87 protein-coding genes, 1 tRNA gene and 4 pseudogenes are annotated in these 99,360 nt (G+C 71.9%); 48 read left to right on the top strand and 44 right to left on the bottom strand.

Features of this window, described 5'->3' with window-relative positions; genetic code table 11:
• Positions 1-204: 204 nt before the first annotated feature.
• The 5 genes from ABGB21_RS28095 to ABGB21_RS28075 form a co-directional block, all read right to left on the bottom strand.
• Positions 205-1,098, bottom strand: a complete 894-nt coding sequence (locus ABGB21_RS28095; RefSeq protein WP_347680313.1) for an amino acid ABC transporter permease — start codon at positions 1,096-1,098, stop codon at positions 205-207.
• Positions 1,098-1,772 (bottom strand): amino acid ABC transporter permease, encoded by a 675-nt coding sequence (locus tag ABGB21_RS28090; RefSeq protein WP_347680311.1) that lies wholly within the window; start codon positions 1,770-1,772, stop codon positions 1,098-1,100. Before ABGB21_RS28090 ends, ABGB21_RS28095 begins: the two co-directional genes overlap by 1 nt.
• Positions 1,773-1,856: 84 nt before the next feature.
• A complete protein-coding gene (locus ABGB21_RS28085) occupies positions 1,857-2,723 on the bottom strand; it encodes a glutamate ABC transporter substrate-binding protein (RefSeq protein ID WP_347680309.1) in 867 nt (288 codons plus the stop codon).
• A gap of 62 nt (positions 2,724-2,785) precedes the next feature.
• On the bottom strand, positions 2,786-3,565 hold the full coding sequence (locus ABGB21_RS28080) for an amino acid ABC transporter ATP-binding protein (protein WP_347680307.1): 780 nt from the start codon (positions 3,563-3,565) through the stop codon (positions 2,786-2,788).
• Positions 3,566-3,797: 232 nt separating this feature from the next.
• Positions 3,798-3,893 (bottom strand) — tRNA-Sec (locus ABGB21_RS28075).
• A 107-nt stretch (positions 3,894-4,000) separates the two neighbouring features.
• Here ABGB21_RS28075 and ABGB21_RS28070 point away from each other — a divergent pair.
• Together ABGB21_RS28070 and ABGB21_RS28065 are read left to right on the top strand one after the other, a co-directional pair.
• Complete coding sequence (locus ABGB21_RS28070) at positions 4,001-6,361, top strand: hypothetical protein (RefSeq protein ID WP_347652087.1); 2,361 nt, start codon at positions 4,001-4,003, stop codon at positions 6,359-6,361.
• 403 nt (positions 6,362-6,764) lie between these two features.
• Positions 6,765-7,247 (top strand): hypothetical protein, encoded by a 483-nt coding sequence (locus ABGB21_RS28065; RefSeq protein WP_347652239.1) that lies wholly within the window; start codon positions 6,765-6,767, stop codon positions 7,245-7,247.
• On the opposite strand, the gene ABGB21_RS28060 is transcribed toward ABGB21_RS28065, so the two are convergent.
• Entirely contained in the window at positions 7,196-7,456 is a 261-nt protein-coding gene (locus tag ABGB21_RS28060) for a DUF2277 family protein (protein ID WP_347652086.1), read from the bottom strand. The genes ABGB21_RS28065 and ABGB21_RS28060 overlap by 52 nt on opposite strands.
• A gap of 83 nt (positions 7,457-7,539) precedes the next feature.
• Between ABGB21_RS28060 and miaB the strand changes: the two genes are divergently transcribed.
• The gene (miaB, locus tag ABGB21_RS28055) at positions 7,540-9,033 is read left to right on the top strand and encodes a tRNA (N6-isopentenyl adenosine(37)-C2)-methylthiotransferase MiaB (protein WP_347652085.1); all 1,494 of its coding nucleotides are present in this window, start codon (positions 7,540-7,542) and stop codon (positions 9,031-9,033) included.
• Positions 9,034-9,191: 158 nt separating this feature from the next.
• Here miaB and ABGB21_RS28050 read toward each other — a convergent pair whose 3' ends face one another.
• Positions 9,192-10,400: a DUF349 domain-containing protein gene (locus ABGB21_RS28050; RefSeq protein ID WP_347680305.1), complete on the bottom strand. Its 1,209-nt coding sequence runs from the start codon at positions 10,398-10,400 to the stop codon at positions 9,192-9,194.
• 155 nt (positions 10,401-10,555) lie between these two features.
• Between ABGB21_RS28050 and ABGB21_RS28045 the strand changes: the two genes are divergently transcribed.
• The 3 genes from ABGB21_RS28045 to dapF are packed head-to-tail and all read left to right on the top strand — an operon-like array spanning position 10,556 to position 13,138.
• On the top strand, positions 10,556-11,374 hold the full coding sequence (locus ABGB21_RS28045; RefSeq protein WP_347652082.1) for a hypothetical protein: 819 nt from the start codon (positions 10,556-10,558) through the stop codon (positions 11,372-11,374).
• Positions 11,371-12,285: a tRNA (adenosine(37)-N6)-dimethylallyltransferase MiaA gene (miaA, locus tag ABGB21_RS28040; RefSeq protein WP_347652081.1), complete on the top strand. Its 915-nt coding sequence runs from the start codon at positions 11,371-11,373 to the stop codon at positions 12,283-12,285. The genes ABGB21_RS28045 and miaA overlap by 4 nt, the downstream gene beginning before the upstream one ends.
• Positions 12,286-12,292: 7 nt before the next feature.
• Positions 12,293-13,138, top strand: coding sequence for a diaminopimelate epimerase (dapF, locus tag ABGB21_RS28035; RefSeq protein WP_347652079.1), 846 nt, complete (start codon positions 12,293-12,295; stop codon positions 13,136-13,138).
• 71 nt (positions 13,139-13,209) lie between these two features.
• Here the strand turns inward: dapF and ABGB21_RS28030 are convergent, their stop codons facing one another.
• Positions 13,210-14,691: an NAD-dependent malic enzyme gene (locus tag ABGB21_RS28030; protein WP_347652078.1), complete on the bottom strand. Its 1,482-nt coding sequence runs from the start codon at positions 14,689-14,691 to the stop codon at positions 13,210-13,212.
• 474 nt (positions 14,692-15,165) lie between these two features.
• On the opposite strand from ABGB21_RS28030, the gene hflX reads away from it, so the two are divergent.
• Both hflX and ABGB21_RS28020 read left to right on the top strand, forming a co-directional pair.
• Positions 15,166-16,596, top strand: coding sequence for a GTPase HflX (hflX, locus tag ABGB21_RS28025; RefSeq protein WP_347652238.1), 1,431 nt, complete (start codon positions 15,166-15,168; stop codon positions 16,594-16,596).
• An 81-nt stretch (positions 16,597-16,677) separates the two neighbouring features.
• Positions 16,678-18,411, top strand: coding sequence for a hypothetical protein (locus ABGB21_RS28020; protein WP_347652077.1), 1,734 nt, complete (start codon positions 16,678-16,680; stop codon positions 18,409-18,411).
• Between the two features lie 108 nt (positions 18,412-18,519).
• On the opposite strand, the gene lexA is transcribed toward ABGB21_RS28020, so the two are convergent.
• Positions 18,520-19,305 carry a transcriptional repressor LexA gene (gene lexA, locus ABGB21_RS28015; RefSeq protein ID WP_347680303.1) on the bottom strand — a complete coding sequence of 262 codons (786 nt, stop codon included), beginning with the start codon at positions 19,303-19,305 and terminating at the stop codon, positions 18,520-18,522.
• A gap of 245 nt (positions 19,306-19,550) precedes the next feature.
• Here lexA and ABGB21_RS28010 point away from each other — a divergent pair, with 245 nt between their 5' ends.
• From ABGB21_RS28010 to ABGB21_RS27975, 8 genes are all read left to right on the top strand, one after another.
• A complete protein-coding gene (locus tag ABGB21_RS28010; RefSeq protein WP_347680301.1) occupies positions 19,551-19,892 on the top strand; it encodes a LysM peptidoglycan-binding domain-containing protein in 342 nt (113 codons plus the stop codon).
• A 254-nt stretch (positions 19,893-20,146) separates the two neighbouring features.
• On the top strand, positions 20,147-20,665 hold the full coding sequence (gene nrdR, locus ABGB21_RS28005; RefSeq protein WP_347652074.1) for a transcriptional regulator NrdR: 519 nt from the start codon (positions 20,147-20,149) through the stop codon (positions 20,663-20,665).
• Positions 20,666-20,735: 70 nt separating this feature from the next.
• Positions 20,736-23,606 (top strand): vitamin B12-dependent ribonucleotide reductase, encoded by a 2,871-nt coding sequence (locus tag ABGB21_RS28000; protein ID WP_347652073.1) that lies wholly within the window; start codon positions 20,736-20,738, stop codon positions 23,604-23,606.
• 178 nt (positions 23,607-23,784) lie between these two features.
• Positions 23,785-24,720, top strand: a complete 936-nt coding sequence (locus tag ABGB21_RS27995; protein ID WP_347680299.1) for a DUF2332 domain-containing protein — start codon at positions 23,785-23,787, stop codon at positions 24,718-24,720.
• 290 nt (positions 24,721-25,010) lie between these two features.
• A complete protein-coding gene (abc-f, locus tag ABGB21_RS27990; protein ID WP_347680297.1) occupies positions 25,011-26,648 on the top strand; it encodes a ribosomal protection-like ABC-F family protein in 1,638 nt (545 codons plus the stop codon).
• 23 nt (positions 26,649-26,671) lie between these two features.
• Positions 26,672-28,372, top strand: coding sequence for an ABC-F family ATP-binding cassette domain-containing protein (locus ABGB21_RS27985; RefSeq protein ID WP_347652069.1), 1,701 nt, complete (start codon positions 26,672-26,674; stop codon positions 28,370-28,372).
• Between the two features lie 97 nt (positions 28,373-28,469).
• Positions 28,470-28,775 (top strand): DUF5522 domain-containing protein, encoded by a 306-nt coding sequence (locus tag ABGB21_RS27980; protein WP_347652068.1) that lies wholly within the window; start codon positions 28,470-28,472, stop codon positions 28,773-28,775.
• 133 nt (positions 28,776-28,908) lie between these two features.
• The gene (locus ABGB21_RS27975) at positions 28,909-29,454 is read left to right on the top strand and encodes a hypothetical protein (RefSeq protein WP_347680295.1); all 546 of its coding nucleotides are present in this window, start codon (positions 28,909-28,911) and stop codon (positions 29,452-29,454) included.
• Positions 29,455-29,587: 133 nt separating this feature from the next.
• On the opposite strand, the gene ABGB21_RS27970 is transcribed toward ABGB21_RS27975, so the two are convergent.
• Positions 29,588-30,277 (bottom strand): metal-dependent transcriptional regulator, encoded by a 690-nt coding sequence (locus ABGB21_RS27970; RefSeq protein WP_347652065.1) that lies wholly within the window; start codon positions 30,275-30,277, stop codon positions 29,588-29,590.
• A 97-nt stretch (positions 30,278-30,374) separates the two neighbouring features.
• On the opposite strand from ABGB21_RS27970, the gene ABGB21_RS27965 reads away from it, so the two are divergent.
• On the top strand, positions 30,375-31,238 hold the full coding sequence (locus ABGB21_RS27965; RefSeq protein WP_347680293.1) for a sulfurtransferase: 864 nt from the start codon (positions 30,375-30,377) through the stop codon (positions 31,236-31,238).
• Positions 31,239-31,309: 71 nt separating this feature from the next.
• Positions 31,310-32,491 carry an acetoin utilization protein AcuC gene (locus ABGB21_RS27960; RefSeq protein WP_347652062.1) on the top strand — a complete coding sequence of 394 codons (1,182 nt, stop codon included), beginning with the start codon at positions 31,310-31,312 and terminating at the stop codon, positions 32,489-32,491.
• 100 nt (positions 32,492-32,591) lie between these two features.
• On the opposite strand, the gene ABGB21_RS27955 is transcribed toward ABGB21_RS27960, so the two are convergent.
• On the bottom strand, positions 32,592-33,503 hold the full coding sequence (locus ABGB21_RS27955; protein WP_347652061.1) for a TetR family transcriptional regulator: 912 nt from the start codon (positions 33,501-33,503) through the stop codon (positions 32,592-32,594).
• Positions 33,504-33,636: 133 nt separating this feature from the next.
• Here ABGB21_RS27955 and ABGB21_RS27950 point away from each other — a divergent pair, with 133 nt between their 5' ends.
• Positions 33,637-34,560: an ABC transporter ATP-binding protein gene (locus tag ABGB21_RS27950; protein ID WP_347680291.1), complete on the top strand. Its 924-nt coding sequence runs from the start codon at positions 33,637-33,639 to the stop codon at positions 34,558-34,560.
• A complete protein-coding gene (locus tag ABGB21_RS27945) occupies positions 34,557-36,185 on the top strand; it encodes an anibiotic ABC transporter (RefSeq protein WP_347652058.1) in 1,629 nt (542 codons plus the stop codon). The genes ABGB21_RS27950 and ABGB21_RS27945 overlap by 4 nt, the downstream gene beginning before the upstream one ends.
• A gap of 72 nt (positions 36,186-36,257) precedes the next feature.
• Here the strand turns inward: ABGB21_RS27945 and sigB are convergent, their stop codons facing one another.
• Positions 36,258-37,298 carry an RNA polymerase sigma factor SigB gene (sigB, locus tag ABGB21_RS27940; RefSeq protein ID WP_347652057.1) on the bottom strand — a complete coding sequence of 347 codons (1,041 nt, stop codon included), beginning with the start codon at positions 37,296-37,298 and terminating at the stop codon, positions 36,258-36,260.
• A gap of 292 nt (positions 37,299-37,590) precedes the next feature.
• On the opposite strand from sigB, the gene ABGB21_RS27935 reads away from it, so the two are divergent.
• Positions 37,591-38,379: a sporulation protein gene (locus ABGB21_RS27935; protein WP_347652056.1), complete on the top strand. Its 789-nt coding sequence runs from the start codon at positions 37,591-37,593 to the stop codon at positions 38,377-38,379.
• Between the two features lie 160 nt (positions 38,380-38,539).
• On the opposite strand, the gene dtd is transcribed toward ABGB21_RS27935, so the two are convergent.
• From dtd to ABGB21_RS27920, 3 genes and pseudogenes are all read right to left on the bottom strand, one after another.
• Positions 38,540-38,962: a D-aminoacyl-tRNA deacylase gene (gene dtd / locus ABGB21_RS27930; RefSeq protein WP_347652055.1), complete on the bottom strand. Its 423-nt coding sequence runs from the start codon at positions 38,960-38,962 to the stop codon at positions 38,540-38,542.
• Positions 38,963-38,967: 5 nt separating this feature from the next.
• The gene (locus ABGB21_RS27925) at positions 38,968-40,452 is read right to left on the bottom strand and encodes a methyltransferase (RefSeq protein WP_347652053.1); all 1,485 of its coding nucleotides are present in this window, start codon (positions 40,450-40,452) and stop codon (positions 38,968-38,970) included.
• 215 nt (positions 40,453-40,667) lie between these two features.
• Positions 40,668-40,838 (bottom strand): annotated as a pseudogene (locus ABGB21_RS27920) (lytic polysaccharide monooxygenase); the annotation flags it as partial.
• Between the two features lie 36 nt (positions 40,839-40,874).
• On the opposite strand from ABGB21_RS27920, the pseudogene ABGB21_RS27915 reads away from it, so the two are divergent.
• Positions 40,875-41,284: pseudogene (locus ABGB21_RS27915) on the top strand (SUMF1/EgtB/PvdO family nonheme iron enzyme); the annotation flags it as partial.
• A gap of 55 nt (positions 41,285-41,339) precedes the next feature.
• Here the strand turns inward: ABGB21_RS27915 and ABGB21_RS27910 are convergent.
• The 3 genes from ABGB21_RS27910 to ABGB21_RS27900 form a co-directional block, all read right to left on the bottom strand.
• Positions 41,340-41,780 (bottom strand): cupin domain-containing protein, encoded by a 441-nt coding sequence (locus ABGB21_RS27910; RefSeq protein ID WP_347652052.1) that lies wholly within the window; start codon positions 41,778-41,780, stop codon positions 41,340-41,342.
• A 231-nt stretch (positions 41,781-42,011) separates the two neighbouring features.
• On the bottom strand, positions 42,012-42,596 hold the full coding sequence (locus ABGB21_RS27905; protein WP_347652051.1) for a hypothetical protein: 585 nt from the start codon (positions 42,594-42,596) through the stop codon (positions 42,012-42,014).
• Between the two features lie 383 nt (positions 42,597-42,979).
• Positions 42,980-43,381 carry a hypothetical protein gene (locus tag ABGB21_RS27900; protein ID WP_347652050.1) on the bottom strand — a complete coding sequence of 134 codons (402 nt, stop codon included), beginning with the start codon at positions 43,379-43,381 and terminating at the stop codon, positions 42,980-42,982.
• Between the two features lie 299 nt (positions 43,382-43,680).
• Between ABGB21_RS27900 and ABGB21_RS27895 the strand changes: the two genes are divergently transcribed.
• Positions 43,681-44,259 carry an HhH-GPD-type base excision DNA repair protein gene (locus ABGB21_RS27895; RefSeq protein ID WP_347652049.1) on the top strand — a complete coding sequence of 193 codons (579 nt, stop codon included), beginning with the start codon at positions 43,681-43,683 and terminating at the stop codon, positions 44,257-44,259.
• A gap of 139 nt (positions 44,260-44,398) precedes the next feature.
• Here ABGB21_RS27895 and ABGB21_RS27890 read toward each other — a convergent pair whose 3' ends face one another.
• Positions 44,399-44,713 (bottom strand): hypothetical protein, encoded by a 315-nt coding sequence (locus tag ABGB21_RS27890; RefSeq protein WP_347652047.1) that lies wholly within the window; start codon positions 44,711-44,713, stop codon positions 44,399-44,401.
• A gap of 85 nt (positions 44,714-44,798) precedes the next feature.
• A complete protein-coding gene (locus ABGB21_RS27885; protein ID WP_347652046.1) occupies positions 44,799-45,086 on the bottom strand; it encodes a hypothetical protein in 288 nt (95 codons plus the stop codon).
• A gap of 149 nt (positions 45,087-45,235) precedes the next feature.
• On the opposite strand from ABGB21_RS27885, the gene ABGB21_RS27880 reads away from it, so the two are divergent.
• Together ABGB21_RS27880 and ABGB21_RS27875 are read left to right on the top strand one after the other, a co-directional pair.
• Entirely contained in the window at positions 45,236-45,592 is a 357-nt protein-coding gene (locus ABGB21_RS27880) for a DUF3099 domain-containing protein (RefSeq protein WP_347652045.1), read from the top strand.
• Between the two features lie 176 nt (positions 45,593-45,768).
• Positions 45,769-46,143 carry a DUF4259 domain-containing protein gene (locus ABGB21_RS27875; protein ID WP_347652044.1) on the top strand — a complete coding sequence of 125 codons (375 nt, stop codon included), beginning with the start codon at positions 45,769-45,771 and terminating at the stop codon, positions 46,141-46,143.
• Positions 46,144-46,168: 25 nt separating this feature from the next.
• Here ABGB21_RS27875 and ABGB21_RS27870 read toward each other — a convergent pair whose 3' ends face one another.
• Entirely contained in the window at positions 46,169-47,110 is a 942-nt protein-coding gene (locus ABGB21_RS27870; RefSeq protein ID WP_347652043.1) for a sugar kinase, read from the bottom strand.
• Entirely contained in the window at positions 47,107-48,027 is a 921-nt protein-coding gene (locus tag ABGB21_RS27865) for a pseudouridine-5'-phosphate glycosidase (protein ID WP_347652042.1), read from the bottom strand. The genes ABGB21_RS27870 and ABGB21_RS27865 overlap by 4 nt, the downstream gene beginning before the upstream one ends.
• A gap of 78 nt (positions 48,028-48,105) precedes the next feature.
• On the opposite strand from ABGB21_RS27865, the gene ABGB21_RS27860 reads away from it, so the two are divergent.
• The 3 genes from ABGB21_RS27860 to ABGB21_RS27850 all read left to right on the top strand — a co-directional run bounded on the left by ABGB21_RS27860 (position 48,106) and on the right by ABGB21_RS27850 (position 51,025).
• Complete coding sequence (locus ABGB21_RS27860; RefSeq protein ID WP_347652041.1) at positions 48,106-48,381, top strand: DUF3039 domain-containing protein; 276 nt, start codon at positions 48,106-48,108, stop codon at positions 48,379-48,381.
• A gap of 149 nt (positions 48,382-48,530) precedes the next feature.
• Positions 48,531-49,166 carry a TRIC cation channel family protein gene (locus ABGB21_RS27855; RefSeq protein WP_347680289.1) on the top strand — a complete coding sequence of 212 codons (636 nt, stop codon included), beginning with the start codon at positions 48,531-48,533 and terminating at the stop codon, positions 49,164-49,166.
• 134 nt (positions 49,167-49,300) lie between these two features.
• The gene (locus ABGB21_RS27850) at positions 49,301-51,025 is read left to right on the top strand and encodes a DEAD/DEAH box helicase (RefSeq protein WP_347680287.1); all 1,725 of its coding nucleotides are present in this window, start codon (positions 49,301-49,303) and stop codon (positions 51,023-51,025) included.
• A gap of 277 nt (positions 51,026-51,302) precedes the next feature.
• On the opposite strand, the gene ABGB21_RS27845 is transcribed toward ABGB21_RS27850, so the two are convergent.
• Positions 51,303-51,536: a hypothetical protein gene (locus ABGB21_RS27845; RefSeq protein WP_101371992.1), complete on the bottom strand. Its 234-nt coding sequence runs from the start codon at positions 51,534-51,536 to the stop codon at positions 51,303-51,305.
• 244 nt (positions 51,537-51,780) lie between these two features.
• Positions 51,781-53,421: an RNA polymerase sigma factor gene (locus tag ABGB21_RS27840; RefSeq protein ID WP_347652038.1), complete on the bottom strand. Its 1,641-nt coding sequence runs from the start codon at positions 53,419-53,421 to the stop codon at positions 51,781-51,783.
• 290 nt (positions 53,422-53,711) lie between these two features.
• On the opposite strand from ABGB21_RS27840, the gene ABGB21_RS27835 reads away from it, so the two are divergent.
• The gene (locus tag ABGB21_RS27835) at positions 53,712-54,536 is read left to right on the top strand and encodes an inositol monophosphatase family protein (RefSeq protein WP_347680285.1); all 825 of its coding nucleotides are present in this window, start codon (positions 53,712-53,714) and stop codon (positions 54,534-54,536) included.
• A 121-nt stretch (positions 54,537-54,657) separates the two neighbouring features.
• Here the strand turns inward: ABGB21_RS27835 and ABGB21_RS27830 are convergent, their stop codons facing one another.
• Positions 54,658-55,197 (bottom strand): LytR C-terminal domain-containing protein, encoded by a 540-nt coding sequence (locus ABGB21_RS27830; RefSeq protein WP_347652035.1) that lies wholly within the window; start codon positions 55,195-55,197, stop codon positions 54,658-54,660.
• Between the two features lie 424 nt (positions 55,198-55,621).
• Between ABGB21_RS27830 and ABGB21_RS27825 the strand changes: the two genes are divergently transcribed.
• Complete coding sequence (locus tag ABGB21_RS27825; protein WP_203861001.1) at positions 55,622-55,918, top strand: DUF4193 domain-containing protein; 297 nt, start codon at positions 55,622-55,624, stop codon at positions 55,916-55,918.
• 135 nt (positions 55,919-56,053) lie between these two features.
• On the top strand, positions 56,054-56,941 hold the full coding sequence (locus tag ABGB21_RS27820; RefSeq protein ID WP_347652033.1) for a hypothetical protein: 888 nt from the start codon (positions 56,054-56,056) through the stop codon (positions 56,939-56,941).
• A gap of 71 nt (positions 56,942-57,012) precedes the next feature.
• Here the strand turns inward: ABGB21_RS27820 and ABGB21_RS27815 are convergent, their stop codons facing one another.
• Positions 57,013-57,513, bottom strand: a complete 501-nt coding sequence (locus tag ABGB21_RS27815) for a DUF3093 domain-containing protein (RefSeq protein WP_347652237.1) — start codon at positions 57,511-57,513, stop codon at positions 57,013-57,015.
• Between the two features lie 88 nt (positions 57,514-57,601).
• Here ABGB21_RS27815 and dut point away from each other — a divergent pair, with 88 nt between their 5' ends.
• The 4 genes from dut to ABGB21_RS27795 all read left to right on the top strand — a co-directional run bounded on the left by dut (position 57,602) and on the right by ABGB21_RS27795 (position 60,278).
• Positions 57,602-58,138 carry a dUTP diphosphatase gene (dut, locus tag ABGB21_RS27810; RefSeq protein ID WP_347652032.1) on the top strand — a complete coding sequence of 179 codons (537 nt, stop codon included), beginning with the start codon at positions 57,602-57,604 and terminating at the stop codon, positions 58,136-58,138.
• Between the two features lie 107 nt (positions 58,139-58,245).
• Positions 58,246-58,983 carry a DUF3710 domain-containing protein gene (locus tag ABGB21_RS27805; RefSeq protein ID WP_347652031.1) on the top strand — a complete coding sequence of 246 codons (738 nt, stop codon included), beginning with the start codon at positions 58,246-58,248 and terminating at the stop codon, positions 58,981-58,983.
• Positions 58,984-59,149: 166 nt separating this feature from the next.
• On the top strand, positions 59,150-59,530 hold the full coding sequence (locus tag ABGB21_RS27800) for an OB-fold nucleic acid binding domain-containing protein (RefSeq protein ID WP_347652030.1): 381 nt from the start codon (positions 59,150-59,152) through the stop codon (positions 59,528-59,530).
• Between the two features lie 43 nt (positions 59,531-59,573).
• Positions 59,574-60,278 carry a DUF3159 domain-containing protein gene (locus ABGB21_RS27795; protein ID WP_347680283.1) on the top strand — a complete coding sequence of 235 codons (705 nt, stop codon included), beginning with the start codon at positions 59,574-59,576 and terminating at the stop codon, positions 60,276-60,278.
• A gap of 43 nt (positions 60,279-60,321) precedes the next feature.
• Here the strand turns inward: ABGB21_RS27795 and ABGB21_RS27790 are convergent, their stop codons facing one another.
• Both ABGB21_RS27790 and ABGB21_RS27785 read right to left on the bottom strand, forming a co-directional pair.
• On the bottom strand, positions 60,322-61,017 hold the full coding sequence (locus tag ABGB21_RS27790; protein ID WP_347652236.1) for a TrkA family potassium uptake protein: 696 nt from the start codon (positions 61,015-61,017) through the stop codon (positions 60,322-60,324).
• The gene (locus ABGB21_RS27785) at positions 61,014-61,679 is read right to left on the bottom strand and encodes a TrkA family potassium uptake protein (RefSeq protein WP_347680281.1); all 666 of its coding nucleotides are present in this window, start codon (positions 61,677-61,679) and stop codon (positions 61,014-61,016) included. Before ABGB21_RS27785 ends, ABGB21_RS27790 begins: the two co-directional genes overlap by 4 nt.
• A 244-nt stretch (positions 61,680-61,923) precedes the next feature.
• Between ABGB21_RS27785 and ABGB21_RS27780 the strand changes: the two genes are divergently transcribed.
• Both ABGB21_RS27780 and ABGB21_RS27775 read left to right on the top strand, forming a co-directional pair.
• Entirely contained in the window at positions 61,924-64,005 is a 2,082-nt protein-coding gene (locus ABGB21_RS27780) for an APC family permease (protein ID WP_347680279.1), read from the top strand.
• Positions 64,006-64,118: 113 nt separating this feature from the next.
• A pseudogene (locus ABGB21_RS27775) lies at positions 64,119-65,441 on the top strand (TRAM domain-containing protein); the annotation flags it as partial.
• A 22-nt stretch (positions 65,442-65,463) separates the two neighbouring features.
• Here the strand turns inward: ABGB21_RS27775 and ABGB21_RS27770 are convergent.
• The 3 genes from ABGB21_RS27770 to ABGB21_RS27760 form a co-directional block, all read right to left on the bottom strand.
• Entirely contained in the window at positions 65,464-65,952 is a 489-nt protein-coding gene (locus tag ABGB21_RS27770; protein ID WP_347680277.1) for a hypothetical protein, read from the bottom strand.
• A 64-nt stretch (positions 65,953-66,016) separates the two neighbouring features.
• Entirely contained in the window at positions 66,017-66,796 is a 780-nt protein-coding gene (locus ABGB21_RS27765; protein WP_347652025.1) for an RNA ligase family protein, read from the bottom strand.
• 98 nt (positions 66,797-66,894) lie between these two features.
• Entirely contained in the window at positions 66,895-67,152 is a 258-nt protein-coding gene (locus tag ABGB21_RS27760) for a hypothetical protein (protein ID WP_347680275.1), read from the bottom strand.
• Between the two features lie 335 nt (positions 67,153-67,487).
• On the opposite strand from ABGB21_RS27760, the gene dxs reads away from it, so the two are divergent.
• Complete coding sequence (gene dxs, locus ABGB21_RS27755; RefSeq protein ID WP_347652023.1) at positions 67,488-69,527, top strand: 1-deoxy-D-xylulose-5-phosphate synthase; 2,040 nt, start codon at positions 67,488-67,490, stop codon at positions 69,525-69,527.
• A gap of 183 nt (positions 69,528-69,710) precedes the next feature.
• Here the strand turns inward: dxs and ABGB21_RS27750 are convergent, their stop codons facing one another.
• On the bottom strand, positions 69,711-70,859 hold the full coding sequence (locus tag ABGB21_RS27750) for a hypothetical protein (RefSeq protein ID WP_347680273.1): 1,149 nt from the start codon (positions 70,857-70,859) through the stop codon (positions 69,711-69,713).
• A 399-nt stretch (positions 70,860-71,258) separates the two neighbouring features.
• On the opposite strand from ABGB21_RS27750, the gene ABGB21_RS27745 reads away from it, so the two are divergent.
• Together ABGB21_RS27745 and ABGB21_RS27740 are read left to right on the top strand one after the other, a co-directional pair.
• On the top strand, positions 71,259-73,202 hold the full coding sequence (locus ABGB21_RS27745) for a hypothetical protein (RefSeq protein WP_347652234.1): 1,944 nt from the start codon (positions 71,259-71,261) through the stop codon (positions 73,200-73,202).
• Positions 73,199-75,202: a hypothetical protein gene (locus ABGB21_RS27740; RefSeq protein WP_347680271.1), complete on the top strand. Its 2,004-nt coding sequence runs from the start codon at positions 73,199-73,201 to the stop codon at positions 75,200-75,202. The genes ABGB21_RS27745 and ABGB21_RS27740 overlap by 4 nt, the downstream gene beginning before the upstream one ends.
• Before the next feature lie 81 nt (positions 75,203-75,283).
• Here the strand turns inward: ABGB21_RS27740 and ABGB21_RS27735 are convergent, their stop codons facing one another.
• A complete protein-coding gene (locus ABGB21_RS27735; protein WP_347652020.1) occupies positions 75,284-77,140 on the bottom strand; it encodes a hypothetical protein in 1,857 nt (618 codons plus the stop codon).
• Positions 77,141-77,181: 41 nt separating this feature from the next.
• On the opposite strand from ABGB21_RS27735, the gene ABGB21_RS27730 reads away from it, so the two are divergent.
• The 3 genes and pseudogenes from ABGB21_RS27730 to ABGB21_RS27720 all read left to right on the top strand — a co-directional run.
• Positions 77,182-78,573 (top strand): hypothetical protein, encoded by a 1,392-nt coding sequence (locus ABGB21_RS27730; RefSeq protein ID WP_347680269.1) that lies wholly within the window; start codon positions 77,182-77,184, stop codon positions 78,571-78,573.
• Between the two features lie 34 nt (positions 78,574-78,607).
• Complete coding sequence (locus ABGB21_RS27725; RefSeq protein WP_347652233.1) at positions 78,608-79,294, top strand: response regulator transcription factor; 687 nt, start codon at positions 78,608-78,610, stop codon at positions 79,292-79,294.
• Between the two features lie 8 nt (positions 79,295-79,302).
• Positions 79,303-80,448: pseudogene (locus ABGB21_RS27720) on the top strand (HAMP domain-containing sensor histidine kinase); the annotation flags it as partial.
• Positions 80,449-80,896: 448 nt separating this feature from the next.
• Here the strand turns inward: ABGB21_RS27720 and ABGB21_RS27715 are convergent.
• A complete protein-coding gene (locus ABGB21_RS27715) occupies positions 80,897-81,769 on the bottom strand; it encodes a DUF2637 domain-containing protein (RefSeq protein WP_347652018.1) in 873 nt (290 codons plus the stop codon).
• Between the two features lie 244 nt (positions 81,770-82,013).
• On the opposite strand from ABGB21_RS27715, the gene ABGB21_RS27710 reads away from it, so the two are divergent.
• The gene (locus ABGB21_RS27710) at positions 82,014-82,367 is read left to right on the top strand and encodes a DoxX family protein (protein WP_347652017.1); all 354 of its coding nucleotides are present in this window, start codon (positions 82,014-82,016) and stop codon (positions 82,365-82,367) included.
• Between the two features lie 252 nt (positions 82,368-82,619).
• Here ABGB21_RS27710 and ABGB21_RS27705 read toward each other — a convergent pair whose 3' ends face one another.
• The 4 genes from ABGB21_RS27705 to ABGB21_RS27690 all read right to left on the bottom strand — a co-directional run bounded on the left by ABGB21_RS27705 (position 82,620) and on the right by ABGB21_RS27690 (position 86,863).
• On the bottom strand, positions 82,620-83,543 hold the full coding sequence (locus ABGB21_RS27705) for a GNAT family N-acetyltransferase (protein WP_347652016.1): 924 nt from the start codon (positions 83,541-83,543) through the stop codon (positions 82,620-82,622).
• Between the two features lie 129 nt (positions 83,544-83,672).
• Complete coding sequence (locus ABGB21_RS27700) at positions 83,673-85,337, bottom strand: FAD-dependent monooxygenase (RefSeq protein WP_347680267.1); 1,665 nt, start codon at positions 85,335-85,337, stop codon at positions 83,673-83,675.
• 359 nt (positions 85,338-85,696) lie between these two features.
• The gene (locus ABGB21_RS27695) at positions 85,697-85,924 is read right to left on the bottom strand and encodes a hypothetical protein (protein WP_347652014.1); all 228 of its coding nucleotides are present in this window, start codon (positions 85,922-85,924) and stop codon (positions 85,697-85,699) included.
• Positions 85,925-85,996: 72 nt separating this feature from the next.
• Complete coding sequence (locus tag ABGB21_RS27690) at positions 85,997-86,863, bottom strand: SDR family oxidoreductase (RefSeq protein WP_347652013.1); 867 nt, start codon at positions 86,861-86,863, stop codon at positions 85,997-85,999.
• Positions 86,864-87,312: 449 nt separating this feature from the next.
• Between ABGB21_RS27690 and ABGB21_RS27685 the strand changes: the two genes are divergently transcribed.
• Entirely contained in the window at positions 87,313-87,849 is a 537-nt protein-coding gene (locus tag ABGB21_RS27685; protein WP_347652011.1) for an isochorismatase family protein, read from the top strand.
• A gap of 208 nt (positions 87,850-88,057) precedes the next feature.
• On the opposite strand, the gene ABGB21_RS27680 is transcribed toward ABGB21_RS27685, so the two are convergent.
• The 3 genes from ABGB21_RS27680 to ABGB21_RS27670 form a co-directional block, all read right to left on the bottom strand.
• Positions 88,058-88,945, bottom strand: coding sequence for a LysR family transcriptional regulator (locus ABGB21_RS27680; RefSeq protein WP_347652010.1), 888 nt, complete (start codon positions 88,943-88,945; stop codon positions 88,058-88,060).
• Positions 88,946-89,483: 538 nt separating this feature from the next.
• A complete protein-coding gene (locus ABGB21_RS27675; protein WP_347652009.1) occupies positions 89,484-89,786 on the bottom strand; it encodes a hypothetical protein in 303 nt (100 codons plus the stop codon).
• A 351-nt stretch (positions 89,787-90,137) separates the two neighbouring features.
• On the bottom strand, positions 90,138-90,686 hold the full coding sequence (locus ABGB21_RS27670; RefSeq protein WP_347652008.1) for a hypothetical protein: 549 nt from the start codon (positions 90,684-90,686) through the stop codon (positions 90,138-90,140).
• A 123-nt stretch (positions 90,687-90,809) separates the two neighbouring features.
• On the opposite strand from ABGB21_RS27670, the gene ABGB21_RS27665 reads away from it, so the two are divergent.
• Positions 90,810-91,451 carry a GNAT family protein gene (locus ABGB21_RS27665; protein WP_347652007.1) on the top strand — a complete coding sequence of 214 codons (642 nt, stop codon included), beginning with the start codon at positions 90,810-90,812 and terminating at the stop codon, positions 91,449-91,451.
• Between the two features lie 137 nt (positions 91,452-91,588).
• Positions 91,589-92,566, top strand: coding sequence for an ion transporter (locus tag ABGB21_RS27660; RefSeq protein ID WP_347652006.1), 978 nt, complete (start codon positions 91,589-91,591; stop codon positions 92,564-92,566).
• Positions 92,567-92,644: 78 nt separating this feature from the next.
• On the opposite strand, the gene ABGB21_RS27655 is transcribed toward ABGB21_RS27660, so the two are convergent.
• From ABGB21_RS27655 to ABGB21_RS27645, 3 genes are all read right to left on the bottom strand, one after another.
• Complete coding sequence (locus ABGB21_RS27655; protein WP_347652005.1) at positions 92,645-94,207, bottom strand: pectate lyase; 1,563 nt, start codon at positions 94,205-94,207, stop codon at positions 92,645-92,647.
• Positions 94,208-94,454: 247 nt separating this feature from the next.
• Positions 94,455-96,524: a 3-hydroxyacyl-CoA dehydrogenase NAD-binding domain-containing protein gene (locus ABGB21_RS27650; protein ID WP_347652004.1), complete on the bottom strand. Its 2,070-nt coding sequence runs from the start codon at positions 96,522-96,524 to the stop codon at positions 94,455-94,457.
• Positions 96,521-97,717: an acetyl-CoA C-acyltransferase gene (locus ABGB21_RS27645; RefSeq protein ID WP_347652003.1), complete on the bottom strand. Its 1,197-nt coding sequence runs from the start codon at positions 97,715-97,717 to the stop codon at positions 96,521-96,523. The genes ABGB21_RS27650 and ABGB21_RS27645 overlap by 4 nt, the downstream gene beginning before the upstream one ends.
• Positions 97,718-97,952: 235 nt before the next feature.
• On the opposite strand from ABGB21_RS27645, the gene galE reads away from it, so the two are divergent.
• Entirely contained in the window at positions 97,953-98,963 is a 1,011-nt protein-coding gene (galE, locus tag ABGB21_RS27640) for a UDP-glucose 4-epimerase GalE (RefSeq protein ID WP_347652002.1), read from the top strand.
• Positions 98,964-99,360: the final 397 nt, after the last annotated feature.

The following is a 99,360-nucleotide window of genomic DNA, read 5'->3' as shown; positions in this document are numbered from 1 at the left end:
CCGGCCCGGGACGGGTTCGTCACCACGGCGACGTGCTGACCGAGCAGGCTGACGGTCGGGACGGAACGCCAGGTCCGGCCGTCGTCGTAGGAGACCGAGACGTCGGCGTCCGTCACCCGGCCGGCGGGGGCCGGGGGGGGGTCGGGGGGCGGCCCCCGCCGGTGCGGTGTGTCAGCGCCGGTCTGGCCGGCCAGGGCTGGTCGGTCAGGTGCCGACGACGGCGCCCTCACCCGCACCCTGCGGTACGGGCGGCTGGGGCGTGTCGGCGACCTTGGGAGCCCGGCCGCCACGGGTGCGGCTGCGCCGGTCGAGCCAGTTGGCGAGCATGGTGAGCAGCGAGTTGATGATGATGTAGATGACTGCGGCCACGATCGCGGCGGCGACCACGTTGCCGTAGTTCGCGGACAGGTCGTTGACGCCGCGCTGCAGCAACTCGGGGTACGCGACGATGTAACCGAGCGCGGTGTCCTTGAGCAGGACGACCAGCTGGCTGACGATCACCGGCAGCATCGACCGGGCGGCCTGCGGCACCAGGATGTGCCGCATCACCAGGGTCTTCCGCATGCCGATCGCGTACGCCGCCTCGGACTGGCCCCGGGGCACCGCCCGGATGCCGGCCCGGAACGCCTCGGCGAGGACCGACCCGTTGTAGAGGGTGAGTCCGATGACCACCGCCCAGAAGCCCGAGACGGGTGCCTGGATCAGGAACGGCACGGCGTAGAAGATGAAGAAGATCATCAGCAGCAGCGGTACGGCCCGGAAGAACTCCACGACCGCGCCGGCCGGGATGCTGATCCACCGGTGCTCGGAGAGTCGCCCCACCGCGAAGATGACGCCGAAGGCGAGCGAGAACACCATGCCGGCGGCCGCCGCCTGCAGGGTCGCGAGCAGGCCGGGGAGGATGAACCCGGTCCAGGTCTCCGACTCGGCGAACGGCTTCCAGAGGTTGCCGGACCACTGCCCCGCCGCGTCGAACTTGCGGTAGACCCACCAGAGCAGGGCGAGCAGGGCGAGGCCGAAGACGACGGTCAGGACCGCGTTGCGGACCCTGGCCCGGGGGCCGGGGTGGTCGTAGAGGACCGAGGTGGTGTTGCTCATCAGCGCTTCACCGCCAGCCGGTTGGCGAGCCATCCGAAGAAGTAGCCCGTCGGGATCAGGAGCAGGGCGAAGGCGCCGGCGAAGACCGCGAAGATCAGAACACCGGCGTTGCCGTACGAGTTGATCAGGTCCTTCATCACGCTGGACGACTCCATCAGGCCGATGGTGCCGACGATCGTGCTGTTCTTGCAGAGCGCGATCAGGATGCTGCCCAGCGGCGCGACGACGGCCCGGCCGGCCTGCGGCAACACCACGATCCGCAACGTCTGGGCGAAGGTGAGCCCGATGGCCCGGGCCGCCTCGGCCTGTCCGGCCGGCACGGTGTTGATGCCGGAGCGGATCGCCTCGCAGACGAACGCGGCGGTGTACGTCGACAGTCCGATCACGCCCAGCCAGTAGGTGTTGAGCGGGAGGTCGTCGGAGAAGCTCAGGCCGAACGTGCTGTAGAGCCCGAAGTAGCAGAAGAAGATGATCAGGGTCAGCGGCGTGTTGCGGAAGATGTTGACCCAGCCGGCGCCGAACAGCCGCAGCACCGGGATGGGCGAGACCCGCATCGCGGCCAGGATCACGCCGAGTACCAGTGCGAGCACCGCGGAGGCGCCGGTCAGTTTGAGGATCCAGACGAAGCCCGACACCGTGGCGTCGACGTTCCTCGGATCACCGAATACGTCCATGTGTCCTTGCTCCTGGAGAGCACATCGGGCCCTGAACGACAGCCGGGGCCGGCGGGTGTTCGCCGCCGGCCCCGGGTCAGACGATCAGGCGGGGCAGTTGGTCAGCTTGCTGGTGTCCAGGGTCGGGGCGGGGGTGCCGCTCTTGCCGAGGGTCTTGTCCCAGGCGGCCTTGTAGCTGCCGTCCGCCGCCGCGGCGGTGAGGATCTCGTTGACCTTCTTGCAGCCCTCGACGTCCTCCTTCTTCAGCCCGATGCCGTACGGCTCGGAGGAGAAGGGCTTGCCGACCACCTTGAACTTGCCGGCGTACTGGTCCTGCGAGGCGTAGCCGGCGAGGATGATGTCGTCGGTGGTCACCGCGTCGACCTGGCCGTTCTCCAGCAGCGGCAGGCACTTGGTGTACGCGTCGAACTGCTGGAGTTTGGCCTTCGGGTAGTCGGTCTGGATCCGCTTGGCCGGCGTCGAGCCGCTCGCCGAGCAGACCGTCTTGCCCTCCAGCGCCTCCGGCCCGGTGATGGCGGTGTTGTCCGCCTTCACCAGCAGGTCCTGTCCGGTGATGTAGTACGGCCCGGCGAAATTGACCTTCTGCTTGCGCTCGTCGGTGATCGAGTAGGTCGCCACGACGAGGTCGACGGTGCCCTGCTGGATGAACGACTCCCGGTTGGGCGTGGTGGTGGTCTTCCACTCGATGCCGCTCTCCTCGACACCCAGACCCTTGGCAATGATCTTGCCAATCTCGATGTCGAAGCCCTCGTACGCGCTACCGGTCTGCAGACCGAGACCGGGCTGGTCGGACTTGACGCCGATGACCAGCTTCTTGCTCGACTCCGCCTTGCCGATGATCCCGGACGCGGAGCCGCCCGAACCCGTACCGTTGCCATCACCGCCGCAGGCGGCGACGGTGAACGAGAGTGCCGCGACCGCGGCCATCGCCGCCACGCGCGTGATTCGCATTGCTCTTCCCCTTCTTCGACTTAGCGCGCCGGCCAGCCGACCGGGCGCTCCACACAGGACGCCTAGTGCGTCAGGATCTTCGACAGGAAGTCCTTGGCCCGCTCGCTGCGCGGGTTGGCGAAAAACTCGGCGGGCGGCGCGTCCTCGATGAGCTGTCCGTCGGCCATGAAGATGACCCGGTTGGCGGCGTGCCGGGCGAAGCCCATCTCGTGCGTCACCACCACCATGGTCATGCCGTCCCTGGCGAGCGAGGTCATCACCCCGAGCACCTCACCGACCATCTCCGGGTCCAGCGCGCTGGTCGGCTCGTCGAAGAGCAGGGCCTTGGGCTGCATCGCCAGGGCCCGGGCGATCGCCGCCCGCTGCTGCTGGCCGCCGGAGAGCTGCGCCGGGAACTTGCCGGCCTGGGAGGCGATGCCGACCCGGTCGAGCAGTTCGAGGGCGCGCTTGCGCGCCGACTCCGGCTTCTCCCTACGCACCTTGATCGGCCCGAGGGTGACGTTCTCCAGGATCGTCTTGTGGGCGAAGAGGTTGAACGACTGGAAGACCATGCCCACGTCACTGCGCAGCCGGGCCAGGGCCCGGCCCTCGGCCGGCAGTGGCTGGCCGTCGAAGGTGATCGTCCCCGCGTTGATGGCCTCGAGGCGGTTGATCGCCCGGCACAGGGTCGACTTCCCGGACCCGGAGGGTCCGATCACCACGACGACCTCACCCCGGCTCACCGAGAGGTTGACGTCCTGCAGCACGTGCAACGGGCCGAACCACTTGTTGACCCCGTCAAGCCGGATGAGCGGTTGGTCGGTCGTACCACTCACTTCGCCCGCCTGGCTCCGCTCGGTCATGCCCCACCTGTCTCGTCCACGGTCTGTCACACCGGATTCCGCTGAATCAGTGACGCAACTCTAGGGGACCTGACGTGCTGGAACGCAATCGACTTCATCACGGGGCGGTAACGACAGCCACGAAGATCGCAACTGTCCGTTAAGGTGCGTGGACTGTTTGTGGTCATTGGCCACGGAACAGGTGCCTTGACCGTCGGCCCGGGCGCCCTTGGTACCGGAGCCGGGACGAGGGTGGCGGAGGCGTACGGGGATCGAACCCGCCCGACCGAGTTACTCGGTCACATCGGTTTTGAAGACCGTGAGGACCACCAGGTGCCTGCCCGCCTCCGTGGCGAACCGCGATGTTCCGCCCCTGATCGTATGCGTTGAGGCCGGTGCGCACCGGTTGATCCGCCGGGATGGTGTACCGGGTGTGGGCCTGTCACACTTCGTGTCATGCGGGGCACCGAACGCCTGCGACCGTGGCCGCTGGTCGGGCTCACCCTCTTTGTCCTGGCGTTGGTCGGTGCGGCGGTGCTCGCCCTGCTCCTCACCGACGGCAACGAGCAGCTGGTCGCCGTGGTCGTCTCGGTCGCCACGGCGATTCTCGCCCCGCTGATCAGCGCCGTCGCGGTGGCACTGTGGCGGCGCCGGCACTGGGAGGGACTGGATCCGGCAGCGGCGCTGACGCTGGCCGGCGACCACCTGGCCCGGGCGGTCGAGGAGCAGTGGGAACCGGCGCTGCGCGACCGCCGACTCGTTCGCCCGATCCCGGTGCGTTGGGTCTGGTCCACCCGACCGGTGAGCGGCCGGGTGGAGGAGGCGGTCGGCGGCTTCGACGGCCCGGCCCACGGCCGGTTCGCGCCGCTACCGGGAATCGAGGCGGCGACCGTCGACACGGTACGCGGCGGCGGTCTCGCCGACCTCTTCACCATCTACGCCGGCCTCGAATCCGGTCGGGTGGTGGTGCTCGGCGAGCCCGGGGCGGGTAAGTCGGCGGCCGCGATCCTCGCCGTGCTCGAAGCCCTTCGGCACCGCAGGCAGGTCGAGGACGCCCAGGAGCGCGCCGAGATCCCGATCCCGGTCCTGCTCACCGCGCGTACCTGGGACCCGGAACGCACGTCGCTGCACCGCTGGCTGGCCGACCGGATCGCCACCGACTTCCGGTTCCTGCGGGCGTCGGCGTACGGGCCGGACGTCGCCACCCGACTGGTCCGGGAGCGTCGCGTCGCGCTTTTCCTCGACGGGTTCGACGAGCTGGACGCCGAGCTGCGCCCCCTCGCGCTGGAGGCCCTCGACGATCAGGCCGATCTCCGGCTCGTCCTGTTCACCCGGAGCGAGCAGTACGCCGAGGCGGTGCGTGGCGCACACCTGCACGGTGCGGCCGCCCTCGAACTCCGCCCGGTTCCCACCACCGTCGCCGCCGACTATCTCGCCCGGTGGCAGCTCGCCGAACCCCCGCCGGCCTGGCGCCGGCTGGTCGACCGCCTGCACCAGGCGCCGGACACTCCACTGGCGCGGGCGCTGACCTCGCCGCTGGCCGTGACCCTGGTCCGGGACACCTTTCCGGACCCGGCCGACCTCGAGGAACTGCTTGTCCCGGACCGGTTCGCCACCCGGGACGAGGTCGAGGACCACCTCCTGGACCGGGCCCTGTCGGCGGCGTACCGCCGACGCCCGGGCAAACCACCCGGCCGGTACGACCCGGGGCAGGCCCGCCGCTGGCTCGGTGCCCTGGCCACCGCGATGAGCCGGGACGGTGTCCGGGAGCTCGCCTGGTGGCGTCTGCACCGTTGGGCACCGGCCCCGGTGCGGGCGATCGCCACCATGCTCGCCGGCGGGCTCGTCGGCGGAGCGGCTGCGGCGGTCGTCGCCGCGTTCACCGAGGAGTTCGGGGAACGGGACACCATCGACATCGGGCCGGCCGCCGTGGTCGGTCTCCTGCTCGGCTTGGCGATCGGCCTGGCCGTCGAGCACCGGGACTCGCCGGCCGGCGGACTCGCTGGCAAGGCCGGTGCCCGGTTCAACCCCGGGCTCGGTCTCGTCTCGGGCCTCGCCGTCGGCCTCGCCACCGCGCTGACCGTGGGGCCGGCCGTGGGCGTCGTCGGCCTCGGGGTGGCGCTCGTCGCCGGCGCCGTGGCGGGGGCCGGCGCGGGTTTCGCCTCCCAGGCCGGGCTCACCCGCGCCGACTCGGCCCTGCCTCCACAGTCCGGCGTCGCCGGCACCCTCCGGGCGGGCCTCACCCGCGGTCTGCCCGCGGGCCTCGCCACCGGGGTCCCGATCGGGCTCGCCACCGGCGTTCCGGTGGGGATCGGATACGGAGCGCCGGCCGGACTCGTCACCGGACTTGTCATCGGCGCGACGTTCATCCTCGCGTTCGGACTCATCGACAGCTTCTCCGCCGCCTCGCTGAACGTCGCCGCCCCCCTCGATCCGGTCTCGGCGTGGCGGCAGGACCGGCGGCGCAGTTTTGTCGTCGGCGGCGTCTTCGGTCTCTCGGTGGGCGTCGCGGCCGGCGTCACCGACGGGATGGCGATGGCCCGGCACGATCCGCTCCCGGTCGCGGTCGGAGTTGGACTGGTCACCGGCGTGACGATCGGGGTGGTCGCCACCGTCGCCGCCGCCCTGACCGTCTCCAGCACCTGGCGGACCACACTGTCCTTTCTGCAACTGCGGCTCCGTGGGGACAGTCCGGTCCTGGGTATGCGGTTCCTGGAGGACGCCCACGAGCGCGGCGTGCTGCGCGTCGTCGGCTCGGTCTACCAGTTTCGGCACGCCAGGCTCCAGGACCGCCTCACCGAGACGCACCGCTCCTGACCCGCGGCCGGTCCGGTTCCGGGCCGACCGTCCGGTGGGCGGCGGCCGGCCGTGGACGCCGACGTGGGCTCGCCGCAGGTCCACGGTGACCCGTCCGGGTGACCGTGCGAACTGTCCGGTGGGCGACCGCCGCGGCTGATTCTCGCCACGCAGGGTGAGCATCTCGGGCGAGCCGCGCTGTCGGAGGGGGGTTATGTGACTACAATAGGTAGTCAAGCTTTGTCTATTTCGGCGGATATGGTCACAGACCGGTAACTTAGCCGCGCTCGACCCGGTCCGCCCGGCACCATCGTTGGTGATGGCCGTCCCGCCCGACGACCACAGGCGACCGACCGGTCGCCGCCACGAGGGAGTGGTCACGAGGAAGTGGTCGGGCCGGACCGAGCAGAGCGAGGAGGCGGCAATGATCGAGCTGTGGAACTGGAGGATCGAGAGGCGCGTCGCCGCCACGGAGATCCGTCCCGCGCTCGCCGACGCGCTCCGCGTACCGGTGCTGCCGCTCGGCGCCATCGACCCGGCGGACATCCCGCAGGGTGCGATGCTCGTCGACGTGACGCACCGGCCCGGCGACTACCCGACCTCCGTCGACTGTTACGCGCCGCCGTCCGGGCTGCCCGAGGTGGTCGCCGTCGCGGCGTTCGCCCGTCGGCTGCGCCGGTCCTGCCTGCTGCCGGACGACACCCTGGACGCCGGACGCCACCTGCTGGTCACCCCGGACGGCACGATCCGTCCGGTGCACCTCGACGTCCGGGAGACCGACGACGGCGAGATCCTCTCCAACCAGCGGCTCTGCACGGTGCTCAGCCCCCGCTGCCGGGGCTGGTCACCCTGCCATCAGTCGCGTTGGAGCCCGGACTCCGTACTGCCCGCCCTCGCCGCGGCCTGACCGCCGCCGCGTACCACGAGGTTGTCGAGCAGGGTCCGGGTCGCCTCCGCGACCGCGGCCACCGCCGCGTCGAAGGCCTCCGCGTTGTGCGCGGCCGGGGTCCGGAACCCGGAGATCTTGCGCACGTACTGCAGCGCGGCGGCCTCGATGTCCGCGGCCGTGACCACCTCGGCGTACGGCTCCCGCAGGGTCTTGATGCTCCGGCACATGGCTCCTCCTAGTCCCCGGCGGTCGGGTTCCGCCCACGGCGGGATCCGGCCCCGCCGCCCGCTGCGGATACTCTGTCATTGTCATGACTACCGCAGCCCCGGGCAGCCCGCGCACCTACCAGGTGCGGACGTACGGCTGCCAGATGAACGTGCACGACTCCGAGCGGATCTCCGGACTGCTGGAGCAGGCCGGCTATGTCCGGGCCGCCGAGGCCGACGATCCCGACGTGGTGGTCTTCAACACCTGCGCGGTCCGGGAGAATGCGGACAATCGGCTCTACGGCAACCTCGGTCACCTGCGCCCGGTGAAGGAGAAGCACCCCGGGATGCAGATCGCCGTCGGCGGCTGCCTCGCCCAGAAGGACCGTGGCGAGATCGTCCGCAAGGCGCCCTGGGTCGACGTGGTCTTCGGCACCCACAACATCGGCTCGCTGCCGGTGCTGCTGGACCGGGCCCGGCACAACACCGCCGCCGAGGTGGAGATCCTGGAGTCGCTGGAGGTCTTCCCGTCGACCCTGCCGACCCGGCGCGAGTCGACGTACGCCGGCTGGGTGTCGATCTCGGTCGGCTGCAACAACACCTGCACGTTCTGCATCGTGCCGTCGCTGCGCGGCCGGGAGAAGGACCGCCGTCCCGGCGACATCCTGGCCGAGGTACGGGCGCTGGCCGCCGAGGGTGTGCTCGAGGTCACCCTGCTCGGCCAGAACGTGAACTCGTACGGCGTGGAGTTCGGCGACCGGCTCGCCTTCGGCAAGCTGCTCCGGGCTACCGGCGAGATCGAGGGGCTGGAACGGGTCCGGTTCACCAGCCCGCATCCGCGCGACTTCACCGACGACGTGATCGCGGCGATGGCCGAGACCCCCACCGTCTGCCACTCGCTGCACATGCCGTTGCAGTCCGGCTCCGACGACGTGCTGCGGGCGATGCGCCGGTCCTACCGGGCGGACCGCTACCTGGGGATCATCGAGAAGGTCCGGGCGGCGATGCCGGACGCGGCGATCACCACCGACATCATCGTCGGCTTCCCGGGCGAGACCGACGCCGACTTCGAGCGCACCCTGGACGTGGTACGTGAAGCCCGGTTCGCCTCCGCCTTCACCTTCCAGTACTCCAAGCGGCCCGGCACCCCGGCCGCCGAGATGCCCGGCCAGCTGCCCAAGCAGGTGGTGCAGGAGCGCTACGACCGGCTGATCGCCTGCGTCGAGGAGATCACCTGGGCGGAGAACCGCGCACTCGTCGGCACCCCGGTCGAGGTGCTGGTGGCGGTCGGTGAGGGACGTAAGGACGAGCGGACCGGACGACTCTCCGGTCGGGCCCGGGACGGGCGGTTGGTGCACTTCGCCGCCGGCTCGTACGCGGGCCGGATCCGCCCCGGGGACATCGTCCGGACCGTGGTCGACTACGCCGCCCCGCACCACCTGAACGCCGACGGCGAGCCGCTGTCGCACCGACGTACCCGGGCCGGCGACAACTACGAGGCCGGGCAGACCCCGCGTGGCGCCGCGGTGTCGCTCGGGCTGCCGACCGTCGGCGTGCCACCCGCACTGCCCGCCTCCGCCGGCGCGTGCGACCGCTGACCACTGATGCTGGCAGCGGGTGACCACTGACGCCGACGGCCGGTGACCCGTCGGCGCCTGCGCGGCCGCTGACCGCCGAATCGTCCCCGGCACGGAAAAGGGCCCCTTCCCCACGAGGTGGGAGAGGGGCCCTCCGGAGTCGTCCGGACCGGTCCCGGTCAGCTCGCCTGTTCGGCGAGTTCGAGGAAGCGCCGCTTGGACGCCAGTGCCTGCTCGGCCTCGCGGATCCGTCGGGCGTCACCGGCGCTCTGTGCCCGGGCGAGCCGCTGTTCGGCCTCGGCGACCTGTTCCCGCATCTGCGCGAGCAGCGGGTTGGCCGACGGCTCGGTCCGCCGCCACGCCGAATCCATCGCCTGACGGACCTTCTCCTCCACCACGCGGATCCGCCGGTCCAGGTTGGCCGCCGCCTCGCGGGGCACCCGGCCCGCCTCGTGCCACTGGCCCTGGATCTCGCGCAGCTTCGCCTGCGCGCCCCGGGGGTCGGCCTCGACGTCCAGCGCCTCCGCCTCGGCGAGCAGGGCCTGCTTGCGCTCCAGGTTGCCGCGCAGCTCGGCGTCCCGGGCCGAGAAAACCTCGCTGCGCCGGGAGAAGAAGGCGTCCTGCGCACCCCGGAACCGCTCCCAGAGCCGTTCCTCGGCCTCCTTCGAGGCCCGGGGCGCGGCCTTCCACTGTGTCATCAGTTCCCGCAGCCGGTTGGCGGTGGCCGCCCAGTCGGTCGAGTCGGCCAGCGACTCGGCCTCGGTCACCAACTGCTCCTTGACCCCCTGGGCCTGCTTACGCTGGGCGTCCAGAGTGGCGAAGTGGGCACCCCGACGGCGGGTGAAGCCGTCCCGGGCGGCGGCGAACCGCTTCCACAGCTCACCGTCGGTCTTCTTGTCGACACCCCGGATGGTCTTCCACTCGTCCAGGATCTCCTTGAGCCGGTCGCCGGCGGTCTTCCACCCGGTCGACTCGGCGGCCAGCTTCTCGGCCTCCTCGACGAGTGCCGTCTTCCGGGCCACCGCCTCGGTACGGGCGGTCTCCCGGGCGGCCCGCGCCTCGCCGGCCTTGCCCTCGGCCACCGTGGCGAGCCGTTCCAGCCGGGTGGCGAGCCCGTCGATGTCGCCGACCACGTGTGCCCCGGCGAGCGAGGTCCGCAGGCGTCGGATGGTGGTCAGCGATCCGGACGGGTCCGCGGCCCCGGAGTTGAGCCGGGCCTCGACCAGGTCGACCTCGGTGACCAGGTCGGCGAAGCGGCGGGCGAAGTGGGCCAGGCCCTCCTCCGGTGCTCCGGCCTGCCAGGAACCGACCACCCGCTCACCCTCGGCCGTCTTGACGTAGACGTTGCCGTCCTCATCCACCCGTCCAAAGGCAGTCCAGTCACTCATGTGCCCATCCTCGTTCTCCCGACGCCGGCGGGGCTGGGGGTCCCCGACGTACGCCGCCACGGCGCAGCGAAGTTTCTCCCGGCATTGTCACAGGTCCAACCCGGTCCCCGTCGAGCGCCTGTCGTCGACCGTGACCATACGGTGTCTTTGACCGTATGGGGACCACCTGGCCTGCGGGCGGAGGGTTGCCCGCCCGCTACGGTGAAGCCGTGCCACTGGTCGCCGCCGCTGTCTGTCCGCATCCACCGCTCATCGTTCCCGCGCTCGCCGGGTCGGCCGCCGGTGAACTCGCCGGCCTCCGGGAAGCCTGTGACGAGGCGGTCACCCGACTCGTCGACTCCGCGGCCCGCCGGGTGGTGGTGGTCGGCGCCGACACCGCGACCCTCGAACACCACCTTCCCACCCGCGGCTCCTTCGCGCCATGGGGTGTTCCGGTGGAGGTGACCATCGGCGACCCGGACCGGGCGGCGGGACGACCGTCCCTGCCGTTGAGTCTGTCGGTGGCCGCCTGGCTGGTGACCCGACAGGCCGACGACGTACGCCCGGATCTCTGGCACCTGGTCAGCGTGGCGCAGGACGCCCCGGTGGCCGACTGCGTCCGGCTCGCCGAGCGGCTCGCCGCGATCGGTTCCGCCGGTGCCGACGAACCGTGGGCGCTGCTGGTGATGGGCGACGGCTCGGCCTGCCGGGGGGAGAAGTCCCCCGGGTACGACGACCCGGCCGCCCAGCCGTACGACGACGGGGTCGCCGCGGCGTTGGCGGCGGCGGACGGTGCGGCGCTGCTGGCGTTGCCGCCGGAGCTGTCGACGCGGCTACGGGTCACCGGGCGGGCGCCCTGGCAGGTGCTGGCGGCCGCGACGCGGCACAGTGGGCTGCCCTGGCGTGGTGACCTCTCCTACTACGCGGCGCCGTACGGCGTGAGCTACCTCGTCGCCAGCTGGACGCCGGCCGTCCCGACGGGACCGTCCCGATGACGGCGGGTCCGGTGGTCGCGGTGGTCGGGCCGACCGCCGCAGGCAAGTCCGCGTTGAGTGTGGCGTTGGCGCACGCCCTGAACGGCGAGGTGGTCAACGCCGACTCGATGCAGTTGTACCGGGGCATGGACATCGGCACCGCCAAGCTCACCCCCGCCGAACGGGCCGGGGTGCCGCACCACCTGCTGGACATCTGGCCGGTCAGCGAGCCGGCGAGCGTGGCGGAGTACCAGCGGCTGGCCCGGGCCGCGGTCGACGACATCCTGGCCCGTGACCGGGTGCCGCTGCTGGTCGGCGGATCCGGCCTCTACGTCCGGGCGGTGCTCGACGAGTTCGAGTTCCCGGGCACGGATCCGGTGGTGCGGGCGAGGCTGGAGGACGAGCTGCGGGCGGTGGGACCCGAGCCGCTCCATGCCCGGTTGCGGGCCGCCGACCCGGTCGCGGCGTCGCACATCCTGCCCGGCAACGGGCGACGCATCGTCCGGGCGTTGGAGGTGATCGAACTCACCGGGGCGCCGTTCACCGCCGCCCTGCCCCAACCGACTCCCTGGTACGACGCGGTCCAGATCGGGGTCGACCTGGACACCGCGACCCTCGACGAGCGGATCGGTGTCCGGGTGGACCGGATGTGGGAGGCCGGTCTGGTCGCCGAGACCGCCGACCTGGTCGAGCGCGGCCTGCGGTCCGGCCGTACGGCCAGCCGGGCCCTCGGCTACCAGCAGGTGCTGCGGATGTTCGACGGGGAACTGGACGAGGCGGCGGCGCGGGACGACACGGTCCGGGCCACCCGACGGTTCGTCCGCCGGCAGCGCTCCTGGTTCCGGCGCGACTCCCGGATCAGCTGGCTGGACGCGGCCCGGGACGACCTGGTCGAGGCCGCGTTGGCGACGGTCGCCGCGGCTCGGGGATGATGGGGGCGTGCACTTCACCAAGGGCCACGGCACCGGCAACGACTTCGTCATCCTGCCCGACCCCGACGGTCAGCTGGAGCTGACCCCGGCGGTCGTGGCCGCGCTCTGCGACCGACGGCGGGGCATCGGCGCCGACGGCGTACTGCGGGTGGTCCGGGCGGCCAAACATCCGGACGCGGTCGGCCACGCCGACGCCGCCGAGTGGTTCATGGACTACTGGAACGCCGACGGCTCCATCGCCGAGATGTGCGGCAACGGGACCCGGGTCTTCACCCGCTACCTGACCGTGCACGGGCTCGCCGAGCCGGTCGACGGTACGCTGCCGCTGGCCACCCGGGCCGGCGTGGTCCAGGTGCGGGTGGGCGCCGAGGAGATCGCCGTCGACCTGGGCGCGCCCCGGATCACCGGTCGGGATGTCGCCACCCTCGGCGGGCTGACCCTGACGGGTACGGCGGTGGACTGCGGCAACCCGCACCTGGTCTGTCAGCTGCCGCACAGCATCGAACTGGCGAACCTGGACCTGACCCGGGCCCCGGGATTCGACCCGGCGGTTTTCCCGGCCGGCGTCAACGTGGAGTTCGTCGTACCGGCCGAACCGGTGGCGGGCGCGGACCTGCACGTGCTGATGCGGGTCCACGAGCGGGGTTCGGGGGAGACCCTGTCCTGCGGCTCGGGCGCCTGCGCGGTGGCGGCGGTGGCGGTCCGGGACGCGGGCCGGACCGCCGGGGTGGTGGCGGTCGACGTACCGGGCGGCCGGCTGACCGTCACGGTCGACGAGCGGAGCTGCTGGCTGGCCGGCCCGGCGGTGCTGGTCGCACACGGCGAGATCGACCCGGCCGGCCTGCCCGTCTGACCGATCGTGGTCGGGAAGGGCCCCTTGTGACGCCACGCCGGAAACGGCGGGAAGGGGCCCTTCCGCGGCGCTCAGCTGGAGAGCGGGCTGGCCGGCGCGGCGGCCTCGGCGGCGATCTCGGGCAGGTCGGCCGGACCGGAGTCGGCGGCCGGCGGCGGCGCCGGGTGGTGGGCGGCGGCCCGGACGGCGGCCGCGACCGCCGGAGCGACCCGGGAGTCGAAGACGCTCGGCACGATGACCGTCGGGTTGATCTTGTCCGAGCCGACCACGTCGGCGATCGCCCGGGCGGCGGCGATCGCCATCTCCTCGGTGAACTCCTCGGCGTGTGCGTCCAGCATGCCCCGGAACACCCCCGGGAAGGCGAGCACGTTGTTGATCTGGTTCGGCTGGTCGGACCGGCCGGTGGCGACCACCGCCGCGTGCTTGCGCGCCTCGCGCGGGTCGACCTCGGGGTCCGGGTTGGCCAGCGCGAAGACGATCGCGTCCGGGGCCATCGCGGCGATGTCCTCCCCGGTGAGCAGGTTGGGGGCGCTCACCCCGATGAAGACGTCCGCACCCCGCAGCGCCGACGTGAGGTCCCCGGAGAAGTCCTCCCGGTTGGTGTTCTCGGCCAGCCACTGCCAGGCCGGGTTGAGTCCGGTCAGGCCACGGTGCAGGGCACCCTGGCGGTCGTACGCGATGATGTCGCCGACGCCCTGACGGAGCAGCAGCTTCATGATCGCCGTACCGGCGGCACCGGCGCCGGAGACCACGACCCGTACGTCGGCGAGCTTCTTGCCCACCACCCGCAGCGCGTTGGTCAGCGCGGCGAGGACGACGATCGCGGTGCCGTGCTGGTCGTCGTGGAAGACCGGAATGTCGAGCAGGTCCCGCAGTCGGGTCTCGATCTCGAAGCAGCGGGGGGCGGCGATGTCCTCCAGGTTGATCCCGCCGTACTGCGGGGCGATCGCCCGGACGATCGAGACGATCTCGTCCGGGTCCTGGGTGTCCAGCACCACCGGCCAGGCGTCGACCCCGCCGAACCGCTTGAACAGGGCGGCCTTGCCCTCCATCACCGGCAGTGCGGCGGCCGGGCCGATGTTGCCCAGGCCCAGTACGGCCGAGCCGTCGGTCACCACCGCGACCGTGTTCCGCTTGATGGTGAGCCGGCGGGCGTCCTTCGGGTTCTCCGCGATCGCGAGGCAGACCCGGGCGACACCCGGCGTGTACGCCCGGGACAGCTCGTCCCGGTTGCGGAGCGCCACCTTCGGGGAGACCTCGATCTTTCCGCCCAGATGGAGCAGGAAGGTACGGTCGGAGACCTTCCGGACATCCACCCCGTCGAGCGCGGTCAACGACCGTACGACCTGGTCGGCGTGGGTGGCGTCGGCGGTGTCGCAGGTGAGGTCCACGATCACCGTGGTGGGGTCGGAGTCGACCACGTCGAGCGCGGTGACGATGGCGCCGGCCTCGCCGACGCAGGTGGTCAACCGGCCGATGGCCGAGGCGTCCGCCGTTACCCCGATCCGGATGGTGATCGAGAATCCGGCACTCGGCAGTCGCGTGATCCCCACGTCGTCGTCCTCCGTCGTCTTCCCGCGGCGTCGTTGCCGCCGTCAGCATTCTTCACCCCACCGGGGAGGGTGGAAAACCGCCCGGTACCGGTGGTGGTCGCCGTTCGGCGACCCGGATCACCCTAGGCCGGTCCGGAAACGTCGCTGACGTCAGCCCGGTTCGACCAGCCGCGGTTCCCCCGGTGACGCGCCACCGGGGGGCCGGGCGTCGGGTAGGCGTCGCGGGCAGCGGTGCGGGTAGACCACGGGCGGGACCCGGTCCGCAGGCCCGGCCGTACCGGCCGGGATATAGCGGGTGCACCGGGCGCACGGGCGTGTCACGATTGAGTACTACCGACGCAGGGACAACACCTGACACCGGCAGCACAGACCCCACCAGACGCAGGGCCGGACCGGACAGGCACCGCAGAGCCGGTCACGGAGGCCCGAAGAGAACCGGAGGACGGTTTGCGAGACCAGGAAAGCTTCGTTCGGCTGGCGGACGAGGACCTCGACGCCATCGTCATCAACGACGATGACGACGTCACCACCGGCGAACTGGAGCTGGAGGACCGCCAGGCGCTGCGCCGGGTCGCCGGTCTCTCCACCGAGCTCGCCGACGTCACCGAGGTCGAGTACCGGCAGTTGCGGCTGGAGCGCGTGGTCCTGGTCGGCGTCTGGACCGACGGCACCGTGACCGACGCGGAGAACTCCCTGACCGAGCTCGCCGCGCTGGCCGAGACGGCCGGCTCACAGGTGCTCGAGGGGCTGATCCAGCGGCGCAGCCGGCCCGACCCGGCCACCTACATCGGTCGGGGCAAGGTGGACGACCTGAGTGCGGTGGTCCGCTCCACCGGCGCCGACACGGTGATCTGTGACGGGGAACTCTCGCCGTCGCAGCTGCGCAACCTGGAACAGCGCACCAAGGTCAAGGTTGTCGACCGGACTGCGCTGATCCTGGACATCTTCGCCCAGCACGCCAAGAGCCGGGAGGGCAAGGCACAGGTCGAGCTGGCCCAGCTCGAGTACCTGCTGCCCCGACTGCGGGGTTGGGGTGAGACCCTCTCCCGGCAGACCGGTGGTAGCGGCCGCGGCGGCGGCGCCGGCGGCGGTGTGGGTGTACGTGGTCCGGGTGAGACCAAGCTCGAGACCGACCGGCGCCGGATCCGGTTCCGGATCTCCCGACTGCGCCGCGAGATCAAGGCCATGCGGACCGTACGACAGACCAAGCGGGCCCGGCGGACCCGCGGCAACGTACCGGCGGTGGCGATCGCCGGCTACACCAACGCCGGCAAGTCCAGCCTGCTCAACCGGCTGACGAACGCCGGTGTCCTGGTGGAGAACGCCCTCTTCGCCACCCTGGACCCGACGACCCGCCGGTCGTACACCTCGGACGGGCGGGTCTACACGTTGGCGGACACGGTCGGATTCGTCCGACACCTGCCGCACCAGATCGTCGAGGCGTTCCGGTCCACCCTCGAGGAGGTCGCCGACGCCGATCTTGTCGTGCACGTGGTCGACGGCGCGCATCCCGACCCTGAGGAGCAGGTGCGGGCGGTCCGGGAGGTACTGGCCCAGGTCGGTGCCGACAAGCTGCCCGAGCTGCTGGTGATCAACAAGACCGACGCGGCGGACGAGGAGACCCTGCTCCGGCTGAAGCGGGAGTGGCCGGACGCGGTCTTCGTGTCCGCCCGGACCGGCCGGGGGATCGACGGGCTGCGGGCCACGATCGAGGCCCGGCTGCCCCGCCCGGCGGTCGAGGTCCGCGCGGTGCTGCCGTACGACCGGGGTGACCTGGTGGCCCGGGTGCACCGGCAGGGTGAGGTGCTCGGCACGGCCCACCTGCCGGAGGGGACGAAGTTGCACGTCCGGGTCGACGAGGCGCTGGCGGCGGAACTGGCGCCGTACCAGGAGGTAGTGGGATGAGGCTGCCCGCTCCGACACGGCAGCCCTGAGTTGATCACGCCGCCTCACCGGTTTGCGCCGCGCGCATGCGACACTGGGCGAATGCGGCGAGTCCTCTCCACGGTGCTGGTTGGCTCCGGTGCCCTCGGGTTGAGTCTGGGCCTGGTCGGGGTCACCCTCGGCGTCGGCGTCACGGCGGCGTCGGCCGACGCCGGCAAGAAGGTCTGCACCATCACCGACGAGCGGATGAGTGAACTCTCCGGGCTGGTCGCCACCCGCGACGGCTTCGTCGTGATCAACGACGGCAGCGAGGATCCCGCCCGGGAGCGGGTCTTCCTGCTGACCGACAAGTGCAAGCTCGCCGACACGGTCGCCTACGGTGGCAGCGGCCCGCTCGACCCGGAGGATCTGGCGATCTCCCCGGACGGCAAGACGTTGTGGATCGCCGACACCGGGGACAACGGCGCGACCCGGCGGCCCACGGTCGCGCTGTGGAGCATGCCGGTGGACGGTTCGGCGGCGCCGGTCATCCACCGGCTCGCGTTCCCGGACGAGAAGCGGCACGACGCGGAGGCGCTGCTGATCGGGGACGACGACGTTCCGCTGATCATCACGAAGACGACCGGCAAGGCCGAGATCTACCGCCCGACCGGCGCCCTGAAGAAGAACAACACCGCGGGTGTGCCGTTGGAGAAGGCCGGCGAGATCTCGCTGCCGAAGACCACCACCGCCAACCGTTTCGGGCCGGCCGGCCGGCAGACCGTCACCGGCGCGGCGCGGTCCCTGGACGGCAAGCGGATCGCACTCCGCACCTACGCCGACGCCTTCGAGTGGGACGTCCGGGACGGCGACCTGGTCAAGACCCTGACCAGCGGTACGCCCCGGACCACCGCGCTGGAGGACCCGTTCGGCGAGGCGATCGCCTACACCGCGGACGGCAAGAGTTTCCTGACGGTCTCGGACGTCGCCGCGCTGGACGAGCCGACCGACGTGACGATCCTGAGCTACACCCCGGCCACGGTGGTCGCCGCGGCGGCCGACGGGGCCGCGGGTGATTCGGCGAAGTCGGAGACGTCCTGGACGGATTCGCTGACCCTGGACGACATCACGTACCTCATCGGCGGTCTGGGTGTGATCGGCGCGATCCTGGTCGCGCTCGGCGTCTTCGGCATCCTGCGGGCCCGCCGTCGACCCGACGAGGGTCTGGGGGCCGGCGGCGTCGACGGCGACGACAACGGTCCGCGGTCCGGCCGCAAGGGCCGGCCGGGCGCCGGCGGCGATCCCGGGGCGGGCCGGCAGCCGGGTCCCGACGAGCGGGACGGGGCCGGTTGGGGCCAGGGTGCCGGCGGCTACGGCCAGGGCTACCGTTCGGATCGTCCCGCGGACGACTTCGAGCCGGTGGGGCGGGGCGCGGCGTCCGGCGGCGGTGTGTACGGTGGCCGACCCGCCGCCGGTGGGTCCTACGGTGGGCAAAGCACGCCGGATCGGGGCGCCCCGGTCGGGCGCCCGAGGTCCGGTGGCGGTGGCGGTGGCGTCTACGGCGGCCAGCGGCCGCCGGGTGGTGGCCGGGCCGGCCAGCCGGTGCCCGGAGGTGCCCCACCAGCGGGCCGGCGGGGCGGTGGGGGCGGTGTCTACGGTGGCGGCGGACAGCCACCGGCTGGCGGTGGCGGCGTCTATGGTGGCGGCGGACAGCCTCCGCGTGGCCCGCAGGGCGGCGGCCGGCGAGGGCCCGGGCCGGACGACGAGCCGTGGGCCGGTCCGAGGCGTGGCGGCGGTCAGTACGGCCAGCCCCGGCAGCGCCCCGGCGGCTACCCGGAGGAGCCCGACCACCGCTGATCCGGCGGCTCCCGGTGACGTGGAGGCTGGCGCCTATTCCGGTCGCCACCTGGGCCGGAACCTGGTCGGGTGCCGGCGGTCCGGCCGGCACCCGTGGTCGGTGCCGGCTCAGATCCGCCGCAGTACGGCAACCACCCGGCCCATGATGGTGGCACTGTCTCCGGGGATGGGGTCGAAGGCGGGGTTCTGCGGCATCAGCCAGACGTGTCCGTCGCGCTGCCGGTACGTCTTGACCGTCGCCTCGCCGTCGAGCATCGCCGCGACGATCTCGCCGGAGTTCGCGGTCGGCTGCTGCCGGACGACCACCCAGTCGCCGTCGCAGATCGCCGCCTCGAGCATCGAGTCGCCCTTGACCTGGAGCATGAAGACCTCGCCCTCCCCGACCAGTTCGCGGGGCAGTGGGAAGACGTCCTCGACAGCCTGTTCGGCGAGGATCGGCCCACCGGCGGCGATCCGGCCGAGCAGCGGCACGTAGGCGGGAGTCGGGCGTTGTGCCCGGGCCGCCTCGTCGTCGACGATGTCGCTCGGCGGTCGTACGTCCACCGCCCGGGGGCGGTTGGGGTCGCGGCGCAGGAAACCCTTCCGCTCCAGCTCCTTGAGCTGGTACGCCACGCTGGACGGGGAGACCAGTCCGACCGCCTCGCCGATCTCGCGCACGCTCGGCGGGTAGCCGTACCGCTCCACCCAGTCCCGGATGAACTCGAGGATGCGCCGCTGCCGGGCGGTGAGGTCGGCGTTGACCAGGTCGGGGAAGGTGCTGACCACCGGGGTGACGGCGCGCAGCGTCGGCGCGGCGTCCCGGGCCCGGGTGCCGGCACCACGTCGGCCGGCCCGGCTGCTCGGGGCGGTGCTCTTCTGTGCTTTCTGCCGGCTTGTCCGGTCGTCGGTCGACACGTCGTCCTCCTGGTGGCGGTGCGCTGCCTTGGCGGCTCGTGGTGCGTCGTGGGTCGACGTCCGCCCGGTGCGGTACCGGGGCGGTGTCGATGTTCACGACCGTATAGGTGAGATCACACAGTTTCAAACATCTGTACGACATCCAGTCCGGCGTGTCGGCTCCGGATGCTCGACATCGAACGCCTGTTCTGATAGACCATCGTACGTTCTAGCCTTCGAACTGGTGTTCGATCATGGAGGTCACGATGGGTGTGACGCAGGTTCCGGGGGCGTCCCGTGGGGGTCGACTGCGGCTGACCCGCCGGGGTCGGGCGGTGGTTACCATCCTTCTGCTGCTTCTCGTGGCCGCCGCCGCGGCCGTGCTCTCCCCGGCGTCCCGGGCGTCCCGGCCCGGGTCGGGTGTCGCACACGCGACGGCCCCGGCCGCCGTCGTGGTGGGCCCGGGTGACAGTCTCTGGTCGTTGGCCGAGCGGCACCGACCGGACCGGGACCCAGCCACGGTCGTCGATGAGATCCGTCGGCTCAACCGGATGGACGGCTACCTGGTGTACGTCGGTCAGCGCCTGCTCCTGCCGGCCGACCGGTAACCCGGAGGGTTGCCGGGAGGTTGACAAAATGCGGGCCGCGCCACGCCCCGTCAACTTGACCTCGGCTCTTCCTGGGCATACGGTCGACCCCTAGATGTAGTAGTCACAAGGCTGTAAGTCGCCTATAGGTTGGGGTTCAACTACCCACAGCTTTCAGGTACGCCGGTCCTGCGGGAGCCACCTCGAGTGGTCGGCCCGCGGCTGACGGCTGCCCGGGGGCGGATGGCGTCGGCGGCGGTGAGAGGAGGGGCGGCATGCGGTGTCCGTACTGTCGGCACCCCGATTCCCGGGTGGTCGACTCCCGTGAGGCCGACGACGGTCAGCTGATCCGTCGGCGTCGGTCCTGCCCCGAGTGTGGCAAGCGGTTCACCACGGTCGAGGAGGCCGTGCTCGCGGTGGTCAAGCGCAGCGGGGTCACCGAGCCGTTCAGCCGTACGAAGATCATTGGCGGGGTACGGAAGGCGTGTCAGGGGCGTCCGGTGGACGACGACCGGATCGCCCTGCTGGCCCAGCGGGTCGAGGAGACGGTCCGGGCCAGGGGCGCGGCCGAGATCCCGAGCCACGAGGTCGGGCTCGCCATCCTGGGACCGCTGCGGGAGTTGGACGAGGTGGCCTATCTGCGCTTCGCCAGCGTGTACCGGTCGTTCGAGTCGTTGGACGACTTCGAGCGGGAGATCGAGACGCTGCGCGCGGCGGCGGAGGCCCGTCGCCAGTCGGGGGACGGCGCGGGACCGGCCGGGTCGGCCATTCCGGCCGCGGCGCCGACCAGCTAGTACGTGTTCATTTCGAAGTCGAGGACGGACGTACGGCGGGGAGCCGTGCGCGCGTGAGGGGGCGGATGATATGTCGGGGGATGGTGTGACCGCAGGTAAGTCACGGACCCGGACGGCACCGACGACCGGGCTCAAGGTCGAGCGGGTGTGGACGACCGAGGGGGTGCACCCGTACGACGAGGTGACCTGGGAGCGCCGGGACGTCGTCATGACGAACTGGCGGGACGGCTCGATCAACTTCGAGCAGCGGGGCGTGGAGTTCCCGGACTCCTGGAGCGTCAACGCGGCCAACATCGTGACCACCAAGTACTTCCGGGGCGCGGTCGGCACCCCGGAGCGGGAGTGGTCGCTCAAGCAGCTCATCGACCGGGTGGTGACGACGTACCGGGCGGCGGGGGAGAAGCACGGCTACTTCGCCACCCCGGCCGACGCGGAGATCTTCGCCCACGAGCTGACCTGGATGCTGCTTCACCAGGTGTTCAGCTTCAACTCGCCGGTCTGGTTCAACGTCGGGACCGCCTCGCCGCAGCAGGTCTCCGCCTGTTTCATCCTCTCGGTCGACGACTCGATGGACTCGATCCTCGACTGGTACAAGGAGGAGGGCCTGATCTTCAAGGGTGGGTCGGGCTCCGGGGTCAACCTCTCCCGGATCCGTTCCTCCAAGGAGCTGCTCTCCAGCGGCGGCACCGCCTCCGGCCCGGTCAGCTTCATGCGCGGGGCGGACGCCAGCGCCGGCACCATCAAGTCCGGCGGCGCGACCCGCCGCGCGGCCAAGATGGTCATCCTCGACGTCGACCACCCGGACGTCGAGGAGTTCGTGGTCACCAAGGCCCGGGAAGAACACAAGATCCGGGCCCTGCGGGACGCCGGCTTCGACATGGACCTCGGCGGCTCCGACATCGTCAGCGTGCAGTACCAGAACGCCAACAACTCGGTCCGGGTCTCCGACGAGTTCATGAACGCGGTGGAGAAGGAGGGCTCGTTCGACCTGCGCGGCCGGATGGACGGCGCGGTGATCGAGACGATCGACGCCAAGAAGCTGTTCCGCACGATCGCCCAGGCCGCCTGGGAGTGCGCCGACCCCGGCCTGCAGTACGACGACACGATCAACGACTGGCACACCTGCCCGGAGACCGGGCGGATCACCGCGTCGAACCCTTGCTCGGAGTACCTGCACCTGGACAACTCCTCCTGCAACCTGGCCTCGCTCAACCTGATGAAGTTCCTCCGCGCCGACGGTGGCTTCGAGGTGGAGAAGTTCGTCAGGTCGGTCGAGTTCGTCATCACCGCGATGGACATCTCGATCTGCTTCGCCGACTTCCCGACCGAGAAGATCGGCGAGACCACCCGCCTGTACCGGCAGCTGGGCATCGGCTACGCGAACCTCGGCGCCCTGCTGATGGCCTCCGGCCTGCCGTACGACTCGGACCAGGGCCGCTCGGTCGCCGCGGCGATCACCTCGCTGATGACCGGTACCGCGTACCGGCGGTCCGCCGAGCTGGCCGGCGTCGTCGGGCCGTACGACGGCTACGCCCGCAACGCCGAGCCGCACAAGCGGGTGATGCGCAAGCACGCCGCCGCCAACGACGAGATCAAGCCGACCGGTACGGTGGCCACCGCCATCCAGCGGGAGGCCACGAAGCAGTGGACCCAGGGCAACAAGATCGGTGACAAGTTCGGCTGGCGGAACTCGCAGGCCAGCGTCCTCGCGCCGACCGGCACCATCGGTTTCATGATGGACTGCGACACCACCGGTGTGGAGCCGGACCTGGCGCTGGTCAAGTTCAAGAAGCTGGTCGGCGGCGGCTCGATGCAGATCGTCAACCAGACCGTGCCCCGCGCCCTGCGCAGCCTCGGCTACCCGGAGGAGCAGGTCGAGGCGATCGTCGAGCACATCGCCGACCACGGCCACGTGGTGGACGCCCCGGGCCTCAAGCCGGAGCACTACCCGGTCTTCGACTGCGCGATGGGTGAGCGTTCCATCGCCCCGATGGGGCACGTGCGGATGATGGCCGCCATCCAGCCGTTCGTCTCCGGTGGCATCTCGAAGACGGTCAACATGCCGGAGTCGGCGACCGTCGAGGACGTCGAGAAGATCTACTTCGAGGGCTGGAAGCTCGGCCTCAAGGCCCTCGCGATCTACCGTGACAACTGCAAGGTCGGCCAGCCGCTCTCGGTGGCCAAGTCGAACAAGGGCACCGAGACCCCGGCCGCCGAGGTCGAGAAGGTCGTCGAGAAGGTCGTCGAGTACCGGCCGGTGCGCAAGCGGCTGCCCAAGAAGCGGCCCTCGTCGACGGTGTCGTTCTCGGTCGCCGGGGCGGAGGGCTACCTCACCGCCTCGTCGTACCCGGACGACGGCCTCGGTGAGGTCTTCCTCAAGATGTCCAAGCAGGGCTCGACGCTGGCCGGGGTGATGGACGCCTTCTCGGTGGCCATCTCGATCGGCCTGCAGTACGGGGTGCCGCTGGAGACGTACGTCGCGAAGTTCACCAACATGCGGTTCGAGCCCGCCGGGATGACCGACGACTCGGACATCCGGTTGGCGACCTCGGTGATGGACTACATCTTCCGTCGGCTCGCCCTGGACTTCCTGCCCTACGAGCGGCGGGCGGAGCTGGGCATCTTCACCGCCAAGGAGCGGGCCGCGCAGCTGCGGGCCGAGGCGGAGGCGGAGAGCGCGGTGGACCTCGCCGCGATGGCCGCGTCGGCTCCGGTGGCGAAGCCGGCGCAGACCCCGACCGAGGAGACCGCGACGCCGGCGGAGCAGCCGGCCGAGGCGGCCCGCCCGGCGGCCCGGGTGGGTTCGTCGACCGAGTTGCTGGAGGCGGTGCTCGGCAAGGCGCAGGACGCCCCGCTCTGCTTCACCTGCGGCACGAAGATGCGCCCGGCCGGCAGCTGCTACGTCTGCGAGGGCTGCGGTTCCACCTCCGGCTGCAGCTGAGCCCGGAACGGGTTGACGCAACGGTCGGCCGGGCACGTCGAGCACTGACGGCCAGGTCGGCGGAAGGGAGTCGGGCGGCCGCCCGGCTCCCTTCCGCGTACCCGGGTCCGGGTCGGCGGCTCGGTCAGCCGCGTCGCCCCTCAGGGCCGGGGTCGGCGGGATCGACTACCCTCGCGCCATGACGATCGCCGCCCGCTACGCCGAATTCGCGGCCCGGGAGGCGTACGGCGTGTCACCCCAGTACGCGCGGCTGTCGTCGGCGGTCAGCGGGGACGAGACCCTGCTGGCCCTGCTCGGCACCCTGCCGCCGGCCAAGACCCAGCCGAACCTGCTGTTCGGTGTCGTACGGCTGCTCGGCGGTCCGGTCGACGACCCGGACGCCTTCCACGACTTCACCGTGACGAACTGGCCGGCGGTCGAGGCGGAGATCCGTGACCGGGCCACCCAGACGAACGAGGCGGGGCGGTGCGCCGTACTGCTGCCGGTCCTCGCGGCGCTACCGCAGCCGCTCGCCCTACTGGAGGTCGGCGCCTCCGCCGGGCTCTGCCTCTATCCCGACCGGTACGGCTACCGGTACGGCGACCACCTGCTCGGCGAGGGTGAGCCGGTGCTGGAGTGCACCCTCACCGGGGCGGCGCCGCCGTCCGCCCGACCCGAGGTGGTGTGGCGGGCCGGGCTCGACCTGAATCCGCTCGACGTGACCGACCCGGCGGACGTCGGCTGGCTCGACGCGCTCATCTGGCCGGAGCACACCCACCGCCGGGCCCGGTTGCGGGCCGCCGTCGCGGTCGTCTCGGCCGAGCCACCGCTGCTCGTCCGGGGTGACCTGGTGGACGACCTGCCGGCGCTGGTCGCGCGGGCCCCGGCCGGCGCGACCCTGGTGGTGTTCCACACCTCCGTGCTCTACCAGGTGCCGGAGCCGCGCCGGACCGCGTTTGTCGAGCTGGTCCGCGACCTGCCCGGGCGCTGGATCGCGAACGAGGACCCGGGCGTGCTGCGCCACGGCACGCTACCGACGCCTCCCGGCCCGGCTTTGCACAACGTGCTGGCGCTGGACGGCAGGCCGCTGGCCTGGACCAGGGGACACGGGCAGGCGATGACCTGGTTCGGCTGAGACCGGCCGGTGTCGCCCCGCCGTACCGGGGTACCCGAGGTCCGTCGGACGTGCTTGGCACCCGTCGGCGGCAGCGGCGGCGCCCGTGCTGTTATCCTGGACCACCAGCGATCTCGACCAGGGAGACCAGACGTGGCAGGTGACGACGACATCTCCGGGTGATACCGGGATGTGATCGGCCGGCGGTGGGTGCGTTCTCGCGCCACCGTGGCCATGCCGTCGTCGTACGAGCCCCACGTCCAACTGCTGGGCGGCACGGGTCCGCCCACCGCACCCGAGGTCTGTCTCCGATGTCCGACGCTTTCATCGTCTGTTCCCACCTGTCCTTTTCCTGGCCGGACGACACTCCGGTCTTCCAGGGCCTCTCCTTCACCCTGCCGGGCGGCCGGACCGGCCTGGTCGCGCCGAACGGCGCCGGAAAGAGCACCCTGCTCAAGCTGATCGCCGGCGAGTTGCGTCCCGGTGCCGGCGGCATCACGGTCAACGGGGTGCTCGGCTACCTCCCGCAGACCCTGCCGCTGGCCGGCGACCTGACCGTGGCCGACGTGCTCGGCATCGCCCCGGTGATCCGGGCACTGCACGCGATCGAGGCCGGGGACGCCAGCGAGGAACACTTCACGGTGGTCGGGGACGACTGGGACATCGAGGAACGCAGCCGGGGCGAACTCGACCGGCTCGGCCTGGTCGACGTCCCGTTCGACCGGCCTCTGGGTACACTCAGCGGCGGTCAGGTCATCTCCCTCGGACTCGCCGCGCAACTGCTGAAGCGGCCCGACGTCCTGCTCCTCGACGAGCCGACCAACAACCTCGACCTCGACGCCCGGCACAAGCTCTACGCCGTGCTGGAGGAGTGGGGCGGGTGTCTGCTGCTGGTCAGCCACGACCGTGCCCTGCTCGACCGGATGGACCGGATCGCCGAACTCGACCGGGGGGAACTGCGGTTCCACGGCGGCAACTACACCGCGTACGAGGCGGCGGTCCAGGCGGCGCAGGAGGTCGCCGAGAAGAACGTCCGCAACGCGGAGCAGGAGCTGAAACGGGAGAAGCGGGAGATGCAGCAGGCCCGGGAGCGGGCCCATCGGCGGGCCAGCAACGCCCAGAGGAACCTGAAGAACGCCGGCCTGCCGAAGATCTTCGCCGGGACGATGAAACGGGGCGCCCAGGAGGCGGCGGGCAGGGCGAACGAGACCCACGCCAACCGGGTCAGCGAGGCCCGGAGCCGGCTCGACGAGGCGAGCCGGGCGCTGCGTGACGAGCAGCGGATCGCCCTCGAGCTCCCGGACACCAGCGTCCCGGCCGGCCGTACCGTCTTCGTCGGCGAGCAGTTGCAGGTCCGGTACGCCGACCGGCCGGTCTTCGCCGGCGACGGCCTCGACCTGACGATCCGGGGACCGGAGCGGATCGCGCTCACCGGTCCGAACGGCGCCGGCAAGTCCACCCTGCTGCGTCTGCTCCACGGTGGCCTGGCCCCCGGCAGCGGCCAGCTCAAGCGGGCCGAGGGCCGGGTCGCCTACCTGTCGCAACGGCTGGACCTGCTGGACCTGGACCGGACCGTGGCGGAGAACCTGGCCGCGTTCGCCCCCACCAGACCGGAGGCGGAGCGGATGAACCTGCTCGCCCGCTTCCTGTTCCGAGGCTCCCGGATCCACCTACCGGTCGGGGTGCTCTCCGGTGGCGAGCGGCTGCGGGCCACCCTGGCCTGCGTCCTGTACGCCGAACCGGCACCGCAGCTGCTGCTGCTCGACGAGCCGACGAACAACCTCGACCTGGTCAGCGTCGGCCAGTTGGAGAGCGCGCTCGGGGCGTACCAGGGCGCGTTCGTGGTGGTCAGCCACGACGAACGGTTCCTCGCCGAGATCGGGGTGGACCGCTGGCTACGGCTGGCCGACGGCCGACTGCGGGAGACGACGGGACCGGACGGCGTCTGATCCCGGATCTGTTGGTGACCGCCGTGTCCACATCAGCCCTGCTCGCCCACGATCTCGTCCGTACCTTCGGCAGCCGTCGGGTACTCGACGGAGTCTCACTCACCGCCGCACCCGGCCACCGGATCGGGCTGATCGGCGAGAACGGCACCGGCAAGTCCACCCTGCTCCGGTTGCTGGCCGGGGTGGAACGGCCCGACTCCGGTACCGTCGTACGCCCGCCGGCGGTGGGTTTCCTGCCGCAGGAGACGCCCTTCGACCCCACCTCGACGGTGGCGGACGTGCTCGACGACGCGTTACGCGAGGCCCGGGCGGTGGTGGCCGCGCTCGACCGGCTCACCGGTGCGCTGGCCACCACCCCGGAGCACTCGCCGGCCTACGCCGACCTGCTCATTGCGTACGGCGAGCGGCTCGAAGAGGCGCAGGAGGGTGACGCCTGGGACGCCGACCGCCGGGCCCGGGTTGTCCTCGCCGGGCTCGGGCTCGGCGGGATCCCGGACGACCGGACGTTGGGGTCGATCTCCGGCGGGCAACGCGGCCGGCTCGGACTGGCCGCGCTGCTGATCCGTCGACCCTCGGCACTGCTGCTCGACGAGCCCACCAACCATCTCGACGACGGGGCGGCGACCTTCCTCGAGGAGCAGTTGCGCGGGCTGTCCGGCGTGGTGGTCCTGGCGAGTCACGACCGGGCGTTCCTGGAGGCGGTCTGCACCGATCTGATCGACCTCGACCCGGCCCTGGGCGGGCCGGTGCGCTACGGCGGCGCGTACTCCGCCTACCAGGCCGCGAAGCGCGCGGAGCGGGCCCGGTGGCAGCGGCGTTTCACCGAGGAGCAGGCGGAGCTGGCCGGGCTGCGCCGCGCGGTCGACACGACCGCGCACCAGGTGGCGCCCGGCCGGGACCGCCGCGACAACGAGAAGATGGGGTACGGCCACACCGCCGGCCGGGTGCAGAACCAGATCTCCCGACGGGTACGCGACGCCGCCCGCCGCCTCGACGAACTGGTACGCGACCAGGTCCCCGCGCCGCCGGAGCCGCTGCGTTTCCGGGGAGTCGGGCTGACCGCCGGCGGCGGCGCAGCGGTCTCCGGTGTCCTCGGCTCCTCCGACGCTCCCGGCTCCTCCGACGTCCCCGGAGCCGGCGGTGGGGACGCCGGAACACTGCTGTCGCTGCGGGACCTGCGGGTGCCCGGTCGGTTGACCGTCGACCGGCTCGACGTGTCCGCCGCCGACCGTCTCCTGGTCACCGGCGCGAACGGGACCGGAAAGTCGACGCTGCTCGCGGTGATGGCCGGAAGGTTGGCGGTCGGCGGCTGCCACCGCCGGCCCGGACTGCGGGTCGGTCTGCTCGCCCAGGACACCGTCTTCGACCGGCCGGACGGTACCGCCGAGCAGGTCTACCTGCGGGCGCTGGGCGCGGAACGGGCAGGGGTCGTACCGCTGCGCTCGCTCGGTCTGCTCGGCCCGGCGGACCTTGACCGGCGGGTGGGTGACCTGTCGGTCGGGCAACGTCGTCGGTTGGCCCTGGCGCTGTTGGTGGCCGATCCTCCCGAGCTGCTGTTGCTCGACGAGCCGACCAACCATCTCTCGCCCCGGCTCTGCGACGAGCTGGAGGAGGCGTTGGGCGCCGGTCCCGGCGCGGTGGTGCTGGCCAGCCACGACCGTTGGTTGCGGTCCCGTTGGCCGGGCCGGGAGTTCCGGCTGGTGCCGGCTGCCGGCACACCCTGACGGCCCCGGCACCCGGCGGAGCCCGGGCCTCCGGGTGTGCTCCGTCGGTGCCGGGGTGTCGTGGTGGGACGCCGCGGGTGTCGTAGGGTCGGCGGCGATGGAGGCTGACGAGACACCCGGCCGGCGGCTGCCGTTGGCGCCGCGTCCGCTGGACCGACCGCATCCGTCCCGGCTGCCCTTGGACCACCCGGACCGGCTGCGGATCCTGGCCGCGCACTCCGCCGCGTTGGCGGCCGGTCAGGTCGGCTATCCGGATCCGGCGACCGGGCTGTTCGTGCTCACCGCCGGCTTCCTCGCCCGACGGGGTACCTGTTGCGGGCGGGGCTGCCGACACTGCCCGTACGTCGACGACCCGCCGGTAACCCGGACGGGTGATACCAGGGAAGCGGAATCGTCGGATTAACGGGCAGACCTGGGTTATCCGCCCATCGATTTCCGGGGCGGGCCCGCCGTCGGGTTTTCCCCGCCGCCCCGGAAGTCGTACCGTGTCCGACGGGCTTCCGGTCGGACGGACCGGGGCGGTGGAAAGGGGAGAGATGCGCGGGCGACTCTGCCTGATCGGGGCCGGACTGTTGATGCTCGCCGGGTGTGCCGACGAGCCCGCGCGACAGACGAGCCTCCCGGCACCGGAGGTGGTACGGCTGCCCGCGGCGTCCGCCGGCGGCGCCTGTCAGTTGGTGGACTATCCGACGATCGAGGAGGTCACCGGCGTCCGGTTCGACGTATCGGCGGCGAGCCGGCACGAGAAGACGGACACCTGCGTGCTGCGGGGAGAGGACGCCGACGGACCGGAACTCGCGCTCTCGGTGAGCCCGACCACGGCCGACGCCGCCATCTTCGCCGACGAGGTGGTGCCGCGCGGTGGCAAGACGGTCAAGGGGCTCGGCAAGGCGGCCTACCACGTGGCGGTGAAGCCGGCCAAGAACTCGGGGCCCGGGCTGGAGGTGGGGTGGCTCACCGGCGACAAGCGACTGGTCAGCCTCCACTACACCTTCCCGGAGGGGGAGGCCCAGGCGGCTGCGGAGGAGTTCGCGGACAAGCTCGTCGCCCTGGCGAAGAAGATCGACACCAGCAGCCTCTGACCGACCCTGGTCGACGGGCCACCCACCGACCCCGGGAGCCGGTCGGTTCGGCCACGGCCGCGGGTTCGGTGGTCAGGACAGCACTGCCGGTCAAGGTGCGCCCGGTCAGGACGGCCCGGTCAGGGCGGCCCGGTCAGTGGGCGGCCACGAAGACGCGGGAGGCGACCTCACGTGGGAGGCGGATCTTGTCGCCGGACCGGTCGATCGTCACGCCGTCGCGTTCCTGGGCGACCGTGACCGTGGCGCCCGGGTCGACACCCGCGGCGTGCAGCTGGCGAAGCACGTCACCGTCGGTCTGCACACTCTCGCAGATCCGCCGGACGACAACCGGCCCACTCAGACCCGGGAAGGCGAGATTCCGCTCACCCTCCGTCGGGCTGTCGGAGGTCGGTACGTCGGACTGGGCGACCAGCGACTCCAGCCCGGGGATCGGGTTGCCGTACGGCGAGCGGGTGGGCCGGTTCAGCAGCTCGTAGACCTTTTTCTCGACCGAGTCGCTCATCACGTGCTCCCACCGGCAGGCCTCCTCGTGGGCCTCCTCGTAGGGCATCCCGATGACGTTGACGAGCAGCAGCTCGGCCAGCCGGTGCTTGCGCATCACGGAGACCGCGTGCGCCCGCCCCAGGGCGGTGAGCTGCAGGTGTCGGGCGTCTTCGATGGTCAACAGCCCGTCGCGCTCCATCCGGGCCACGGTCTGGCTGACGGTCGGCCCGCTCTGCCGGAGCCGCTCGGCGATCCGGGCACGCAGCGGCGGCACACCCTCTTCCTCCAGCTCGAGGATGGTGCGCAGGTACATCTCGGTGGTGTCGACTAGGTCGTTCACGTCAGCGGTCCTCCCGAAAAAGATGTTACCTCGGGATACCGACAATCAGTGTCGCCGAGCCGGGCGCTTCCAGGCCCGATGGTGTTGACTGGACGCCGTGCCCGGAAAAGACGATCTTCTGATCGACGTGACCGACCTCGCGCTGGCGCTGACGTCCGACGACCCGCCCACGGTGCTGGACGTGCGGTGGCGGCTCGCCGGCCCGCCCGGGCGCGGCGACTACCTCGCCGGCCACCTGCCCGGTGCGGTCTTCGTCGATCTCGACACCGAGCTGTGCGGACCGCCGGGAGCGAGCGGACGGCACCCGTTGCCCGACCCGGCCGTGCTGGAGGAGGCGCTGCGGGCGGCCGGGGTCCGGTCGGGCCGGCCGGTGGTGGTCTACGACGGCGGGGACGGGATGGCGGCGGCCAGGGCCTGGTGGACCCTGCGGTGGGCCGGGCACCAGCAGGTCCGGGTTCTGGACGGTGGTTTCCCGGCCTGGTCCGCGGCCGGGTTGCCGGTCACCGCGGAGCAACCGGCGCCGGAGCCGGGCGACATCACGGTGCAACCCGGCGGCCTGCCGACCCTCGACGCCGACGGCGCCGCGGCCCGGGCGTCCGACGGGGTTCTGCTCGACGTCCGGACCGGGCCGCGCTACCGCGGTGAGACCGAGCCGGTCGACCCCGTCGCCGGGCACATCCCCGGCGCGGTCAACCTGCCGGCCGCCGAGTACGTCGGTCCGGACGGCCGCCTGCCGGCCGCCGACGTTCTCCGCGCCCGGTTCGCCGAGGTCGGGGTCCGGCCGGGTACGCCGGTCGGCGCGTACTGCGGTTCGGGGGTGACCGCCGCGCAGGCGGTGCTGGCGCTGCACCGCGCCGGTCACCCCGACGCCGCCCTCTACGTCGGTTCCTGGAGCGACTGGCTCACTGATCCCCGCCGTCCGGTGGCGACCGGCCACACCGGAGCCGCCGAGCGTCGTTGACCGCCGTCCGCCTCGGAGCGGGCCGGTTCCGATCCCACGGGCCGGCCCCGGGCCGTGCGACGATGGGCGCCATGTCGGATGACACCGTGGTGATCTGGGACGAGAGTCTGCTGACGTACGACCTGGGCGATCACCCACTCGACCCGGTACGGGTGGAGTTGACCATCGCGCTGGCGCGGGAGCTGGGGGTTCTCGACCGGTCCGGCGTACGGGTGGTGGCGCCGACCCCGGCCGACGACGCCGCCCTGGCCCGGGTGCACCGACCGGACTATCTGGACGCGGTCCGTGCCGCCCCGCACGACCCGCTCTTCTCCGGCTACGGTCTCGGCACGTCGGACAACCCCATCTTCGACGGCATGCACGAGGCCGGCGCCCTGGTCGCCGGCGCCAGCCTGGCGGCTGCCGAGGCGGTCTGGCGGGGCGAGGCCCGGCGGGCGGTCAACGTCGCCGGCGGTCTGCACCATGCCATGCCGAGCCGGGCCTCCGGGTTTTGTGTCTACAACGACCCGGCGGTGGCCATCGCCCGGCTGCTCGACCTGGGCGCGGAACGGGTGGCCTACGTCGACGTCGACGTGCACCACGGTGACGGGGTGCAGCAGATCTTCTACGAGGATCCCCGGGTGCTGACGATCAGCCTGCACGAGACCCCGTTGGCGCTCTTCCCGGGCACCGGCTTCGCCGACGAGACCGGTGGCCCCGGCGCCGAGGGCGGTGCGGTGAACCTGCCGCTGCCGCCGGGGACCGGGGACGCCGGATGGTTGCGGGCCTTCCACGCCACCGTGCCGTCGGTGCTGCGGGCGTTCCGACCGCAGATCCTGGTCACCCAGTGCGGTGTGGACACCCATCGGCTCGACCCGCTCGCCGACCTGCGGATGACCGTGGACGGTCAGCGGGCGAGCTACCTGGCCCTGCGCGGCCTGGCCGACGAACTCTGTGACGGCCGGTGGGTGGCCACCGGAGGCGGCGGCTACGCGCTCGTCGAGGCGGTGCCGAGGGCGTGGACGCATCTGCTCGGTGTGGCCACCGGCGAACCGCTCGATCCGGCGGCGTTGACTCCGCCCACCTGGCGGGCGCTGGCCCGCGAACGTCGCCCCCAGCGTGACGTGCCGCTGCGGATGACCGACGACGCCGACCCGTCGTACGAGCCGTGGCAGCCGTCCGGCGAACCGGACGCGGTGGACCGGGCCATCATGGCCACCCGCAAGGCGGTGTTCCCGCTGTACGACCTCGATCCGCAGGACCCGGCGCGCTGACCCGCCGGATGCCGGCCGTCACAGTGGTGCCCGCTGTTTCGTCCTGGGATCGGCTCCTCCGTGGTCGGCTCTTCGTCGACCAGCAGTCTCAAAATTGTCTTTAAATAGTGTCGAAATCTGTCTCACGGGCCTGCTCGCCGGCTCGCAGGTGCCGGTAGAGGGTGGCCCGGGAGACGCCGAGACCGGCGGCGATCTGGTCGACGGTCTGGGTCCCCTCGGCGTGCAGCGTCCGGGCCGTCCGGATCTGCTCGCCGGTCAACGCCCGGGGCCGGCCGGCCACACGTCGCCCGACCCGGACCCGCTCCGGCCGTACCCGGTCGGAGACGGTGGGTGCCGGATCGGGTGTCCGCCGGGATCCGCCCGGGAGGCCCGCCGCCGGCGAGTGGGCGCCGGCCGGCGTACCGGTGTCGGTTCCGGTGTGGACGGGCGGATCGTCGGGGTCCGGCGGGCGGTCCGCCGGACCGGGCGGGGCCTCGCCGAGCACCCGGGCCACCCCGTCCAGCATCTCCGCGCGCAGCACCTCGTCCGGTACGTCGGCGAAGAAGACGATCGGGTCGCTGAGCATCGCCGTGGCCTGCACCGCGCGGATCCGTTCGCTCCGGGTCGCGCCCGGCCCGGCGACCAGGTCGTACGCCTCCATGGCGACCCGCATGATCCGGGTGAACGCACTGCCGCTACGGAGCATGGCCAGGTCGTGGAAGAGCATGCCGAGTGGCCGGCGGTGGGTGAGCAGGGTGTCCAGCCAGCCCTCGAGCATCGCCCAGCGGGCCGCCGGCCAGGGCAGTCGGGCCGCCCGCGCCAGGACCGACTCCAGGTCGGAGACGAGCGGCTCGATGAGCGCCACCAGCAGGTGCTCCTTGGCGGGGAAGTGGTAGAGCACCCCCGCCTTGGTCAGGTCGAGCCGCTCGGCGATCTCCCGCAGCGAGGTGCGCTGGTAGCCCCGGGTGGCGAACAGGTCGAGCGCGGCCTGCAGGATCCGGCCACGGGTGTCCAGGCTGGGAGCGCCGTCCATCCGTGCAGCGTATCGGCTCCTGACCGGCGATCAGAAATCCGTCACGACTTTCCCTACCATCGGTCAGTACACTGTGGGGCGACCCACGTCGTCCCGCAGGCGACGACGTGAACGGCACTAGTGAGGGGGCGTCATGACCGCGATCTCGGTGGCCGGCCTGGTGAAGACCTTCGGAACCACCCGCGCGCTGGACGGGCTCGACCTGACCGTCCGGACCGGCGAGGTGCACGGGTTCCTCGGGCCCAACGGGGCGGGCAAGTCCACCACGATCCGGATCCTGCTCGGACTGCTGCGTCGGGACGCGGGCGAGGTCAGCGTGCTGGGGGGTGACCCGTGGCGCGAGGCCGTGCCGCTGCACCGCAGGTTGGCGTACGTGCCCGGCGACGTCAACCTCTGGCCGAACCTCTCCGGCGGCGAGGCGATCGACCTGTTCGGCGCGCTGCGCGGCGGGCTCGACCGGAAACGTCGCGACGAACTGCTGGCCCGGTTCGACCTCGACCCGACCAAGAGGTGCCGCACCTACTCGAAGGGCAACCGGCAGAAGGTGGCCATCGTCGCCGCCTTCGCCTCCGATGTGGAACTGCTCGTCCTCGACGAGCCGACCTCCGGCCTGGACCCGCTGATGGAGGCGGTGTTCCGGGAGTACGTCCGGGATCTGCGGGACGCCGGGCGTACCGTGCTGCTCTCCAGCCACGTGATGTCCGAGGTCGAGGCGCTCTGCGACCGGGTCAGCATCATCCGGGCCGGCCGGACCGTCGAGTCCGGCACCCTCACCGAACTGCGTCACCTGACCCGTACGCCGATGACGGTGCAGAGCGACCGGCCGATCGACGGGCTCGCCGACCTGCCCGGCGTGTCCGCGGTGACGGTCACCGGGACGACCACCCGGTTCGAGGTCGAGTCCGGCACGCTGGACCCGGTGCTGCGGCACCTCGCCCAGTTCGGCGTACGGACGCTGACCAGCACCCCGCCGACCCTCGAGGAACTCTTCATGCGGCACTACGGCGAGGACTCCGCCGCCGCCGGAGCACGGCCGGTGGCGGCGGGTGCCCGGTGAACGGCTTCACCGGCACTCCGCGACTGACCCGGCTCGCCGTCCGCCGCGACCGGGTGAAGCTCCTGGTCTGGTTGGTGGCCGTGCCCGGGGTGGGGGCGGCCGTCCTGCAGAGTGTCGTCAGCATCTACGCCACCGAGCAGGACCGTCTGCTCTACGCCACCAGCAGCGCGGCCAGTGTGGTCGCCCGGGCGTTCAACGGACCCGCCTCCGGGCCGAGCCTCGGCGCGGTGGTCAACGCCGAGGCGTACACCAGTCTGGCCGTGCTCGCCGCGTTGCTCAGCACCTTCGCGGTGGTCCGGCACACCCGGCAGAACGAGGAGACCGGACGCGCCGAACTGCTCGGCTCGGCGGTGGTCGGCCGGTACGCCCCGCTCACCGCCGCCCTGCTCGGTACGGTGGCGGCGAACCTGCTCAGCGGCGTGCTGCTGGCGGCCGTCCTGGTCGGGGGTGACCTGCCGGTGGCCGGCTCGGTGGCGCTCGCCGCCGCGATCGCCGGGATCGGCATCGCCTTCGCCGCCGTCGCGGCGGTGGCCGCCCAGGTCTCCGGTACGGCACGCGGGGCCAACGGCCTCGCCGCGGCCACCGTCGGCCTCGCCTTCCTGCTCCGGGCCGCCGGCGACGCCTGGGGTGAGGTGTCCGTGGACGGGTTGCGGGTGACCAGTGCCTGGCCCTCCTGGCTCTCCCCGTTCGGCTGGGCAAACCAGGTCCGCCCCTACGACGCCGACCGCTGGTGGGTGCTGGGGCTGACCGCCGCCTTCACGGTCGCCGCGGTCGGGGTGGCTTTCCTGCTCACCAGCCGGCGGGACCTCGGCAGCGGGCTGCTGGCCGTCCGACGTGGACCGGCGGGCGCGTCCGCCGCCCTGCTCAGCCCGGTGGGCCTGGCCTGGCGGCTGCAGCGTGGCGTCCTGCTCGGCTGGGCGGTCGGGGTCGCGGTGATGGGACTGGCGATGGGGTCGGTCGGCAACGAACTGGAGAGCTTTGTCGGCGAGAACGAGACGGCCGCCGAGTTGATCGCCCAACTCGGCGGTACGGACCGACTGGTCGACGCCTTTCTCGGCGCGATGATGGGAATGTTCGCCCTGGCGGTCGGCGGTTACGCGACGCAGGCGGTCCTTCGGCTGCGTGGCGAGGAGGCGGCCGGAACGGTGGAGGGCGTGCTCGCCACCGCGGTCAGCCGGCCCCGCTGGCTGCTCAGCCACCTGGCCTGCGCCGCGTTCGGCACGGTCGGGCTGCTGGCGCTCGCCGGCGCGGCCACCGGACTCGGTTACGGGCTGGTCGCCGACGACGTGCCGGGCCAGGTGGGCCGGCTCACCGTCGCCGGACTGGTCCAGGCGCCGGCCGTCCTGGTGCTGGCCGGGCTGGCGGTGGTGCTGTTCGGACTGCTGCCCCGCTGGTCGGTGGCGCTCTCCTGGGCGGCGCTGCTGCTCTGCGTCCTGTTCGGGCAACTCGGTGCGCTGCTGGAGTTGCCCCAGTCGGTGCTGAACGTCTCGCCCTTCACCCACCTGCCGGTGGTGCCGGCCGAGGACCCGGCGGCCACACCGCTGGTGGTGCTGTCGCTGGTGGCCGTCGGACTGCTCGGCGCGGGGCTGGCCGCGTTCCGCCGCCGGGACCTGGCCATCGGCTGAGCAGTCCGGACGCGGCGGAGCCCGGTCACCAGGACTGGTGACCGGGCTCCGCCGGACGGTTTGTGGGCCGGGTCAGCCCGCGTAGGCCTCCAGGCGTTCCGCCCGGGACGGGTGACGCAGCTTGAGCAGCGTTACCTTCTCGATCTGACGGATCCGCTCCCGGGAGAGCCCGAACTCCCGGCCCACCTCGTCGAGGGTGCGCTGCCGGCCGTCGTCGAGACCGAACCGGAGCCGGATCACCGCCTGCTCACGGTGGGAGAGGGTGGCCAGCACGATCTCCACCTCGTTGCGGAGCTGCCCCTGGGAGACCGCGTCGCCGGGTTCGTCACGCGGGTCGACCGCGGCGACGAAGTCACCGAGCGCGCTCTCGCCGTCCTCACCGACCGCCTGGTCCAGGCTCACCGGCTCGCGGTCGTACGAGATCAGTTCGATCACCTGGAACTCCGGCACGCCCAGCGCGGCGGCGACCTCGGCGACGGTGGGTTCCCGGCCGAGCGTGGTGGCCAGGTCACGGCGGGTCCGGACCATCCGGTTGACCTGTTCGACCATGTGCACCGGGATGCGGATGGTGCGGGCCTGGTCGGCCATGGCCCGGGTGATCGCCTGGCGGATCCACCAGGTGGCGTAGGTGGAGAACTTGTAGCCCTTGGTGTAGTCGAACTTCTCGACCGCGCGGATCAGGCCGAGGTTGCCCTCCTGGATCAGGTCGAGGAAGGCCATGCCCCGCCCGGTGTACCGCTTGGCGATGCTGACCACCAGCCGCAGGTTCGCCTCCAGCAGGTGGTTCTTGGCGGCCCGGCCCTGCGCCGCGATCGTCGCCAGGTCGGCGCGCAGGTCGGCGGTGAGCGGCTGCTCGGCGACCAGCTTCTCCTCGGCGTACAGTCCAGCCTCGATGCGCCGGGCCAGCTCCACCTCCTCGACGGCGGTGAGCAGTTTGGTCCGGCCGATCCCGTTGAGGTACGCCCGGACCAGGTCGGCGGAGGCGCCGCGCTCGTCGGTGGCGTCGAGGTCGACCAAGGGCTGGCCGGCGACACCCTCGTGGGCCGACTCTTTATCGGATCCGGCCGCGCCGGCCGGGTGAAGCTCGCTGCCGTTGTTGCGCATGACCATCATCTGTCGCCTCCCCGCTTCGACAAAGTGGCGCGTCCCAGCGGACAACCGCGCTGGTGACACCTAGCTTGGCGGGTAGGGCGTGAAGCCGAGGTGAGGAGATCGTCCGGATGGCATGAATCCGGGAGTTGGCGAGCGACGATTTGCCGGAAGTCTCAGCTTTTGTCGCGACCGGCGGCTGACGCCGGCCCGGCCCAGGCTTGCCAGCTGACGCTAACGTGCCAGCGGTCGGGCGGACGCCGAAGCTGGGACGGGCGTCCGGAGCGCGGACGACGGACCATGGACGGAGGAGACGATGGTCTTCAAGCGGTTGATGCAGGCGCTGGGGGTCGGCGGCCCGTCGGTGGAGACGGTGCTGGCCAACCCCAACTGCCGGCCGGGCGGATATCTCGAGGGCCAGATCCACGTCGCCGGCGGCGACCACCCGGTCGACATCTCCTACGTCTCACTGGGCCTGGTCACCCGGGTCGAGGTGGAGGGCGGCGACGCCGAGTACGACACCACCCAGGAGTTCCACCGCAAACAGGCGGTCGGTGCGTTCCGACTCGACGCCGGCGAACGCCGGGACATCCCGTTCCGCTTCGAGGTGCCGTGGGAGACCCCGATCACCGAGGTCGCCGGCCAGCATCTGCACGGCATGACGATGGGCCTGCGGACCGAACTCGAGGTGGCCCGGGCGGTGGACAAGGGGGACCTCGACCCGGTGGCGGTCTATCCGCTCCCGGCCCAGGAACAGATCATCGCGGCCCTGCTCCGGCTCGGCTTCCGGTTCAGCCGGGCCGACGTCGAACGCGGGCACATCTACGGCGTACGCCAGACGCTGCCGTTCTACCAGGAGATCGAGTTCTATCCCGGCCCGCAGTACGCCGGGGCGATCAACCAGTTGGAGCTGACCTTCGTCGCCACCCCGCAGGAGCTGCAGATCGTGTTGGAGATCGACAAGCGGGGCGGCCTGTTCACCGAGGGACGCGACGCGTTCGGCCGGTTCAGCGTCGACTACGCGCTGGTGGACCGGACCGACTGGGCGACCGAACTCGACGGCTGGCTGCGGCAGTCCCTGCGCAAGCGCGGCCTGTTCCACTGAGCGGCCTGTTCCACTGCGCGGTGCGTCCGTCGGCCGGCGAACCCGGCCGGCGAACCCGGCCGGCGAACCCGGCCGGCGAACCCGGCCGGCGAACCCGGCCGGCGAACCCGGCCGGCGAACCCGGCCGGCGAACCCGGCCGGCGGACGGACGCACCGGAGGTCAGAGATCGAGCAGCACCGTACGGGGACCGACGTTCACGCTCTCGACCAACATCTGGGCCCGGAACCGGCCGGTCTCCACGGTGGCGCCCCGGGCACGTAGCGCCTCGACGACCGCGGTCACCAACGGCTCGGCCACCTCGGCCGGGGCCGCCGCGGTCCAGCTCGGTCGCCGCCCCTTGCGGGCGTCCCCGTACAGGGTGAACTGGCTGACCAGCAGGATCGGTGCCCCGGTCTCCGCGGCCGACCGGTCGTCGTCCAGGACTCGCAGCTCGTGCACCTTCCGGGCCATCGTCGCGGCGGTTTCCACGCTGTCGGAATGGGTCACCCCGAGCAGCACCAGCAGGCCGTCGGAGATCTCCCCGACCACCGCACCGTCCACCGTCACCCTGCCCCGGCTGACCGTCTGCACCACCGCACGCACGGCGGTCAGTCTGCCACGGGTGCCAGGAAGCCCCGCTCGACGAGGTGTCCGATGATCGGTGCGGCCACGTCGGCGAGATCCTCGGCCGGTACGTCGTGCGCGAGCGCCAGCACCGCGAGCTGATCACGCAGCGGCACCTGACCGTTGGCGCCACCGACCAGGGCGAGCACCAGCGGGTCGATCTCCTCGGTCCAGCGCAACCCGTGCGACATGGCGAGCACCTGCCGGTCCACCACCCAGTCGTCGTCGCCCATCGTCGCCTCCTGGCGCAGCTGCAGCCCGTCCGCCGCCCGGAACCGGGTGCCCAGCAGCGTCGTGTCGTCCTGGGCGCGCAGCCAGTCCTGCCGGTCGAACCAGCCGGCGATCTGGTCGCCCAACGGCGGCTCCACCTGCTGGCGCAGGTCCTCGACCCGGACCACCGGGTCGTCGTGTCCGGCCCGGCGCAGGCTGACCAGCCCGAACCCGACCGCCTCCACCTTCTGCGCGTCGAACCAGTCCAGCCAGGCGGCCGCCCGGTGCGGGTCGGCGGTCTCGCTCGCGTCGGAGAGCCACAGGTTGACGTACGCCATCGGGTCGGCGACCTCGCGCTGGATGACCCAGGCGTCCAGGCCGGTACCGGCGAACCAGCCCGCCACCCGCTCGCCCCAGTCCTCACCGGTCACGTGCAGCCAGTTGGCCAGGTACTGCATGGTGCCACCCTCGGTGAGCAGGTTCGGCGCGGCGGCGGCCAGTTCCGCCGCCACACCGTCGCCGACCCGTCCCGAGTCCCGGTAGCTGTGGGTCGTCGTACCGGGGCCGACCACGAACGGCGGGTTGCTCACCACCAGGTCGAACCGGCGGCCGGCCACCGGCGCGACCAGGTCGCCCCGGAGCAGTTCCCACCGCTGTCCGTTCAGCGCCGCGGTGGTCGCGGCGAAACGCAGCGAGCGTTCGGAGACGTCCGTCGCGGTGACCGAGCTGGCGTGGGTGGTCAGGTGCAGGGCCTGGACGCCGCTGCCGGTGCCGAGGTCCAGGGCGGTGCCGACGGGACGTCGGATCGTCGCACCCACCAGGGTGGTGGTCGCCCCGCCGACTCCCAGGACGTGGTCCGGCGCCAGCGGCTGGCCGGGCCGGGCGCTCGCCGGCACGTCGGACAGCACCCACCAGGAGTCGCCGTACGGCTCCAGGTCGACGCCCTGTCGCAGCCCGTCACCGGACGGTTCGACAAGTCCGGCAGCGAGCGCGTCGGCCAGCGGCAGCGGCCCGAGTGCGGCGCGTACCGCCGCCTTCGGCTCGGTCTGACCGCAGACGAAGAGCCGGATCAGCGTGCCGAGCCGGTCCCGGTCCTCGGTGGCCCGCAGAGCGGCCCGGAAGTCGTTGCGGGCCAGGGCGCTGGTCGCCGGTGCACCGAGCCGGCCGGCGATCCCGCCCGACGTGTACCCGGCGCTGGTGAGCGCCTCTCGGAGCTGGTCCACCCCAGTGGGGGACAGCAGCATGTCGTCTCCGTCCACGGCGTCCATCCTGCCCGGCGCCGCCGGTGGTCTCGCCCGCAACCCCCGGGGAATCGGTCGGTGATGGCGCGTACCCGGGGTCGGGGACGTCCCTCGCGCCGGTTTCCGGGCGGGCCGGCCGGGACCCGGTGTCGGGTTCCGGCCGGCCCAGGTTGGTCCGTCGCGTCCGTCGCGCGCGCCGGGACCGCTCGGCAGGGCCGAGCGACGGCTGGTCAGAAGGTCACGTCGGAGCAGCCGTAGAAGGTCTCCTGGCTGTCGGAGCGGGTCCACACGGAGTAGATGATGTGGTGACCGCTCTTGCCGGAGGGCAGTCGACCGCTCCAGTAGTAGTGGCCGTCGTTGCTGCCCATGCTGCCGGTTCGGGCGCCGGTCGCGAACCGGGTCACGGTGCGTGGGCGGGGCGTCGGTAGGCTCGCCTGCTGATGGACACGAGCAGCTATCCGGCGACGGACGCCGACGCGGGGACCGACCTGGTCCCGATCCCCGCCGGCCGGGTGACGCTGTCGGACCGCCGGACCCGGCGCAGTTGGTCGGGCGCACTCGCGCCGTACCGGATCGCCGCCGCACCGGTCACCGGAACTGATGCCCGCGTACCGCCCGCCTCACCGGGGAACGCCCGAGCAGTGTCCGGGGCGACCGGCTACCCGTCGAGACCGTCTCCTCGGGGGACGCGGTCCGGTTCTGCAAGGCGCTGTCCCGACGGGACGGACTGACGCCCGCGTGCCGCCCGCACCCCGATGGTGACGGTGCCGACTGGGAGGTGTCCGCCGACGGGTACCGGCTGCCGACCGAGGCCGAGTGGGAACACGCCTGCCGGGCCGGGAGTTCCGGCTGGCGTTGACCGGCGTGACGCGCTCCGGCCGGCGCTGACCCCGCGACGCCCACAGTCAGTCGAGTCGGAAGTCGGCGAAGTCGAAGCCGGGTGCGACGACGCAGCTGACCAGCACGGGTTGGTCGCCGGCGGGTTCGGCGGCCTGCCACACGCCGCCCGGGATCAGCACCTGCGGCTGCTCGCCGGCGGCCAGGTCGGTGCCGAGCAGGACCTCGTCCGGTCGCGGGTCGGGTGTTTCCGCCCCACCTGCCAGGCGCAGCCGGAGCGGGCCGCCGGAGTGCCACAGCCACAGCTCGTCGGAGCGGACCACGTGCCAGCGGGACCGCTCGCCCGGATGCAGCAGGAAGTAGATCGCGGTGGCCGCGCTGCGCGGCCCGGGGTAGCCGGCCGGGGTGAAGGTCTGGGCCGACCGCCAGGTCTCCCGGAACCAGCCACCCTCCGGGTGGGGCGCCAGGTCGAGTCGCTCGGCCAGCTCGGGTCGGCTCGGCGTTGTCACGCGTTGGCCTCCACTCGGGTACGGCCGCGGCCGTACCGCCCCGGAGGGTGCCGACCCGGTGCGCTGTGCCGGAGCCGGACCACCTCGGGGTCGTACCGGTCCCGACCATCGGTCCTGGTCCCCGGCGGCCGCCGGAGCCGTGCGGAGTTTATCCGCCGGGTCCGGGTACCCCGGTTGTCCACCCGGCGCCGGCGGGGTGGGCCCGGGGTGCCGGGTCGCGGCGCGGCGGTGTCACAGCCCGGCCGCGGCGTCGTACCGCCGCCGCAGGTCCGTCATCTCCGACTCGGGGAGGGCCTCCTTGAGCGCCTGCGCCTCGTACGGGTCGGGGAACATCTCCCGGAGCCGGTCGACGAACCGGACGTTCTCGGTCGCCTCGACGACCTGGATGCCGGGTGGGTCGGTCGACATGTCCATGATCACTGGACCGACCAGTTTGACCGCCCAGTCCCACGGGCGCTTCTGCTCCGCGATCCCGCACAGGTGGAAGGCGTACACCGTCTTGACGTCGGTGAGGACGGTGGCGGTCGACGGCTCGAAGCCGTACACGTTGATCCCGCAGACCACCGGTGCCTTTTCGCCATCCGCCTGGGCGTTGGCCGCCCCGGTGTGGTGCTGGTGCTGGTGCGCGGACGCGTCGGCCTGTTCGAGTACGCCGCGTATCTGGGCGGTGAGCTGGGCCTTCAGGTCCGCCGGACGGGCCTTCGAACCGGCGGTGTTGACCAGTACGACCGCGGTGGCGGACGCCGCCAGCAGGATGACCCCCACCCACACGAAGCGGTTGCGGTACCACCCCGCGAAACTGCTACGGGAAAACATGATCGTGCCTCACCTCGCCGGTCTGGTCAGAACGTCGGTCCGGACGGGTCCGATTCGGATCCGCGTCCGGCTGGTGCTGGTGCCCGGAGGTGTGCCGTCGCGTGCTTCGCCGCCAGGGAGGCCGGGGGCCGTCACCCCGCACCGGACCCTGTCGACGGATGGACGGTGTCGACCGGCCGGCGGTGCCGATGGGCAGGGCGGTGCCGACGGGCAGGGCTGTGCCGATCAGGCGCTGGTGGTTGCTCCCGGTGGTGGCCGTTCCCAGTGTGGTTGCCCCCGCACTGCGGCGATATGAGCCATTCCAACACGGCGCGCCCGGCTCCGGCAACATCGACCGTTGTCGTGCCGCGGATCTCCCGGACCGAGCCGGCGTGCCCGGCGGGTCAGGTGGTGGACGACGGGCGGGTCGCCGGATGCTGGGTGGCGCCGACCAGCGACAGCAGTGCGGACGGCAGGAAGGCGATGCCGAGCCCGCCGAGTGCGAGCAGCAGACCCCAGCCGCCGATGACGACCGCCGCGCCGAGGTCCACGAAGCCCGTCCGCACGCCGAGGCGCTGGGCGAGCGCCGGTATCGCGGCGGCGAGCACCGGTACGCCGAGCAGGAAGGACGCCGCCGACCCGGAGTCCCGTACGGTCAACGGCAGGAGCGCGATGGCGACCAGGATGGTGATCGTCAGTACCGCCCGGCGGAACAGGGGCTGCCGGTCGGCGGGTTGACGGCGCAGGGCCAGCAGGCTGACCGCCACGACGGCGGCCAGGGCGGTGAGCGTGGTCGCGATGATCATTTCTGCTCCGTTCCGGAGAGAGGTGATCTGCGGTCTGGGTCGGGTGTCGTTGTTCTTCCGGGCGAGGCCCTGCTCCCAGGCTACCTGCGGGGGGCCACCGGTGGACGGCCTCGTGCCCGCGGTGCGGCTGACCGGTGCGACCACGTGTCCCGGCGTGGACCACGTGTCCCGGCGTCGACCACGACGACGGTCGACCGGTCAGCTGACCGGTCGTCACGGCGCACGCCCGGGGTGCCGCAGGTCACCGCCGGTGGGCGGGTCCTGTCGCCGCCCGGGGGCCGTGGTGACAGCATGTCGCCATGACGCTCTCGCTGCCCATCGCCGCCGAGGCCAACGAACTGCTCCGGCGTAACCCGCTGGCGCTGCTGGTCGGCATGGTGCTCGACCAACAGGTTTCGATGGAGAAGGCCTTCGCCGGCCCGTACGAGCTGACGCGGCGGCTCGGGCACGAACCGGACGCCGCCGAACTCGCCGGTTACGACCCGGAGGCGCTGACCGCGATCTTCGCCGAGCGGCCCGCCCTGCACCGGTTCCCCAAGGCGATGGCGGCCCGGGTGCAGGAGGTCTGCCGAACCCTCGTCGACCAGTACGACGGCGACCCGACCCGGCTGTGGTCCGGGGCGGAGACCGGCGCCGAGCTGCTCAGCCGGCTCACCGGACTGCCCGGGTTCGGCCGGCAGAAGGCGCAGATCTTCCTCGCCCTGCTCGGCAAGCGGTTCGGGGTCCAGCCACCCGGCTGGCGGGAGGCGGCTGGGACGTACGGCGCCGACGGAATCTTCCACTCGGTCGCGGACGTCACCGACGAGGCGTCGTTGGTCCGGGTACGCGAGCACAAGCAGCAGGTGAAAGCCGCCGCCAAGGCCGCCTCGGCCAGCTGACAACGCGCCTCGGCGGCCCGGTGGCGACGTGGGTCAGCGGTGACCGGGTCGAGGGCGGGGCGGCCCGGTGGCGACGCGGGCGACACCGGATCAGCAACACCGGATCAGCAACACCGGGCCGTCCGGCGGGTGTGACGGCTCAGGCGGCGTGCGGGTGGGCGGCGAGTGCGGCCAGCGCACGGCGTACGTCGGCGAGCGAGACGGTCGCGGAGTCGTCGAGGTCGGCCAGCCCCGCCTCGATCCACTGCCGCATCAGGGTGGTGACCCCGATGCCCCGGGCGTCGGCCGCCGCGCGTACCCGTTCGTAGGTGTCCAGCGGCAGTCGTACCGACCGGCTGACCATCGGGACGTCCGTGTCCGGGGTGGGCAGCTCGACCGGTGGCGCGCCGTCGAGCAGATCCGCGACCTGCTCGTCGCCGGAGTGGAACCGCTTCGTCGCGTCGTGTCGATTCATGATCAGCGCCTCCTCGTCATCCTCGTGCCCGGTGCGGGGACCTGGACCTGGTGGGCCGTGGCGTACCCGTCCGGCCTCGGCGGACTCATGCTCGCCGCCGCTGGATCGTCTCCTCGTAGCGCTTGGACTCGATGTCGGTGAGGTCGCGCGCGGAGAGGATGTCCCAGTCGTTGTCGATCTGATCGGCTTCGGCGAGCAGGATCGCCAGCCGTCGCCCGCGCCGTGCGGTCGCGTAGACGACCATCACGTCGTCGCCGAGGTGCCGGATGACCCGGCGCGTGCTGTGCAACGCCTCCCACACCTCGCCGGGGGTGACGTCGTGGACCCTCAGGTTTCCCAACGCCTCGTCGGTGAAGCTGAACCTGCTGCCCACGGGGGGAGCGTACCACGTACGTAACACGCGATGCCGGGGTCAGCGGCTGCCCGTCGCCGTACCCCGACGGAGTGCGAGGATGGGTCGTGGCATCCGGGGACGGAACCGCCTCCACGGACGGGTGCCCAGCAACCCCGGGGAGGACCGCGGTGAAGCGTCAGGCGTACCAGCCGATCCTGATCACCGACGCCTCGCGTAGCCAGGACGACCAGCTGCGGAGCCGTCAGCGTCGGTACATCGTGATGATGGCCATCCGGGCGGTCTGCATCGTCGTCGGTGCCGTCCTGGTCATCGCCAAGGCACCGATGCTCTGGCTCTGGCTGCCGCTCTGCGCGCTCGGCATGGTCCTGATCCCCTGGCTGGCGGTGCTGCTCGCCAACGACCGGCCGCCGAAGGAACAGCACCGGCTGGCCACCCGGCTACGTCGTCGGCACACCGACGAGACCCCACCCCGGGCGCTCGCCGCCGAGGAACGTCCGCACCGGATCATCGACGCCGAGCCCTGACCCGCCGCCGACAGCGCCGCCGGGATATCCGCACCGGGCCGACCGCCGTCCGCCGACCGCGATGCCGGGCCGGGCCGGCACTCCGGGCGACGGGTAGCCTCACCGATCGATGATCGATACCGTCGGCTGGCCGTTCCGGCCCGGGACGGGACCGGGAGCGGTGTGGGGGAGCGATCGTGGGCAACTGGGGTAACGGGAACTTCGACAACGACACCGCGGCGGACCACCTCTCGATGATCACCGACCGTCTGCTGACGGAGATCACCGAGGCGATGTCGGGAGACCCGGGCAAGATCGAGCCGGACGAGTACTGGGGCGTGGCGGTGCCGTGCAACGCCGAACTCCTGTACCAGCTCGCCGAACGGCAGTACGTGGGCGTCATGCTGCCGTCCCCCGAGGTCGCGACCGGATGGAAGCAGCGGTACCTGGAGGTCTGGGACGGCTACATCGACGAACTGGTGTCGTCGGCCGAGCATCAGGCGGCCCGACGCGCCGTACTGGTGGAGACGTTCGACCGGCTGATCGCCGCAGCCCGCCGCGAGGCCGGCTGACCGACGGTTCACAGCCCGCCGGTGCTCAGCGCCCGCCGGTCGCGGTCGGCACCGGACGGGCGCCGACCACCGAGACCGCCACCGCGCCCAGTTCGGCGGCGTGCCGCAGCGCCTCGGCCGGGCCCGCCCCGGCCACCCAGGCCGACAGCAGGCCGGCGGCGAAGGCGTCCCCGGCCCCGGTCACGTCCCGGACCGGCACCCGACGGGCCGCCGACTCGACCACCACCCCGTGCCGTTCGGCCCAGACCGAACCGGCGGCGCCGCTCTTCACCACCGCGTGCCGTACCGCTCCGGTCAGGGAGCGGGCCCGGGCGGCCGGCGAGCCGGGGCCGGTCAGCACAGCCGCCTCGTCCGCGTTGGCGAGCAGCAGGTCGGCGCCGCGTACCCAGGTCAGGAAGGTCGCCGCACCGACCTGGCGCAACGGTGCCGCAGAGGCGGCGTCGACGCTGGTGGTGAGCCCACGTGCGCGCGCCGCGACCAGCGCGCGCAGCCCGGCCCCGCGCGACCCGGCGTCCAGCAACGGGTACGCCGACAGGTGCAGATGCCCCGCGTCGGCCGCCTCGGCCAACGCCGCCGTCACGTCGTCGGGGGTCAGCCGGAGGTTGGCACCCCGCTCGGTCACCATGGTCCGCTCCCCGTCGTGGGTGAGCACGATCACGGTGCCGGTCGGGGTGTCCGGGCAGCGCCGCACCAGGCAGTGCACGCCCAGCCGGGTCAGCTCGGCGAGCCGGGCCTCGCCCTCCCGGTCGGCGCCCACCGCACCGACCAGGGTTACCGGGTGGCCCCGCCAGGCCAGCCAGGCGGCGGTGTTGGCGGCCTGTCCGCCGCCGGTGAACCGGATCCCCGCCGGGGTGTCCGAGCCCGGCGCCAGCGGGTCGGCGAGCACCGCCACCACGTCGGTGACGATGTCGCCCACCACCACGATCCGCGGCGAGGTGGTCCGGTGCCGCCGGGCCGGGGAGGTCATGCCCGGGCGGCGGCCGCGACCGCGATCCGCGCCGCGAGGGCCGCGTTACGCAGGATGATCCTCACGTTCACCGCCAGGCTCGCGCCCTCGGTGGCGGAGTGGAAGTGTGCCAGCAGGAACGGCGTCACCGCCTTGCCGGTGATTCCGTCGGCGGCGAGCCGGGCCAGCCCGGCGGCCAGGGTCCGGTCGTGCAGCGCCGGGTCCAGTTGCTCGTCGGCGGGGAGCGGGTTCGCCACCACCAGGGCGGCCGGCTGCACCCCGTGCGCTGTCCGGGCCGCCAGCACGGCGGCGATCTGCTCCGGTGACTCCACCGCCCAGTCGAGGTCGAACCCGCCGTCGGTGACGAAAAAACCGGGGAAGCGCCGGGTGCGGTAGCCGACCACCGCGACGCCCAGGGTCTCCAGGCGTTCCAGGGTCGCGCCGACGTCGAGGATCGACTTCACCCCGGCGCAGACCACCGCGATCGGAGTGCGGGAGAGGGTGGTCAGGTCGGCCGACTCGTCGAAGGTCTGGGCCGCCTCCCGGTGCACTCCGCCGAGTCCGCCGGTGGCGAAGACCCGGATGCCGGCGGCGGCGGCCACCGCGCTGGTCGCGGCGACCGTGGTGGCCCCGTCCACGCCGGCCGCGGCGGCCACCGCCAGGTCCCGGACGGAGAGCTTCGCCACCCCGTCCGTGCTGGCCAGCCGGGTCAACTGGGCGTCGTCGAGGCCGACGACCAGCTCACCGGCGACCATGCCGATGGTCGCCGGCACCGCGCCGTTGTCCCGTACCGCCTGTTCGATCTCCCGGGCCACCCGCAGGTTGTCCGGGCGGGGCAGCCCGTGCGAGACGATGGTGCTCTCACAGGCGACAACCGGGCGGCCCGCCCGCAGTGCCTCGGCGACCTCGGCGCCGTACCGGATCTGGAAGTCGTTCACGGTCGCCTACCGTACGCGCGGCCCCGGCGGGCGCCTCTTCCGGTGGACCGTGCGGCGGTGACCTGCAAGACTGGACGGGTGAGTACACCCGTCGCCCCCCAGAGCAGTGGCAGCATCCTCGAACGGCCCGTCGAGCGTCCGCTCGAGCACGGCGACCACGAGCGTTTCGCGCACTACACCGCCAAGGACAAGCTGACCGAGGCTCTCGTGCTCGGCACACCGGTCAAGGCGCTCTGCGGCAAGGTGTGGGTTCCGTCGCGTGATCCGAGTCGCTTTCCGGTCTGCCCGGAGTGCAAGGAGATCTTCGAGGACAACAACCGGTTCTTCGACCCGAAGCCGGATCCGCAGCAGTAGTTCCCGCCCCACACCGTGGTCCGGGTCGGGGCGACCCGGCCCGGCGCGGGGGCGGACGGCGGCGGTCCGTGGCCGGGGCGTCCGGCCGGACCGGTCGCCGGGAGTCGTCCCGGTGGCCGTCGTGACGGGTACGTCGTAGCCTCCATCCGGTGACCGCCTCGACCGCCCTGCTCCTCGCCGACCTGCTCGGCGTCACCGTCTTCGCCGCCTCCGGCGCGTCGGCGGCGGTGGCCAAGCGGCTCGATCTCTTCGGGGTGACCCTCGTCGGCTTTGTCGCCGCCCTGGGCGGTGGGATCCTGCGCGACCTGGTGATCGGCGAGACCCCGCCGCTGGCCTTCGCCGACTGGCGGTACGCGGCGACCGCGGCGGTCAGCTCCGTCGCCGTCTTCTGGCTCCACCCGCAGTTCAACCGGCTGCGGGCCGCGGTCCTGGTGCTCGACGCGGCCGGACTGGCCCTCTTCACCGTCACCGGTACCCTGGCCGCGCTCACCGTCGGCGTGCCGGCGGTCGGCGCCTGCCTGGTCGGCATGATCACCGGGATCGGCGGTGGTCTCGGCCGGGACCTGCTCACCGGGGAGATCCCGGTGGTGCTGCGCCGGGAGATCTACGCGGTGGCGGCCCTGGCCGGCGCGGTGGTCGTGGTGCTGCTGGACCGGACCGGCCTGGCCGGTCCCGGGCCGCTGGTCACCGCCGCCGTGATGATTTTTGTGGTCCGGCTGGTGGCGCTGCGTCGCCGCTGGTCCGCTCCGGTCGCCGCGGACCGGAGCGGCCGGCCGCCGCGGTGACCGGTGTGCCGTTGGTGTCGCCTGGGTCACGGGGTGCCGGCTGGTTATGCTGATACGGCCTTCGCGCGCGTACCGGCCGCGGAGGCGTTTCCGTGTGGGGGTCGGATTTCCGTCGTCGGAGGGGAGTGTGCTGCGTGGGAGCCCGGCTGCCGACCATCGAGTCGTTCCCGGCGCTGCGCGCATGGCAGCGCAAGGCGTTGGTGGAATATCTGCGACGCCGCTCCGAGGACTTCCTGGCGGTGGCGACACCCGGCGCCGGTAAGACCACCTTCGCGCTGCGCATCGCCGCAGAACTGCTCGCCGACGGCACCGTCGAGGCGGTGACCGTGGTCGCCCCGACCGAGCACCTGAAGACCCAGTGGGCCCAGGCGGCCGCCCGGATCGGCATCCAGCTCGACGCGGCGTTCCGCAACGCCGACCTGCACTCGTCGGCGGACTTCCACGGGGCGGTGGTCACGTACGCCCAGGTCGGCATGGCGCCGCAGGTGCACCGTCGACGGACGATGACCCGTCGAACCCTGGTGATCCTGGACGAGATCCACCACGCCGGAGACTCCCGTTCCTGGGGCGACGGTGTCAAGGCGGCCTTCGAGCCCGCCGTACGACGCCTGATGCTCACCGGTACGCCGTTCCGGTCCGACGACAACCCGATCCCGTTCGTGACGTACGAGCGGGGCACCGAGGGACTGCTGCGGTCCCGGGCCGACTCGGTGTACGGCTACTCCGACGCGCTCGGCGACGGTGTCGTCCGGCCGGTGATCTTCCTCGCCTACTCCGGGGAGACCCGATGGCGGACCAGTGCCGGGGACGAACTCGCCGCCCGGCTGGGCGAACCGATGACCCAGGACCTGATCGCCCAGGCGTGGCGTACCGCGCTCGACCCGGCGGGTGACTGGATGCCGCAGGTGCTGCGGGCCGCGGACGCCCGGCTGCAGGTGCTGCGCGCCGGCGGGATGACCGACGCGGCCGGGCTGGTGATCGCCACCGACCAGCAGGCCGCCCGGTCGTACGCCCGGCTGATCGAGCGGGTGACCGGCGAGAAGGCGGTGGTGGTCCTCTCCGACGACCAGGGCGCCTCGGACCGGATCGCGGCCTTCTCCGCCTCCGAGCAGCGTTGGATGGTCGCGGTGCGGATGGTGTCCGAGGGGGTCGACATCCCCCGGCTCGCCGTCGGGGTCTACGCGACCAGCGCCTCCACCCCGCTCTTCTTCGCCCAGGCGATCGGCCGGTTCGTCCGGGCCCGCCGGCAGGGGGAGACCGCCTCGGTCTTCCTGCCCAGCGTGCCGCACCTGCTCGGGCTGGCCAGCGAGATGGAGGCCGAGCGGGACCACGTACTGGGGGCGCCGAAACAGCGCGAGGGGTTCGACGACGACCTGCTGGAACGGGCGCAGCGTACCGAGCAGGCGAGTGGGGAACTGGAGAAGCGGTTCGAGGCGCTCTCCGCGACCGCCGAACTCGATCAGGTGATCTTCGACGGTGCGTCCTTCGGTACCGCCGCCCAGGCGGGCACTCCGGAGGAGGAGGAGTATCTGGGTCTGCCCGGCCTGCTCACCGCAGACCAGGTCGCCACCCTGCTGAACAAGCGGCAGGCGGAGCAGTTGGCCGCCCAGCGGCGTCGCCGGCAGACCGGTGAGCCGGCCCCGGCCCCGCAGCCGGCCGCCCGGCCACTCAGCGCGGCGGAACGTCGGGTCACGCTGCGCCGTCAGCTCAACGCCCTGGTCGCCGCGCACCACCACCGTACGGGACTACCGCACGGGAAGATCCACGCGGAGTTGCGCCGACGGTGCGGGGGGCCGCCGAGCGCCCAGGCGACCATCGAACAGCTCGAGGAGCGGATCGCCACCGTGCAGAGCCTCTAGGGGACTCGGGTGGATCCGGGTCGTCCGGATCAGATTCCGCCGCGGTGGCGGTACGGGCGGAGTGGTTGGCTCCGTTTCCGGCGCACGGGCTGAACGGTCCGTTTCGGGACGCGCCGGGCTGAACGGTGCTTGTCGTGATCGTTGTTGCTGATGAACGGTGCGTCGTGTGGAACGCCGCCGCTGGATGGTGGTTGCCGGACGGGGAGCCGATCCAGGGGAAGAGACGACCGGAGGTGCCCGGTCTGGGCACCTCCGGTCACGTATGTCCCTGGATTGATCAGTTCGCCATCAAATCGGCACCACGCCAGCTGAATTCCGGGTCAACCGCGTAGCGTACCGTGATCTTGACCAGATCCTCGGCGTACTTGTTCGCGTGATGCCCACAGAACACCAGTTCGCTCCCACCCGCGAGGGTGATCCGGAGCTTGCCGGCAGCGTTACAGCGGTCGCACCGTTCATCGGCGGCTGGGGGAGCCACCGTCTCGGGCGGCGGCGTGAGGGTCGGGGTCATCGCCTTCCTCCTGCGGTCGTCACCGATGAACACTCTCGTCGGTCATTGCTCACCTATCGTGCAACACCCTTGTGGGGTGTGGCCTTCCCAGTGTGCCCCCGGGGGACCGATGTCACACGTGGTAGAGACAGTGTGCCGTGCAACCAGGGTGCCACGTCAACGATCACGGGTGGGAAACCGACCGGCCAGCACTGGTCGATATACGTCCGGTGATCAAAGCGACACGACTGGTTGACTTTTTGGATCAGTCGAGATAATCCCGGAGGACCTGCGAGCGCGAGGGATGCCGCAACTTCGACATCGTCTTCGACTCGATCTGCCGGATCCGCTCGCGGGTCACCCCGTACACCTGACCGATTTCGTCCAGGGTCCGGGGCTGTCCGTCGGTGAGCCCGAAACGCAGCCGTACCACGCCCGCCTCACGCTCGGAGAGGGTCTGCAGCACCTGCTGGAGCTGATCCTGGAGCAGTGAGAACGACACCGCGTCGACCGCGACGACCGCCTCGGAGTCCTCGATGAAGTCGCCGAGCTGGCTGTCGCCCTCGTCGCCGATGGTCTGGTCCAGGGAGATCGGTTCCCGGGCGTACTGCTGGATCTCCAGCACCTTCTCCGGTGTGATGTCCATCTCCTTGGCCAGCTCCTCCGGGGTGGGCTCGCGGCCCAGGTCCTGGAGGAGTTCGCGCTGGATCCGGCCGAGCTTGTTGATCACTTCGACCATGTGCACCGGGATGCGGATGGTGCGGGCCTGGTCGGCCATGGCCCGGGTGATCGCCTGGCGGATCCACCAGGTGGCGTAGGTGGAGAACTTGTAGCCCTTGGTGTAGTCGAACTTCTCGACCGCGCGGATCAGGCCGAGGTTGCCCTCCTGGATCAGGTCGAGGAAGGCCATGCCCCGCCCGGTGTACCGCTTGGCGAGCGACACCACCAGCCGCAGGTTCGCCTCCAGCAGGTGGTTCTTGGCCCGCTCGCCGTCCCGGGAGATCCACAGCAGGTCGCGCTGCATCTCCCGGACCAGCTTCTCCTCGCCCTCCTCGGCGGCGCGCAGCCGCTCGGCGGCGTAGAGGCCGGCCTCGATCCGCTTGGCGAGCTCGACCTCCTGCTCGGCGTTGAGCAGCGGAACCTTGCCGATCTGCTTCAGGTAGGCCCGGACCGAGTCCGCGGAGGCGGTCAGCTCGGCATCCCGCCGGGCCTGCTTGAGCGCCTCCGACTCCTCGTCGTCCCACTCGAAGTCGTTGTCGGTCGCCGCGTCGGCGGCGTCCGCCTCGGCCGCCTTGGCCAGCTCGGCCGGCTCGTCGACGACCACGTCCTCGATCTCGGCGGCGAGTTCCTCGGGATCGATGTCGCCGTCTCCCGGGCCGTCCGGGTCCAGGTTCTTGCCGGCGGTCGCCTTGGTGGCCTTGGCCGGGGCGCCGGCCGCCTTGGCGGCCTTGGTGCCCCTCCCGGCGGCCTTGGCGGGCGCCTCGCCGGACTTCGCGGTCACCTTGGCGCCAGTGGTCGGCGACCCGCCGTCGGCGGCGAGGGCGGGCTTACGGGCCGCGGGCTTACGCGCCGCGCCGGTCCCCTCGTCGGCCGCGGGCGCCTGCTTCGGTGCCGGCGGAGCCGACTTCTTCGTCGCCTTGGCGGTGGTCGCCCGGGAGGCGGGGGTGGCGGAACGGGCGGCGGCGACCCGACGACGGGTGCTCGCCGAACCGTCGACCACCACGGTCACCCCGGCGTCCGAGAGCGCACGCAGGATCTTCTTGGCCTGGGCCGGAGTCACCTCAGCAGACTCGACAGTGCGCGCCAGCTCGGCCGACGTGAGCTGGCCGCCGGCGTTCCGCGCGTGGGCGATCAGGGTGTCGGTGAGCGAGCGTACGTCGGCGCCGATGTGGCGGGGTTCTGTCACGAATGACCTTCCGGAGGCGATGGAGCGAGCACGGCCGGTTTCGGCCGGCGCAGCGCGGAGCGTCGTGCCGGGCCGATGTGGTTGAGGAACCCCCGTGTCCCGGGCCGGCCGGTGCTCGGCGGTCCGTGGCGCGTGGGCAGGCGTGAATTGTAACGCCGTCTGCGGCGATCATCCTGCGCCGCACGCCGGAGAGGCGGTCGGGGGCTACCGACTCGATACATGTGTGGACTTTGTAAGGATGATACTCGCGGTCGGGGCAGCACGTCACAGGCGTGCGGGAAGGGGACGTCATGCGGGTCGGAACGCCGGCTCCCGAGGAACTGCTGAAGATCGCGGTCGAGATCGCCCGGCAGGCGGCCCAGACCGCGCGCCGGATGCGGGCCGAGGGAGTGTCCGGAATCTCCACCAAGAGCACCGCGACCGACGTGGTCACGGCCGCCGACCGGGCGGTCGAGCGGGAGGTGGTGGCGGCGCTGCGAGACCTGCGGCCCGACGACACCGTGCTGGGCGAGGAGTACGGCGACACCGCCGGCTCCGGTCCGGTCGACCCGGAGTCCGTACGGTGGATCCTGGACCCGATCGACGGCACCGTGAACTACCTGTACGGCCTACCCAACTACGCGGTCTCACTGGCCGCCGAGGTTGGCGGCGAGGTGGTCGCCGGAGTGGTGCGCAACGCGGTCACCGGTGACGAGTGGACCGCCACCCGGGGCGGGGGCGCCTACCGGGACGGCCGCCGGCTGCACGGCTCGACCGAGAGTGATCTGGGCCAGGCGCTGGTCGGCACCGGCTTCGGCTACGACCCGGCCCGGCGGGCGCACCAGGCCGCCGTACTCGGCGGGCTGATCACGTACGTCCGGGACATCCGCCGCTTCGGGGCCGCCTCCATCGACCTGTGCATGGCGGCCGAAGGGCTGGTCGACGCGTACTACGAGCGGGGCCTCAACCTCTGGGACCACGCGGCCGGCGGGCTGATCGCCGCCGAGGCCGGCCTACGGGTCGCCGGACTGGCCGGGGCGCCCGCGGGACGAGAGCTACTCATCGCCGCGCCGCCGGCGCTGTTCGGGCCGTTGCACGACCGGCTGGCCCGGCTCGGTGTCACGGACGGCCCGTAACCGTCGGCGACCCGGTTCGGCTGCCCTGGACCACCGTTGTCCGTCCGGGACCACCGTCGGATCCCGGGTCGTGCGGACCGCCGCCCCGGTGCGGCACCGGGGCGGCGGCAGGTGGGTCGGCTCAGGTCAGGTTCGGGTCGGCGCAGGTCCCGTCCGGCAGCTGCGGTCCGCCGCTGCCCTGGGCCAGCGCCTGGCTCACCTCGGTGATCGTGGCGAGCTGCTTGAAGTCGCTGCCGATCACCACGTCCACCACGTCGTCGGTGCGGTCGATCTGGAAATCGGGCGTCGCCTCGTTCAGGAAGTACGCCTTCAGCACGTGGTAGGAACCGAGGCCCTTCGGGCCGAACCGCAGTACGGCGACGTCGTCGACGCCCTTGTTCTTCGGCTCGTTGCCCGACTTGAGCACCTGGAACTGCCGGTTCTGGAAATCGGTCTTCACCGAGTTCGCCAGCCCCTGGGTGTCGGTCGCGTTGTAGACGTTGATCTTGATGTCCTTCGGCAACCGGAGTCGGGTGTCGGCCAGCTTGGCACCGGGCGGGCAGGCCTCGCCCGCCTCCTTGCCGGCCTGGGTGTCCCGGACCAGCGTGACCGCGACGAAGACCACGGCGACCACTGCGAGCACGCCGACGACGACGAGGGCCCGGACGCGCGCGAAACTCATCTAGTTGGCTCCCCGAAGCTCGTCTGTGACAGAAACCGGCGGGCCGACGCCGGTCGGCCGCCGTTGGCTACCGAGTATGCCGGGGGCGCCGGGCGTTGTCCGACCGGGTGTGGAAACCGGCGGATCCGTCGGCGCGCCGACGACGATCGGCCGACCACTGACCCTATCTTCGTGTCGCCTGAGTCACATTGGGAACAACTCCGGGCGCTCGGACGTACAAGCATGCCGCAGGGACGGTATACATGCCTCGCCCGAAGGGGGGTAAGGTACCCCGCTCGGCGGGGGAAGTTCCGCCCGGCGACCCGCGACCCGGACCTGTGCCGGGGCGGGTAACCGGAAGTGACGGCCGGCCAGCGGGAACCGAAACAGCGTCTTCCGGCGTTACAACCGGAAGCGACTATATCGATATGGGAGAGTGAAACCGATGGCCACCGACTACGACGCCCCGCGTCGCGACGAGGTCGACCTCGGCGAGGACAGCCTGGAAGAGCTCAAGGCTCGGCGGGTCGACTCACAGTCGGCTGCCGTGGACGTCGACGAGGCCGAGGTCGCCGAGAGCTTCGAACTGCCCGGTGCCGACCTGGCCGACGAGGAGCTCACCGTCAAGGTGCTGCCGATGCAGTCGGACGAGTTCCGCTGCGCGCGCTGTTTCCTCGTACACCACCGCAGCCAGCTCGCGGTGGAGCGCAACGGCGAGCTGATCTGCCGCGAGTGCGCCTGAGTTCCTCGGGGGGAGGGGCGGCGACCTCCACGGACGGGGGTCGCCGCGCACGATTCGAGGTGCGACGCGGGCGGGTAGCTGCTTGACTCGATCCGCGCGGTGCCACCGGGCCCCGCGCAGGCGCGGGAGGTCACGATGAGCGGTTCCGACCCGGCACCGGAGAGCCCGGCACCGGCCGGGTGGTCCGGGCCGGACGAGCCGGCGGCGGCCCCGCCCGTCGCCGCCGACCCCGGTACGACGTCTGACCCTGGTGCGACCTCTGAGCCTCGTGCGACGACCTCGCCTCCGGCGGACGGCGCGACACTCGGCAGGACCGTCGGCGCGCTCGCCGACGACGAACTCGACCGGGCCGGCCGCCGACGGATCTTCGGCCGGCTCGTCGACCAGGTACGGGTGCGGGGCGGAAGGCGGCTACTCAAGCCGAAGACGGCGCTGCGCTGGTTGACCGACGTGGTCGCCGAGATCGCCCCGCACGTGCCGATCCGGGACCGGGAAACGCTGCTGCGGCACTTCGACGGCCTGGACGGCGACGTGCTCGCCGAACGACTGGTCCGGAACGCCACCAGGGCGACCGCCGGGGTCGGCGCCGCCGGCGGAGGCGTGGCGGCGGTGGAGTGGGTGGCCACTCCGACGTTGCTCTCGGCACCCGTCCTGCTGGCCGCCGAGACCGTCGCCGTGGTCGCCATCGAGCTGAAGCTGATCGGCGAGCTGCACGAGGCGTACGGCGTCAGGCTGCCCGGCGGTGGCGGCCAGCGCGCCACGGCGCTGCTCCGGTCCTGGGCGGCGCAACGGGGAGTCAATCCGCTGCTGCCCGGGGTGGGTGTCGGTGCGGTGCTCGGCACCGCGGCCCGCAACGAACTGCGGGACCGGCTGCTGCGGCGCTTCGGACGCAACCTGACCACGCTCGGACCGTTCCTGACCGGCGCCGCGGTGGCGGCCTTCCTGAACGGCCGGGCCACCCGTGGGCTCGGCAACCGGATCCGGGAGGACCTGCGTGAGCGCCCGCCGGCGATCGGACGGTGACGGTCGGGCACACCCCAGAACGGTCGGGCCACACCCCACAACGGCCGGGGTCGGCGCCGACCGTCGGACGGTCAGCGGGTCGCGGTCTCCCCGGACGACGCGTCGCGGGCGGCCAGGACGGCCTCGGCGAGCCGGACCGGGTGACGGGAGCTGACCACCCAGTACGGGGTCGGGTCGGCGGGATCGTCCAGCACCACCTGGACGGCGCCGGCGACCCAGGGGCGCTGCACCACGAACGCGAGCGGGTCGGCACCGACCCCGAGCACCTCACGCCGGCCTTCGGCGTCCAGGGCGAGCACGTCCGCGACGTACCGCAGCGGCAGTCGGGCGTCGTCGACCAGGAACTCGCCGTCGTGCACCGCGACCCGGATCCGACCGAGCCAGCCGAGCCCGACGACGGCGAGCGGCAGCAGGACCGCGAACGGCAGCCAGGCCCGGACCCCGGTCCCGCCGAGCCAGAGCTCCAGGGCGAGCAGCGCGGCCACCCCGATGCCGGCCAGCCACCACCACCACGGCAGACTCAACCGTTCGGCGTACCCGGCGCGGGCGGGTACGACGGCGGAATCCGCCACGGTGGGATCAGGACTCGTCGGGGCCACGCTGTGAGGGTACGGCGCGGCGCGACCCGTTGACCCGGCAGGATGGGGGGACCACCGCCAGATGGCTCCGTGGGACCTCCAGGAGAGTGACAACGTGACACACGTGGTGCCCGTACCGGTCCGGCGGCTCGACCCGGACCTGCCGATGCCGTCGTACGCACATCCCGGTGACGCCGGAGCCGACCTGGTCTCCGCGGAGGAGGTCGAGATCGGGCCGGGGGACCGGCGACTGGTCCGGACCGGGGTCGCCATCGCCCTGCCGGAGGGGTACGTCGGGCTGGTCCATCCCCGGTCGGGCCTCGCGGCCAGGCTCGGTGTGACCGTGCTCAACGCGCCCGGTACGGTCGACGCCGGTTACCGTGGCGAGATTCTGGTCAACCTGATCAACCACGACCGGGTCCGGCCGGCGAAGATCTCCCGGGGTGACCGGATCGCGCAGCTCGTGGTGCAGCGGGTGGAGCGGGCCGAGTTCCGACTGGTCGACGAGCTGCCCGCCTCCGCTCGTGGGGAGGGCGGGCACGGCTCGACCGGCGGGCACGCCGACCTGGTCACCGCGTACGACCCGAGCGAGGAAACTGAGGGGGCGGTCGGCCGGTGACCGCGCGTACGCGCCTCCGCGGCGGTTCCCACCGTCCGCGGTGTTCCCACCCGGCGTCAGCGCCGACCCGTCCCGCAGCCGTGAACGGAAGGTAGCAGGTAAGGACGATGATCTTCTCCCGAGGACGCGGCGGTGGGCGCCACGCCCGCGACGAGCGGTCGGACCGGCCGACGGCCGACACGCAGGACCTGGCCACCGGCGTCGGGGCCGACCGGCGGTCGGGCGGCCCGTACGACAGCGCCGAGTCGGCTCCCGACGTACCGCGGCTCGACCTGGGCAGTCTGCAGATCCCGGCCGTACCCGAGGTCGAGGTGCGGGTCCAGGCCAATCCCGACGGCGTCATCCAGCAGGTCGTCCTGGTGCACGGCGAGAGCGCCCTGCAGCTGGGCGTCTTCGCCGCGCCCCGCTCCGAGGGCATCTGGGACGAGTGGCGGGAGGAGATCCGGACCTCGCTGGCCGCCGACGGTGTGCTGGCCGAGGAGGACGAGGGCGACCACGGCACCGAGTTGAGGGCACGGGTCCGTACCCCGGACGGTGGTGTCGCCGACCTGCGGTTCGTCGGGGTCGACGGGCCGCGCTGGATGGTCCAGGGGGTCTTCCAGGGGCGGGCCGCGAGCGACCCCGCGGCTGCCGCGCCCCTCGCCGCCTGCCTGGACGGGTTGGTCGTCGACCGGGGCAAGGAGGCGAAGCCGGTGCGGGAGCCGTTGCCGCTGCGGCTGCCGAGGGATCCCGGGACCGGCGTCGACGGGGCGGAGGCGGCCGGACCGGTGCCGGACGGCGCGGTCAACGGAGCGGTGTCGGGCCAGCAGACGCCACGGCGTGGTGAGCCCGGCCGGGCCGGCTGAGGGCACGTCGCGACCCGGATCCCGTCCGGGGGTCCGGGTCGGCCGAGGCAGCCCGGCCGCGCCGACCGGCCGGACCGGATCCGGCGTACGCTTGCGGGGCGGCTGTCGACCAGCCGCGTCGAGTGGACGCGCCGACCGGGCGCGCCGGGGAGGGTGACACCGGGTCATGGCGACCGACCAGGGCCGGACGTCGTTGCGAGGCTTCCTGCAGCGGCTGACCGCGAGCGAGGCCGAGATCGAGGCGGAGGAGCTGCAGCGGGAGAGCGCCGAGGTGGGCGGCATGCCGGCCCGGCAGTGCAGCAGGGGTCAGGTGGTGTGCGTGTCGGGCCGGCTGCGCACGGTGGTCTACACCCCGCGCACCAACCTGCCCACGCTGGAGGCGGACCTCTACGACGGCAGCGACATCGTGACGCTGGTCTGGCTGGGCCGCCGGCACATCGCCGGCATCGAACCGGGGCGGCATTTGACGGCTCGTGGTCGCGTGGCGGTCCGGGATGACCGTAAAGTCATCTACAACCCGTACTACGAGCTGGAGCTGCCGCGATGAGGGTGTCGACCGGCGCCGCCAGCCGCGACCGGAAGACGCCCAGATGACAGCTGGACAGCCCCGCACCGACAAGACGGAACGTACGCCGGCCGCCGGCCCGACCGGGCCGGACGAGCCGCTGCCCAGCCTGACCGAGCAGATGGCCGAGCAGCTCGGCGGCTGGCGCGGGATGGTCGAGTCCAGCATCCCGGTGCTCGTCTTCGTGGTGGTCAACATCATCGGCGAACTGCGGCCCGCGGTGATCGCCGCGGTGGCGGTCGCGGTGGCGATCGCGGGGCTGCGGCTGGCCCAGCGGCGGCCGATCCGACACGCGGTCAACGGGCTGTTCGGCATCGGAATCGGCGCCCTGATCGCCTGGCGGACCGGTGACGAGCGGGACTTCTACCTCCCCGGCATCCTCTACGGCTACGCCTACGGCGTGGTGCTGCTCGGCTCCGCGGCGCTGCGGCAGCCCCTGGTCGGCTGGATCTGGTCGATCATCGCGGCCGGTGGACGGTCGGAGTGGCGGCAGAATCCCCGACTGGTCCGGACCTTCACCTGGCTCACCGTGCTCTGGGGTGTGGTCTGGATCCTCAAGGTCGGCGCCCAGCACGCCCTCTACGTGGCGAACATGACCACGGCGCTCGGCGCCGCGCGCCTGGCACTGGGCTATCCGCCGTACGCCCTGCTGCTGGTGATCACCATCTGGGTCGTCCGCCGGGTGAACCGGCGGGAACCGGCGGTACCGACGGCGACCGTCGCCAACTGACCGGCGGACGGGACAGCACCGTCACCGGTCGGTGGGGACGTGTTCAGCGGGTCCGACGGGTCCGTTCGACGCTGTCCGCACCGAGGATCACCGCGCGCACCTCGTCCTCGACCTCGGCGGTGCAGACGAAGATCAGCTCGTCGCCGGCCTCCAGCGGATCGTCCGGGCTGGGCACCAGCACCCGCTTGCCGCGCAGGATCGCGACCAGCGCGGAGTCGCGGGGCAGCGGTACGGCGTGGATCGGGTGGCCGACGTACGGGGCGGTCGGCGGGAGGGTGATCTCGACGAGGTTCGCCTCACCCTGCCGGAACGTCATCAGCCGGACCAGGTCGCCGACGGTGACCGCCTCCTCGACCAGCGCCGCCATCACCCGCGGCTTGCTGACCGCGACGTCGACACCCCACTGGTCGGTGAAGAGCCACTCGTTCTCGGCCCGGTTGACCCGGGCGACCACCCGGGGCACCGCGAACTCGGTCTTGGCCAGCAGCGACAGCACCAGGTTGACCTTGTCGTCGCCGGTGGCGGCGACGACGACGTCGCAACTGGCGATGTCGGCCTCCTCGAGGCTGGTCAGCTCGCAGGCGTCGGCCAGGATCCACTCGGCGGCCGGGACCCGTTCCGGGCGGAGCATCTTCGGCTTCCGCTCGATCAACATCACCTGGTGGCCGTTGTCGATCAGTTCCTGGGCGATCGAGCGGCCCACGTTGCCGGCGCCGGCGATGGCGACCCGCATTCTCAGCGCCCTCCTTTCGGCGGCAGGCTGGCCACCCTCGTCACCTGGTCGGCGATGTCGTCGGTGACCAGCATGGCGAGCTGGTCACCCTCCTGCAGCACGGTCGAGCCGGTCGGCAGGGCGGCGATGCCGAACCGGGTCAGGTACGCGACCCGCGCGCCGGTCGCCTCCTCCAGCCCGCGCAGCGGTCGACCGATCCAGTCGTCGTGCAGCGGCACGTCGATGATCGATACCGTGCTGGTCGGGTCGCGGAAGATCTCCACGTGCCCCTCCGGCACCAGGTGCCGGACGATCCGGTCGGCGGTCCAGCGGACCGTGGCGACGGTCGGGATGCCGAGCCGCTCGTAGACCTGGGCCCGCTTGGGGTCGTAGATCCGGGCCACCACCCGCGAGACGCCGAAGGTCTCCCGGGCCAGCCGGGCGGAGATGATGTTCGAGTTGTCGCCGCTGGAGACGGCGGCGAAGGCGTCGGCCCGTTCGATGCCGGCCTGGCGCAACACGTCACCGTCGAAACCGGCGCCGGTGACCGTGATGCCGCCGAAGTCCGAGCCGAGTCGGCGGAACGCGTCGGCGTCCTGGTCGATGACGGCCACCGAGTGGCCGCGCGACTCCAGGCTGTCGGCCAGCGACGAGCCGACCCGTCCGCAGCCCATGATCACGACGTGCACGTACGTCCTCCCGGGTGACCGCGCGACCTGCCCGCCGCCGTCTGACGGGCTCACCATGAGCGTGCCATGTGGCCCGGCTCCGCCGCCGCCCGACTCCCCCGTCGACCGGTGGGGGAGCGGAGGCCACGCCGGCTGGGAGAGACATCCCGGTTTGGTGCGGAGAATCCCGTGTCACCCGGCTCAGTCCAGAAGATCGGACCCACCGGTCGGTCGACGCGGCGGGGCAGCCGTACCCTTAGCCCTTGTGGCCAGTCCCGCCTCGCTGTTGAAGCGCCTGCTCCTGGGCCGACCCTTCCGGTCGGACAAGTTGCAGCACACGCTGCTGTCCAAGCGCATCGCGTTGCCGGTCTTCGCCTCGGACGCGCTCTCCAGCGTCGCGTACGCCCCCGACGAGATCCTGCTGACGCTCTCCATCGCCGGTACCTCCGCCTACCTGTTCTCGCCGTGGGTCGCCCTGGCCGTGGTGGTGGTGATGCTGACCGTGGTGGCGAGCTACCGGCAGACGGTGCACGCCTACCCCTCGGGTGGCGGCGACTACGAGGTCGCCACGGTGAACCTGGGTCCGAAGTTCGGCGTCGGGGTGGCCAGCGCGCTGCTCGTCGACTACGTGCTGACCGTCGCGGTCTCGGTCTCGTCCGGGGTGGCCAACCTCGGTTCGGTGCTGCCGTTCGTCTCCGAACACCGGGTGATCATCGCGGTCACCGCGGTGATCCTGCTCACCGCGGTGAACCTGCGCGGCCTGCGGGAGTCCGGCACCGCGTTCGCCATTCCGACGTACGGCTTCATGATCGTCATCGTCGGCATGATCCTCACCGGCCTGGTCCGGGTCTTCGTCCTCGGCCACGACCTGAAGGCACCCAGCGCCGACCTGGTCGTCAGTGCCGAGCACGCCGACATGACCGCGTTCGCCATGATCTTCCTGCTGCTGCGCGCCTTCTCCTCCGGCTGCGCCGCGCTGACCGGTGTCGAGGCCATCTCCAACGGCGTACCCGCGTTCAAGCCGCCGAAGAGCCGCAACGCGGCCACCACCCTGCTGCTGCTCGGGTCGGTCGCGATCGTGATGATCCTGGGCATCATCTGGCTCTCCCGGCTGACCGGCCTGCAGTTCATGGAGAACCCGGCCCGCCAGCTCGCGCAGGGGCCGGCGGACTACGTGCAGAAGACCGTCACCGTCCAGCTCGGCCAGACCATCTTCGGTGACAACGTCCTGCTCTTCGTGGTTGCCGGCGCGACCGCGCTGATCCTGTTCCTGGCCGCCAACACGGCGTTCAACGGTTTCCCGGTGCTCGGCTCGATCCTGGCCCAGGACCGCTACCTGCCCCGGCAGCTGCACACCCGGGGCGACCGGCTGGCGTTCTCCAACGGCATCATCTTCCTCGCGGTGGCGGCGAGCCTGCTGATCGTCGCCTTCCAGGCCGAGGTGACCCGGCTGATCCAGCTCTACATCGTCGGCGTCTTCGTCTCCTTCACGCTCTCCCAGGCGGGCATGATCCGGCACTGGAACCGGCTGCTGCGTACCGAGCGGGATCCGCAGGCCCGGCGGCGCATGATCCGGTCGCGGGGCATCAACACGTTCGGGGCGGGGCTGACCGGGACCGTCCTGGTCATCGTCCTGATCACCAAGTTCCTGCTCGGTGCCTGGATCGCGATCGCCGCGATGGCGGTGATCTACGTGGTGATGCTCGCCATCCGGCGGCACTACGACCGGGTCGCCGCCGAGCTGACCCCACCCGAGGGCCGCCCGGTGCTGCCCGCCCGCAACCACGCGATTGTGCTGGTCAGCAAGGTGCACCAGCCGACCCTGCGGGCTGTCGCCTACGCCAAGGCGACCCGGCCGGACACCCTGACCGCGTTGACCGTCAACGTCGACGAGAACGACACCCGGGCCGTGCAGGCCGACTGGGAGCGCCACGGCATCAGGGTGCCGCTGACCGTGATCGACTCGCCGTACCGGGAGATCACCCGCCCGATCCTCGACTTCGTCGCGTCGGCCCGTCGGGAGTCACCGCGCGACGTGGTCACGGTCTTCATTCCGGAGTACGTCGTCGGCCACTGGTGGGAGAACCTGCTGCACAACCAGAGCGCGTTGCGGATCAAGGGCCGACTGCTGTTCGAACCGGGGGTGATGGTGACAAGCGTGCCCTGGCAGCTGGAGTCCAGCGCCCGCAAGAACCTGGACCGGTTCGACGCCACCCTGAGCCGTGGACCGGCCCGGGGGCCACGCGGTGCCACCCTCGGCGACCTGGTCGCGCCGTCCCGCCGACCCGACCGGGACATCACCGATCCGCCGCCGGCTCCCGGCCACGACGCGGCCGGACCCCGATGAGCACCGGCGCGAGCCCACGTTCCACCGTGGACCCGACGGGGGGTGCCGGCGGGCCGTCACGTCCCGCCGACCCGGCGGGTTCCGGTGGACGGCCACGTCCCGCCGACCCGTCCGGGCCAGGCGAGGCGGAACGGGTCGAGCTCACCATCGGCCCGGTGGCGCACGGCGGGCACTGCGTGGCCCGGCTCGACGGCCGAGTGGTCTTCGTCCGGCACACGCTGCCCGGCGAGCGGGTCGTCGCCGAGATCACCGAGGTACGCCGGGACTTCCTCCGGGCCGACGCGGTCGAGGTACTGGAAGCGGCGCCGGAGCGGGTCGAGCCGCCCTGCCCGTACGCCCGTCCCGGCCGCTGCGGCGGCTGCGACCTGCAGCACGTGGCGCCGGACGCGCAGCGGGCCTGGAAGACGGGGGTGGTCCGCGAGCAGTTGCTCCGACTCGGCGGCCTGAGCCCGGCGGAGGTCGACGAACTCGACGTCCGGGTGCACGCGTTGCCCGGCGGGCCGCTGGGTTGGCGCTCCCGGGTCCGGTACGCCGTCGACGCCGCCGGCCGGGCCGGCCTGCTCAAACACCGTTCGCACGAGGTGGTGCCGATCGACCGCTGCCTGATCGCCCACCCGGCGATCCAGGAACTGCCGGTCCTGTCGGCGGACGGGCGGCGGTGGCCGGACGCCGACGCGGTGGAGGTGATCGCCTCCACCGGCGGCGACGTAATGGTCCGCGGCCTGCGGGACGGCGGCCTGGTCGCCGGTGGCGACCTGGCCGAGCCCGACGTCCGGACCGGACCGTCGCGCGTCGTCCTGGCGTCCCCGGAGCCGGGCCCCGCACCGCCCAGCGGGGCACCGGGCGACGCTGCGTCGACCGGGCAGCCGGTACGGGAGCACGCGGTCGGCCGGACCTGGTGGTTGCCACCGGAGGCCTTCTGGCAGGTGCACCCGGCCGCCGCCGACACCCTGACGGCGGCGGTGCTCGACCTGCTGGACCCGCGAGAGGGCGAGTCGGCCTGGGACCTCTACGGCGGCGCCGGCCTCTTCGCGGCGGCCCTGGCCGACCGGCTCGGGCCGACCGGACGGGTCACCGTGGTCGAGTCGGCACCGGCGGCGGTCGACGCCGCCCGGGAGAACCTGCGCGACCTGCCCCGGGTCGAGATCGTCCGGGCGTCGGTCGGCCCGGCACTGGCCCGGCGGCGGATCATCGGCCCGGTGGACCTGGTGGTGCTGGATCCGCCCCGGTCCGGGGCCGGCGCCGCCGTCGTCCGGGACGTCGTGGCCGCCGCCCGGCGGGCCGTCGCCTACGTCGCCTGCGACCCGGCGGCCTTCGCCCGGGACGTCCGTACGTTCCGGGCGGCCGGCTGGCGGCTCGCCGCGCTGCGCGGCTACGACCTGTTCCCGATGACCCAGCACGTCGAGCTGGTGGCCCTGCTGGTCCCGGCCGGGTGAACGGCGGGGACCGCGTCCCCGGTCAGTTGTCGAACCAGAAGACGATCCGGACGTCCGCCGGGTCACCCAGGCTAACCAGGGCGGCGAGCCGTTCGAAGTACCGCCGCCCCAGGAGGTCCCGCAGCGTCGGATGGGCACCCTCGCCCGCCACGGCCAGGGCGGCGCCGTCCCCGTCCCGGGTGACGCGCCGATCCCGGGTCACCTGGTCGTAGTCGTAGCCGAGCAGTTCGGCCAGGGTCAGCCACGAGGCGTGGTGTACGTCGCAACCCCACGCGTCGTGCTCGGTCCGCACCTCCAGCGACACGTCACCCGGCAGCCCTCGTGCGCTGGCAATCACCGGCGAGCGTGAGCGGTTGCGTACGTCGGCGAGGAAGCCGAACAGGCGGTAGTCGAAGTCCGGAAACACCTCATCGCGGTCGTTCTCGTCCGCCCGGTCCGGGAACAGGTTCCGTGCCCACCGCCACCCGCCCCCGGTGCGGACCTCCGCGTACGACCAGATGTCACATCCCATCGCCAGTGCACTCCTCTGGTGCGGTGCCGATGTGTCGGACCCGGCGGACGAACGGCCGCGAACGCTACCGGGCGCCGCGTCGCTTCAACGTCCGCTCGTAGTCCTGGAACCGGGCCTTGGCGATCGCCGAGCGGGTGGCCGACCGCAGCACGATGCCCTCCGCCCGTCCCGGCGGGCCGTCCAGCGCCACCCGGGTCTGCGGCAGGTACTCCCGGAGCAGCTGGTACGTCTTGTCGAGGTCGGTCGGCAGGTCCGCCGCCTCGAGTACGTCGAGCCGTGGCACGATCTCCAGGCCGTCGACCCCGGCGGTGCTCAGCAGCGCCGACTCGTCCAGGAACCGCTGGCCGCCGCTCTCCCGCCAGGACGAGAGCTGCTGCGCCGGCCAGTCCAGCAGTTCGGCGTAGTCGTCGACGACCGCCACGTCGAACAGCCGGGCTCCGACCGTGCGGCTCGCGGTGTAGTGCTTGCTGGCGCCGGTCACCTTTCCGCCGTAGACCTCCAGGTAACGGACCACGATCCGGTCCCCGTCGACCGGCGGCAGCCGCTCGGCGATCGGGCGCAGCGCGTCGACGATGCCGAGGGCCGGGTTGGCGATCAGGTCGCCCCGGGCGTGCAGCAACTCCTCCCGGCTGCCGATCAGATAGCTGCCGTCCGGCAGCGAGACGATCCGGCCGTTCGTGCCGTCGACTTTCTCGGTCAGGCTGACCCGGCCAGTGAACCGCACGGTCTCCTCGAGCAGGCCACCGTTGCGCGGGTCGAGTGTGTGGTAGGTCGGGATCGACGGGTACTTGGTCATCGAGTTGACGGCCCGCAGATCCGTGTTGCGCACGTTGAAGCTGGACATCTCGGCCCCCGTGTTCGCCTGCCGTTGACGGTCAGGTCTACCTAACGAGACGCGGGCCGCCGCCGGCAACACAAATATCCTGAGAGCCTCGTGGGCGATCAGGGCGCGACGGGCGCGGGCACCCCGGAGCGGGTCGAGGCCGCCTCCGAATCGCGGCGGGTTGCCCGGGCGGCCGCCCGGTCCCGCAGCCGGATCCAGGCGACGATCAGGAGAATTAGCGGCAGCAGGGGCAGGGCGACGACCAGGACGACGATCGCGGCGAGAAGCTGTCCGGCGGCGTACCGGCCGGAGACCCGAGAGCGTCGGCCGGGGGAGGCGGGGGACGGGGAATCCTGGGGAAGATCGGCAGGCGGCATGGCGAGACCTTAGGGGAGGGTCGGAATACCGGCCATACTACGGCCCTTGGGGGCTTCTGCCCGATTTTTCGTTCGTTCGGTGGAGGTACGGGCGGCCACTCGCCGTACCGATGTGTCAACTGATCGCGACGGTACGCCGTCCGGTCAACGGGACTCTGCCGATCGACGGGCCCGGCCGGGGCCATCCCCCGATCCGGCGTCCCCGTATCGGCTGCCCGGCTGCGGGTCGGGCCGGTCCCGATAGACTCAGCGGCTATGAGCCTGCGTAGGGAGCGACTGAGCCAGCCCACTGCCGTGCGGCCCGATACCCCTGCCGAACGGGGCGAGGTGACGGCATGAGCGTGGAGGAGGAGACCATTCCCACCGGACGGATGCTGAGCGCGGTCCGCAGCCCGCAGGACGTCAAGCGGATGACCGCCGAGGAGCTGGCACTGCTCGCCGCGGAGATCCGGGACTTCCTGGTCGCCAAGGTCTCCCGCACCGGCGGACACCTCGGCCCCAACCTCGGTGTCGTCGAGCTGACCCTCGCCCTGCACCGGGTCTTCGACTCGCCCCGGGACCGGCTGCTCTTCGACACCGGTCACCAGGCGTACGTCCACAAGATCCTCACCGGTCGGCAGGAGGGCTTCGACCAGCTGCGTCAGCGCGGCGGGCTCTCCGGCTACCCGAGCCAGGCCGAGAGTGAGCACGACCTGGTCGAGAACTCGCACGCCTCGACCGCCCTCTCCTACGCCGACGGGCTCGCCAAGGCGTACGCGCTGCGCGGCGAGTCGCGCAGCGTGGTCGCGGTGGTCGGCGACGGGGCACTCACCGGCGGCATGTGCTGGGAGGCGCTGAACAACATCGCCGCCGCCCGCAATCCGCTGGTGATCGTGGTCAACGACAACGGCCGGTCGTACGCGCCGACGATCGGCGGACTCGCCGACCACCTGTCGACGCTGCGGCTCAACCCCGGCTACGAGAAGGTCCTCGACACCGTCAAGGAGGCGCTCGGCTCGACCCCGCTGGTCGGCAAGCCGATGTACGAGGTGCTGCACGCGGTCAAGAAGGGCATCAAGGACGCGGTCGCCCCGCAGGCGATGTTCGAGGACCTCGGCATCAAGTACCTCGGCCCGGTCGACGGGCACGACGTCGCCGCGGTCGAGTCGGCGCTGCGCCGGGCCAAGGGCTTCGGCGGGCCGGTGATCGTGCACGCGGTGACCCGCAAGGGCCTGGGCTACCGGCCGGCCGAGGAGGACGACGCCGACTGCCTGCACGGCCCGAGCAGCGCGTTCGACGTGCAGACCGGCAAGCTGCTGGCCGCCCCGTCGGTGAAGTGGACCCATGTCTTCGCCGACGAGCTGGTCAAGGTTGCCGACGAGCGGCCGGACGTGGTCGGCATCACCGCCGCGATGGCCGAGCCGACCGGGATCGCCTCGCTGGCCCGCAAGTACCCGGAGCGGGTCTACGACGTGGGCATCGCCGAGCAGCACGCGGCCACCTCGGCCGCCGGGCTGGCGATGGGTGGCCTGCACCCGGTGGTCGCGGTCTACGCCACCTTCCTCAACCGGGCCTTCGACCAGGTGCTGCTCGACGTCGCGATGCACAAGCTGCCGGTGACGTTCGTGCTGGACCGGGCCGGCATCACCGGCCCGGACGGGCCGAGCCACTACGGCATCTGGGACATGTCCGTCTTCGGGGTGGTGCCCGGGCTGCGGATCGCCGCGCCCCGGGACGCCGCCACGCTCCGGGCCGAGCTGCGCGAGGCGGTCGCGGTCGAGGACGGCCCGACGCTGCTGCGCTTCCCGACCGGTACGGTCGCCGCCGACCTGCCGGCGATCCGCCGGGTCACCGCCCCCGACTCGGTCTCCGGCGGGGTGGACGTGCTGGCCGAGTCGGCCCGCACCGATGTACTGCTGGTCGCGGTGGGCGCCTTCGGGCAGCTCGGCGTCGAGGTGGCCGCCCGGGTCGCGGAGCAGGGCTACGGCGTCACCGTGGTCGACCCGCGCTGGGTCCGGCCGGTTCCGGCCGAACTGGTCACCCTGGCGGGGGCGCACCGGCTGGTGGTCACCGTCGAGGACGGGGTACGCGCCGGTGGTGTTGGTGACGCGCTGGCCAAGGCGATGCGCGACGCCGACGTGCGGGTGCCACTGCGGGACCTGGGCGTGCCGTCGGTCTGGCAGCCGCACGGGACCCGGGCGCAGATCCTCGCCGACCTGGGGCTGACCGCCCAGGACGTGGCCCGGAACGTCACCGGCTGGGTCTCCCAGCTCGACGGCGAGTCCATCGCCCCGGTCCGGGTGACGGCGGACCCCGAGGCGACCGGCGGGCGGGCGGCCGCGAACGGCGACCAGAACGGTCAGCGGGTGACCAAGGGCCGCAACGGTCGCGGCTGAACCAACCAGGGTGGCCGCAACGGTCGCGGCTGAACCAACCAGGGTGGCCGCAACGGTCGCGGCTGAACCAACCAGGGTGGCTCCGGCCACCGTTGTCGACCTGATCGAAGGGGCCCGGCCACTGGCCGGGCCCCTTCGGCACACGGAGACGGCGGCGTCGCCGGGACGCGCGGCCGGGCGCGGTCAGTCAGGGCTGACCGAACGTTGGGTGGTCTTGTCCGGGGCGATCAGCCTGAAGGTCGCCTGGGTGGCCGGCTTGTCCAGCACCGCCAGCCCGGGTCGGTCGACCCGACGTACCGTGTCCGGTGGCGGCACAAGGCTGCTGTCCGCGGTGTTCTTCCAGGTCAACACCACGACCGGGCGGGCCAGCGGTACGACGTACAGTTGCAGCGGCTCGACCCGGTCGGCGGCCGACACCGCCGGCGGAGCGCCGCCGGGGCGGATCACGGCCGCGGTCATCATCCCCTCGTCGGTGCGCCAGGTGAGTTCGTCGAGCCGGGCCGGTTGCCCGGCACCGTCCAGGTCGACCTCGCCGAGGGTCCGGGTCGCGACCCGGTCGATCGGCCAGGACGCCGGTACGGACTCCAGGCTCGGCCGGTCGTGGACCCGGTGGGCGATGCTGCCGAACGGCCCGGTCCGGTCACCGAGTGCACAGGTGTCCAGGCCTTCCAGCGCCCGGCCGCCCGATCCGGTGTCGTCGCCGACCAGCGGGTACCGGGGCCCCGGGGTGTTGGTGCCGAGGTCGAGGAGACGTTCGGCGGCCTTGCCGTTCGGCAGTGACTCGCTGGGCCGCAGCCGGGCGGTGACCGTGACGGCGGTGCAGGACGGTACCGGCACCGGGCCGGTCAGCCCGTCGGTGACGGGCAGTGGGTTCCGGTTCGGGTCGAGCAGCCGGTCCACCCGGGCCGAGACGAGGTAGCGCCGGCCGGACGGCAGTTGCAGAGGGAGTACGTCGGAGTAGACCAGGTAGCCCGGCTCGGTGTACTCGACCGCCCGCTCCACGGTGAAGCGGTCGCCGTCGCCGGTCAGCTGCAGCAGCCACGACGCCGACTCGCCCGGCACGTCCGCGGCGACGAACGCCCGCCGCGCCCCGTCGAGTTCGCCGAGCCAGAGGATGCCCGAGGTCGGCAGGTGCACGCGGTCGTCCACCGGTGAACGCCACCCGTCCACCGCCTTCGCGACCGCGGCGGTCGCCTGTGGATCCGTGGCGAGGTTGCCCCGGGCGGGCCACACCGGCAGGGTGCCGTCGAGCGTGTCGTAGCCGACCCGCAACGCCACCGCGGGCTCGGTCGGGATCGTGCCGCATCCGCCCACGAGGAGCGCGGCAGCCACCGCCACACCGGCCATCGCGCGCCGCGTCACCGCGGGCCGCGTCGCTCCGGGACGCCAGACTCCGCGCCGGGTCACTCCGGGCAGTGTCGTTGCGCGCCGTGTCACTCCGAGACGAGGGACTGAGCCCACCCCTGTGCCCCCGATCCGTCTCAGCTGACTACAGATGCCACATCCTACGAGATCTCGGACGCCCGCCGGGCGACACCCGGGAAACGTGGACCGATCGGGTCGGCGCGCCGTACCACCCCGACGCCCGGCCCGCCCGCCTGACGGTAACCAGCAGCCCAGGCGCCCGGGACCCCGGACATACTCCTGTAGACTCCGCCGACTGTGACGCTTGCCGCACCACGTCTCGAAACCACACCGGATCCGGGGGCCACCGAGTCCGGCGGGCGGACGGTGACCGGAGCCGACGCGGGTGCGGCAGGTCCCGGCGCCGCCGCGTCGACCGGACCGGGCCACGACGCCGACGACGGTGCGACGGCCGGCCCCGGAGCGGGCCCGACGGCCGACGCCCCGGCCGACCCGCGACCGGCCCGCGCCGGCGAGGAGCCGGGCACGCCGGACCGGAACACCGGCAGCGGTACGGACCGGCCGCCCCGCTGGCCCACCTGGCGGCGTGACCTCGCGGTGTACGGCGCCTTCCTGCTCGCCGCGCTCTGGGTGACCAGCCAGATCTGGCTCGACCCGGCCGGCCGGGTGGCCGCGCTCTACAGCAGCGACCCGGCCCAGGTGCAGTACTTCCTCGCCCACTCGGTCCGGGTGGTGCTGCACGGCGAATACCCGTTCTTCACCGACCGGCTGAACTATCCTGACGGCGTCAACCTGATGGCCAACACGGCGATCCTGGGGCTCGGCATCCCCATGATCCCGGTGACCCTGCTCTTCGGACCGGCCGTCTCGTTCGTGGTGCTGGTGACGCTCGGCCTCGCCGGCACCGCCTCCGCCTGGTATTACGTCATCTCCCGACACCTGGTCCGGGCGCCCGTCGCGGCGATCGTCGGCGGCTGGTTCTGCGGGTTCTCCCCGGCGATGCTCTCGCACGCCAACTGGCACCCCAACATCATCTCCCAGTTCCTGCTGCCGTTCATCGTCTGGCGGGTCATGGTGCTGACCCGCTCCACCCGCCCGGTCCGGGACGGGGTGATCCTCGCACTGCTGGTGACGTACCAGGCGTTCATCAACGAGGAGATCCTGCTCTTCACCGCGCTGGCCTGCGGCGTCTTCCTGACCGCCGTACTGGTGCAGCAGCCGGGCCGGTGGCGGGCGGCGTGGCGGCCACTCCTCGCCGGACTGGCGGTCTGCGCCGTACTCGCCGGGGCGCTGCTGGCGTACCCGCTGTACGTGCAGTTCGCCGGCAGGCAGGCGTACCACGGGCTCAGCGACGCGGTCCGGGACTACGGCAACGACATCGCCGCGTTCTTCGCGCCCGGGTCCACCACCCTCGGCGGCAACGAGCGGGCGAACCTGGATCTCGCCCCGAACTACTCCGAGGAGAACGCGTTCTTCGGCTGGAGCCTGACACTGCTCGCCGTCGCGGTGGTGGTCTGGCTCCGCCGTGAGGTGGTCATCCGGGCGCTCGCCGCCACCGGCCTGATCTTCGCGATCCTCTCCCTCGGCGAGCGGATCTCCTGGTGGAACCGGGGAGCGTTCTGGGGGCCGTGGGAGGTGCTGGTCAAGGCGCCACTGCTCGACGCCGTCGTACCGACCCGGTTCGGGCTGATCACCTCTGTCGTGATCGGACTCCTGCTCGCCCTCGCCACCGACCGGGCCTGGGCGATGCGGCCCGCCGACCAGCGTACGGTCCGGACGGTGGTGGTGACCGCGCTGGTCGTCGCCCTGCTGCCGATCCTGCCGCTGCCGTTGCGGGAGGTCAGCCGGCCGCCCGTACCGGACTTCATCACCTCCGGGCAGTGGCGGCCGTACGTCGGCACCGACCAGACGCTGGTGCCGGTGCCGATCCCGGCGATGGGACACACCAACGGCATGCGCTGGGCCGCCTACACCAACCTGGACTTCAAGATCCCGGGCGGTTACTTCCTGGCCCCGCGCAACGGCAACACCGGTGACCCGGGCCGGTTCGGCGGTCGCCCCAGCGGCCTGAGCGCGATGCTGGACCGGGTCTCCACCACCGGCCGGCCGGTGACCCTGACCGACCGGCAGCGTCGTCGGAGCCTGGACGAACTGCGCCAGTGGCGGGCCGCCATCCTGGTCCTGCCGGTCCGGCAGGCCAACGTCGAGGCGCTGCGTCGTACCGTCGACCAGCTCGCCGGACCCGCACAACGGGTCGACGACGTGTGGGTGTGGGACATCCGGCCCCTGACCAGCCGTACCGTCGGGTGAGCGGGCCGGGACGACCTGACGGGGCCGCGTCGAGGAGCGCGGTCGCCACCGACGTGCCGACGGCCGGCCACCCGTCCGACTCCGATCGTCCCGACCGGCTCCGCCGGCTTCCGCTGGTTGGTCGACTCTGCCGGCTTCCGCTGGTCGACCGGCTCCGCCGGCGGCGCGGCCCGCTGCTGGACACCGTGGTCGTCCTGTTCCACCTGGCCGTCGCCGGCTACGTCACCGCCGAGTTGTGGCGGCACCGGGACCGGATGACGTACGCCGACAACGACATGATGCTTTTCGAGTGGATGCTCGCCCGGGCCGCGCGTGCGGTCACCGAGCTGGAGAACCCGTTCTACAGCACCGCCTTGAACGCGCCGGACGGGGTCAACCTGATGGCGAACACCTCGGTGCTGGGGTTCGGCCTGCCGCTGGCCCCGGTGACGCTGCTGTTCGGCTCGCAGACGACGTACCTGCTCGCCGTGGTGCTCTCCCTGGCCGGCACCGCCACCGCCTGGTACCTGTTCCTGTCCCGACGGCTGCGCACCGGCCGGGTCGGCGCCCTCGTCGGAGGGCTGTTCTGCGGATTCGCCCCCGGGATGATCTCGCAGGCCACCGGGCACCTGCACATGATCGCGCAGTTCCTGGTGCCGGCGATCCTCGCGGTGGTCTTCGACCCCCGCACCGACCGGGTGCTCCGGCGCGGCGTCCTGCTCGGGCTCCTCGTCACGTACCAGGTCTTCCTCGGCGAGGAGGTGCTGGTCTTCCTGGTCCTCGCCTGTGGACTGTTCACCCTCGGCCACGTGGCCGCCGCCCCTCGGGACGTACGCCGGTTGGCGCCGGCCTTCCTCGGCCGGCTCGGGATCGGCGCGCTGACCGGGTCGGTGCTGCTGGCGTACCCGCTCTGGTTCCAGTTCTTCGGACCCGGGCACTACCGGGGGCTGCCCTTCGACCCCGCCGGCTACGCCCTGGACCTGGAGTCGTTCACCACCTCCGCCCGACAGTCGATCACCGGCTTCGACTCGGTCCCCGGCCTGCTCTCGCCGAACCCGACGGAGGAGAACTCCTTCTTCGGGCTCCCGCTGATCGTGCTCTGCGTGGTGATCGTGATCTGGCAGTGGCGTCGGTCGATGGTCCGGGCCCTGGCGCTATGCGGGGTGGTCTTCGCCATCCTGTCGCTCGGCCGGGACGTCCGGCTGGGCGGGCAGCTGCTCGACGTACCCGGTCCGTACCGGCTGGTCGCCGAACTGCCCCTGCTCGACCTGGCGGTCCCGGCACGGTTCCCGCTGATCTGCGTACCGGTCATCGGCATCCTGTTGGCGGTCTCGATCGCGGAGGTCCACCGACGGCCGGTGCCGGCAGCGGCCGAGGCGGTGCCGGCGACCGACGCGGTGCCGGCCGGCACCGACCAGCCGGACGTGGCGGCCGACGTCGGTCGGCCCGAGCCGGCGGACGCGGCCGACCGGCCGGTCCGGGAACGGACGCCGGTCCGGCTGCTCTGGACCGGCGCGGTGGTCGCCGCACTGCTGCCGTTGGTGCCGGCGCCGCTGCGGACCAAGCCGGTCTGGCCGGTGCCGGAGTTCGTCGCGAGCGGCCAGTGGCGGGCGTACGTCCCACCGGGGCGGACCCTGGTGCCGGTGCCGCCGACCACCGGTGGTGAGGCGACGGCCGGAATGTACTGGTCGGCCCGGACCGGCCTGGCGTTCACCGCCCCGGGCGGCTACTTCATCGGCCCCGCCGGCCCGGACGATCCGCAGGGCCGCTGGGGCTCACCGGACCGCCCCACCGCCGTGCTGCTGGACCGGGTCGCCTTCACCGGCGAGGTGCCGGTGATCGGCGACGCGGAACGCCGACAGGCGGTCGAGGACCTGCGACACTGGCGGGCGGCGATCGTCGTGCAGGGCGGTCTGCACCGGGGCGCGCCGGTCAAGGAGACCCTGGACAGGCTCCTCGGCCCGGGTCGGGAAATCTCCGGCGCCTGGGTCTGGGACGTGCGCCCGCTCGTCGGCGGCTGACCCGGCGCGTCGGGCGCCGAGTGGTGGGGCAGGGCCCCGTCCCGACGTTTCCGGTAGCGGAGGGCGCCCTGCCCCGACAGCTCAGCCGACCAGGGGTCGGACGTCCCAGAGCCAGACGTCGTCGACCCGCTGCCCGGGGCCGAGCAGCCCGGCGAGCAGGACGTGCAGCGCGGGAGCGGACGGGTGGTCACCGAGCACCACCACCGAGGCCCGCCAGAACTTCAGGTCCTCGATCGCCTGACGCCGGTTCTCTTCGGTGATCGCCGGTGCGGCGCCCCGGTCCATGGTGCCGTAGATCAGCATGCTGGTCGGCCGGGACGGGGCACCGAAAACCCCGAAGCCGTCCACGTCCGGGCCGATGAAGTAGCCGGCCGGGATCGGGAACTCCTGCCCGGTCAGCGCGCTCCAGCGCAGCGTGGAGAGCCCGTGCACGTTGCTCGGGATCGGCACCGGGACGAGGGTGCGCCCCGCCGGCACGTACGGACGCCAGGCGCCGGAGGTGATGAAGTGCGGCGGCGGGTCGACGTGCTGGGCCGGCAGCGGACGGGGGAAGATCGGCAGCAGGGCCAGGGCCACCGCCGCGTACGCCAGGATCTTCACCCGGACCGGACGTACCTCGATCTTGGCGATCTCTTCCCAGGCGAGCGCGACGAGGACACCGACCGCGCCGACGGTGACCAGACTGAGCCGGGTCGGCATCATCATCTCGACCAGCGGCAGGTTTTCCGGCAGCAGTTTCCAGGGGCCCTCGAACTCGGTCAGTTCCCCGTTGTAGCGGACCTGCCGGCCGACCGAGGCGACCGCGAAGCCGACCCCGACCAGGCTGGCGATCCGGGCGGTCAGCGACGTCCGCCAGAGCAGGACGGCGACCAGCACGGCCAACCCGACCAGCGGCCAGCCGAGCCAGGTGTTCTGCTCGGTCAACCCGATGGTTTTCTCCACCTCGGGAATGCCGCCGAGACTGTCCCGGGGGAAGGTGACGAACGCCTTCAGGTCCTCGCCCCAGTTGTGGAAGACGCCGCCCTGCAGTCCCCGGTAGGACTGCGGCCCGTTGAACTGGTACCAGATCGGGTAGCCGGCGAGCAGCAGGGCCAGGCCGCCGCCGACGCCGAGCGCGCGCAGGAGGGTCCACAGCCGGGCCCGGGTCTGCGACCAGCGGAAGACCGCGAGCAGCAGCATGATCACCGCACAGGCCAGCGCGGTGAGTAGCAGCATCTCCTCGTTGATGAAGATCTGGTACGCCACCAGCAGGCCCAGCACGATCCCGTTGCGCAGCCAGCGGCCCGGCTCACCGAGGCGCAGCACCCGGACCACGATCAGCGGGAGCAGGAAGTTCGAGACGAAGTTCGGCTGCCCGTTGGCGTGGTGGATGATGCCGGGCGCGAAACCGAGGAAGGCGCCGCCGACGAACGCCGCAGCCCGGGAGCTGACCAGGTGACGGGAGAGCGCCCAGTAGGACGTCGCGGCGGTCGCGGCCAGCGCCCCGCCGAGATAGATCGCGTACGTCACCTGCGGGCCGAACAGCAGGGTGAGCGGGGCCAGCGGGATGCTGATGCCGAGCACCGAGGTGTTGGCCATCATGTTGACCCCGTCCGGCGCGTTCTGCCGGGCGGAGAAGAGCGGGTTCTCCAGGTGCCGTACCGAGTAGGCGCCGTGCGAGAGCAGCCACTCGAACCAGCTGTGGTCGGTGGGCAGGTGCGACGACACCCGGTGGTTGATGTCCGCCCAGTAGTTGGCGCAGACGAAAACGCCGAGGAGGACGTACGCTCCGATGACCAGTACGTCGGCCCGCGCGGGCGACCGGAACCTGTGCCAGGGGCGGGATCGACCGGCATCGGTCGATCCGGCCTCGGCATCCGTTGCGTGCTTCACCACCGGAGCTGCCACGAGGCGCCATCGTACAGGTGGCGAGGTGCCCGATTTGCCACCACCCGCCATGGTCCGGTCCGGGCTGGGGCAAGCCGTGGAAGGGAGCCGGAGTGCCCATCATCGAACTGGGTGAACTCGGTCCCGGGCCGGCGTCCGAGGCGGTCCGCGCCGCCGACGGCCGGTCGGGCGGGGCCGCGGTCCGGTCGGTTCGGCGCCGGCGGGACGTACGCCGGACCGGGGCGGCGGCGGTGCTGGTCGGCTCGCTCGCGATCGTCGCCGCCGGGGAACCGGTGCCCCGGCCGCTGCCGGAGCTGACGGTGCCGGCCCGACTGGGCGCCACCGTCCACGCGGTCGGGGACTGGCTGTTCGTCGCCGACCCGCTCGAAGCCGGCACCCAGCGGCAGGAACTGGCCGCCTACCGGATCCCGGACGACGCCGGCGGCTGGGGCGGGAGGGACGAACTGGCGCCCCGGTGGCGGATCGTGCTGCCCGCCGGCGAGGTCGGCGCGCTGACGATGGTGGGTGCCACCCTCGTGTTCAGCACCCGGTCGTACCGCGACCGCGCCGCACCGGGCCGGGTGACGGCGCTGGACCTGACCAGCGGGGCGGTCCGGTGGTCGCGGGAGGCGTACCTGGAGGTGGTCAACCCGGCCGGTCAGCTGCTGCTGTCCGGCACCGCCGATCCGTCGGTCGACCCGGCCACCCCGTTGCGGGCGGTGGACCCGGTCTCCGGGGAGGTCCGCTGGTCGCTGCCGGGCCCGGCCGGCGTCCGGCGCCACTATCCGTGGCTCGGCGGTGCCGCGCCGCCCACCATGGTGGTGGTCGAACCGTCCGGTCGGGTGGAGAGCCGGGACACCGGCACCGGTGCCCTGATCAGCGCCACCCGGCTGCCGTCACTAGGCGACCCCGACGAACCACGCTGGTACGGGGCGATCGCCGGCGAGTTGTTCCTGGCCCGCGAGCGGGGGCGGGTGACCGCGTACGGGATGCCCGGGCTGGACCGCCGCTGGTCGGTGACGGTCGACGACAACCGCGAGTACGGCCCGGGCGTCTGTGGGCCCGATCTGTGCACTCACGGGCGCGACGGCGGGGTACGGGTCCTGGACGCCGCGACCGGCGGGATCCGGTGGTCGTCCGACCGGTGGGCCCGTCTGCACTGGGCCGGCGACGAACCGGTCGGCATCGGTCCGGTGGAGTCCGCCGGACCGGCGCCGCTGAGCGTGCTCGACGCCGACACCGGCCGCTCCCTGGCCGACCTGGGCAGCTGGCAGATCCTCGACACCACGGAGGCGTCGTCGCGGTTCGTGGCGGTCCGCGTCGACGCCGACCGACGTGCCTGGGTCGCGGAGATCGACGTGCCGTCCCGGCGGGTACGGCCGCTGGGCGTGCTGTCCGGGGTCTCCGATGACTGTGCGCTGATCCGACGATGGCTGCACTGCCGGCGGGTCGACGCCTCGGTCGGCCTCTGGCGGTTGCCGGGCGGGCTTGGCACGCGCCGATAGGTTGTCGGTGAACAGGCGGTCCGGGGAGGTCATGGTGCGGGTGCTGGTGGTGGAGGACGAGCGCAACCTGGCGGACGCGATCGTGCGGGGGCTACGCCGCAAGGGGATGGCGGTGGACGTCGCCTACGACGGGTCGGCCGGGCACGAGATGGCGTTCGTCACCCGGTACGACGTGGTGGTGCTGGACCGGGACCTGCCGGGTATCCACGGTGACCAGATCTGTGCCGACCTGGTCACCTCGGGGGCGCTGACCCGGGTGCTGATGCTGACCGCCAGCGGCACGGTGGCGGACCGGGTGGAGGGCCTGCAGCTCGGCGCCGACGACTACCTGCCGAAACCGTTCGCCTTCGACGAACTGGTCGCCCGGGTGCAGGCGCTCGGCCGCCGGGCCACCCCGGCGGCGCCGCCGGTGCTCAGTGTCGCCGACCTGGTGGTCGACCCGGCCCGTCGGGTCGCGACCCGACGGGGTGCGGTGGTGGATCTGACCCGTAAGGAGTTCGGGGTGCTGGAGGAACTGCTCAAGGCGCGGGGCGCGGTGGTCTCCAGCGAGGAACTGCTGGAGCGGGTCTGGGACGCGAACACCGACCCGTTCACCACCACGGTCCGGGTAACCGTGATGACGTTGCGGAAGAAGCTCGGTGATCCGCCGCTGATCGAGACGGTGGTCGGTGCCGGCTACCGGGTGCCCGATCCGTACCTCCCCGGCCAGGTGAACGCGTGACCGTCTATCTGACTCGTCGCCGCCCCCGGGTCCGCCCGACGCTGCGGCTGCGGCTGACCCTGCTCAACGGCGTACTGCTGATCGGTGCCGGGGCGATCCTGCTGCTGCTCGCCTGGCTGCTGGTCGGCGACGCGCTGCGCCCGACCGACCAGCTGAAACCGGGCACCGTCGTGGAGTTGACCGACGGGCGGTCGCTGGACGCCCGGCTGTGGCAGGAGCAGCTGCTCGAAGCCCAGTCCCGGGAACTGCTGGCCAAGGGGCTGGTGGCGTTGCTGGCGATCAGCATCGTCGGGGTCGCCGGGGCGTACGCGGTGGCCGGTCGGGCGTTGCGCCCGCTGCACCAGGTCACCTCGACCGCCCGCCGGCTCGGCGAGGCCACTCTGGACCAGCGGATCCGCTACTCCGGCGCCGACGACGAGGTGGCCGAGCTGGCGGCCACCTTCGACGCGATGCTGGACCGGATCGGCGACGCCTTCGAGGCGCAGAAACGGTTCGTCGCGAACGCCTCGCACGAGTTGCGTACCCCGCTGGCGGTGATGCGGACCGAGATCGACGTGACGATGGCCGACGACGAGGCGGACGTGGCGGAGTACCGCCGGATGGCGACCGTGGTCCGGGACGCCTCCGAACGGGCCAACAACCTGGTCGACGCGCTGCTCGTACTGGCCCGCAGCGAGGCACAGTCCGGGCGTCGGCTGGCCCGCAAGGCCCCGACCGATCTCGCGGCCGGTGCCAGTGCGGCGTTGTCGGCGGTACGGGCCGAGACGACCCGGTTGCGGTTGGCGATCGACACCGCGTTGGCGCCGGCCCCGGTCGTCGGCGATCCGGGGCTGCTGGAACGGCTGGCCGGCAACCTCGTCGAGAACGCGGTCCGCTACAACCATCTCAACGGCCGGATCTGGGTCCGGACCGGTTCGAACGCCGAGCAGGCGTGGCTGGTGGTCGGGAACACCGGTTTCGAGGTGGAGCAGGCGGACGTACCGGGGCTCTTCGAGGCGTTCCGGCGCGGCGGTCGGGAGCGGACCGGCGCCCGGGGATCCGGTCTGGGGCTGTCGATCGTCCGGGCGGTCTGCGACGCGCACGGCGGCACGGTCAGCGCGACCGCCCAGGACGGGGGTGGGCTGGAGGTGACGGTGACGTTGCCGGCGGCCGAGGCCACCCCGGTGGTCGCCGCCTCGGCGGTGGTCACCACCGGGCCGGCGGCGACGACCGTGCCGGTGACCCCGACCGTACCGACGGCCCCGGCCGCGGGTGCGCCCACCGCGACGCCCCAGGCATGAACGAGTGATGCGGTATTGACCACCCGGTACGCTCAGGGCCGCCCGGCCCGAGGAAAGGTCCCATGAGCATTCTCGGTTCGCTTGCCCGGGTGTCCCCGGGCCTTGTGGAAGAGCTGCGATCTCCTGCGGCGCGGCCCTATGACGTGCTCAGCGAGCATGAGACACAGGCCGACCTGGACAGGTATTGGGACGTGTTGGGGTTCCTGCTGGACGCGGCGGGCGCCCCGGACCACGGGCGTTGCCGACCGGCTCTCGCCCGCCGTCCCGCCCGCGCCCGCCGTCCCGTCGCCCAGCCGGGGCCGGCCCGGTCCTGCGTACACCCTCAGGCGGCCGGCTCCAGTTCGCGGACCTCCCGTCGGATCGCCCGGAGCCGGGCGGTGGTGATGCCCAGCTCCTGTGCCACGTCGGCGTCGCTCGCCTCGGGACGGTTCGCCTGGATCTCGGCGGCCAGCGCGGCCGTCTCGGTGATCGGCCGCCGGGGGCGGGGCGCGGACTTCGTGGACCGGCCGCTCGCCGGGGCCCGTTTCCTCGTCGAGGCGGGAGCGGCCTCCGCTGTGCCGTCCGACCGGTCGGAGCGGGTGGGACCGGTGACCAGGCCCGTGCGGGCGGTGCCGGCTTCGGCGGTCACCCCCGTCGGTACGACGGGTGGTGTCGGCTCGGCGGTCGTGGTTGACGTGGCGACGGGTGTGGTGGGCGTCGCCCGGGTGGTCCTCCGGGCCGGCGTCGACCCGGTCGCGCCCGCAGCCTGCTGAGGCTGTTCGGCCGGGGCGGCCAACTGGGTCCGGGCGGCCTGCTCGGCCTGGGCGGCGGAGATCCGGCCACCCAATTCGACCAGGCAAATGCTGGCCACGACGATCAGGCCGTCGACCGAGAGCGGCAGCAGGTACGGCGAGGCGCCGGTCTCGCCGTACCGGGCGGCGACGCCGACCATGTGCCAGTACGACACCCAGGCGGCGATCCCGGCGATGGTGGCGGTGGCCACCCAGCGGGCGACGGCCAGTGACCGGCGGTGCACCGGCACCCGGGAGATCAGTTCCACGGTGAGCAGCAGGGCCAGCGGCGGCCACGCGGCGATCGCCTGACTGATCGGGTTGTCCTGTGCGTGCAGGACGTTGGCGACCACCGAGGCGGCCACCCCGAGGGTCAGGGTGGCGCGGACGGCCCAGCGGACCCGGCGAAGCTGTGGGAGGGGCACTCGTCGCTCCTTGCCTGTCGTACGTCCTCTCGATCCCGGCCCACCGCCGGTCATCCGTACGGCCGGCTCTGGGGGAGCTTACGGGTCCGGCCGATCGGCCGGTAGGACGATCTTCACCACCACAGCCCTTCTCCCGCGATGTCACATCCGGCGGTCCGGAACGGTCGGGATGTCGGGGTGGGAAATCAGGGGCAGCTCTCCGGTCTCCGATCCCACCAAGCTGTCGTGCCTGGATGGAGGAGTTGTGGACACTGCCTATGTCGCCGTGACCGTGATGACCGCGGTCGCCAACCTTTTCTCGGCCTGCCTGGACTTCGCCCGGCACGAGCGGGTCGTTGCCGCGATGCGACGCGGACTGGTGCCGCTGTCGTGGATGGTGCCGTTGGGCGTCCTCAAGGCGGCCGGCGCCCTCGGGCTGCTCGTCGGCTTTGCGTTCCCGGTCGTCGGCACGGTCTCGGCCGGGGCACTGGTGCTGTTCTTCGTCGGCGCGGTCGTGGTGCACCTGCGGGCGCGGTACCACGAGTTCGGCATCCTGGGTGTGTTCCTGACCCTGGCGGTCGCGACGCTGGCCGTCGACCTGATCCGGCGGTTGGCCTGATTCGGCAATCACCGTCAGTCTCCGAGTACGGGGGCAGCGCGGTCGAGGGTTATCCTCTCCTGCTCCGCGCCTCGCCCGCCCGAGTGCTGACCGTCGCCTGGCGTGGTGCACCGAGCCGGTCTGTCTCCGCCTGCTCAGCACCGCTGAGCAGGTCGACGAGGCGACCGCTGACCAGGCGGTGCGGATCACGCTGCCCGCCGCGCGTGCCGGCGCTCTGGAACCGGCACGCGGACGGCGAATCCGCTCCCGGGTCTACAACGGACGGCTGAACATCCTGCGGCTGGCGAAGTTGCGGTATCCCGCCCGCTGGAACGCCTTGAACATGGCGATATTGCCCGCGTCGCAGTCACCGCGGATCTCGGTGGCTCCGTCGGCGATCAGGATTCGGGTCCCGCGGGCGACCACCGCGGTGGCGTAGCCGTGACCGCGGCCGGCCGTCGCGACCGCGACCAGGCCGATCACGGCGGAGCTGGGGGTGCGGGCGGGCAGGCTGACCGCTACGGGCCGATCCTCCCGGTCGTAGCCGATCTCGAACCATTCGGGCTTGTGGTCCATCTCCAGCATGTCGGCGAGATTGCGCTCGGCCGCTCCGCGCAGGCCGTGCGAGGCGATCTCGGCGAGAAAGATCGAGTCCCTGGTGTCGGAGAACGCGTCGGCGAGCAGGGCGACGAACGGCTCCTCATCCAGCTCGGCCAGCGATCGCCAGTGCAGCCGCTCGTCCTGGGCGGGCAGTGGAGCGCCGGTCTGCCAGAGGAACCGGCAGCCGTCGCGGACGACCGAGAACCCGTGGCCGGCGAGCAGCTGCTCACGCCGTTGCGGGTCGCGCTGGAACTGGGGGGCCTGGCTCGGCGTGTCCAGCACGTGTCCCTGGGTCCGGGCGTCCAGCGAGCGGGCCAGCTCGGCGGCACGAGCCAACAGGGCCGCGCCGGTCTGATCGTCACCGGGCTCCCACAGCACGAGATCCATCGGCGTCGGGCTGCCGGGGACCGTCCACAGCACGACGTTGCCGACGAGAGCACCGTCCCGCTCGGCCACCAGACACCAGCCCGGCTGGGTGCAGCCGCTGTCGAGCAACCCGGCCAGATACGCCGCGGTCGCGGCGTTGCGTTCGTCGTCGTTCGGGTATGCCGTCAGGGCGGGCAGCTCTTCGGGCCGGGCTGGGCGGATCGTCAGCACAGTCGGGTCCTCTCGTCGATGGTCCTCGGTAGGTGACGTAGGTTGCGGATGGGAAAGAGCAGCGCGACGGACGACAGGGCCGTGCAGCTGACCCTGTCTCTCCACTGCGGACGCGTCGGCGGGGTCGTCTCAGGGGCCGAACCAGGCGGTGAGCGCTGCTTGCAGTGCGGGCGCGGCGGTGTCGGCGGGTTCGTCGATGGCTGCGGCCCAGGCGATGTGGGCGTCCGGGCGGATCAGCAGTGCGTCGGCCGGCCGCTGGTCGGTTGTGCCGGTGTGGATGTCGACGCGCTGGTGCCAGACGTGGGCGATCTGGCGCAGGTCTGGACGGTCGGCGAGGTCGAGCAGGACGGGCCGTGCGGGGTGCATGAGTTCTCCGACGCTGGTGATGCCCCGGTTGGTGTGCAGGGTGAGGTCGGGTGTGAAGGTGCCGGCTGACGAGTGGTGGTGGGGGCCGGACATCGGGTAGCGGATGTCGGTGCCGGCGACGAGCGCTCCCATCCGGCGCAACGGCTGCTCGTCGGTGAGTAGCTCCTGGAAGACTTGCCGGAGCGCTTCGGCGGCTGGGTCGTGCCCGCGCCGCAGTGCCACCTGGGCTCGGGTGTGCAGCATGGTGCGGGCGCCGGCGAGGTGGCGTTCGCTGTGGTAGGTGTCCAGCAGGCCGGCCGGGGCCCAGCCGTGGATGTCGGCGGCCAGTTTCCAGGCCAGGTTGACCGCGTCGAGCATGCCGGCGTTGAGGGCCACGCCGGTGGCGGGGAACAGGTGTGCGGCATCGCCGGCGAGCATGATCCGCCCGTCACGGTACCGTTCGGCCTGCCGGGCCTTGAATGTGAACCGCGAGAGCCGGATCGGATCTGCCACTGGCAGATCCACACCGAGGACCCGGCGGACGCTGTCCTGCAGCTCGGTGACGGTCATCGGTGTGTCGTCGTCGTATTCGACGGTCTCGTCTTCGACGGTGTAGAGGGAGACGACTGTGGAGGTCGGCGATGAGCCGACGCCGAGCAGACCGTGACCGGTTCGGGTGAAGCCCGCGTGGATCGTGCCGAAACCGGGGACATCGAGATCGCCGTTGTCGAGCACGTTCACGGTTTCGGGCAGGGTGACCTGGGCCAGCCGGTTGACCTCGGGATAGGTGGTGCCGGGGAACGGGATGCCGGCCCAGTCACGGACCCGGCTGCGCGCGCCGTCGCATCCGACGAGGTAGCGGGTGGACACCCGGTACGGCCCGTCCGGTCCCCGCACGTCAACGGATACCGCGGCGTGGTCCTGGCTCACCGCGGTTACCTCGTGTCCGCGGCGGAGGTCGACCCCGAGTTCGGCGGCGCGTTCGTCGAGCAGCTGCTCAAGCTGCTGCTGCGGCAGTGGCAGGGCGTGCATCGGGGGATCGGCAAGCTGGGTGAGGTCCAGATGCACACCGCCGAACGGGAACCGGGGCGCCGGAACAGGGCCGGTACAGGCTGCTTCGAATCGTTCCAGCAAGCCTCGGTAACGCAGCAACTGCAGGATCTGCCCGCCGAGACCACCGGCCTTGGGGGTGTCCCGGCGGCTCGGCTGCCGCTCCAACACCAGTGGGCGCACACCGGCCAGACGTAGTTCGTTGGCCAGCATGAGGCCGGTCGGGCCGGCCCCCACAATGACCACGTGGGCGTCCGGTGTCGGCCCTCTCGCTTGCCGGTCTTCGTCGCGTCCGCCCGCGACCCGGCCGGGCATGGCTCTTGCGGCGGTGGTGGGATCGTGATGCTTCATATCGATGGGCCCTTCGGGGTGTCGCTGAATTGCCGGCGCACTGCTCACCAGCCCTTTGCTGACGTGCGCGCCCGGAAAGGGCTGAGTCGCCCGCGCCGAGGTTGCCGGTGGTGGCCGGGACGTACCGGGCCGGGCACGTGATGCGGTCGAGGACCGGAGCCATCGCGGCGCTGAGCTCGTTGAGCTCGATTTGACGTCGGCGTGCTCGTCGACGGTCATCCTGCGGCCAGGCCCAGCGGGCGCGACCGCGGCATCAACCACCGCATCCTGCGGAGCGGTTCTCAGATCCGCTCGCGACCCTCCTCGCCGGTCAAGCCGTACGGCATCGCGCCGTCGACGTACACCGACCCGGCGACACGGTCCGGGCTTCGCCGGGCCCGGTGAGCCGCGAGCGCCGCACCGTAGGATCAGCCGACCAGCAGCGGTCGCCGCACCTCGGTTGCCTCCGGGACGGCGTCGAGGTCGTGCAGCATTGCCACGAAGGAGAAGTCCGCCGATCGTCCTGACTCGCCTCGGGCCCGCTGGTCGTAGGTGATGTGCCGGAAGCCGGTACCCAGCTCGGCGATCACGGGCCGCTGGTCGGCATGAGCGCCGTTCAGGTAGACGACGGCACGGCCGAGCCCCCCCACTGTCATCGGCGTCCAACACGCTGTCGGCCACAATGATCGTGGATTGACGAGACATGACCTCCCCTCCAAGGTCAATCGTCAGGCCTGCTCGGTGGCCGGCGCCGGGACCGCCTTCTCGGCGGCGCGACTGACCTGTTCCCAGCCGGCCCAGGTGTCCATCCGCCGCCGGGAGATGTCGATCGCGAGGTCGTAGACCATGCTGCCCAGCAGCAGCCGCAGCGGCGGGTCGTCACTGGCGACCAGGGTCATCAGCGCCTCGGCGGCCAGCCGTGGCTCGCTGTCGATCGACCCTTCCGCCCACTGTTTCGCCAACTCCTCGCGCAGCGAATCGTACGCGGGATCCGGGGTGGTCGCCCTGCTGCTGGTGTACAGGTCCGTCCAGTAGCCTCCCGGCTGGACGATCGTGACCTTCACGCCGAACCCGGCAGCCTCGGCGGCCAGCGCTTCGCTCATGCCTTCCAACGCGAACTTGCTCGCGCTGTAGAGCCCGGTGCTGGGGAAGCCGCCGAGCGCGCCGATGCTGGAGATCTGGACGATGTGTCCACTGCCCTGGGCACGCAGGTACGGCAGCACGGCCTGGCTGACCCACATCGCGCCGAAGAAGTTGAGGTTCAGTTGTGCGCGTGCCTCGGCTTCGGTGAACTCCTCGACCATCCCGGCGAACAACGCGCCGGCGTTGTTCACGACGACGTCGAGCCGGCCAAAGTGCCGAACCGCGTGGGCGACCACCTCGACAACCGCGGCACGGTCCGTGACATCCAATCGCAACGCCAGCAGGCGGCCCGGGTGCTGGGCGGCGAGCTCGTCCAGCGGCGAGACATCGCGGGCCGCGCCGACCACCCGGTCACCGGTGGCGAGAGCCGCCTCGGTGAAGGCGCGGCCGAGGCCACGGCTGGCCCCGGTGATGAACCACACCCGCGACGCGGCGCTGCCTGACATGTCCATCTGATTCCTTTCGTCACAGGACGACCGTCCCGGGTGCAGCGAGGCCATCCGGCTGACCCGGTGCGCCCACGCACGTTGGCGAACCACGGTGCCCACAGCCGGTTCTCCCGGCCCATCGGTGGATGTTGCTGGCCTGCAAGAGCCTCCGTCACGGCAAGCCCCGGATCAACGAGGACCTCAGCAACGCTCCGTTAAGCCATGGGTTGACGATCGGACATGGAGTCGCGGGACATCGGAATCTCCTGGCGCTGGCCGAGAACCTGCCTCGGCCGCACCACCGGCCGTCTGCGCCGAAACCGCGGGTCGTAACGCTATGTGGACTCGGAAGATTCGGTGAGGCATCCGTGCCGGCCGGGTGGAGGTCATTTTGGCTGGCGAGGTTGCTTCACCGTTCGGCCGCGGCGTGGGTGGTGGTGCTCCTGGGTCTGCCGGGCTGTTAGGGTCACAGAGTGCCTTCACCCCTTACCAAGCCGCTCGCCGCCGGACGTACCGCGCTGATCGTTGTGGACCTGATGCCGCGTATCGTCGAGCAGGACATGGGTCCCCACAAGGGCGCCGACGTGGTGGCCCGGGCAAGCCGTCTGGTGACAGCGTTCCGCCGGGCTGGCGGCACCGTGGTACTGGTCCGGGTGGATCGGCCGGGCGTCGCCGAGCAGCCACCCGGCAGCGGGTTCGTCCCGGAGATGCAGCCGCAGCCTGGCGACATCGCCGTTGTGAAGCACACCATCGGCGCGTTCCATGGCACGGACCTGGCCGACCGGCTGCGGGAGCGCGGTGTGGACACGGTGGTCATGACCGGTCTTGCCACGACGATGGGCGTCGAGTCGACCGCGCGCGCCGCATCCGATCACGGGTTCGAGGTCATCTTCGCATCCGATGCGATGAGCGGCATGACAGCCGGCGAGCATGAGCACGCACTGACGGTGGTCCTGCCCCGGTTCGGCGAGGTCGTCACCACCGACGAGGTGCTCGAACGGCTCCGATGATGTCGGATCACCTGGGCTGTGTGGACCGCAGAGACCGTTGCGGGGCGCCGCCGCGTCGCCAGGCTGTAACCGGACTGCGCGGCGATCACGTCGCCGAGCTGGCCGGCGAGCGATGGCGCGGACGCCTCACCGAATTCCCGAAGTACGACGCACGGTTAGTGGACCGGAGATCTACCGCACATGGGGACAAGCCGTTCTGCATGGTGCTCTAACGCAGCAGCGGACCAAGATCGTTGACGATTCGGGCCATTGCCCGGATGATTTCGTTTTCGGTCTCGGTGCGCCACACCAAGGCGTAGTGCAGGCGGGTCAGGTCGGTGATGGGCAGCCACCGCACGTCCGGCATGGCCCAGTGGTCGGTCACGTGGACGGGGAAGACCTGGACCATGTCGCCGAGGGCGACATGGTGGATGAGGTCATCGCTGCTGGTCACGAACGCGCTCCGCGCGATCGTACGGCCGCGCGGGCTCTGGAACGGCAGATACGAATCTTCCCAGTAATCCGGTAAGCCCTCACCCATCCCGTTCGGGAAATCAGCGAGCATCTCCACCGACACGGACGATCGTTGAGCGAGCTCGTGGTCGGCTGACACGGCGAGGATTCGTTGGTCGCTGAACAGGACCGGCCCCACCGTGAGGTCGGTTTCGTCGACGGGCAGCCACGCGACGAGGATGTCATGCTCTCCGGCGCGCAGTGCGGCGAACGGGTCGACGAACGAAGTGCGGCGGATCTGCAACGACCACTGCGGGTGCCGGCGGCGGAACGTGTCCCAGAACGGACGCAGATCGTACGTGTTGAACGGGATCATGCCCACGCGGAGCGTACCGATGATGCCCTGGGCGAACCGCCGGGCCCGTTCCATGCTGTGCTGCAGGCCGGCGTGAACGGGCCGAAGGTCGTCGCGCAGCAGTTCACCGAGCGAGGTGAGCCGGACTGAACGGCTGGAGCGGTCGAAGAGCAGTCCGCCGAGGTGGCGTTCCTGTTGCTTGATCGCTTGGCTGACCCGGGCCGTGGTGACATGCAGTCGCTGCGCGGTTCGGCCGAAATGCAGCTCTTCAGCGAGCACCAGGAAAATCTCGATGTCGCGTAGTTCCACCCGTCTTCCGTTCGCGAGATTCCTGGCTGTGCCAGCCACTTTACCGGCTCAGTGCCGGCGACTGCCTTCGTGCGGTTGAGATCTCCCTGACCCTGGCGAAGAGGTCTATCTCGGGCGTACGGCCGAAGGTCTCCCGGTGCCCTAGGCGCGGGTCAGCCAGTCGATCAAACAGCAGGAGCGCCGGGCTCGTCCCGCTTGTCCGCATACGCCTGCGCGAGCACCTCGGGCGGGTCCTTGCCGGTGACGGGCGGGCGGTCACGGTCGCCCCCACCTGTCGCTGACGCGGTGTCGGCCGGGATTCATGACCCTCCGCCAGTTCGATCGCTTGGTCGAAGTCCTCGGCCCGCCACAGGCACAGCCGCTCCTCGTACGGCCGGGTACCGGGGGCGGACCCGACGCGGTAGACGCACCGTACGGAGAACCAGCCCGCGTCGTCCAGCCTGGCTCCGTCGGCCGGTTGGTCCGTCGAATGACCCCTTGTCGTGGGCCGATCTCGGGAGACGGTGGGGCCGGTGCCCGGCCGGCCCCACCGTGCCGGTCAGTCGTCGTGGTGGGTACGCAGCTCACGGCGTATCTGGTGGCGACTGCGGCGGCGCTGCTCCCGCCGCAGGTGGTAGCCGGTGCAACTCCGGCAGCCGTCGTGCAGCAGGTCGGCGTGGTGATCGGACACCGTCCAGTGACAGCCGCTGGTGGGCCGGCCGGCCGTCGCTGTACTGTCGGCGTCGACCCGTCCAGGCAGCGTGCACGGCCCGAACCGGTGGTCATGCCGGGGTCGGCAGGTCACCATCGGGCGGTCGGCGATCTTCACCCACCAGGGCCGGGTCTTGTCGGTCCTGCTCATACGGGCACCTTTCGGCTCCGTGACGCCCCGGGGTGGGGCTGTCATGAGCAGCGGCGCACCGCGATCACCTCCGATGTCCAGTGTGTCCGGCCAATGGTCGGCCTGTCGACCGGGGCGACTCGTTTCAGGGAGGCGTAGCCCCGGGGACCGCTCCAGCCTGCCAGCGACCCACGACATGATCAACCGTTTTGTCCCGCTGCCGAACCGGCGGGCGGGGCCGGGGATGGCGGCCAAGAGGCTGTCGAGGCGCGGGTCGAGCGGATCCGGCGCCGGATCGTCCGGAGCGGTCGTGGTGACCTCCGCTGACGTTGTCGCGGGTCCGCCGCGCCGGTCCGCTCCGGATCGGAGCCGTCAGTGCTGCCCGGCGAGCGGGCTCCCCTCGCCGAATGTCCACGTCGGGTACCTCTCGGCCAGGTAGGCCCGATGGCTGTCCCAGTCCGTCGGGCCGAGCAACCGTAGCGGTGACAGCCGCGGCGGCTCCTCCGGATCCTGACGGTAGCCCCAGGAGAACCCGACGAGCGGCACGACGAGCCGCCGGTCGATGTCCCACGGGCCGATGGTCAGGAAGGTGTGCGCCCGCCACCGCACCACACCGGATCGCCAGCGGGAGGGGGCGTCGAACAGCACCGGTCGGAAGCCGTACCAGGCGAACGGTGCGCTGGAGTCGGCGAACAGGTCGAACGGGTCGACCTCGAACCGGTCCGTCGTACCGGGCTCGCGGACCAGTTGCACCCAGCCCAGCAGTGACCGGTAACCACGGGCACTGAACTCGACAGACGCGGTACACACCGGCATGCCGTGATCCCGTTCGTCCTTGCCGATGGTCACCGGGTCGGTGTTCGGGACGACTTCCACCGTCACCCGCCCGTGCTCGTCGCCGTGGTCGAAACGAATCTCCATGCGGTCATCCTCGCCCGACCGCGTATTCGACCGCGGTCGTCGGAGCCGCGTTTTGTCGCGGTGGTCGGTACGGGAACGTATTCCGCTTGCCCGGACCGATCTTGCGCCGACAGGATGCGGGACATGCTCGCCGACCTGTGGCCCCTGTACGGCCTCACCATCGTCACACCGCACCTGCGGCTACGTCTGCCCCGCGAGGAGGAACTCGCCGAGCTGGCCGACCTCGCGGGCCGGGGTGTGCACGCGCCCGGCGAGCGGCCGTTCCTGACCCCGTGGACCGACGGCACGTATGCCGACCGGGCCCGGTCCGTCCTGCGGGCCCACTGGGACCGGCTCGCCTCGTGGGAGGTGGCGGCGTGGCAGCTCGGGCTGGGCGTCTTTCGGGCCGGCGAGCCGATCGGCGTGGTCACGTTGCGCGCCCGGGACTTTCCGGTGGTGCGGCAGGTGACGACCTCGGCCTGGCTCGGCGTGGAGCATCAGGGCCGGGGCTACGGTACGGAGGCGAGGGCGGGACTGCTCACCCTCGCCTTCGCGCATCTCGGCGCCACCGCCGCCCTGACCGAGGTGTTCCAGGACAACCATGCCTCGCAGGGCGTGTCACGCAAGCTCGGCTACGAACACGACGGGATCTCGGTCGACGCGCGTGACGGTGAGGCGGTCGTCTCCGACCGGCTGCGGCTGACTCTGCGGCGATGGCACCAGCTCACCCGGCCGGCCGTGACCGTCGAGGGCCTGGACGGCTGCCGCGCCTGGTTCGGCGTCTGATCCAGGGTGCGGATCTTCGGCATCCGATCCGAGTGCGGATCCCGGTGCCTCCGGCCCGGTGCCCGCCCCGACACCGGGACGTAGGCCGCGAACTACGCTGACCGCCGGCAGATGTCGTCCACAGGGGAGAGATCGGCGTGAGGGAGCTTCCGGCTGGCGTCGGGACACGGGTGGCGGGCTGGTGCACGCGGATCGTCGAGGCGGACTGGTTCCACACCGCCTCCTTCGGCCTGATCATCGTCAACGCGGTGGTGCTGGGGCTGGAGACGTACGACCGGGTGGTCGACCGGGCCGGCGGCGCGCTGCTGGCCGTCGAGTACGCCTGCTTCGCCGCGTTCGCGGTGGAACTGCTGCTGCGGTTCGGTGCCCGGCTCACCACCCCGGGCCGGTTCTTCCGTGACGGCTGGAACGTCTTCGACCTGGTGATCGTCGCCGCGTCGCTGGTCCCCGGCGCCCGGGAGAACGTCACCCTGCTGCGGCTGCTCCGCCTGGCCCGGGTGGTCCGGGCGGTCCGGCTCTTCCCCGGGCTGCGGGTCATCATCGGCGGTGTGCTGCGCAGCCTGCCCGGGCTGGGCGGCTTCCTGATGGTCGCCACGCTGACCATCTACCTCTACGCGATGGTGGGCTGGATAACCTTCGGCGAGGCCTATCCGGAGCGGTACGGCACCGTCGGCCAGGCCATGCTCACCCTGTTCCTGCTGCTCTCGCTGGACGGCATCACCGACACCCTGGAGGCCGGCCGGCTGGTCTCCGAGTGGAGCATCCTCTACTACGCGTCGTACGTCGTGGTGGCGTCGTACCTGCTGACGAACCTGCTGGTCGGCATCGTGATCAAGGCGTTGGAGGAGGCCCACCAGGCGGAGCGGCCCACGTCCGAGGCGCCCGCCGTACCGGTCGGGCCGCCGACGCCCGACCCGGTGCCACCGGCCGGCGCGGCGTCGGCCCCGATTCCACCGGCCGATCTCACGGTACGGCTGCGCGAGTTGCGTGCCGCGCTGGACGCGCTGGAGTCCGATCTGGCCCGTCAGTACCAGGCGGGCGGGGCCGTTGCTCCTCAGGCGGCCACCGCCGGGCGGCCGAAGCCCCGACGGCGGGCCGCCAAGCTGCGCGCCTGAGCCGGTGACCGCGTGCCGGCCGCGTCGGGTGGTGGGCCACGTCCCTCGGGGCGGGCCGGCCCGCCCCGAGGGGAGTGGTCATGCCGCGTACGTCTCGAACTCGGCGACTCTCGGCGTACCGCTGGAACCGGTGATGTCAAAGGTGATCTTGCGTAGCGAGGTCGACGGGAAGGTGATGACCCCCGCCCCGCTGCCGGAGGCCAGCACCGCACCGGTGTCCGCGTTCAGGACCCGCCAGGAGCCGATCGCACCGGCGGCGCCGGACGCCTCCCGGATGATGATCCTGGAGACCGTGGTGGCGGAACCCCACTTGATCGAGACGTAACCGGTGGCACCGGCCGGCGACCAGTAGCTGCCCAGGTTGCCGTCCTTCACGTTGCCGTAGCTCGTTCCGCTGGCCTTGCTGGAGCCGTCGGCGCCGGCCCCGAGGCTGAGGTTGGTGCCGCCGGCCGGCGGCGGGGTGGTCGGGTTGGTCGGTCCCGGCGTGGTGGGCCGGGGCGTGGGGTTGGTCGGACCCGTGGTCGGGGTCTGCGGTACGCAGTTGCCGTTCGAGACCTGCAGGCCCTTGTTGGCGCCGGCGGTCTGGCTGACGACGCTCGGCACGCAGCTCGCCCCGTCCAGGCTGTACGCGTACGGGATGCTGACCGTGGTGTTGGACTGCGGGTTCGGGCCGGCGGGGTTGGTGTCGTCGCCGGGGGAGGACCAGGTCACGTTGTCGAAGATGTTGCCGTTGACCTGCCAGTAGCCGGCCTCGTCGGTGTAGAAGGTGCCCAGCACGTCCTTCGAGTTCCGGAAGTAGTTGTTGTCCACCCTGGCCCGGGCGCCGGCCCGCGAGTTGATCCCGGACTCGTGCAGGCTCACGTAGTGGTTGTTGTAGATGTGCGCGATGCCGCCGCGCAGCAGGGGTGTGCGGGAGTCGATGTTCTCGTACAGGTTGTGGTGGTACGTGATGAAGCCGTTGGAGCGGTCGCTCTCGCTGGACCCGACCAGGCCGCCCCGGCCGGAGTTGCGCAGGATGCTGTAGGAGAGGGTGACGTACTGGACGTTGTCCTTCAGGTCGAAGAGGCCGTCGAATCCCTCCGACTCCCCGCCCGACGCCTCCAGGGTGACGTGGTCGACCCAGACGTTGCGGACGGTGCTCTCCATGCCGATGGCGTCACCGCCGTTGGACGTCGGTGAACCCGACTTCTTGACGTTCCGGACGGCCACGTTCTGGATGATGATGTTGCTGGAGTCGCGGACGTGGATGCCCAGTTGGTCGAAGACCGCCCCGCCACCGACGCCGATGATCGTGACGTTGCTGATCTCCTTGAGTTCGATCCTGTCGGCGGCGGTGTTGCAGCTGTCGCCCGACACCTTGGTGGTGTTGCCGTGGTTGATGGTCCCCGAGACCTCGATGATGATCGGGGTGCTGCTGCTGGCCCGGCCGCACAGGGCCTGGTGGATCGCGGTTCCGGTGCTGGCCCGTACCGTCTGTCCGCCCGCGCCGCCGGTGGTCCCGCCGTTCTGGGTCGCGTAGCCGGTGACGCCGCCGACCGCGGCCGACGCCTGCGGGGTCGGCAGCGCCACCACGCCGACCGCGGCCCCGAGGGCCGCCGTGGCCAGCGCCACCTGGAGTCGTAGTGCGACTGCGTGTCTCATCTCGCTCACCTTCGTCCTTGAAGGGGTGCTGCCGTGATGCCGGCACACCGGCAGTGGCGTCGCTCGATATGCGACCGCCTGACCCCAAAGCGAAACATCAATGAGACGCAATCGTAGGAAAGCGGTTTCCTAGAATGCAACAGTTAACGTTTGCAGATTGTTTGCAGTGATCCACGGAAGTGATCGACGGCAGTGCTCCAGCGCGGTGCCCCACAAAGACCGCGACCGGGTGGGGGAAGGTGGAACGTCAGGCGGGCAGGGTGGCGACCCCCGGCGGCAGGAAGCGGCGCCCGGTGACCCGCTCCGAGGTGCCGGTCCGGTCCAGGTACGGGGTGATCCCGCCGAGGTGGAACGGCCAGCCGGCCCCGAGGATCATGCAGAGGTCGATGTCCTGCGGTTCGGCGACCACACCCTCGTCGAGCATCAGCCGCACCTCCTCGGCGAGCGCGTCCAGCGCGCGTTGCCGAACCTGCTCGGCGGTCAGCGGCGCGTCGCCGATCGACAGCAGCGTGGCCACCTCGGGGTTGAGCTGGTCGTCGACCAGCAGCGGCTGGCCGGACTCGGCGATCCGGCGCAGGTTCTCGCTGACCCCGAACCGCTCGGGGAAGGCCGCGTGCAGGGTGCCGCCGACGTGGTACGCCACCGCCGGCCCGACGAGCTGCAGCAACGCCAACGGGCGCATCGGCAGGCCGAGCGGGTCCAGCGCGCTGTCCGCGACCTCCGGCGGGGTGCCGGCGTCCACGGCCGCGAAGATCTCCCCGAGGAAGCGGGTGAGCAGCCGGTTCACCACGAACGCCGGCGCGTCGGCGACCAGGACGCAGGACTTGCGCAGCTCCCGGCCGACCGCGAACGCGGTCGCGAGGGTGGCCTCGTCGGTCCGCTCGCCCCGGACGATCTCCAGCAGCGGCAGCACCGCGACCGGGTTGAAGAAGTGGAAACCGACCACCCGCTCCGGATGTGCCAGGTCGGCGGCCATCGCGCTGACCGACAGCGACGAGGTGTTGGTGGCGAGTACCGTCTCCGGCGAGACGATCTTCTCCAGCTCCGCCCAGACCTGCTTCTTCACCGCCAGGTCCTCGAAGACCGCCTCGATGACGAAGTCGGCGTCGGCGAAGACACCCTTGTCGACCGAACCGCTGACCAGGCCGCGCAGCTTGGCGGCGGTCCCCTCGGGCAGCCGGCCCTTGCCGACCAGCTTGTCGATCTCGGCGTGCACGTACGCCACGCCCTTGTCCACCCGGGTCTGGTCCAGATCGGTCAACACCACCGGCACCTGAAGCCGGCGGACGAAGAGCAGCGCCAACTGCGAGGCCATCAGGCCGGCACCGACCACGCCGACCTTGGTCACCGGCCGGGCCAACGCCCTGTCCGGGGCGCCGGCCGGCCGCTTGGCCCGCCGCTGCACCAGGTCGAACGAGTAGAGCCCGCTGCGCAGCTCCGGGCTGAAGATCAGATCGGCCAGCGCCTCGTCCTCGGCGGCCGTGCCAATGTTGAAGTCGGCGTCCTTCGCCAGGGCCAGCAGGTCCAACGCCCGGTACGCGGACGGGACCGCCCCGTGCAGTTTCTCGTCGAGCAGCTTGCGGGCGAAGTAGAGCACCCCGTCCCACATCTCCCGGTCGACCTCGGGCCGGGCCACCTGAACCTCACCCCGGACCACCCCGGCCGCCCACTCCAGCGAACGCTCCAGGAAGTCCGCCGGCTCGAGGAGTACGTCGGCGATACCCAGCTCGGCGGCCTGCTTCGGCTTGAGCATCCGGTTCTGGGTCAGCGGGTTCTGGATCACCACCTGGGCGGCGCCGGCGATGCCGATCAGGTTCGGCAGCAACTGGGTGCCGCCCCAGCCCGGGACCAGCCCGAGGAACACCTCGGGCAGGGCCAGTGCCGCCGCCCCGGAGGAGAGGGTCCGGTAGTGGCAGTGCAGGGCCAGTTCCAGACCGCCACCCATCGCCGCGCCGTTGACGAACGCGAACGTCGGCACGCTGCTGTCCCGCAGTCGGGCGAAGACCCGGTGTCCGAGCCGGCCGATCTCCAATGCCTGGTCGCGGTCCGCGATCAGCGGCAGGCCGGTCAGGTCGGCGCCGACACTGAAGATGTACGGCTTGCCGGTCACCGCCACGAACGCCGGCCCGGCGGCGAGCGCCTCGGTGATCGCGGCGTCCAGGCTGGCCAACCCGGCCGGGCCGAAGGTGTTCGGCTTCTTGTGGTCGAAGCCGTTGTCGAGGGTGATCAGCGCGGCCGGCCGGTCCAGCCCGGGTACGGCCACCAGCCGCAGCAGCGCCCTGGTGACGACCTCGTTCGGCGCGGTGAGCGCACTCATTTGTCTTCACCCTCCCAGTTGGGGTTTTCCCAGATGACCGTGCCGCCCATGCCGATGCCGATACACATCGCGGTGAGCCCGTACCGCACCTCGGGGTGCTCGGCGAACTGCCGGGCGAGCTGGGTCATCAGCCGTACGCCGGAGGAGGCGAGCGGGTGGCCGATGGCGATCGCCCCTCCCCACGGGTTGACCCGGGGGTCGTCGTCGTTGATGCCGAAGTGGTCGAGGAAGGCGAGCACCTGCACCGCGAACGCCTCGTTCAGCTCGAACAGGCCGATGTCGTCGATGCTCAGCCCGGCGATCCGCAGCGCCTTCTCGGTGGACGGGATCGGGCCGACGCCCATCACCTCCGGCTCCACCCCGACGAAGCCGTACGAGACCAGCCGCATCGCGACCGGTAGCCCGAGTTCCCGGGCCACGTCCTCGGCGGCGAGCAGGCTGGCGGTGGCGCCGTCGTTGAGCCCGGCCGCGTTGCCGGCGGTGACCCGGCCGTGCGGGCGGAACGGGGTCTTCAGGGTGGCCAGCTTCTCCATCGAGGTGTCCCGGGGCGCCTCGTCGGCGGTGGCCAGTCCCCAGCCGGCCTCCGGGTCCCGGGTGGCGACCGACACCAGGTCGGGCTGCAGCTTGCCGTTGGCGTACGCCTTGGCGGTCTTGACCTGCGAGGCGAGCGCGTACGCGTCGGCCCGCTCCCGGGTGATGTGCGGGACCCGGTCGTGCAGGTTCTCCGCGGTCGAGCCCATCACCAGGGCGGACGGGTCGACCAGCTTCTCGGCCAGGATCCGGGGGTTGGGGTCGACGCCCTCACCCATCGGGTGCCGGCCCATGTGCTCGACGCCGCCGGCGATCGCCACGTCGTACGCGCCCATCGCGATGCCGCCGGCGACGGTGGTGACCGCGGTCATCGCGCCGGCGCACATCCGGTCGATGGCGTAGCCCGGGACCGTCTTCGGCAGCCCGGCGAGCAGGGCGGCGGTCCGGCCGATGGTGAGGCCCTGGTCGCCGATCTGGGTGGTGGCGGCGATCGCCACCTCGTCAACGCGCTCCGGCGGCAGCTGCGGGTTGCGCCGCAGCAGTTCGCGGATGCAGCGGATCACCAGGTCGTCGGCGCGGGTGTGCGCGTACATGCCACCCGCCTTGCCGAACGGGGTGCGGACGCCGTCGACGAAGACGACGTCCCGGACTTCACGGGGCACTGGAGCCTCCTTCTCGACCATGAGCCGACCCTCGACGCCGACGGGCGGCACCACGGACCGGAGCACGGTCGCCGGCACGGGCGTGTACCCCGGATGCTACTAGCCGGTAACTAGCGTGCGGCGCGCCGCCACTGTGGTCCGGGCCACACCGTCTCCGGTCGGCCCGCCGGGACGGTCCGGTAGGTTGACCGCGAAACGTGGACGGACCGCGAGGACGTGGCGGAGAGGAACAGGCGTGAAGGTACTGGTCGCGGGAGGCGCCGGCTTCATCGGCAGCACGGTGGCGTCGGCCTGTCTGGACGCCGGCATCGAGCCGGTGATCCTGGACAACCTGGTCACCGGGCGGGTCGAGTTCACCCGGGGACGGATCTTCTACCAGGGCGACATCGCCGACGGACCACTGCTGGACCGGATCTTCGCCGAGCACCCGGAGATCGGTGCCGTGGTGCACGCGGCGGCGCTGATCGTCGTACCGGAGTCGGTGGCCGAGCCACTGCGTTACTACCGGGAGAACGTCGCCAAGTCGATCGACTTCATCGAGCACCTGCTCCGCAACGGGGTGCACCGCTACGTCTTCAGCTCGTCGGCCTCGATCTACCAGACCAACGACGACTTCTCCGTCGACGAGGACTCGCCGCTCGCGCCGACCAGCCCGTACGCGCGTACCAAGGCGGTGATGGAGATGATCCTCGCCGACGCCGCGACGGCCACCCCGCTGCGCGCGCTGTCGCTGCGCTACTTCAACCCGATCGGCGCCGACCCGAAGCTGCGGACCGGGCTGCAGACCGCCCGACCGACCCACGCCCTCGGCAAGATGATCGGCGCCTACGAGAACGGTGCGGAGTTCCTGATCACCGGAACGGACTGGCCCACCCGGGACGGCTCCGGCATCCGGGACTACGTACACGTCTGGGACCTGGCCCGGGCGCACGTCCAGGCGCTGCTGAAGTTCGACGAGATCCTGCCCGCCGACGGCGACCGCCCGGTCGAGGTGATCAACCTCGGCACCGGTGAGGGGACCACGGTCCGGGAGCTCGTCGCGGCCTTCACCGAGGCGGCCGGCCCGCTGCGGACCGGCGAGGCGCCGCCACGTCCGGGCGACGGAGCCGGCTCGTTCACCCGCAGCACCCGGGCCCGCGCCCTGCTCGACTGGAAGCCGGAGTTCTCCGTCGCCGACGGCATCCGGCACTCGCTGGCCTGGGCCCGCAAGCGCACCGAGGTCCTCGGCCCGGACCCGACCGCGTAGGTGCGGGTACGTCCCACCCGGTCGGATCGGCGTCACCGCACGGCGCGGTCAGCCGCTTCCCGCAGCCGTGCCGAGGCACCAGGCCGAGTTCGGCGAGCCCGGCGGCGATCGCCGGCCCGGAACCCGCCTCGCCGGTGTCGACGAGCGTGACGGACTCGTCGTCCCGCCAGGCGTAGGCCTGGTATCTGCCCGGCCGCAGCCGGTACAGCTGTGGCCGCAGCTCATTGATGTGCCGAGACTACGAGGCGTGCCGGACGGGGACCGAACCGTTCCGCCGTCCGCGGATCCGCTGTCGGCCGACCGGCCGTCCCACCCTGGGCAGGCCGGCGGGCCGACCAGCGCCCCCGCGAGCTCGGCCGCGATCAGTCCCCCCTGCCAGCGCCGGGCGCCGTAGCCG

It is taken from the genome of Plantactinospora sp. B24E8 (assembly GCF_039871735.1).
In the GTDB taxonomy this organism is placed as follows: domain Bacteria; phylum Actinomycetota; class Actinomycetes; order Mycobacteriales; family Micromonosporaceae; genus Plantactinospora.
Note: the sequence above shows the minus strand (reverse complement) of the source record. Positions and strands in the feature narration are given on the sequence as shown.

Bases quoted from the DNA above. Each gene is read 5' to 3' on its own strand.
- ABGB21_RS28095 (WP_347680313.1), bottom strand. From the start codon at position 1,098: ATGAGCAACACCACCTCGGTCCTCTACGACCACCCCGGCCCCCGGGCC.
- ABGB21_RS28090 (WP_347680311.1), bottom strand. From the start codon at position 1,772: ATGGACGTATTCGGTGATCCGAGGAACGTCGACGCCACGGTGTCGGGC.
- ABGB21_RS28085 (WP_347680309.1), bottom strand. From the start codon at position 2,723: ATGCGAATCACGCGCGTGGCGGCGATGGCCGCGGTCGCGGCACTCTCG.
- ABGB21_RS28080 (WP_347680307.1), bottom strand. From the start codon at position 3,565: ATGACCGAGCGGAGCCAGGCGGGCGAAGTGAGTGGTACGACCGACCAA.
- ABGB21_RS28070 (WP_347652087.1), top strand. From the start codon at position 4,001: ATGCGGGGCACCGAACGCCTGCGACCGTGGCCGCTGGTCGGGCTCACC.
- ABGB21_RS28065 (WP_347652239.1), top strand. From the start codon at position 6,765: ATGATCGAGCTGTGGAACTGGAGGATCGAGAGGCGCGTCGCCGCCACG.
- ABGB21_RS28060 (WP_347652086.1), bottom strand. From the start codon at position 7,456: ATGTGCCGGAGCATCAAGACCCTGCGGGAGCCGTACGCCGAGGTGGTC.
- miaB (WP_347652085.1), top strand. From the start codon at position 7,540: ATGACTACCGCAGCCCCGGGCAGCCCGCGCACCTACCAGGTGCGGACG.
- ABGB21_RS28050 (WP_347680305.1), bottom strand. From the start codon at position 10,400: ATGAGTGACTGGACTGCCTTTGGACGGGTGGATGAGGACGGCAACGTC.
- ABGB21_RS28045 (WP_347652082.1), top strand. From the start codon at position 10,556: ATGGGGACCACCTGGCCTGCGGGCGGAGGGTTGCCCGCCCGCTACGGT.
- miaA (WP_347652081.1), top strand. From the start codon at position 11,371: ATGACGGCGGGTCCGGTGGTCGCGGTGGTCGGGCCGACCGCCGCAGGC.
- ABGB21_RS28020 (WP_347652077.1), top strand. From the start codon at position 16,678: ATGCGGCGAGTCCTCTCCACGGTGCTGGTTGGCTCCGGTGCCCTCGGG.
- ABGB21_RS28010 (WP_347680301.1), top strand. From the start codon at position 19,551: ATGGGTGTGACGCAGGTTCCGGGGGCGTCCCGTGGGGGTCGACTGCGG.
- nrdR (WP_347652074.1), top strand. From the start codon at position 20,147: ATGCGGTGTCCGTACTGTCGGCACCCCGATTCCCGGGTGGTCGACTCC.
- ABGB21_RS28000 (WP_347652073.1), top strand. From the start codon at position 20,736: ATGTCGGGGGATGGTGTGACCGCAGGTAAGTCACGGACCCGGACGGCA.
- ABGB21_RS27995 (WP_347680299.1), top strand. From the start codon at position 23,785: ATGACGATCGCCGCCCGCTACGCCGAATTCGCGGCCCGGGAGGCGTAC.
- abc-f (WP_347680297.1), top strand. From the start codon at position 25,011: ATGTCCGACGCTTTCATCGTCTGTTCCCACCTGTCCTTTTCCTGGCCG.
- ABGB21_RS27980 (WP_347652068.1), top strand. From the start codon at position 28,470: ATGGAGGCTGACGAGACACCCGGCCGGCGGCTGCCGTTGGCGCCGCGT.
- ABGB21_RS27975 (WP_347680295.1), top strand. From the start codon at position 28,909: ATGCGCGGGCGACTCTGCCTGATCGGGGCCGGACTGTTGATGCTCGCC.
- ABGB21_RS27960 (WP_347652062.1), top strand. From the start codon at position 31,310: ATGTCGGATGACACCGTGGTGATCTGGGACGAGAGTCTGCTGACGTAC.
- ABGB21_RS27955 (WP_347652061.1), bottom strand. From the start codon at position 33,503: ATGGACGGCGCTCCCAGCCTGGACACCCGTGGCCGGATCCTGCAGGCC.
- ABGB21_RS27950 (WP_347680291.1), top strand. From the start codon at position 33,637: ATGACCGCGATCTCGGTGGCCGGCCTGGTGAAGACCTTCGGAACCACC.
- sigB (WP_347652057.1), bottom strand. From the start codon at position 37,298: ATGATGGTCATGCGCAACAACGGCAGCGAGCTTCACCCGGCCGGCGCG.
- ABGB21_RS27935 (WP_347652056.1), top strand. From the start codon at position 37,591: ATGGTCTTCAAGCGGTTGATGCAGGCGCTGGGGGTCGGCGGCCCGTCG.
- ABGB21_RS27905 (WP_347652051.1), bottom strand. From the start codon at position 42,596: ATGTTTTCCCGTAGCAGTTTCGCGGGGTGGTACCGCAACCGCTTCGTG.
- ABGB21_RS27900 (WP_347652050.1), bottom strand. From the start codon at position 43,381: ATGATCATCGCGACCACGCTCACCGCCCTGGCCGCCGTCGTGGCGGTC.
- ABGB21_RS27895 (WP_347652049.1), top strand. From the start codon at position 43,681: ATGACGCTCTCGCTGCCCATCGCCGCCGAGGCCAACGAACTGCTCCGG.
- ABGB21_RS27890 (WP_347652047.1), bottom strand. From the start codon at position 44,713: ATGAATCGACACGACGCGACGAAGCGGTTCCACTCCGGCGACGAGCAG.
- ABGB21_RS27870 (WP_347652043.1), bottom strand. From the start codon at position 47,110: ATGACCTCCCCGGCCCGGCGGCACCGGACCACCTCGCCGCGGATCGTG.
- ABGB21_RS27845 (WP_101371992.1), bottom strand. From the start codon at position 51,536: ATGACCCCGACCCTCACGCCGCCGCCCGAGACGGTGGCTCCCCCAGCC.
- ABGB21_RS27835 (WP_347680285.1), top strand. From the start codon at position 53,712: ATGCGGGTCGGAACGCCGGCTCCCGAGGAACTGCTGAAGATCGCGGTC.
- ABGB21_RS27830 (WP_347652035.1), bottom strand. From the start codon at position 55,197: ATGAGTTTCGCGCGCGTCCGGGCCCTCGTCGTCGTCGGCGTGCTCGCA.
- ABGB21_RS27825 (WP_203861001.1), top strand. From the start codon at position 55,622: ATGGCCACCGACTACGACGCCCCGCGTCGCGACGAGGTCGACCTCGGC.
- ABGB21_RS27820 (WP_347652033.1), top strand. From the start codon at position 56,054: ATGAGCGGTTCCGACCCGGCACCGGAGAGCCCGGCACCGGCCGGGTGG.
- dut (WP_347652032.1), top strand. From the start codon at position 57,602: ATGGCTCCGTGGGACCTCCAGGAGAGTGACAACGTGACACACGTGGTG.
- ABGB21_RS27805 (WP_347652031.1), top strand. From the start codon at position 58,246: ATGATCTTCTCCCGAGGACGCGGCGGTGGGCGCCACGCCCGCGACGAG.
- ABGB21_RS27800 (WP_347652030.1), top strand. From the start codon at position 59,150: ATGGCGACCGACCAGGGCCGGACGTCGTTGCGAGGCTTCCTGCAGCGG.
- ABGB21_RS27795 (WP_347680283.1), top strand. From the start codon at position 59,574: ATGACAGCTGGACAGCCCCGCACCGACAAGACGGAACGTACGCCGGCC.
- ABGB21_RS27770 (WP_347680277.1), bottom strand. From the start codon at position 65,952: ATGGGATGTGACATCTGGTCGTACGCGGAGGTCCGCACCGGGGGCGGG.
- ABGB21_RS27765 (WP_347652025.1), bottom strand. From the start codon at position 66,796: ATGTCCAGCTTCAACGTGCGCAACACGGATCTGCGGGCCGTCAACTCG.
- ABGB21_RS27760 (WP_347680275.1), bottom strand. From the start codon at position 67,152: ATGCCGCCTGCCGATCTTCCCCAGGATTCCCCGTCCCCCGCCTCCCCC.
- dxs (WP_347652023.1), top strand. From the start codon at position 67,488: ATGAGCGTGGAGGAGGAGACCATTCCCACCGGACGGATGCTGAGCGCG.
- ABGB21_RS27735 (WP_347652020.1), bottom strand. From the start codon at position 77,140: ATGGCGGGTGGTGGCAAATCGGGCACCTCGCCACCTGTACGATGGCGC.
- ABGB21_RS27695 (WP_347652014.1), bottom strand. From the start codon at position 85,924: ATGACAGTGGGGGGGCTCGGCCGTGCCGTCGTCTACCTGAACGGCGCT.
- ABGB21_RS27690 (WP_347652013.1), bottom strand. From the start codon at position 86,863: ATGGACATGTCAGGCAGCGCCGCGTCGCGGGTGTGGTTCATCACCGGG.
- ABGB21_RS27675 (WP_347652009.1), bottom strand. From the start codon at position 89,786: ATGAGCAGGACCGACAAGACCCGGCCCTGGTGGGTGAAGATCGCCGAC.
- ABGB21_RS27670 (WP_347652008.1), bottom strand. From the start codon at position 90,686: ATGGAGATTCGTTTCGACCACGGCGACGAGCACGGGCGGGTGACGGTG.
- ABGB21_RS27665 (WP_347652007.1), top strand. From the start codon at position 90,810: ATGCTCGCCGACCTGTGGCCCCTGTACGGCCTCACCATCGTCACACCG.
- ABGB21_RS27655 (WP_347652005.1), bottom strand. From the start codon at position 94,207: ATGAGACACGCAGTCGCACTACGACTCCAGGTGGCGCTGGCCACGGCG.
- ABGB21_RS27650 (WP_347652004.1), bottom strand. From the start codon at position 96,524: ATGAGTGCGCTCACCGCGCCGAACGAGGTCGTCACCAGGGCGCTGCTG.